This window comes from Demequina rhizosphaerae (assembly GCF_000971255.1).
Lineage (GTDB): Bacteria > Actinomycetota > Actinomycetes > Actinomycetales > Demequinaceae > Demequina > Demequina rhizosphaerae.
In genome coordinates this window covers 55531-168045 of sequence record NZ_BBMC01000007.1, presented here as the reverse complement: position 1 = coordinate 168045, position 112515 = coordinate 55531, and the positions used below count along the sequence as shown (strand labels likewise).

The 112515-nt window shown below is 72.6% G+C and carries 108 protein-coding genes and 3 tRNA genes (2 of these 111 cut by a window edge); 47 read left to right on the top strand and 64 right to left on the bottom strand.

Annotation, left to right across the window (positions count from 1 at the left end; all coding sequences use genetic code 11):
* Positions 1 to 40, top strand: partial view of an aminotransferase class I/II-fold pyridoxal phosphate-dependent enzyme gene (locus AOM07_RS11070; protein WP_062313780.1) — the final stretch only. It extends 1136 nt beyond the left edge of the window; the window shows 40 of its 1176 coding nt (coding positions 1137–1176); its start codon lies off the left edge, out of view; it ends in the stop codon at positions 38 to 40.
* Positions 41 to 124: 84 nt separating this feature from the next.
* Positions 125 to 898, top strand: coding sequence for a YaaA family protein (locus AOM07_RS11065; protein WP_062313777.1), 774 nt, complete (start codon positions 125 to 127; stop codon positions 896 to 898).
* Positions 899 to 1041: 143 nt separating this feature from the next.
* On the opposite strand, the gene AOM07_RS11060 is transcribed toward AOM07_RS11065, so the two are convergent.
* Positions 1042 to 1827 (bottom strand): SDR family NAD(P)-dependent oxidoreductase, encoded by a 786-nt coding sequence (locus AOM07_RS11060; protein ID WP_062313775.1) that lies wholly within the window; start codon positions 1825 to 1827, stop codon positions 1042 to 1044.
* 138 nt (positions 1828 to 1965) lie between these two features.
* On the opposite strand from AOM07_RS11060, the gene AOM07_RS11055 reads away from it, so the two are divergent.
* The gene (locus AOM07_RS11055; protein ID WP_062313773.1) at positions 1966 to 2820 is read left to right on the top strand and encodes a formate/nitrite transporter family protein; all 855 of its coding nucleotides are present in this window, start codon (positions 1966 to 1968) and stop codon (positions 2818 to 2820) included.
* 341 nt (positions 2821 to 3161) lie between these two features.
* Here the strand turns inward: AOM07_RS11055 and AOM07_RS11050 are convergent, their stop codons facing one another.
* Genes AOM07_RS11050 through AOM07_RS11040 form a run of 3 tightly spaced genes read right to left on the bottom strand, consistent with a single transcriptional unit; the run spans position 3162 to position 5587 of the window.
* Positions 3162 to 4007: a histidine phosphatase family protein gene (locus AOM07_RS11050; protein ID WP_084830270.1), complete on the bottom strand. Its 846-nt coding sequence runs from the start codon at positions 4005 to 4007 to the stop codon at positions 3162 to 3164.
* Between the two features lie 11 nt (positions 4008 to 4018).
* A complete protein-coding gene (locus tag AOM07_RS11045) occupies positions 4019 to 4756 on the bottom strand; it encodes a zinc ribbon domain-containing protein (protein WP_062313769.1) in 738 nt (245 codons plus the stop codon).
* Between the two features lie 18 nt (positions 4757 to 4774).
* A complete protein-coding gene (locus AOM07_RS11040; protein WP_062313767.1) occupies positions 4775 to 5587 on the bottom strand; it encodes a Nif3-like dinuclear metal center hexameric protein in 813 nt (270 codons plus the stop codon).
* Between the two features lie 62 nt (positions 5588 to 5649).
* On the opposite strand from AOM07_RS11040, the gene AOM07_RS11035 reads away from it, so the two are divergent.
* Positions 5650 to 6678, top strand: a complete 1029-nt coding sequence (locus AOM07_RS11035) for a lysylphosphatidylglycerol synthase domain-containing protein (protein ID WP_156171912.1) — start codon at positions 5650 to 5652, stop codon at positions 6676 to 6678.
* A gap of 37 nt (positions 6679 to 6715) precedes the next feature.
* Here the strand turns inward: AOM07_RS11035 and AOM07_RS11030 are convergent, their stop codons facing one another.
* A complete protein-coding gene (locus AOM07_RS11030) occupies positions 6716 to 7558 on the bottom strand; it encodes a potassium channel family protein (protein WP_062313763.1) in 843 nt (280 codons plus the stop codon).
* A 186-nt stretch (positions 7559 to 7744) separates the two neighbouring features.
* On the opposite strand from AOM07_RS11030, the gene AOM07_RS11025 reads away from it, so the two are divergent.
* Both AOM07_RS11025 and AOM07_RS15195 read left to right on the top strand, forming a co-directional pair.
* On the top strand, positions 7745 to 8587 hold the full coding sequence (locus AOM07_RS11025) for a hypothetical protein (protein ID WP_062313761.1): 843 nt from the start codon (positions 7745 to 7747) through the stop codon (positions 8585 to 8587).
* Positions 8584 to 9090 carry a MarR family winged helix-turn-helix transcriptional regulator gene (locus AOM07_RS15195; RefSeq protein ID WP_369401220.1) on the top strand — a complete coding sequence of 169 codons (507 nt, stop codon included), beginning with the start codon at positions 8584 to 8586 and terminating at the stop codon, positions 9088 to 9090. The genes AOM07_RS11025 and AOM07_RS15195 overlap by 4 nt, the downstream gene beginning before the upstream one ends.
* Here the strand turns inward: AOM07_RS15195 and AOM07_RS11020 are convergent.
* The 3 genes from AOM07_RS11020 to AOM07_RS11010 form a co-directional block, all read right to left on the bottom strand.
* A tRNA-Val gene (locus AOM07_RS11020) sits at positions 9047 to 9123 on the bottom strand. The genes AOM07_RS15195 and AOM07_RS11020 overlap by 44 nt on opposite strands.
* 54 nt (positions 9124 to 9177) lie before the next feature.
* Positions 9178 to 9642, bottom strand: coding sequence for a redoxin domain-containing protein (locus tag AOM07_RS11015; RefSeq protein WP_082227180.1), 465 nt, complete (start codon positions 9640 to 9642; stop codon positions 9178 to 9180).
* Entirely contained in the window at positions 9639 to 10067 is a 429-nt protein-coding gene (locus AOM07_RS11010) for a DUF3052 domain-containing protein (protein ID WP_062313759.1), read from the bottom strand. The genes AOM07_RS11015 and AOM07_RS11010 overlap by 4 nt, the downstream gene beginning before the upstream one ends.
* A 138-nt stretch (positions 10068 to 10205) precedes the next feature.
* Between AOM07_RS11010 and aceE the strand changes: the two genes are divergently transcribed.
* Entirely contained in the window at positions 10206 to 13001 is a 2796-nt protein-coding gene (gene aceE / locus AOM07_RS11005) for a pyruvate dehydrogenase (acetyl-transferring), homodimeric type (RefSeq protein WP_084830264.1), read from the top strand.
* Positions 13002 to 13013: 12 nt separating this feature from the next.
* On the opposite strand, the gene AOM07_RS11000 is transcribed toward aceE, so the two are convergent.
* Positions 13014 to 14465 carry a hypothetical protein gene (locus tag AOM07_RS11000; protein ID WP_156171911.1) on the bottom strand — a complete coding sequence of 484 codons (1452 nt, stop codon included), beginning with the start codon at positions 14463 to 14465 and terminating at the stop codon, positions 13014 to 13016.
* 306 nt (positions 14466 to 14771) lie between these two features.
* Between AOM07_RS11000 and AOM07_RS10995 the strand changes: the two genes are divergently transcribed.
* The 6 genes from AOM07_RS10995 (at position 14772) to AOM07_RS10970 (ending at position 20861) form a co-directional block, all read left to right on the top strand.
* Positions 14772 to 15941, top strand: coding sequence for a PucR family transcriptional regulator (locus AOM07_RS10995; protein WP_062313753.1), 1170 nt, complete (start codon positions 14772 to 14774; stop codon positions 15939 to 15941).
* Between the two features lie 78 nt (positions 15942 to 16019).
* Entirely contained in the window at positions 16020 to 16934 is a 915-nt protein-coding gene (locus AOM07_RS10990; protein ID WP_062313750.1) for an ACP S-malonyltransferase, read from the top strand.
* Positions 16931 to 17932 (top strand): beta-ketoacyl-ACP synthase III, encoded by a 1002-nt coding sequence (locus AOM07_RS10985; protein ID WP_062313749.1) that lies wholly within the window; start codon positions 16931 to 16933, stop codon positions 17930 to 17932. Before AOM07_RS10990 ends, AOM07_RS10985 begins: the two co-directional genes overlap by 4 nt.
* A 77-nt stretch (positions 17933 to 18009) precedes the next feature.
* The gene (locus tag AOM07_RS10980) at positions 18010 to 18252 is read left to right on the top strand and encodes an acyl carrier protein (protein ID WP_062313747.1); all 243 of its coding nucleotides are present in this window, start codon (positions 18010 to 18012) and stop codon (positions 18250 to 18252) included.
* A 52-nt stretch (positions 18253 to 18304) separates the two neighbouring features.
* Positions 18305 to 19534: a beta-ketoacyl-ACP synthase II gene (gene fabF / locus AOM07_RS10975; protein ID WP_062313745.1), complete on the top strand. Its 1230-nt coding sequence runs from the start codon at positions 18305 to 18307 to the stop codon at positions 19532 to 19534.
* 52 nt (positions 19535 to 19586) lie between these two features.
* Complete coding sequence (locus AOM07_RS10970) at positions 19587 to 20861, top strand: arylsulfotransferase family protein (protein WP_062313742.1); 1275 nt, start codon at positions 19587 to 19589, stop codon at positions 20859 to 20861.
* A 45-nt stretch (positions 20862 to 20906) separates the two neighbouring features.
* Here AOM07_RS10970 and AOM07_RS10965 read toward each other — a convergent pair whose 3' ends face one another.
* Both AOM07_RS10965 and AOM07_RS10960 read right to left on the bottom strand, forming a co-directional pair.
* Positions 20907 to 21488 carry a TetR/AcrR family transcriptional regulator gene (locus AOM07_RS10965; RefSeq protein WP_062313740.1) on the bottom strand — a complete coding sequence of 194 codons (582 nt, stop codon included), beginning with the start codon at positions 21486 to 21488 and terminating at the stop codon, positions 20907 to 20909.
* 36 nt (positions 21489 to 21524) lie between these two features.
* On the bottom strand, positions 21525 to 22022 hold the full coding sequence (locus tag AOM07_RS10960; RefSeq protein ID WP_062313738.1) for a DUF3145 domain-containing protein: 498 nt from the start codon (positions 22020 to 22022) through the stop codon (positions 21525 to 21527).
* Positions 22023 to 22171: 149 nt separating this feature from the next.
* Between AOM07_RS10960 and AOM07_RS10955 the strand changes: the two genes are divergently transcribed.
* Positions 22172 to 22861 (top strand): NAD(P)H-hydrate epimerase, encoded by a 690-nt coding sequence (locus tag AOM07_RS10955; RefSeq protein ID WP_062313736.1) that lies wholly within the window; start codon positions 22172 to 22174, stop codon positions 22859 to 22861.
* Here the strand turns inward: AOM07_RS10955 and def are convergent, their stop codons facing one another.
* A complete protein-coding gene (def, locus tag AOM07_RS10950) occupies positions 22862 to 23362 on the bottom strand; it encodes a peptide deformylase (protein ID WP_062313734.1) in 501 nt (166 codons plus the stop codon).
* A gap of 44 nt (positions 23363 to 23406) precedes the next feature.
* Here def and AOM07_RS10945 point away from each other — a divergent pair, with 44 nt between their 5' ends.
* Positions 23407 to 23964, top strand: coding sequence for a GNAT family N-acetyltransferase (locus tag AOM07_RS10945; protein ID WP_062313732.1), 558 nt, complete (start codon positions 23407 to 23409; stop codon positions 23962 to 23964).
* A 5-nt stretch (positions 23965 to 23969) separates the two neighbouring features.
* On the top strand, positions 23970 to 24815 hold the full coding sequence (locus AOM07_RS10940; RefSeq protein ID WP_156171910.1) for an NAD(P)H-hydrate dehydratase: 846 nt from the start codon (positions 23970 to 23972) through the stop codon (positions 24813 to 24815).
* A 10-nt stretch (positions 24816 to 24825) separates the two neighbouring features.
* Here AOM07_RS10940 and AOM07_RS10935 read toward each other — a convergent pair whose 3' ends face one another.
* From AOM07_RS10935 to AOM07_RS10885, 11 genes are all read right to left on the bottom strand, one after another.
* Complete coding sequence (locus AOM07_RS10935) at positions 24826 to 25398, bottom strand: hypothetical protein (protein WP_062313728.1); 573 nt, start codon at positions 25396 to 25398, stop codon at positions 24826 to 24828.
* 66 nt (positions 25399 to 25464) lie between these two features.
* Positions 25465 to 26052, bottom strand: coding sequence for a hypothetical protein (locus tag AOM07_RS10930; RefSeq protein ID WP_062313725.1), 588 nt, complete (start codon positions 26050 to 26052; stop codon positions 25465 to 25467).
* Between the two features lie 26 nt (positions 26053 to 26078).
* Entirely contained in the window at positions 26079 to 26378 is a 300-nt protein-coding gene (locus tag AOM07_RS10925; RefSeq protein WP_062313723.1) for a DUF1905 domain-containing protein, read from the bottom strand.
* A gap of 117 nt (positions 26379 to 26495) precedes the next feature.
* The gene (locus AOM07_RS10920; RefSeq protein ID WP_062313721.1) at positions 26496 to 28670 is read right to left on the bottom strand and encodes a beta-glucosidase; all 2175 of its coding nucleotides are present in this window, start codon (positions 28668 to 28670) and stop codon (positions 26496 to 26498) included.
* Positions 28671 to 28740: 70 nt separating this feature from the next.
* Positions 28741 to 29253, bottom strand: a complete 513-nt coding sequence (locus AOM07_RS10915) for a gluconokinase (RefSeq protein ID WP_062313719.1) — start codon at positions 29251 to 29253, stop codon at positions 28741 to 28743.
* Positions 29243 to 30481, bottom strand: coding sequence for a D-mannonate dehydratase ManD (manD, locus tag AOM07_RS10910; protein WP_062313716.1), 1239 nt, complete (start codon positions 30479 to 30481; stop codon positions 29243 to 29245). The genes AOM07_RS10915 and manD overlap by 11 nt, the downstream gene beginning before the upstream one ends.
* A 32-nt stretch (positions 30482 to 30513) precedes the next feature.
* On the bottom strand, positions 30514 to 31989 hold the full coding sequence (gene uidB / locus AOM07_RS10905; protein WP_084830262.1) for a glucuronide transporter: 1476 nt from the start codon (positions 31987 to 31989) through the stop codon (positions 30514 to 30516).
* Between the two features lie 127 nt (positions 31990 to 32116).
* Positions 32117 to 33901, bottom strand: a complete 1785-nt coding sequence (gene uidA, locus AOM07_RS10900; RefSeq protein ID WP_062313714.1) for a beta-glucuronidase — start codon at positions 33899 to 33901, stop codon at positions 32117 to 32119.
* Positions 33902 to 33928: 27 nt separating this feature from the next.
* Positions 33929 to 35305, bottom strand: a complete 1377-nt coding sequence (locus tag AOM07_RS10895; protein WP_062313712.1) for a mannitol dehydrogenase family protein — start codon at positions 35303 to 35305, stop codon at positions 33929 to 33931.
* On the bottom strand, positions 35302 to 36693 hold the full coding sequence (gene uxaC, locus AOM07_RS10890) for a glucuronate isomerase (protein ID WP_062313710.1): 1392 nt from the start codon (positions 36691 to 36693) through the stop codon (positions 35302 to 35304). The genes AOM07_RS10895 and uxaC overlap by 4 nt, the downstream gene beginning before the upstream one ends.
* 124 nt (positions 36694 to 36817) lie before the next feature.
* Positions 36818 to 37840, bottom strand: a complete 1023-nt coding sequence (locus AOM07_RS10885) for a LacI family DNA-binding transcriptional regulator (RefSeq protein ID WP_062313708.1) — start codon at positions 37838 to 37840, stop codon at positions 36818 to 36820.
* A 210-nt stretch (positions 37841 to 38050) separates the two neighbouring features.
* On the opposite strand from AOM07_RS10885, the gene AOM07_RS10880 reads away from it, so the two are divergent.
* The 5 genes from AOM07_RS10880 to AOM07_RS10860 all read left to right on the top strand — a co-directional run bounded on the left by AOM07_RS10880 (position 38051) and on the right by AOM07_RS10860 (position 42948).
* On the top strand, positions 38051 to 38236 hold the full coding sequence (locus AOM07_RS10880; protein ID WP_062313706.1) for a hypothetical protein: 186 nt from the start codon (positions 38051 to 38053) through the stop codon (positions 38234 to 38236).
* Positions 38237 to 38491: 255 nt separating this feature from the next.
* Positions 38492 to 39085: a 2-oxoacid:acceptor oxidoreductase family protein gene (locus AOM07_RS10875; protein ID WP_062313830.1), complete on the top strand. Its 594-nt coding sequence runs from the start codon at positions 38492 to 38494 to the stop codon at positions 39083 to 39085.
* A 1-nt stretch (position 39086) separates the two neighbouring features.
* Positions 39087 to 40316 carry a transketolase C-terminal domain-containing protein gene (locus AOM07_RS10870; protein WP_062313704.1) on the top strand — a complete coding sequence of 410 codons (1230 nt, stop codon included), beginning with the start codon at positions 39087 to 39089 and terminating at the stop codon, positions 40314 to 40316.
* Positions 40313 to 41308: a thiamine pyrophosphate-dependent enzyme gene (locus tag AOM07_RS10865; RefSeq protein ID WP_062313702.1), complete on the top strand. Its 996-nt coding sequence runs from the start codon at positions 40313 to 40315 to the stop codon at positions 41306 to 41308. Before AOM07_RS10870 ends, AOM07_RS10865 begins: the two co-directional genes overlap by 4 nt.
* Positions 41305 to 42948, top strand: coding sequence for an NAD(P)-binding protein (locus AOM07_RS10860; protein ID WP_062313699.1), 1644 nt, complete (start codon positions 41305 to 41307; stop codon positions 42946 to 42948). Before AOM07_RS10865 ends, AOM07_RS10860 begins: the two co-directional genes overlap by 4 nt.
* A gap of 69 nt (positions 42949 to 43017) precedes the next feature.
* On the opposite strand, the gene AOM07_RS10855 is transcribed toward AOM07_RS10860, so the two are convergent.
* Both AOM07_RS10855 and AOM07_RS10850 read right to left on the bottom strand, forming a co-directional pair.
* Complete coding sequence (locus AOM07_RS10855; RefSeq protein WP_062289254.1) at positions 43018 to 43221, bottom strand: cold-shock protein; 204 nt, start codon at positions 43219 to 43221, stop codon at positions 43018 to 43020.
* A 288-nt stretch (positions 43222 to 43509) separates the two neighbouring features.
* The gene (locus AOM07_RS10850) at positions 43510 to 44724 is read right to left on the bottom strand and encodes an alpha/beta hydrolase family protein (protein ID WP_062313697.1); all 1215 of its coding nucleotides are present in this window, start codon (positions 44722 to 44724) and stop codon (positions 43510 to 43512) included.
* A 563-nt stretch (positions 44725 to 45287) separates the two neighbouring features.
* Here AOM07_RS10850 and AOM07_RS10845 point away from each other — a divergent pair.
* Positions 45288 to 46913, top strand: coding sequence for an MDR family MFS transporter (locus tag AOM07_RS10845; RefSeq protein ID WP_228374441.1), 1626 nt, complete (start codon positions 45288 to 45290; stop codon positions 46911 to 46913).
* A 162-nt stretch (positions 46914 to 47075) separates the two neighbouring features.
* On the opposite strand, the gene AOM07_RS10840 is transcribed toward AOM07_RS10845, so the two are convergent.
* Entirely contained in the window at positions 47076 to 50045 is a 2970-nt protein-coding gene (locus tag AOM07_RS10840) for a ricin-type beta-trefoil lectin domain protein (protein ID WP_169748154.1), read from the bottom strand.
* Positions 50046 to 50525: 480 nt separating this feature from the next.
* On the opposite strand from AOM07_RS10840, the gene AOM07_RS10835 reads away from it, so the two are divergent.
* Entirely contained in the window at positions 50526 to 51590 is a 1065-nt protein-coding gene (locus AOM07_RS10835) for a LacI family DNA-binding transcriptional regulator (protein WP_062313693.1), read from the top strand.
* 433 nt (positions 51591 to 52023) lie between these two features.
* On the opposite strand, the gene dinB is transcribed toward AOM07_RS10835, so the two are convergent.
* The 3 genes from dinB to AOM07_RS10820 all read right to left on the bottom strand — a co-directional run bounded on the left by dinB (position 52024) and on the right by AOM07_RS10820 (position 54224).
* A complete protein-coding gene (gene dinB, locus AOM07_RS10830; RefSeq protein ID WP_062313691.1) occupies positions 52024 to 53232 on the bottom strand; it encodes a DNA polymerase IV in 1209 nt (402 codons plus the stop codon).
* A 181-nt stretch (positions 53233 to 53413) separates the two neighbouring features.
* Complete coding sequence (locus AOM07_RS10825) at positions 53414 to 54058, bottom strand: SDR family NAD(P)-dependent oxidoreductase (RefSeq protein WP_062313689.1); 645 nt, start codon at positions 54056 to 54058, stop codon at positions 53414 to 53416.
* Positions 54059 to 54150: 92 nt separating this feature from the next.
* Positions 54151 to 54224: transfer RNA gene (locus AOM07_RS10820), tRNA-Ile, on the bottom strand.
* Positions 54225 to 54400: 176 nt separating this feature from the next.
* Between AOM07_RS10820 and AOM07_RS10815 the strand changes: the two genes are divergently transcribed.
* The 3 genes from AOM07_RS10815 (at position 54401) to AOM07_RS10805 (ending at position 55984) form a co-directional block, all read left to right on the top strand.
* Positions 54401 to 54595: a CsbD family protein gene (locus tag AOM07_RS10815; RefSeq protein ID WP_369401218.1), complete on the top strand. Its 195-nt coding sequence runs from the start codon at positions 54401 to 54403 to the stop codon at positions 54593 to 54595.
* A 77-nt stretch (positions 54596 to 54672) separates the two neighbouring features.
* Positions 54673 to 54748, top strand: a tRNA-Asn gene (locus AOM07_RS10810).
* Between the two features lie 102 nt (positions 54749 to 54850).
* Complete coding sequence (locus AOM07_RS10805) at positions 54851 to 55984, top strand: serine hydrolase domain-containing protein (RefSeq protein ID WP_062313685.1); 1134 nt, start codon at positions 54851 to 54853, stop codon at positions 55982 to 55984.
* Here the strand turns inward: AOM07_RS10805 and AOM07_RS14530 are convergent.
* The 7 genes from AOM07_RS14530 to dnaG all read right to left on the bottom strand — a co-directional run bounded on the left by AOM07_RS14530 (position 55903) and on the right by dnaG (position 62498).
* Entirely contained in the window at positions 55903 to 56205 is a 303-nt protein-coding gene (locus tag AOM07_RS14530; protein WP_084830259.1) for a hypothetical protein, read from the bottom strand. The genes AOM07_RS10805 and AOM07_RS14530 overlap by 82 nt on opposite strands.
* 85 nt (positions 56206 to 56290) lie before the next feature.
* A complete protein-coding gene (locus AOM07_RS10800; protein ID WP_062313683.1) occupies positions 56291 to 56716 on the bottom strand; it encodes a VOC family protein in 426 nt (141 codons plus the stop codon).
* Positions 56717 to 56809: 93 nt separating this feature from the next.
* Positions 56810 to 57694, bottom strand: coding sequence for a phosphonate ABC transporter, permease protein PhnE (gene phnE / locus AOM07_RS14770; protein WP_062313681.1), 885 nt, complete (start codon positions 57692 to 57694; stop codon positions 56810 to 56812).
* A complete protein-coding gene (gene phnE, locus AOM07_RS14765) occupies positions 57691 to 58410 on the bottom strand; it encodes a phosphonate ABC transporter, permease protein PhnE (protein ID WP_169748153.1) in 720 nt (239 codons plus the stop codon). Before phnE (AOM07_RS14765) ends, phnE (AOM07_RS14770) begins: the two co-directional genes overlap by 4 nt.
* A gap of 80 nt (positions 58411 to 58490) precedes the next feature.
* Entirely contained in the window at positions 58491 to 59261 is a 771-nt protein-coding gene (phnC, locus tag AOM07_RS10785; RefSeq protein ID WP_062313678.1) for a phosphonate ABC transporter ATP-binding protein, read from the bottom strand.
* Between the two features lie 84 nt (positions 59262 to 59345).
* Positions 59346 to 60374, bottom strand: coding sequence for a phosphate/phosphite/phosphonate ABC transporter substrate-binding protein (phnD, locus tag AOM07_RS10780; RefSeq protein WP_062313677.1), 1029 nt, complete (start codon positions 60372 to 60374; stop codon positions 59346 to 59348).
* A 177-nt stretch (positions 60375 to 60551) separates the two neighbouring features.
* On the bottom strand, positions 60552 to 62498 hold the full coding sequence (dnaG, locus tag AOM07_RS10775) for a DNA primase (protein WP_062313826.1): 1947 nt from the start codon (positions 62496 to 62498) through the stop codon (positions 60552 to 60554).
* A gap of 112 nt (positions 62499 to 62610) precedes the next feature.
* Here dnaG and AOM07_RS10770 point away from each other — a divergent pair, with 112 nt between their 5' ends.
* From AOM07_RS10770 to AOM07_RS10755, 4 genes are read left to right on the top strand one after another with little or no spacing between them, the layout of a single operon-like run.
* Entirely contained in the window at positions 62611 to 63066 is a 456-nt protein-coding gene (locus AOM07_RS10770; RefSeq protein ID WP_156165308.1) for a DUF6941 family protein, read from the top strand.
* Entirely contained in the window at positions 63066 to 63488 is a 423-nt protein-coding gene (locus AOM07_RS10765; protein WP_169748152.1) for a hypothetical protein, read from the top strand. Before AOM07_RS10770 ends, AOM07_RS10765 begins: the two co-directional genes overlap by 1 nt.
* Entirely contained in the window at positions 63485 to 63901 is a 417-nt protein-coding gene (locus AOM07_RS10760; protein WP_062313673.1) for a hypothetical protein, read from the top strand. The genes AOM07_RS10765 and AOM07_RS10760 overlap by 4 nt, the downstream gene beginning before the upstream one ends.
* The gene (locus tag AOM07_RS10755) at positions 63898 to 64902 is read left to right on the top strand and encodes a DUF368 domain-containing protein (RefSeq protein WP_084830258.1); all 1005 of its coding nucleotides are present in this window, start codon (positions 63898 to 63900) and stop codon (positions 64900 to 64902) included. Before AOM07_RS10760 ends, AOM07_RS10755 begins: the two co-directional genes overlap by 4 nt.
* Before the next feature lies 1 nt (position 64903).
* On the opposite strand, the gene AOM07_RS10750 is transcribed toward AOM07_RS10755, so the two are convergent.
* The 5 genes from AOM07_RS10750 to AOM07_RS10730 all read right to left on the bottom strand — a co-directional run bounded on the left by AOM07_RS10750 (position 64904) and on the right by AOM07_RS10730 (position 71318).
* Positions 64904 to 66172: a deoxyguanosinetriphosphate triphosphohydrolase gene (locus AOM07_RS10750; protein WP_062313671.1), complete on the bottom strand. Its 1269-nt coding sequence runs from the start codon at positions 66170 to 66172 to the stop codon at positions 64904 to 64906.
* Between the two features lie 50 nt (positions 66173 to 66222).
* Positions 66223 to 66798: a dihydrofolate reductase family protein gene (locus AOM07_RS10745; protein ID WP_062313669.1), complete on the bottom strand. Its 576-nt coding sequence runs from the start codon at positions 66796 to 66798 to the stop codon at positions 66223 to 66225.
* A 136-nt stretch (positions 66799 to 66934) separates the two neighbouring features.
* Complete coding sequence (gene dusB / locus AOM07_RS10740; protein WP_082101467.1) at positions 66935 to 68098, bottom strand: tRNA dihydrouridine synthase DusB; 1164 nt, start codon at positions 68096 to 68098, stop codon at positions 66935 to 66937.
* A gap of 594 nt (positions 68099 to 68692) precedes the next feature.
* Positions 68693 to 69931: a YibE/F family protein gene (locus AOM07_RS10735; RefSeq protein ID WP_062313665.1), complete on the bottom strand. Its 1239-nt coding sequence runs from the start codon at positions 69929 to 69931 to the stop codon at positions 68693 to 68695.
* Position 69932: 1 nt separating this feature from the next.
* On the bottom strand, positions 69933 to 71318 hold the full coding sequence (locus tag AOM07_RS10730) for a glycine--tRNA ligase (RefSeq protein WP_062313663.1): 1386 nt from the start codon (positions 71316 to 71318) through the stop codon (positions 69933 to 69935).
* A gap of 227 nt (positions 71319 to 71545) precedes the next feature.
* Between AOM07_RS10730 and AOM07_RS10725 the strand changes: the two genes are divergently transcribed.
* Genes AOM07_RS10725 through AOM07_RS10705 form a run of 5 tightly spaced genes read left to right on the top strand, consistent with a single transcriptional unit; the run spans position 71546 to position 75095 of the window.
* A complete protein-coding gene (locus AOM07_RS10725) occupies positions 71546 to 72493 on the top strand; it encodes a metal ABC transporter substrate-binding protein (protein ID WP_084830257.1) in 948 nt (315 codons plus the stop codon).
* The gene (locus tag AOM07_RS10720; RefSeq protein WP_062313659.1) at positions 72486 to 73313 is read left to right on the top strand and encodes a metal ABC transporter ATP-binding protein; all 828 of its coding nucleotides are present in this window, start codon (positions 72486 to 72488) and stop codon (positions 73311 to 73313) included. Before AOM07_RS10725 ends, AOM07_RS10720 begins: the two co-directional genes overlap by 8 nt.
* Positions 73310 to 74146 carry a metal ABC transporter permease gene (locus tag AOM07_RS10715; RefSeq protein WP_062313657.1) on the top strand — a complete coding sequence of 279 codons (837 nt, stop codon included), beginning with the start codon at positions 73310 to 73312 and terminating at the stop codon, positions 74144 to 74146. The genes AOM07_RS10720 and AOM07_RS10715 overlap by 4 nt, the downstream gene beginning before the upstream one ends.
* Complete coding sequence (locus AOM07_RS10710) at positions 74143 to 74559, top strand: Fur family transcriptional regulator (protein WP_062313655.1); 417 nt, start codon at positions 74143 to 74145, stop codon at positions 74557 to 74559. The genes AOM07_RS10715 and AOM07_RS10710 overlap by 4 nt, the downstream gene beginning before the upstream one ends.
* On the top strand, positions 74559 to 75095 hold the full coding sequence (locus AOM07_RS10705; protein ID WP_156165306.1) for a DedA family protein: 537 nt from the start codon (positions 74559 to 74561) through the stop codon (positions 75093 to 75095). The genes AOM07_RS10710 and AOM07_RS10705 overlap by 1 nt, the downstream gene beginning before the upstream one ends.
* A 9-nt stretch (positions 75096 to 75104) precedes the next feature.
* On the opposite strand, the gene AOM07_RS10700 is transcribed toward AOM07_RS10705, so the two are convergent.
* The 4 genes from AOM07_RS10700 to AOM07_RS10685 are packed head-to-tail and all read right to left on the bottom strand — an operon-like array spanning position 75105 to position 77949.
* Entirely contained in the window at positions 75105 to 75863 is a 759-nt protein-coding gene (locus AOM07_RS10700; protein ID WP_062313651.1) for an isoprenyl transferase, read from the bottom strand.
* A 10-nt stretch (positions 75864 to 75873) separates the two neighbouring features.
* The gene (locus AOM07_RS10695) at positions 75874 to 76542 is read right to left on the bottom strand and encodes an HAD family hydrolase (protein WP_062313649.1); all 669 of its coding nucleotides are present in this window, start codon (positions 76540 to 76542) and stop codon (positions 75874 to 75876) included.
* Entirely contained in the window at positions 76539 to 77276 is a 738-nt protein-coding gene (recO, locus tag AOM07_RS10690) for a DNA repair protein RecO (RefSeq protein ID WP_062313647.1), read from the bottom strand. The genes AOM07_RS10695 and recO overlap by 4 nt, the downstream gene beginning before the upstream one ends.
* Before the next feature lie 19 nt (positions 77277 to 77295).
* Positions 77296 to 77949 (bottom strand): TetR/AcrR family transcriptional regulator, encoded by a 654-nt coding sequence (locus tag AOM07_RS10685; RefSeq protein ID WP_228374440.1) that lies wholly within the window; start codon positions 77947 to 77949, stop codon positions 77296 to 77298.
* A gap of 118 nt (positions 77950 to 78067) precedes the next feature.
* On the opposite strand from AOM07_RS10685, the gene AOM07_RS10680 reads away from it, so the two are divergent.
* Positions 78068 to 79159: an NAD(P)-dependent alcohol dehydrogenase gene (locus tag AOM07_RS10680; RefSeq protein ID WP_228374439.1), complete on the top strand. Its 1092-nt coding sequence runs from the start codon at positions 78068 to 78070 to the stop codon at positions 79157 to 79159.
* Positions 79160 to 79198: 39 nt separating this feature from the next.
* Positions 79199 to 79942 carry a DUF4386 domain-containing protein gene (locus AOM07_RS10675; RefSeq protein WP_062313643.1) on the top strand — a complete coding sequence of 248 codons (744 nt, stop codon included), beginning with the start codon at positions 79199 to 79201 and terminating at the stop codon, positions 79940 to 79942.
* 87 nt (positions 79943 to 80029) lie between these two features.
* Here the strand turns inward: AOM07_RS10675 and AOM07_RS10670 are convergent, their stop codons facing one another.
* Both AOM07_RS10670 and leuA read right to left on the bottom strand, forming a co-directional pair.
* The gene (locus tag AOM07_RS10670) at positions 80030 to 80557 is read right to left on the bottom strand and encodes a hypothetical protein (protein WP_062313641.1); all 528 of its coding nucleotides are present in this window, start codon (positions 80555 to 80557) and stop codon (positions 80030 to 80032) included.
* The gene (leuA, locus tag AOM07_RS10665) at positions 80554 to 82299 is read right to left on the bottom strand and encodes a 2-isopropylmalate synthase (protein WP_062313639.1); all 1746 of its coding nucleotides are present in this window, start codon (positions 82297 to 82299) and stop codon (positions 80554 to 80556) included. Before leuA ends, AOM07_RS10670 begins: the two co-directional genes overlap by 4 nt.
* A 353-nt stretch (positions 82300 to 82652) precedes the next feature.
* Between leuA and AOM07_RS14760 the strand changes: the two genes are divergently transcribed.
* A complete protein-coding gene (locus tag AOM07_RS14760; RefSeq protein WP_156165576.1) occupies positions 82653 to 82820 on the top strand; it encodes a hypothetical protein in 168 nt (55 codons plus the stop codon).
* Positions 82821 to 82938: 118 nt separating this feature from the next.
* On the opposite strand, the gene era is transcribed toward AOM07_RS14760, so the two are convergent.
* The 9 genes from era to hrcA form a co-directional block, all read right to left on the bottom strand.
* The gene (gene era / locus AOM07_RS10660; protein ID WP_062313636.1) at positions 82939 to 83841 is read right to left on the bottom strand and encodes a GTPase Era; all 903 of its coding nucleotides are present in this window, start codon (positions 83839 to 83841) and stop codon (positions 82939 to 82941) included.
* On the bottom strand, positions 83834 to 85150 hold the full coding sequence (locus AOM07_RS10655; RefSeq protein WP_062313634.1) for a hemolysin family protein: 1317 nt from the start codon (positions 85148 to 85150) through the stop codon (positions 83834 to 83836). The genes era and AOM07_RS10655 overlap by 8 nt, the downstream gene beginning before the upstream one ends.
* A 71-nt stretch (positions 85151 to 85221) precedes the next feature.
* Entirely contained in the window at positions 85222 to 85884 is a 663-nt protein-coding gene (locus AOM07_RS10650) for an NADase-type glycan-binding domain-containing protein (protein ID WP_062313632.1), read from the bottom strand.
* Positions 85885 to 85917: 33 nt separating this feature from the next.
* A complete protein-coding gene (ybeY, locus tag AOM07_RS10645) occupies positions 85918 to 86367 on the bottom strand; it encodes an rRNA maturation RNase YbeY (RefSeq protein ID WP_062313630.1) in 450 nt (149 codons plus the stop codon).
* Positions 86364 to 87368 carry a PhoH family protein gene (locus tag AOM07_RS10640; RefSeq protein WP_082101491.1) on the bottom strand — a complete coding sequence of 335 codons (1005 nt, stop codon included), beginning with the start codon at positions 87366 to 87368 and terminating at the stop codon, positions 86364 to 86366. Before AOM07_RS10640 ends, ybeY begins: the two co-directional genes overlap by 4 nt.
* Positions 87369 to 87406: 38 nt before the next feature.
* Positions 87407 to 87748: a histidine triad nucleotide-binding protein gene (locus tag AOM07_RS10635; protein ID WP_062313626.1), complete on the bottom strand. Its 342-nt coding sequence runs from the start codon at positions 87746 to 87748 to the stop codon at positions 87407 to 87409.
* Positions 87745 to 88518, bottom strand: coding sequence for a 16S rRNA (uracil(1498)-N(3))-methyltransferase (locus AOM07_RS10630; protein ID WP_062313624.1), 774 nt, complete (start codon positions 88516 to 88518; stop codon positions 87745 to 87747). Before AOM07_RS10630 ends, AOM07_RS10635 begins: the two co-directional genes overlap by 4 nt.
* A gap of 2 nt (positions 88519 to 88520) precedes the next feature.
* Positions 88521 to 89654, bottom strand: coding sequence for a molecular chaperone DnaJ (dnaJ, locus tag AOM07_RS10625; protein ID WP_062313622.1), 1134 nt, complete (start codon positions 89652 to 89654; stop codon positions 88521 to 88523).
* Entirely contained in the window at positions 89655 to 90662 is a 1008-nt protein-coding gene (gene hrcA, locus AOM07_RS10620) for a heat-inducible transcriptional repressor HrcA (RefSeq protein WP_062313620.1), read from the bottom strand. It abuts the gene before it with no gap.
* A gap of 188 nt (positions 90663 to 90850) precedes the next feature.
* On the opposite strand from hrcA, the gene AOM07_RS10615 reads away from it, so the two are divergent.
* Both AOM07_RS10615 and AOM07_RS10610 read left to right on the top strand, forming a co-directional pair.
* The gene (locus AOM07_RS10615) at positions 90851 to 91246 is read left to right on the top strand and encodes a DUF4870 domain-containing protein (RefSeq protein ID WP_062313618.1); all 396 of its coding nucleotides are present in this window, start codon (positions 90851 to 90853) and stop codon (positions 91244 to 91246) included.
* An 83-nt stretch (positions 91247 to 91329) separates the two neighbouring features.
* On the top strand, positions 91330 to 91797 hold the full coding sequence (locus AOM07_RS10610; RefSeq protein WP_062313616.1) for a DUF4870 domain-containing protein: 468 nt from the start codon (positions 91330 to 91332) through the stop codon (positions 91795 to 91797).
* Between the two features lie 73 nt (positions 91798 to 91870).
* Here AOM07_RS10610 and AOM07_RS15120 read toward each other — a convergent pair whose 3' ends face one another.
* The 3 genes from AOM07_RS15120 to lepA form a co-directional block, all read right to left on the bottom strand.
* On the bottom strand, positions 91871 to 93784 hold the full coding sequence (locus AOM07_RS15120; RefSeq protein ID WP_267127783.1) for an acyltransferase family protein: 1914 nt from the start codon (positions 93782 to 93784) through the stop codon (positions 91871 to 91873).
* A gap of 248 nt (positions 93785 to 94032) precedes the next feature.
* Positions 94033 to 95217 carry a radical SAM family heme chaperone HemW gene (gene hemW / locus AOM07_RS10600; RefSeq protein WP_084830254.1) on the bottom strand — a complete coding sequence of 395 codons (1185 nt, stop codon included), beginning with the start codon at positions 95215 to 95217 and terminating at the stop codon, positions 94033 to 94035.
* Between the two features lie 52 nt (positions 95218 to 95269).
* Entirely contained in the window at positions 95270 to 97123 is a 1854-nt protein-coding gene (gene lepA / locus AOM07_RS10595) for a translation elongation factor 4 (RefSeq protein ID WP_228374438.1), read from the bottom strand.
* Between the two features lie 168 nt (positions 97124 to 97291).
* Here lepA and AOM07_RS10590 point away from each other — a divergent pair, with 168 nt between their 5' ends.
* From AOM07_RS10590 to AOM07_RS10575, 4 genes are all read left to right on the top strand, one after another.
* The gene (locus tag AOM07_RS10590; protein ID WP_156171909.1) at positions 97292 to 98983 is read left to right on the top strand and encodes a putative bifunctional diguanylate cyclase/phosphodiesterase; all 1692 of its coding nucleotides are present in this window, start codon (positions 97292 to 97294) and stop codon (positions 98981 to 98983) included.
* Positions 98980 to 99480, top strand: coding sequence for a type II toxin-antitoxin system PemK/MazF family toxin (locus AOM07_RS10585; protein WP_062313606.1), 501 nt, complete (start codon positions 98980 to 98982; stop codon positions 99478 to 99480). Before AOM07_RS10590 ends, AOM07_RS10585 begins: the two co-directional genes overlap by 4 nt.
* 78 nt (positions 99481 to 99558) lie before the next feature.
* Entirely contained in the window at positions 99559 to 99819 is a 261-nt protein-coding gene (rpsT, locus tag AOM07_RS10580; RefSeq protein WP_062313604.1) for a 30S ribosomal protein S20, read from the top strand.
* 86 nt (positions 99820 to 99905) lie between these two features.
* Entirely contained in the window at positions 99906 to 100580 is a 675-nt protein-coding gene (locus tag AOM07_RS10575) for an EAL and HDOD domain-containing protein (RefSeq protein ID WP_062313602.1), read from the top strand.
* Positions 100581 to 100595: 15 nt separating this feature from the next.
* Here the strand turns inward: AOM07_RS10575 and holA are convergent, their stop codons facing one another.
* The 5 genes from holA to leuS all read right to left on the bottom strand — a co-directional run bounded on the left by holA (position 100596) and on the right by leuS (position 108169).
* A complete protein-coding gene (gene holA, locus AOM07_RS10570; protein WP_228374437.1) occupies positions 100596 to 101576 on the bottom strand; it encodes a DNA polymerase III subunit delta in 981 nt (326 codons plus the stop codon).
* Between the two features lie 5 nt (positions 101577 to 101581).
* Positions 101582 to 103867, bottom strand: coding sequence for a ComEC/Rec2 family competence protein (locus tag AOM07_RS10565; RefSeq protein WP_062313599.1), 2286 nt, complete (start codon positions 103865 to 103867; stop codon positions 101582 to 101584).
* Positions 103868 to 103871: 4 nt separating this feature from the next.
* A complete protein-coding gene (locus AOM07_RS10560) occupies positions 103872 to 104552 on the bottom strand; it encodes a ComEA family DNA-binding protein (protein WP_062313597.1) in 681 nt (226 codons plus the stop codon).
* A gap of 180 nt (positions 104553 to 104732) precedes the next feature.
* Entirely contained in the window at positions 104733 to 105587 is an 855-nt protein-coding gene (locus AOM07_RS10555) for a DegV family protein (protein ID WP_062313595.1), read from the bottom strand.
* A gap of 80 nt (positions 105588 to 105667) precedes the next feature.
* Positions 105668 to 108169, bottom strand: coding sequence for a leucine--tRNA ligase (gene leuS / locus AOM07_RS10550; protein WP_062313593.1), 2502 nt, complete (start codon positions 108167 to 108169; stop codon positions 105668 to 105670).
* A gap of 159 nt (positions 108170 to 108328) precedes the next feature.
* Here leuS and AOM07_RS10545 point away from each other — a divergent pair, with 159 nt between their 5' ends.
* The 3 genes from AOM07_RS10545 to AOM07_RS10535 form a co-directional block, all read left to right on the top strand.
* Positions 108329 to 109885: a carboxypeptidase-like regulatory domain-containing protein gene (locus AOM07_RS10545; protein WP_156171908.1), complete on the top strand. Its 1557-nt coding sequence runs from the start codon at positions 108329 to 108331 to the stop codon at positions 109883 to 109885.
* 172 nt (positions 109886 to 110057) lie between these two features.
* Positions 110058 to 111083, top strand: coding sequence for a CAP domain-containing protein (locus tag AOM07_RS10540; RefSeq protein ID WP_062313589.1), 1026 nt, complete (start codon positions 110058 to 110060; stop codon positions 111081 to 111083).
* Positions 111084 to 111238: 155 nt separating this feature from the next.
* A protein-coding gene (locus AOM07_RS10535) for a D-alanyl-D-alanine carboxypeptidase family protein (protein ID WP_062313586.1) crosses the window boundary here: on the top strand, positions 111239 to 112515 show its 5' portion. The gene runs 616 nt beyond the window's last position; only the first 1277 of its 1893 coding nucleotides appear in the window; it begins with the start codon at positions 111239 to 111241; its stop codon lies beyond the right edge, outside the window.

The following is a 112515-nucleotide window of genomic DNA, read 5'->3' as shown; positions in this document are numbered from 1 at the left end:
GCTCGACCGGCTCGAGACGTGGCTGGGTTCGCTGCAGTAGCCGCACGGACCACACTCCACCCGCCGTCAGAGGTGTGACCTCCGCCGGACGGCACGGCCCCGGCGACCGCCTACCCTGGTCCCCGTGCTGATCCTGCTCCCGCCCTCCGAGGGCAAGACCGCCCCCGCCTCGGGAGCCCCGGTCGACCTCGCCGCCCTGTCCCACCCGACGCTCGAGGAGCACCGCCGCCGCGTCGGCGACGCGCTCGCGGCGGTGTCCGGCCGGCGGGACGCGATGGACCTCCTCGGCGTCGGCGCGTCGCTGCGGGCGGAGGTCGAGCGCAACCGCACCGTGTGGGACAACCCTGCCGCCGCATCGTCCACCGTCTACACAGGCGTCCTCTACGACGCCGCCGGCATGGCCGACTGGGACGCCGCGACCCTCGACAAGGCGCGCGAGAGCGTGCGGATCGTGTCCGCGCTGTGGGGGGCCGTCTCCCCCGCCGACCGCATCCCGGCGTACCGCCTCTCCATGGGCACGGGCCTCGCTGATCTCGGCAAGCTCGCCACCTTCTGGAAGCGGCACCTGCCCGGCGAGTTGGACGCGCTCGCCGACGGCGGCCTCGTCGTCGACTGCCGCAGCGCCTCGTACGTCGCCGCCTACCGGCCCACCGACTCCCCCTGGGTCGCCGTATCCGTCCAGCGCGAGCTCAACGGCAAGCGCGCGGTCGTGAGCCACATGGCCAAGCACACGCGCGGCCTTCTCGCGGCTCACCTCGTGAGGGACGATGCGCGGCCCGAGACCGCCGCCGACCTCGCCGATGCGGCCGCCGGCATGATCGGCGACGCCCTCGTGGACGTGAGCCTCACCGCCAAGGAGAAGGGGCCCGACGAGCTCACGCTCGTCATCGCGGGCTGAGCCCGCGCCCCACCCACCGGCCCCGGCCGCCACCCGCGCAACCGGCGTATCGTCCCGACCTCCGCCTCCGCTGGCAGGCAGTTCGCTGCCGAGCCCGGATCCGTACGCCGGTTGCGGCGGGGGGCAGCAGAGGAGCGGGAACCTCAGGTGAGCGAGTAGCCGCCGTCGACCGCCACCGTCTGGCCGGTGACGAAGCTGCTCGTCATGAGGAAGAGGTAGGCGCGGGCGACCTCGCGGATGTCGGCGGTGCGACCGAGCGGGATGCGCCGCTCCATCTCGTGGCGCATCTCCACGATCCTCTCGTCCGAGTGGTGGCGCCACAGCGGGGTCTGCGTCCACGTGGGCGCGACGGCGTTGACGCGCAGGCGCGGGGCGAGCGCGAGCGCCTTCTCGCGCACGAGCGCGACGATCTGCTCGTTGCCCATCACGGCCTCGACGCCGTCGTGCGCCCCGGGGCGCCGCGTGGTGCCGGCCGTCAGCACGAACGAGCCTCCGTCGAGCACGCTGTCCGCGAGCGCGTCAACCAGGTCGCGGTTGTCCTGGACCTTGCGGCGCGCGACGTCGCGGATGGCCTCGTCGTCGTCCTCGCGCACATGGTCGCCGAGCCGCCCCCCGAGCGTCGACACGACGTGGTCGACCCGACCCGCCGCCTCGACCAGCCGCTCCCGGCCCGAGTCGGTGGTGACGTCGAAGGCCAGCGCGCTCGCCTTGCCACGGCCCAGCGCGCCGCACTCCTGCGCGGTCGCGTGGGACTTCGCGGGGTCGAGCCCGACGACGATGACGTCGGCCCCGGCGAGCGACGCGTCGACAGCGACCTGCCGCCCGAAGCCCGACGACCCGCCGACCACCAGGATCCGCCGCCCGCTCAGCGAGTGCGGCGCGACGATCGGGTCCTCGTAGCTGGACGGCGGCTTGGGCACGGCGGACATCGGCGCTCCTCTCGAAGGGTTCCTCTTCGGCAACGTCCGAGGGGGCGTCGCGGCTTCCGGGCCTGCTCGATCACGGTCCCGGGTACGTGCCGCGCCGGGTCCCACACCGCCCCGCGCTCTCTGTGGGAGCCTGGGGCCATGAGCGATACGAGCCGGTTGTTCCCCGGGAAGCAGTTCATCTCGACCGTGCTCGACGCGCTCGAGACCAAGACCGCGATGAGCGGCGGGCTGGCCCGCGTGTACCTCATGCGCGCCGCGATGGCCGGCGTGATCATCGGCGTCATGTACCTCACGACCTTCGCGGTGATCGCGGCCTTCGAGAGCGTCGGCGACGGCGACTGGGTCAACGTCGGCAAGCTCGTCGGCTCGATGGTCTTCGGCTTCGCGCTCGTGTTCATCTACTACAGCAAGTCCGAGCTGCTGACCTCGAACATGATGATCGTCTCGATCGGCGCGTACTACCGCCGGACCACCCCGCTGAAGTCGCTGCGGATCCTGCTCATGTGCTACGGCGGCAACTTCATCGGCGGCCTCGCCGTCGCGATCATGGTGGCCGGCTCGAGCATGGCGGACGGCGCGATGGGCGCCCAGCTCGATGCCGCGGTCGAGCACAAGCTCGAGTACTTCGACCACGGCCTCGCCGGGATGTCCGACCTCTTCATGCGCGCGGTGCTGTGCAACTTCATGATCAACCTGGGCATGCTGCTCGTCTACAACGGAGTGATCAAGGAGGACCTCACCAAGATCGTCGCCATGGTGATGAGCGTGTTCGTCTTCGCCTTCGTCGGCTTCGAGCACTCGGTCGCCAACACCGTCGTGTTCACGGTGTCCGCCCTCACGCACGGCCTCGACTACGGCCTCGCGCTCGCCCAGCTCGGCATCGTCCTGTTGGGCAACTTCGTCGGCGGAGGACTGCTCATCGGCTGGTACTACGCGTACGCCAACGACGACCGGAAGTTCCTGCGCAAGCAGCTCTCGCGCGACGGCGAATAGGCGCGTCCGCAACGCCCGCGACACCCGCGACGCCCGCGACACCCGCAATGCCCGAGGCACCTGCGCGAACCGGCGTACCGATCGCTCGTCGCCCACCGTCGCGCCTGCGACGTCTCGCGAGGTGCCGCCCGGTACGCCGGTTGCGGCTGGGCGCGGTCGATATCCGCGGCGGTGGCGGGCTCGGCCGCCGGGCCGTGTGCGCAACCGACTATTTCAGGATTTCCTAAAACAGCGCGGAGCGACCACCGCGAGCAGCCCGACACGAGCCGACACGAGAGCGCGCAGGCGCACCGAAACCGCGCCGGGACGCCCCAGGCCCACCCCCGGACGCCCGGACCGCGCTACTCGACCGGCACGCCCACCGCGAGCACGTGCTGCTCGGCGATGGAGCCGTCCTTGCGCGCCCGCACCTGGAGGATCGAGGTCGACGCGGGCGACGGCCAGATCGAGCCCCAGTGCGACGCGGGCATGCCGAGCGCGACGCCCACGATCGACTTGATCGCGACCGCGTGCGACACGAGCGCGACGCCGCGCGGCAGGTCGCGCCCCGACATGCAGTGGTGGGCGTGCTCGCGTGCGAGCTCCTCGACCACCGAATAGCCGCGCGCGCCGACCTCGGCGATCGACTCGCCCTCGGGCGCCGAGGTCTCGGCGCGGCGCCACGCGTGGATCGCGTCCCCGTCGCGCTCGATGATCTCGGCGACCGTGAGGCCCTCCCACACGCCGAAGTCGACCTCCTTGATGCGTGCCTCGGTCTCGACATGCGCGCCGACGCGGCGGCCGAGCGCCGCCGCGGTCTCCTGCGTGCGCACCATCGGCGAGGCGAGCACGCGCGTGACGTGCGGCAGGTGCATCCACGTGCGCCTGCCCATCCCGTAGACGAGGTCCGCGGCCTTCGCCGCCTGGACCCGCCCCTGCCCGCTCAGCGCGGGGCCGGGCACGCCCGAGCCGGACATGCGACGCGAGGTCGTCATCTCGGTGACGCCGTGCCGCACGAGCACGAGGGTCAGCGGCGCGACCAGGTCCTCCTCGTCGGGCGAGAACGGCGACTGCACGCGCGGGGCCGGGGACGATGCGGTGGGCACGTCGGAGGGCGCCTCGCCGCCGAGGTCGGTGCCGTCGTCGAAGCGGTGCGCGTGGTGCGGGACCGCGGGCTCGACCTGCGTCTCCTCGGCCGGATCCGGCATCGTCCCGCCGTTCACTTCTTCGCGCCGCGCACGAGGATGCGGCTGCACTCCTCGCAGCGGACGATCGCGTCCGCGGGCTTCGCCTCGATGTCGCGCAGGTCGCCGGGGTTGAGCACGGTGCGGCAGCCGAGGCACTGGCCCTGGGCGAGCGCGGCCGCGCCGATGCCGCCGTGGCTGGCGCGCAGCTTCTCGTACAGGGCGACCAGGCCCGCGTCGAGACCCGCCGCGGCGGCCTCGCGCTCGGTCGCGAGGGTCGCGAGCTCGGCGTCGAGGTCGCGCCAGGCGGCGTCGCGCTCGGCGTTCAGCCCGGTCAGCTGGGACTCGATCGCCTCGACCTGCTCCTTGGCGGAGGCGTGCTCCTTCTCGGCGACGTCGAGCGCCTCCATCGCCTCGAGCTCGACCTCCTCGAGGGCCTCCTGGCGGCGCCCGAGGACCGCGAGCTCGGCCTGCAGCGCCTGGAGGTCCTTGGGGGTGCCCTGGCCCGCCGACAGGCGCGCGTTGTCGCGCGCGGCGCGGTCGCGGACCACCTGGACGTCGTCCTCGGCCTTCTGGACGGCGCGGCGCAGGTCGGACACCTTGGTCGACGTCGCGACGCGGGCCTCGTCGAGGTCGTTCGCGCGGGCGGTGAGCTCCTTGATCTGCTCGAGCACCGGCAGGTGGTCGCGGCGGTGGCGGGCCTGCTGGGCGCGCAGGTCGATGTCCTGCACGTCGAGGAGGCGGATCTGGTCGGCTGCGGGAGCGGTGGGCACGTGTGGTTCTCCTTCGCGCTAGAAGCGCGCGGTCCAGGGGTCGGTGGTGAGGGTCGAGACGAGGGTGTCGATGCCGGTGGCGTCGCCGAGGTACTCGGCGGCGGCCTCCAGCCACGTCCACTCGGACGCGTAGTGGGCGACGTCGACGAGGAACGGCCGACCGTCGCCGAGCAGCGCGGCCTCGCGGGCGTCGGACGCCGGGTGGTGGCGCAGATCGGCGGTGAGGTAGACGTCCGCGCCGGCCTCGCGCGCGGCGCCGAGGAACGAGTCCCCCGAGCCGCCGACGACGGCGATGGTCTGCACCGTGCCGTCCAGGTCGCCCGCGACGCGCACGCCGTGGGAGGTCTCGGGCAGGACGGTCGCGGCGCGCTCGGCGAACTCGCGCAGCGTGATGGGGGCGTCGAGGCGGCCGATGCGACCGGTCCCCTGCTCCGCGTCGTCCTTGAGCGGCACGAGCGGCAGCGCGCCGGAGACGCCGAGCACCTCGGCGAGGGCCTCGGCGACGCCGGTGCCGGCGTGGTCGGCGTTGGTGTGCGCGTTGTAGAGGGCCACGCCGTTCTCGATGAGCGCGTGGATGACGGCGCCCTTCGGGGTGTCGGCATGCACCGTGGTGACGCCGCGCAGCAGCAGCGGGTGGTGGGTGACGATGAGGTCGCAACCGGCCTCGACGGCCTCCTGCACCACGGCCATCGTCGGGTCGACCGCGAACAGCGCGCGGGTGACCTCGGCGTCGGGGCGGCCGACGCACAGCCCGTTGACGTCCCAGTCCTCCGCGAGGTCGAGGGGGAAGCGCTTCTCGAGTGCGTCCATCACATCGGCCACGGAGGTCATGGGGCAAGGCTACTCGGCGCACGTCCCGGCTGCGGCGCCCGGGCCGCGGATAGAGTGACGGCGTGCCCGCGCCCGCCGAACGACCCGCATCCGGTCGCGCGCACGTGTGGCGCCGGGTCGTCACGATCGTCGTGGTGGCGGCGGTGCTCTGGGCGCTGTACTCGCTCGGCGCCCAGGTCGACTGGCCGGCGGTCGGCGAGGCGCTCGGCACGCTCCCGTGGTGGAGCCCGCCGCTCCTCATCGCGCTGCTGCTGCTCCGCCAGCTGTTCAGCTCCGCGCCCCTCGCCCGCGTGGTCGAGGGCCTCGGCTGGAAGCGCGCGCTCCACAACGAGATGGGCGCCAACCTCGTCGCCACCCTCGCGCCGCCGCCCTCGGACCTGGTGCTGCGCGTCGGGATGTTCCGCTCGTGGCGCATCGACCCCGTCGACGGCATGGCGGGCGTCACGCTCACGACCGTCGTCTTCTGGGGGGTGCGCTTCCTGGCGCCCGTGCTCGGGCTCGGCGTGGTTGCGATCCGCGGCGTCGAGCGCCACGAATGGTGGTTCGCGATCGCCTCGCTGGGCGTCGCCGCGGCGATCCTGGCCGCCCTGACGCTGGTCGTGCGCTCGGAGCGCTGGGCCCACACCCTCGGCCACCTCGGCGCGCGCATCGCGACGCGGTTCGGGCGTCCCGCGGACGGCGCGGTCTGGGCCGCCGCTGTCGGCGACTTCCGGGCGCGGGTGTCCGACTCGTACCGCCTGCACCTCATGCCGTCGATCGCCCTCGGCCTTGCGGGCGTGGTCGCCGAGGCCGCGATCGTGCTCGCGAGCCTCCGGCTCGTCGGCGTCGGGGCGAGCCTGTCGGCGGTCGAGATCGTCGGCGTCTTCCTGCTGCTCTACCCGCTGACGATCCTGCCGTTCCTGGGCTTCGGCGTGCTCGACGCGGCGCTCATCGCCGCGTGGCTCACCGACACGCCGGCGGTGCCCGAGGCGACCCTCGTCGCCGGCACGCTCGTGTGGCGCGCGGTGTCGCTGGGCGGCACCCTCGTCATCGGCGCGCTGTCGCTCGCGTGGTGGCGGTGGTCGACGCGCCGCGCCGACCTCCGCTCGTAGCGCGGATCCTCCCGCGGCGCGCGGCGGTCGCGCGCGCCTAGCGCGAGCGCGGGTCCGCGTCGCTCGGCGGCTTGGGCGTGAGGTGCGGCAGCCCCGAGGCCCCGGGTCCGCCGCGTCCGGCGAGCTCGTCGAGCTTCGCCTCGAGGTCGCCGATGCGCGACAGCAGCTGCTGGCGCGTGATCTCCTCGCGCTCGACCTCGCGGGCCTCCTCCTTCTCCTCCTCGACGCCCTGCGTGAGGCTGACGAACCAGGCCGCGACGGAGGCGGTGACGATACCGATGAGGGCGATGCCGATGAGCATGAGGATGGTCGCGACGACGCGCCCCTCGATCGTCACCGGCGCGTAGTCGCCGTAGCCGACCGTGGTGACGGTGACGAGGGCCCACCACACCGCGTCGCCGAAGTTGACGATCTGCGCTCCCTCGTGACCGCGCTCGGCGTCGAGCATCGCCACCGCCGCGATCCACAGGAGCAGCAGCACGGCGATGAGGACGGCCTGCGTGGACTTCACCACGCCCTTGCGGCTCGCCAGCATGGTCCCCGACGCGAACACCGACAGGATCTTGAGCGGGCGCGCGGCCGGGATGATGACCGCGACCACGTCGAGCGGGTGCGTGAGCAGGAAGCGCCAGCGCTGCTCGTGGATCGCGACGCGGATGACCAGGTCGACGATGAACACGAGCCACACGAGGCTCTGGATGGTGAGCAGCGTCGCGCGGACGCTGCCGGGCAGCTCGTCGCGGAAGGCGATGCGCGCCGACCACACGACGAGGAAGACCATCGCGAGAACCGCCATGGCGCCGTCGGCGCGCTTGGCGAACGCCTCGTACTTCGCGCCCTTCTTGAGCCCGCCCTCGTGCTCGCCGAGTTCGAACGACACGACCGCCTCCTCCCAGGTCCGCCTGCGTGGTTCGAGGCTAGCGCGCGCCGCGCATCGTCCCGCCGCACTCCGCCGCGAGGCGCCCAGAACCCTCAACGGGACCCTGGTCCCGGGCGCACGCCACCCGGATAGGTAACGTGTTGCCTATCGGCGCCGCCCGGTGCCGGGCCCGAGGAGGGCATCACCATGGCCGCGATCCCCCGCATCCCGCTCGCGATGTCCGTCCCGCTCGCGGCGCTCGCCGCCGTCGCCGCCGGCGTGGGCGCGCTCGACCCCGACCTGTACGCGCGCGACCGGGAGAGCTTCGCGGTGCAGGCCGCGGCCCAGGACTGGGTCACGCTGCTCGTCGCCGTGCCGGCGCTGCTGCTCCTCGCGCTCGCGGCGCGGCGCGGTTCGCGCGGCGCGTGGCTGCTGTGGCACGGCGCCGTGCTGTACCTCGCCTACACCTATGCGATCGCATCGTTCATGGTGCAGTTCAACGCGCTGTTCCTCGTGTACACGTCGGCCTTCGGTCTCGCGTCCCTCACCCTCGCCACGAGCCTCGCCACCGCGATCCGCGACGTGCCGCTGGACGCGTTCGGTCCGCGCTGGCCGCGCCGCGCCGCCGCGGGCGCGCTGTGGGCGGTCGTGGCGGTCTTCGCGTTCCTGTGGCTGGCGGACATCGTGCCCGCGCTCCTCGACGGCACCGCGCCCGAGACGCTCGCGGAGTCCGGCACGCCCACCAACGGGATCGAGGTCCTCGACCTGTCGATCATGCTGCCCACGCTCGCGCTCACCGGCGCGTGGGTGCTGCAGCGGCGGGTCCGCGGCTACGTGCTCGCGACGGCCGCGCTCGCCTTCACCGCCCTCCTCGCGGTCGCGCTGGTCGCGATGGTCATCGGGCTCGTGTCCGCGGGGCTCGCAGAGAGCGCCGCGCCCGCGGCGGTCTTCGGCCTCCTGGCGGCCGCGTCGGGGACGCTCGCCTTCCTGGCGGCGCGGTCCACGGCGGACGAGGACGCGCGCGTCGCCGCCCCGGCGGTCGCGGCATGAGCGGCCGGGACGATGCGGCGCGCACCGTGTTCGCGACCGTGTTCCTGCTGAGCCAGTCGTGGAAGAACCTGCTGGACGACATGCTCGCGCCCGCGGGCCTGTCCGCGAAGCAGTGGATGCTGCTCGTCGCCATCGAGACGTTCGGCGACGAGGCCCCCACGCTGAGGGCGGCGGCGGACCGCTACGGGACGTCCCGGCAGGCGGCCAAGCAGCTCGCGCTGCGGCTCGAGCAGGCGGGCTTCCTCCACATCGCGCCCGACCCCGACGACGCGCGGACGCTGCGGCTCCACCTCACTCCGCAGCATCGGGAGTTCTGGGACCGGCACGCCGGCGAGCACCTCGAGGGGCTCGCGGCGCTGTTCGCCGGGGTGGACGATGCGCCGCTCGAGACGGCAGCGGACGTCGCCACCGTGCTGCTCGCGACCGCGCGGGCCGCCGAGGGTCGCGGGATGGAGGGGTTGGTGGGCCCTGCCGGACTCGAACCGACGACACCTGCGGTGTAAACGCAGTGCTCTAACCAACTGAGCTAAGGGCCCGCGGACCATTGTGGCAGGACGATGCGACGGCGAGCGCCGCGGCCGAGCGGCGACTCAGCCGAGCAGCGACTCCACCGCGCCGCGGTACTCGGCGACGTCGCGCGCCTCCCCCTCGGGGTTGACGATGGCCCATCGGCACACGCCCTCGGCGTCCACGAGGAACGAGCCGCGCGTCGCGAGGCCCTTGCGCGGGTTGAAGACGCCGTACTGGCGCGACACCTCGCCGTGGGGCCAGAAGTCCGACAGCAGGTCCGCCTTGTAGCTGTGCGTATCGGCCCACGCCTTGAGCGTGTAGACGGAGTCGCAGCTCACCACGATCACGCGCAGGCCGTCCCGCGTGAGCAGGTCGTCCGCCGCGCGCAGCTCGATGAGCTCGTTGGTGCACGTGTCGGAGAACGCGAACGGCACGAACACCAGCAGGTACGCGGTGCCGCGCAGGTCCTCGGACGTGACCGTGCGGCCGTGGGTGTCGGTCATGCTGAACTCGGGGGCCTCGTGGCCCACCAGGGGGTGGGTCACTTGGAGCGGCCCTTCTCCACCAGGTAGGTCGCGGTCCAGCGGGAGCCGATGACGAACGTGGAGGTGGCGTGCAGGCCGGCGACCGAGGCGGCCTCCTGCACGTCGCGCGGCTGGACGTGGCCCGGCAGCCCCGCCTTGGGCGTGCACACGCACACCGCGGCGCCGTCGTCGAGCAGCGTCTGCGCGTCCATGAGGAGGTCGGCGAGGTCGTCGTCGCCGTCCCGGAACCAGACGAGCGAGCCGTCGGTCACGTCGCCGAAGTCCTCGTCGACGAGGTCCTCTCCTGTGAGGGCCTCGACCGCGGAACGGAACTCGGTGTCCGTGTCCTGGTCGTAGCCGAACTCCTGGATGATCTGGCCGGCCTTCAAACCGAGCCTCGCGACCACGGCGTCGACCGCCGCCTGCGCGTCCTCCTGCGTCGCCACGGTGGCGGGACCCCCTTCTTCGGTGACTCACGTGCCGGAGCACGTGCCTGGCGTCCACAGTAGAGGTACGCGCAGGTCGGTGCAATCACCCCGTGCGCGGCAGTCCCCGCGTGACGTTAACCTGTTCTGTGGCAAACAATGTGGGGAACGCGGGCGCATCACGCCGTGCGATCACCCCAGATCATCCGGCGCGCCACCGCGCGCCCGACAGGAAGGTCACCTGTGGCACATCACGGCGAGGTTGACAAGGACCCGAGCGAGACCCAGGAGTGGCTCGAGTCCCTCGATGGGCTCATCGAGTCCGGCGGCGAGAGCCGCGCCGAGTACATCGTGGACCAGCTGGTCGACCACGCGGCGAAGAAGCAGCTGAGCGTGCCGCTCAGCCTCAACACGCCGTACGTCAACACGATCCACGCCGACGACGAGCCCGAGTTCCCCGGCGACGAGGAGATCGAGCGCCGCTACCGCGGCTGGATCCGCTGGAACGCGGCCGTCATGGTGACCCGCGCGCAGGCGGCCGGCAAGGGCGTCGGCGGCCACATCTCGTCGTACGCGTCCGTCGCGACGCTGTACGAGGTGGGCATGAACCACTTCTTCCGCGGCAAGGACCACCCGGGCGGCGGCGACCAGGTCTACTTCCAGGGTCACGCGGCCCCCGGCGTGTACGCGCGCGGCTTCGTCGAGGGCCGCTTCGGCGCCGAGGACCTCGACTCGTTCCGTCAGGAGAAGTCGGGCCCCGGCCGCGGCCTGTCGTCCTACCCGCACCCCCGCCTCATGCCCGACACCTGGGAGTTCCCCACCGTGTCGATGGGCCTCGGCCCCGCCTCGGCCATCTACCAGGCGTGGACCAACCGCTACCTGCACATGCGCGGCATCAAGGACACGTCCGAGCAGCACGTGTGGGCGTTCCTCGGCGACGGCGAGATGGACGAGCCGGAGAGCCGCGGCATGCTGCAGCTCGCCGCGACCCAGAACCTCGACAACCTCACGTTCGTGGTCAACGCGAACCTGCAGCGCCTCGACGGCCCGGTCCGCGGCAACGGCAAGATCATCCAGGAGCTCGAGGCGTACTTCCGCGGCGCCGGCTGGAACGTCATCAAGGTCGTCTGGGGCCGTGGCTGGGACCCGCTGCTCAAGCGCGACCACGACGGCGCCCTCGTCAACCTCATGAACACCGTCCCCGACGGCGACTTCCAGACGTTCCGTGCCGAGTCGGGCGCGTTCATCCGCGACCAGTTCTTCGGCGGCGACCCGCGCGCCAAGGAGCTCGTCAAGGACATGACCGACGACGAGATCTGGGCCCTCAAGCGCGGCGGCCACGACTACCGCAAGCTCTTCGCCGCCTACCAGCGCGCGACCACCATGAAGAACGGCAAGCCGACGGTCATCATCGCGAAGACCATCAAGGGCTACGGCCTGGGCTCGAACTTCGCGGCCCGCAACGCCACGCACCAGATGAAGAAGCTCGCCGCGGCGGACCTCAAGGTCCTGCGCGACACCTTCGACATCCCCTTCACGGACGAGCAGCTCGACGCCGACCCGTACAACCCGCCGTACTACCACCCCGGCTTCGAGGACCCGGCCGTGCAGTACATGCTGGAGCGCCGCCGCGCGCTCGGCGGCTTCGTGCCCGAGCGCCGCGACCCCAAGAAGCAGGTCGCGCTGCCGAACGAGAAGGCCTACGACCTCCTCGCCAAGGGCTCCGGCAAGCAGGAGGTCGCCACCACCATGGCGTTCGTCCGCCTGTTCAAGGACCTGGTCCGCGACAAGGAGTTCGGCCACCGCGTCGTGCCGATCATCCCGGACGAGGCGCGCACGTTCGGCCTCGACTCGATCTTCCCGAGCGCGAAGATCTTCAACACCAACGGCCAGAACTACCTGCCGGTGGACCGCGAGCTCATGCTCTCCTACAAGGAGTCCGAGCAGGGCCAGATCATGCACACGGGCATCAACGAGGCCGGCTCCGCCGCCGCGTTCCAGGCCGTGGGCACCTCGTACGCCACGCACGGCGAGGCGCTCGTGCCGTTCTACATCTTCTACTCGATGTTCGGCTTCCAGCGCACCGGCGACCAGTTCTGGGCGGCGGGCGACCAGCTCACGCGCGGCTTCATCATCGGCGCCACCGCGGGCCGCACCACCCTCACGGGTGAGGGCCTGCAGCACGCCGACGGCCACTCGCCGCTCATCGCGGGCACCAACACGGCGGTCATCCACTACGACCCCGCATACGGCTACGAGATCCGTCACATCGTCAAGGACGGCCTCCAGCGCATGTACGGCGACGACGGGCGCGACCCGAACGTCATGTACTACCTCACGGTGTACAACGAGCCGTACCAGCAGCCGGCCGAGCCCGAGAACGTGGACGTCGAGGGCATCCTCAAGGGCATCCACAAGGTGTCGGACGCCCCCGAGGGCCATGGCCCCGAGGCGCAGATCCTCGCCTCCGGCGTGGGTGTGCCGTGGGCGTTCGAGGCGCAGGAGATGCTGCTCCGCGACTACGGCGTGCGTGCCGCGATCTGGTCGGTGACCTCGTGGAACGAGCTGCGCCGCGAGGCCCTCGAGTGCGAGGAGGCGAACTTCCTCCGTCCCGAGGAGGGCTTCCGCACCCCGTACCTCACGCAGAAGCTCCAGGGCGCCGCGGGTCCGTTCATCGCGACCTCGGACTACGACCACCTCGTGGTCGACCAGATCCGCGCGTGGATCCCCGGCGAGTACGCGACGCTCGGTGCGGACGGCTTCGGCTTCTCCGACACCCGCGCCGCCGCCCGCCGCTACTTCCACATCGACGGCGCCTCGACCGCGGTGCGCGTGCTCCAGCAGCTCGAGCGCCGTGGCGAGGTCGAGCCCGGCACGTTCGCGGAGGCCATCCGCCGCTACGAGCTGCACGACGTCCGCAAGGGCACGTCGGGCAACGCCGGCGGCGAGGCCTGATCGCCTAGCGGCTCACGGCTTGGGGCCGGAGTCCTCGTCCTCGGACGGGGCCTCCGGCCCTTCGTCGTTGTCGGCTCCGTCGTCGTCGGCCGCGGCGTCGTCCGCCCGGGGCTCGTCCTCGACGGGCGCGTCGGCATCCTCGCCGTCGGCGGGGACGATGCGCTCCGCGTCCTCGTCAGGCCCCTCGCCTTCGGCGACCGGTTCCGCCTCCTCGGGCTCGCCTTCCGTCTCCTCGGGCTCGGGCTCCGCCTCCTCGGGCTCGCCTTCCGTCTCCTCGGGCTCGGGCTCCGCCTCGCTCTCGTCCTCGACCTCGGCATCAGCCGGTTCGGCCTCCGCGTCGACCGGCTCCTCGGCGTCCGCGTCCTCGAGCCCCTCGGTCAGCAGGTCGTCGTCGCCACCCTCCATGGCGGGCTCGCCCGCGACCCAGGCCGCGACCGAGTCGTCCGCGCCCTGGCTCCCGCCGCCGGAGCCGTCCCCGGAAGCATCGTCGTTCGGCGCAGCGAACGCCGACCGCCGCTGCACGGCCTCCTCGGCGGGCGGCGCGACGATCTCGTCGGCGCCGCCGGCGGGGGCCTGATCGTCCGGCCTCCACGCCGGCACCGGGTCGATGTAGTCGACGGGCGCGCCGTCGCCGTTCGAGGCGTGCGCCCCCTCCCCCGCGGCGAAACCCGCGGCGGCGGCCTCGAGCGCGCGTGCCTCGTCCTGATCGGCGCGGGTGAAGGACCGCCGGACCGCGAAGGCCGCCCACGCGATGAGGAGGAGCAGCACGCCGAGCGAGATCCACAGGATCGTCAGCGTGTTGGTCGAGAACACGCCCGCGGGCGCCACCTTGACGTAGCCGTCGAGCTCGCACCGGACCGAGCCGCCCGCCATCGTGCCGTACGCGTGATAGACGCCGGTCGGCTCGAGCCACGAGCGGTCCGTGATCCACGTGAGGGCGTCCGCGACGACGACCTCGCCGGACATCTCCTGGGCCTCGGGCGCGCCCGCCGACGTCACCGTCCGGATCGGGATCTCGAAGCCGCCGATCACCACGCCCGCGACGCGCTCGGTCACCGCGACGGGAGTCTCGGAGCCAGCGGTCCACGTCACCACGCCGTCGGCGGGGACGACGAGCGGCGTGAGCGCGGCCGTGTTCTCCGGTGCCACGACGGTGTCGCCCACGGACGCCTCGACCGTGCAGCCGTCCGAGATCGACCCGGGACGCACGAGCTCGCCGATGCCGGTGAGCGCGACGCCGCCGAGCACGCCCGCGATCGCGACGACCGCGGTGTACCGTCCCCGGGCCCGCGACGCGTCGCGCGTGAGGAGGCCGGCGACGAGCATCACCGCGAGGGCGGACACCCCGAACAGCACCGTGCGCCCGGGATCGATCACGCCGAGCTGCCACAGCAGCCCCACGGTCACGAGGCCCAGCAGCAGCCCCAGCACCATCCCCAGCAACGGACGCGGACGTGGCGACATCTCTCCTCCTGGCCTCGAGCCTGGTGCCGACGCTACCGGCGACAAACGCGACACCAGCGACGACTCTCGGCAAAGTCCCCAATCTGGACACTGGGCACGGATCCGGGAGCGGCACGCCGGGCCCAGCGGCGGAGCGGAGCCGACGCCCCGGCGTGTCGCGGCGAGATCCGTGCGCACTGTCGGGGCGCGCGGTTGTGGGGCACCACAGCGACGGGACGATGCGGCGGGCTTCCTGCCGCACGCGACCCCGCCCGCGCCTCGTGCGGCGTTGTGCCGTTCCCACAACCGCCCGCTACGCTGGCCCGCATGGTCACCCCGGACATGCGCGCCGAGACGCTGCGCCGCCTCCGTGCCGGCACGGGCCGCCTCGCCACCATCGCGCTCAAGAAGCTCGACGCCGACTACCCGTGGTTCCGGGAGCTGCCGGCGCAGGAGCGCTCGTGGGTGGGCTCGGTCGCGCAGGCGGGCATCGCGTCCTTCGTCGCGTACTTCGCGGACCCGCACGCCGGCCACCGCGGCACGCTCGAGATGTTCGCCTCCGCACCGCCGGAGCTCACGCGGACCATCTCCCTCCAGCACACGCTGACGATCGTTCGCACCTTCGTGTCGGTGGTCGAGGACCACTCGGACGAGTTCGCCGCCGCCGGCGCAGAGGCGCACCTGCGCGAGGCGATCCTGCGCTACTCGCGCGAGATCGCGTTCTCCGCCGCCGAGGTCTACGCGCGCGCCGCGGAGTCGCGCGGCGCGTGGGACGCCCGCCTCGAGGCGCTCGTCGTCGACGCTCTCGTGCGCGGCGAGGTGGACGACGACCTGCCGTCGCGCGCGGCCGCGCTCGGCTGGAAGCCCGGGCCCACGCTCGTCCTCGTCGGCCGCACCGACGGCCCGCTCGGCGAGGTCCAGTCCGCGGAGCTGCGCCGCACCATCCGCCGCGCGGCCCACGGGGCGCTCGTCGGCATCCACGGCGAGGACCTCGTGGTGATCGCGCGCATCGACGGGGACCTCGAGGAGCTCAACGCGATGCTGCTGCCGTGCTTCGGCCCCGGCCCCGTGGTCGTGGGCCCGCCGGCCGTCACGCTCGTCGAGGTCGCGCGCGCCACCCGCGCGGCGATCTACGGCGCCACCGCGGCCCCCGCGTGGGCGCTCGCCCCGCGCCCGGTCAACGCGGACGACCTCCTGCCCGAGCGCGTGCTCGTGGGCGACTCGGCCGCGGCGGACCGGCTCATCGCGGTCGCGTACGACCCGATCGCGTCCGCGGGCGGCTCGCTCAAGGAGACCGTCGCGACATTCCTCGACTGCGGCCGCTCCCTCGAGCTGGCGAGCCGGACGATGTTCGTCCACGCCAACACGGTCCGCTACCGGCTGCGCAAGGTCGCCGAGCTGACCGGCTGGGACGTGCTCTCGACCCGCGACGCGCACGTCCTGCAGATCGCGTTCGCGCTCGGCCGCCTGCGCGACGCCAGCACCGCCCCTTTGTAGGTTTCCGACAAGAACTCGCGCCCGAATCGGTACCCTGATGCCGCGGAGGGCCCTCGCATGTGAGGCAGGCTATAACCCGTGATCGCCATTCTCTGTCCCGGCCAGGGTGCCCAGACGCCGGGGATGCTCGCCCCATGGCTCGAGCTCCCCGAGGTCGCCGAGTCCCTCGCCGGCCTTTCCGAGGCCGCCGGCGTCGACATCGTCCGCCACGGCACCGAGTCGGACGCGGACACCATCCGTGACACGGCCGTCGCCCAGCCGCTCCTGGTCGCCACCGCGATCGCGACCGGTCGCGCGCTGCTCGGCGGCGCCGCCCCGGCGCTCGCCGCGGGCCACTCCGTGGGCGAGCTCGGCGCCGCCGCCCTCGCGGGCGTCCTCACCGACGCCGACGCCATGCGCCTCGTCGCGGTGCGCGGCGCCGCGATGGCCCGGGCCGCCGCATCGTCCGAGCCCACCTCGATGGCCGCGGTCCTGGGCGGCGACGCCGCCGAGGTGGCCGCCGCGCTCGAGAAGCACGGCCTCACGCCCGCCAACGTCAACGGCGGCGGCCAGGTGGTCGCCGCCGGCGCGAAGGCCGCGATCGACGCGTTCGTCGCGGAGCCGCCGGCCCGCGCCCGCGTCATCGAGCTGCAGGTCGCCGGCGCGTTCCACACGACGTACATGGTCCCCGCGGTCGCCGACCTCGACGCCGCGGCCGCCCAGGTCTCGCCCGGCGAGCCCGCCGGCGTGCTGCTGTCCAACGCCGACGGCGCGAAGGTGGTGGACGGCGCCGACGCCCTCGCGCGCATCGTGCGCCAGGTCGCCAACCCGGTGCGCTGGGACCTGTGCATGGAGACGATGCTCGAGCTGGGCGTCACCGGGATCGTCGAGGTCGCGCCGGGCGGCGTCCTCGCCGGCCTCGCCAAGCGCGCCATGAAGGGCGTCCCGTCCGTCGCGCTCAAGACCCCCGACGACCTCGCCGCCGCCCGCGACCTCCTGGAGACCGCCGCATGACCACCCTCAACGTCCGCCGCGGACCGGAGTTCACCCGCATCCTCGGCCTCGGCGTCGCCCGCGGCGAGCACGCCGTCCCCAACGACGACCTCGTCGAGCCGATCAGCTCGTCGGACGAGTGGATCCGCAAGATGACCGGCATCGTCACGCGCGTGCGGGCCGACAAGGACACCTCGGTCATCGACCTGTCGGAGCGGGCCGCGCGCGACGCCATCGCGCAGGCCGGCATCGACGCGTCCGAGATCGACGCCGTCATCCTGTCGACCATCTCCTACCCGCACATCACGCCCGGCGGCGCCCCGGTCCTCGCGGACCGCCTCGGCGCGACGCCCGCGGCCGCCTTCGACATCTCCGCCGCGTGCGCGGGGTACTGCTACGGCATCGGGCAGGCCGATGCGCTGGTCCGCTCGGGCGCGGCCCGCCACGTCCTCGTCGTGGGCGCGGAGAAGCTCAGCGACTTCGTCGACCCCGCCGACCGCTCGATCTCGTACCTGCTCGGCGACGCCGCCGGCGCGGTCGTCATCGGCGCCTCGGACACGCCGGGCATCGGCCCCACCGTGTGGGGCTCCGAGGGCTCGGGCGCGGAGCTCATCCGCCAGACCGACTCGTGGCTCGACGTGCGCGACAAGCCCGGCACGCCGTTCCCGACCCTGCGCCAGGAGGGCCCCAGCGTCTTCAAGTGGGCGTCCTTCAAGATGGCGCCGGTCGCGCTGCAGGCCATCGAGGCCGCGGGCATCACGCCCGACGACATCGACGTGTTCATCCCCCACCAGGCGAACATCCGCATCATCGACCAGATGGTCAAGCAGATCGGGCTGCCGAAGCACGTGGTGGTGGCGAAGGACATCGTCGACTCGGGCAACACCTCGGCGGCGTCGATCCCGCTCGCGACCGAGCGCGTCCTGCGCGACGGCGACGCGAAGTCGGGCGACCTCGCCCTCCAGATCGGGTTCGGCGCGGGCCTCGTCTACGCCGCCCAGGTGGTCGTCCTCCCCTGACGGAGGGCCCCACGGTAAGTTCACAAGCGTTCATCCCCGAACATGGCGCCCCGGCGCCGCGACACGAAGGAGCAGCAATGGCACTGTCCAAGGATGAGGTCCTCGTCGGCCTGGCCGAGATCGTCTCGGAGGAGACCGACATCGACACCGCCGAGGTGACCCTCGAGAAGTCGTTCACCGACGACCTCGACATCGACTCGCTGTCGATGATGACCATCGTCACCCTCGCGGAGGAGAAGTTCGACGTCCGCATCCCCGACGAGAAGGTCAAGGACCTCGTCACCGTCGGCGACGCCGTCGACTACATCGCCGCGGCCTAAGCACCGCAGCAAGCCCGTCCCACACCCCCTCATCCCCCTCGGAGGACCGCCCATGAACGTCGTCGTCACCGGACTCGGCACCACCTCGCCGCTCGGCGGGGACGTCGCCAGCACCTGGGAGGCCGCGCTCGCCGGCCGCTCCGGCGTCCGCACGCTGGAGAACGACTGGGCGGAGCAGTACGGCGTGCCGGTGACATTCGCCGGTCAGCTCGTGGTGCCGCCGTCCGAGGTGCTCTCGCGTCCCGAGACCAAGCGCATGGACCCGTCCGCCCAGATGGCGATCGTGGCCGCGCGCGAGGCCTGGGCGGACGCGGGCACGCCCGAGGTGGACCCCGAGCGTCTGGGGAGCGTCGTCTCCTCCGGCATCGGCGGCGTGTGGACGATGCTCACGGCGTGGGACACGGTGAAGGAGCGGGGCGCCTCGCGCGTCCTGCCCCTCACCGTGCCCATGCTGATGCCCAACTCCCCCACCGCGTACGTCTCGCTCGAGTTCAAGGCCCGTGCGGGCTCGCACTCGCCCGTCTCCGCGTGCGCGTCCGGCGCCGAGGCGATCGGCATGGGCTTCGAGATGATCCAGTCCGGCCGTGCGGACGTGGTGATCTGCGGCGGCACCGAGGCGGCGATCCACCCGCTGCCCCTCTCCGCGTTCGCCGCCATGCAGGCGCTGTCCAAGCGCAACGACGACCCCGCGGGCGCGTCCCGTCCCTACGACGTGAGCCGCGACGGCTTCGTCATGGGCGAGGGCGCCGGCGTGCTGGTCCTCGAGTCCGAGGAGCACGCCAAGGCGCGCGGCGCGCGCGTCTACGCCTCCGTCCTCGGCCTCGGCATGACCGCCGACGCCCACCACATCGCCGCCCCCGAGCCCAACGGCGCCGGCCAGACGCGCGCCATGGAGCTCGCGCTCGAGCGCGCCGGCCTCACCACCGCCGACGTCGCGCACGTCAACGCGCACGCGACCTCGACCCCGGTGGGCGACATGATCGAGGCGCGCGGCATCCGCTCGCTGCTGGGCTCGCACGCCGACCAGGTGCTGCTGTCGGCGACCAAGTCGATGACCGGCCACCTCCTCGGCGGCGCGGGCGCGCTCGAGTCCGTCTTCACCATCAAGGCGCTCGAGACCCGCACCGTTCCCCCGACCATCAACGTCACCGAGCCCGACCCGGAGCTCGAGGTCGACCTGGTCCGCGACACGCCCCGCGCGCTGCCCGAGGGCCAGATCGCGGCGATCAACAACTCGTTCGGCTTCGGCGGCCACAACGTCGCGCTGGTCTTCGGCGTCTGACCCGGGTTAACGTCGGGGCGTGAGGCGCCCGATACGCGCAGGTCTATCCCTGATGGGAGTCCTTGCCGTCGCGGGCTGCCTCGGCGGCGGGGCCACCTCGTCGCCCAGCAACGCCCCGCCCGTGTCGCAGCAGGCCGGCGACCTCGACGAGGCCCTCGCAACCTACGCGCTGCAGCACGAGGTGGTCGACGCGGACCTCGCGGAGCAGGCGTCCGGGCTCGACGCCTCGATCTACCTCGCTGCGCCCCTCCTCACCTCCGGCACCCAGGCCGTGCTCGAGCTGCGCGGCGACCTCGCTCCGCTCGCGGTCCTCGACGTCTCGGGCTCCGCCCTCGCGGCGCTCACGGCGTCCGACGACGGGCTCGTCGGGCTCAGCCGCGCGTGCCTGTCCGACAGCGGCGGCTACGCGTTCTGCGCCAGGGTCTCGACCCTCGACGCCGCCGGCATCGCGATCGACGAGTCGACCGAGGCGTTCGACCTCGACCACCACGCGGTCCTCATGGACGAGGACGGCGCCGGGTTCTGGGCCGACCGCTACGTGCCGGTCGCGTGCGACGACGACGTCTACCCGTGCGGCCTGGCCGACGAGGACGAGGAGCTCGAGCGCGTCTACGACTGCGAGATCGTCCACGTCCGCGACGACGAGCCCGTGTGGGAGTGGTCCGCGCTCGACCACTTCACGGACGCGATGCTCGACTCCGCCTCCACGACCGCGGTGTACGCGCCGGTCGACCCGTTCCACTGCAACTCCGTCCAGCCGTCCGACGACGGCGCCACGGTGTACGTGTCGATGCGCCACCCCAGCTCCGTCATGGCGATCGACGTCGCCTCGGGCGACCTTCTGTGGACGTTCGGGCAGGACGACAGCGACCTCGCGCTCGCCGTCGACGACCCCGACGGGCTGCTGGGCGACCGCGCCGTGCTGAGCGGCCAGCACGACTTCCGATGGCTCGGCGGCGACCGCTTCTCCGTGTTCGACAACGGCTCGGGCGGCGCTGGCGCGGCCCGCGTCGTCGTCTTCCACGTCGCGGACGGCGTCGCCACCATCGAGAACGTGATCGAGGACCCGTCGGGCCGGGAGTCACGATGCACGGGCTCGGCCCGCCCGCTCGACGCCGCGGAGGAGTTCTGGGCCGTGTCGTGGGGCTGCAGCGAGTCCGGGGTGTCCGTGGTCACCGCCGACGGGCGCGAGGCGGCGCGGATCACCGTCGACTTCGAGGCGGGTGTCGAGCAGGAGATCCTCACGGACGTCGCGGCCGAGCAGCCGGAGCTCGGGCACACCGTGAGCTACCAGGCCGTCGTCGGGCCGCCGGGACTGCTCGGCTGACACATCGTCCCCGCGTCCGCGCGGCGGGCGCGGCGGGCGTGCGGGTCAGGCGATGCCGCGCTCGAGGCTCGCGAGCGCGCGGTCGAGGACCTCGACGATCGGCTCCTCGGAGTGGCTCGCCCACCACACGGCGGACGCGAGGATGCAGCCGGTGATCGCCTGGCCCGCGGCGCGCGCCTCGAGGCTGTCCTCGTCGATGTGCTCGGCCTTCGCGACCTGGCGGGACAGGCCCTCGGTCATGTCGCCCAGGCCGCGGACTCCCGCGGCGAAGACCTCCGACGACGCGCCGATGATCCGCAGGCGCACCCGCGTGATCTCCTCCTCCTCGCCGGGCACCTCGAGCGTCTCGCGCATCGCGGCGCGCAGGCCGGCCATGCCGGGCTCGGTCGCGGGGTCGGCGAGCCGCTCCGCGAGGCGACGGTACGTCGCGAAGAAGTCGCGCCACACGAGGTCGGCCTTGTTCTCGAAGTGCCGGAACAGCGTCCGTCGCGACACCCCCGAGCGCTCAGCGATGTCGTCCATCGAGACGGCGGCGTAGCCGCGCTCCGCGAACAGGGTCGCGGCGATGCGCGCGATCTGGTCGGGATCCGCGATCTGGGGACGGCCGGGGCGGCGGTGCTCGCTCACGTGCTCACCCTAACCCGCCTGGTCCGCGCCCACACGTCAGCCCACGCGGTGCAGCCAGCGGACCGGCGCGCCGTGGCCCGCGTAGCGGAACGGCTCGAGCTCCTGATCCCATGCGGTGCCGAGCGCGAGGTCCATCGCCCGCTGGAAGTCGCCCATGGTCGCGCCGTTGTCCAGCGCGGCACGGATGCGGTCCTCAGGGACCACCGTGTTGCCGTGGACGTCGATGACGGCGTGGAAGATGCCGAGCGACGGGGTGTGGGACCAGCGGCCGCCATCGGCGCCGAACGACGGCTCCTCGGTGACCTCGTAGCGCACGTGCTCCCAGCCGCGCAGCGCGGACGCGAGGCTCGCGCCGGTGCCCTGCTGGCCCTGCCACGCGACCTCCGCGCGCAGCAGGCCGGAGCCCGCGGGCTGATCCGTCCACTCGAACGAGGCGCGCGAACCCAGCACTCCCTGCGCCGCCCATTCGATGTGCGGAGTCATCGCTCGGGTCGCGGAGTGCACGAAAAGGACACCACGGGTGATTGCTGCCATGACCCTTTCCTTCCTCTGAGGTGCGTCTTCCCCTACGACCTCGAAAGAAACAGCCGGTGGCACCGGGTGTGCCACGATTCTGCCTCACCCGCGCCGGATGCGCCAGCGCCACGCCCCGCATGTCGGAGGCTCGTGCGAGGGTGGACCCCATGGCGACCAGCGAGAACATCGTCACCGTGGCCGAGCTCAGGGCCGCGGAGGCGCGCACGATGCGAGACGTGCCCGAGGACGTCCTCATGGACCGCGCCGCCGCCGCGGTGGCGGACGCGGCCCTCGAGCTCGCGGCGGAGCGCGGCCTCCCCTCCGAGGGCCTGCGGGTGTGCGTCGTGGCGGGCCCCGGCAACAACGGCGGCGACGCTCTGCTCGCGGGAGCGCTCCTTGCCAGGCGCGGCGCGAGCGTCGTCGCGGTGGTCGCGGCGGACCGCGCGCACGAGCGGGGCGTGCGCCTGCTCGAGGAGGCCGCCGGCGAGGGCGCGGTCTCGGGCGTCGCGTTCCCGCTGGGTCGCGAGCGCGTCCTCGACTCGCAGCTGGTGATCGACGGGTTCTCAGGCATCGGCGGGCGCGCCGGCCTGCCGGACGAGGCGTGGTCGCTGCTGGGCCGCGCGGTCGCCGTGGGGCTCCCCATCGTGGCGGTCGACGTGCCCTCGGGGCTCGCCGCGGACTCCGCCGCGCTGCCCGCCCCGGACCCGGGCGCGCGCCCGGACGTGCCGCCGCGCTACGTCGTCGCCGACGTCACGGTCACGTTCACCGCTCCCAAGCGCTGCCTGGTCGAGCAGCCCGCGGCGGCCGCCGCGGGCCGGGTGATCGTCGCGGACGTGGGGATCGAGCTCGGGGCCTGATCAGCTCTTCTGCTCGAGCGACTCGCGCAGCTCCCGCATCGCCTTCTTGCGCACGTCGCGGCGCAGGCGGTCGAGGTAGAGCTTGCCGTCGAGGTGGTCGCACTCGTGGCTGATGAGGCGCGCCCAGATCTCCTCGCCCTCGATCTCGACCTTGTCGCCGTTGAGATCGGTGCCGACGGCGCGCGCGTAGGCGGGCCGCTCGCACGGGTACCAGAGGCCGGGCACCGAGAGGCAGCCCTCCTCGCCCAGCTCCTGGAAGTCCTCGCTCACCTCGACGATCTCGGGGTTGAGGATGTAGCCGATGTCGCCGTCGATGTTCCACGAGAACGCCCGCAGCGACACGCCGATCTGGTTCGCGGCGAGACCCGCGCGGCCCTCGTGGTCGACGGTCTCGACCAGGTCCTCCACCAGCTGCCGCACGCGATCGTCGATCTCGGTGATCGGTTCGCAGGGGGTGCGGAGGACGGGGTCGCCGATCACTCGGATGTCACGCATTGCCATGGCGGTATCCTCCCATGCCCCGGGCGTGGGCGTATCGTCGGGATATGACGCTCGAGACCGCGAGACTCCTGCTACGGCCGTTCACCGTCGACGACGCCGCAGATGTCCACGTGTACGCCTCGGATCCCGCGGTGTGCCGCTTCACCGAGTGGGGCCCCAACAGCGAGGACGACACGCGGGCCTGGGTCGAGGAGGCCGCAGAGGTGGGGCTGCCCGCGCAGTGGGCGATCACCCTGAGGGACGATGCGGTGGGCGCCGCGGGGCGCATCCCCGCCGGAACCGTGGTCGGCGGGGTCGGGGTCTACGGCGAGGGACGGGGCCCGCTCGAGTCGACGCCCGAGGTCCGCGAGCTCGGCTGGGTGGTGCGGCGCGACCTGTGGGGCCGCGGCATCGCGACGGAGGCCGTGCGCGCGGTGATCGACGCGCTCCTCGAGGAGGACGGGCTCGAGCAGCTGCACGCGCGCTGCCGGCCCGAGCACAAGGCGTCGGCGAAGGTCATGGCGCACCTGGGGCTGTCGCTCGTGCGCCGGATCGAGAACGACATCGAGCGCGACGGCCAGTGGATGCACTCCGACCTGTACGCGCTGTCCCTGCCCCGGTGACGCCGATGAGGCGCTGGGAGCGCGCGGACGTCGCCGCCGCGTGGCCCGTGCCCGGCGCGGCCGACGACAAGTACTCGCGGGGCGTCGTCGGCGTCGTGGCCGGCTCGGAGGCGTATCCCGGCGCGGCCGCGCTCGTGGTCTCCGGCGCGGTGCGCGCGGGCGCCGGCATGGTGCGCTACGTCGGCCCCGAGCGCGCGCAGGACCTGGTGCTCGCGCATCGTCCCGAGGCCGTCATCCACCACCCGGTCGACGTCGCGGAGAGGGTCCCCCGGGCACAGGCGTGGGTGGTGGGCCCCGGAGTGTCCGACTACCCCGAGCAGGACGCCGCGATCGGCGCGGTGGTGGCCGAGTCCGCACCCATGGTCGTCGACGCGGGGGCGCTCGAGACGGTCGCGCGCGCCCGGGCGGCGGGCGTCCGCGCGGTCGGCGCCGAGCGCGTGCTCCTCACGCCCCACGCGGGCGAGCTGATGCGCACCCTCGAGTCGCTGCGCCACGACGTCACCGCGGCCGACGTCGAGCGCGACCGCGTGGGTCACGCGCGGCTGCTCGCGGAGACCGCACGCGCGACGGTGCTGCTCAAGGGCGCCGTCACCCTCATCGTGTCCCCCGGCGGCGCGACCATCGAGCTGCCCGAGGCCCCGGCGTGGCTCGCGACCGCGGGCGCGGGCGACGTGCTCGCCGGGATCGCGGGCGCGCTGCTCGCCGCCGGGCTCGGCGCGGACGCGGCCGGGGCCTGCGCCACGTGGATCCACGCCCGGGCCGCCGAGCGCGCCTCGGGCGGCGGGCCCGTCGCCGCGCTGGACGTCGCGGGCGCGGTGCCGTCGGTGGTCGCCGAGGTGCTGCGCGGCTGAGCCGCGCGGCTCACACGTCGACGCCGAACAGCACTACGAGCGACCACAGCACGACGGCCAGCACGCCCGCGCCTCCGGCGGCGGCGGCCATGCCCCTGCGGATCGGGGTCGCCGCGAACCACGGCAGGAGCGCGCGGGTGAGGCCCGCCGTCACGCCGCACGGGATACCCACCGCGATCGCCGCGTAGAGGCCCCCGACGCCGTGGAGCGGCTGCGCGTAGGCGAGGAGGACGACGAGCGGCACGGCGAGCAGCGCCCCCATGACGGCGAAGCCTCGCGAGGCCGCCCGATCGGGAGCGCGGGCGGTCCGCGCGAAGACGACGCGCCCGAGCGTGTGCGCCACGAGGGGCACGCCCACGAGCGCCACGCCCACGTTCGCCACCGCGACGGCGAGGAACCTGCCGAGGTCCTCGACCGTGTCGCGATCGGGCGCGAGCGCCCGCGCGAGGGGTGCCGCGGCGGAGGCGAGGGCGAGCGCGACGACGGCGTAGACGGGGATCCCGATCGCGGTGGCGAGCCACGCCCCGAGCGTCGCGCTCAGCCGGCGTTCAGGGGCGGTGACGGTCGCATCGGTGGTGGACATCGGCAGGCCTCCGATCGGGCACCCGCGCTGGTGCCTCGTCCACCAGTGTGCGCCCGCGGGCGCGGATCACCCGCGCGACGTGCCGAGGGGCCAGGTCGCCCATGTGGCCGCCAGCAGGGTGACCGCGGCGAGCGTGCACATCACCGCGAGGACGGCCACGACGACGATCGCGCCCTCCGAGGACGCCACGAGCGGCACGAGCGCGCGGGCGAGCGCGGCGACGCCCGCGCACGGCAGCACCACGCCGAGGAGCACGAACACCGCCGATGCGGGATGGTCGCTGCCGAGGACGATCAGGGTCGCGGGCACGAGCCCGAGGGCCCCGCCGAGCACCGCGAAGCGGGTGACCGCGACGGACGACGGCTCACCCTCGCTGCGCCCGTGGACCCAGCGGCCCGCGGTGTGGGCGGTCACGACGATGCCGACGGCGATGATGAGGACCGTGACGACGAAGACCGCGACCTCGGTCTGGTCGAGCCGCAGCCGCATGCCCGCTCCGTCGCCGGTGAGCGCCTCCCACACCAGCGCTCCGGCGTACGCGCAGGCGCTGCCGATCACCGTGTAGAGCGGCACCGTCACCGCGGCCGCGACCCAGGCCGCCGCCTGCGGGCTCGCCAGGGCCGGGGCGGGGACGGGATCGATCGCGTGCGCCATCGCCCCAGCGTCGCACGGGTTCGCCGTCAGGTCAGCGGTGTGAGCGCGATCGTCGGCGTGTCGCCTGGCGCGAGCGACTCCGCGTTGAGCACCGCGCGCTTGACGGGCAGCACGAAGGTGCGCCGCTCCTTCGACGGGAAGATGCTCGTCCGCCACGTCGTGGCGCCGATCGCGACCTCGACCTTGACGGCCCCGAAGCCGCGGCGCGGGCCGTGCTGGGCGTCCTCGATCTCGTCGGCGACGTCGAACGGCACGTCCGCGAAGATCCACGTGTCCGTGCGCGCGTCCCACGCGTAGAGGGTCGCCTCGAAGCTGTAGCCGGTCACCCCAGCGACGCTAGCGCCGACCTGCCGATCGGCGCCACGTGCGCGGCCGCCCGGCCGCCCGACAGGAGTCGGGCGGCCGGGCGGCCGGAACAGCAGCGGTCCCCGCGGACCCCGGTCTCAGGCCTCCGGGTCGACGGTGATCGCGAAGACGTGCGGCGTGTCCTCGGACGAGGTCCCGACGTGGACCGTGTACGTGCCGGCCGGGGTGGCCCACGCGCCGGTCGCGTAGTCCCACACCGAGAACGGGTGGTGGGCCGCCGCCGGGTCGATCACGATCTCGACGGGCGCCGACGCGCCGGGCTCGAGCGCGACCTTCGCGAAGCCGACCAGGCGCTTGGGCGGCTGGCCGTCCGCCGGGATCCCCAGGTAGACCTGGACGACCTCGGCGCCGGCACGCGGACCGGTGTTCGCCACCGTCGCGGTCACCTTGACGGGCGACCCGTCGAACGCGCCCGACGAGACCGCGACATCGGTCACCTCGAAGGACGTGTAGCCGAGTCCGTGGCCGAACGGGAACAGCGGCGCGATGCCCTCCGCCTGGAACCAGCGGTACCCCACCCGCAGGCCCTCGGTGTAGCGCATCGTCGGGAATCCGTCGCCCTCGTCCGTGCCCGGGTAGCGGACCGGGTCCTCGTGGTGCATGAGGTCCTCGAGGCGCGCGGCGTAGGTGGTGGGCAGCTTGCCCGACGGCGAGGTGACGCCCCAGAGCAGGTCGGCGACCGTGTGGCCGTCCTCGGCGCCCTGGTTCCACACCTCGATGACGGTGGAGGCCTCGTCGATCCAGGGAAGCATGACCGGCGAGCTGTTCTTCAGCACGACGACCGCGCTCGGGTTCGCCCCGAGCAGCGCGGCGACCATGGCGTCCTGGCCGAAGGGCATCTCGGGGGTCGGGGTGTCCGCGCCCTCGGTGGCGATCGAGCCGGCCATGATCAGCACGGTGTCGGCGGCCGCTGCGGCGGCCTTCGCGTCCTCGAGGTTCGACAGGTCGCGCTCGACCACGAGCAGCTCGACGGACGACGTCGACCCGAGCGCGGCGAGCACGTCCTGCGTGCCCGGCAGCGGGTCCACCGTGTACAGCGGGTCCACGCGCGACGAGCCGCCGCCGCCCTGGCACGCCTTCGCGGCGAACTTGTCCATGCCGACGATGAGGACCTTCCCGGCCTCGACCGGCAGCGGCAGCGCCTGCACATCGTTCTTCAGCAGCACCGCCATGTCGGCACCGATGCGGCGGCTCACCGCGCCGTGCTCGTGCGCGGGGATCTCCGTGGGCGCATACGGCTTGCCGAACTGGTCGAAGCGGAACATCTGCGTGAAGCGACGCACGAGCGCGCGGTCCAGCGTCGCCATCTCGAGCGTGAAGTCCGACAGGGCGGCCTTGAGGTTGGTCTCGTTGAACCACTTGCTGTCGGGCATCTCGAGGTCCAGGCCCGCGCTCAGCGACGGCGCGGCCGAGTGCGCCGCCCAGAAGTCCGACTGGACGTAGCCGTCCCAGCCCCAGTCCTCGCGCAGGACGGTGTGGAGGAGGTAGCGGTTCTCGGACGCGTAGGTGCCGCGCACGCGGTTGTACGCGCTCATGATCGAGGCGACCTCGCCGTCCTTGCACGCCATCTCGAACGGCAGCAGGTACAGCTCCCGCAGCACGTGCTCGTCGACCTCGATGTTCGCGCGCATGCGCTCGATCTCCTGGTCGTTCAGCACGTAGTGCTTGGCCATCGCGATCACGTCGTTGGACTGGATCGCCCGGATGACCTCCGTGCCCATCACGCCGGTGAGGTAGGGGTCCTCCGAGAAGTACTCGAAGTTGCGGCCGCCGTTGGGGAGCCGGTGGAGGCACAGGCCCGGCCCCTCCAGCACATGCTGGCCGAGGTGGGCGGACTCCTTGCCGATGATGTCGCCATAGCGCGCGGCGATCGCGGGGTCGAACGAGGCGGCGACGCCGATCGTCATCGGCAGCGCGGTCGCGGGCGGGCTGGGGGTGCCGTCGCCCATCCCGACGCCCACCGGACCGTTGGTGACGCGCAGGCGCGGGATCCCGAGGTCGTCGTCGCCCTTGACGTGCCGGTCGATGCGGAGCTGCGCGGCAAGAGCCTCCATCTCCTCCTCGGTCATCTGCGAGAAGTCGGGCATCTCGCCTGCCATGGCGAACAGGTCGATCGTCGCCATCGCGCCGTGCAGCTGCGCGATCTTCTGCTCGGTGGACATCGCGCCGACGAGCGCGACCGCGCGCTCGCGCGGTGTCAGGTCCTCGTTCATCCAGGGGCGGACCGTGGTCTCGTTCACGGTGTCGGTCATGGGGTTCTCCTCGTCCTGCTGCGTTGAAGGGGGATGGTGCTCACGGGTGTGCGGCGGCGGTTGCTCCGCGTCAGGCGTCCGGACCGAGCGCCGCGACGGCCTCGGCGACGATGCGCGCCACGGGAAGGGTCGCGTCCACCCGGGCCCCGGGCTCGTCGCCGCCGAGCACCTCGAGGGTGGCGAACTGCGACGCGACGAGCGCGGGCGGCATGAAGTGGTCCGCTCGAGCCGAGGAGCGGCGCACCGCCTCCTCCTCGGTGATGGCGAGCTCGACGAACCGTGCCGCGGGCGCGACGGCGCGGATGCGGTCGCGGTAGGCCCGCTTGAGGGCGCTGCACGCGACCACCGCTCCCCCGGCGTCCGCCGCATCGTCCAGCGTCCGTCCGACGCTGTCGAGCCACGGCCATCGGTCGGCGTCCTCGAGCGGCACGCCGGCGGCCATCTTGGCGACGTTGGCGGCCGGGTGCAGGTCGTCGCCGTCGACGAACGGCACGCCGAGCGCCGCGGCGAGGGCCGCCCCGACCGTGGACTTCCCGGTCGCGGACGGTCCCATCACCACGAGCAGCGGTGCGTCACCAGTCATGCATGGTCCCGTCGTGGAGGCGGTTGTAGGGCAGGTACGCCTGAGCGTAGGGATACTTGCCGGCCTCGTCGACGTCGAGCGTCACGCCCAGGCCCGGCTCGTCGCCCGGGTGCAGCATGCCGTCCGCCCAGGTGAAGGACTGCTGGAACACCTCGTTCGTGCGGGAGCCGTGCTGCATGTACTCCTGGATGCCGAAGTTGTGGATCGCGAGCCCCAGGTGCATCGCGGCCGCCATGCCCACGGGCGAGATGTCCGTGGGCCCGTGCATGCCGGACTTGATCTGGTACATCGCCGCGTAGTCGAGCGTCTTCTTGAGCGGCGTGATGCCGCCCATGTGGGTGACCGCGCCGCGGACGTAGTCGATGAGCTGCTCGCGGATGATGTCCTTGAAGTCCCAGACCGTGTTGAATATCTCGCCGATCGCGAGCGGCGTGGTGGTGTGCTGGCGGACCAGGCGCAGCGCCTCCTGGTTCTCCGCGGGCGTGCAGTCCTCGAGCCAGAACAGGTCGTAGGGCTCGAGCTCCTTGCCCAGCTTGGCGGCCTGGATGGGGGTCATCCGGTGGTGGCCGTCGTGCAGCAGCGGCAGCTCGGGGCCGAACTCGTTGCGGACGGCCTCGAAGACGCCCGGCAGGTGGCGGAGGTAGGCGCGGGTGTCCCAGTCCTCCTCCATCGGCAGCGCGCCGCGGCGCGCGGGCTCGTGGTCGTAGCGCACGTCCGCGTCCCCCGCATCGGCCCCCTGCGAGGCGATGCCGTAGATCGCCTTGAGGCCGGGCACGCCGGTCTGGATGCGGATGGCCCGGTAGCCCTGCTCGAGGTGGGAGCGCACCGAGTCGAACAGCTCGTCGGTGGTCTTGCCCGAGGCGTGGCCGTACGCGAGCAGGCCCTTCCGGGAGGCGCCGCCGAGCAGCTGGTAGACGGGCATGCCTGCGGCCTTGCCCTTGATGTCCCACAGGGCCATGTCGACCGCCGCGATCGCGGCCATGGTGACGGGCCCGCGGCGCCAGTAGGCGCCCCGGTAGAGGTACTGCCAGGTGTCCTCGATGGCGGCCGGGTCGCGGCCCAGGAGGAGCGGGACCACATGCTCCTTGAGGTACGCGACCACGGCCAGCTCGCGGCCGTTGAGCGTCGCGTCGCCGAGGCCCACGTGGCCCTCGTCGGTGGTGAGACGCAGCGTCACGAAGTTGCGGTCGGGGCTCGTGACGACGACCTCGGCCTTGTCGATCCTCATGGTGGTGGTGCTCCTCCTGGGCTCGCGCCCGGTTACTTGGTGTCGGTGCCGGAGAACGGCGGCTGGGGGTCCTCGGTCGCGAGCGCGGCCGTGGACGTGTGCGGGTCGTGGGCGGACTCGTCGCCCGCGGCGGCGCGGCGCTCCTTGATCTCGGAGACGATGCGCGCGTGGAGATCGTCCGTGAGCGGGTACGCGAGCATGACGAGCGCGGCGCCCAGGGTGAGCAGCGCCGGGATGAGGCCGGCCGCGGCGCGGATGCCCCACTCGGCGGCTGTCGACTGCACCTCGGCGCCGGCGACGTAGCCGCCGACCGCGAGGGCGTACGCGCCGAGCGCGCCACCCAGGGCCTGGCCGGCCTTGCGGGTGAACGAGAAGATCGCGTACGTGGTGCCCTCGGTGCGCACGCCCGTCTTCCACTCGCCGTACTCGACGGTGTCCGCCTCGAGCGCCCAGATGACGATCGACACGAAGAGGATGCCGAACATGCCGAGGATGTTGCCCGCGAGCGCGATCCAGACGGAGGGCGCCAGGAAGGCGATGGTCGAGCCGGTCGCGCCGATGATGCCGCCCGCGATGTACGCGGTGCGCTTGCCGAAGCGGCGGACGACCTTGGGCACGAAGGGCGCGACCACGAGCATGAGCACGAGCTGCGAGCCGGCGACCACCGGGTACAGGTGCAGCGACTGGAACACGTCGCGCAGGAAGTAGATCGACGCGGTCGAGCTGGTGATCATGCCGGTGAGCAGCAGCAGGGTGCTGACGCACAGCATGAGCAGCGGCTTGTTGCCCTTGAGGTTGGCGAAGGACTGGCGCATCGACACGTGCGGCACGTCGCGCTCGACGCGCTCCTTGGCGGTCATGAAGGTGAAGAAGTAGAGCGCGCACCCGACCACCACGAAGAGCAGCGTGACGTTGGTGAACACCTGCTGGAGGTCGCGGTCCGAGGTCAGCATCGGCGCGACGAAGATGCCGAGGAAGCCGCCGGTCACCGCGGCGCCGATGGTGCGGGCCGAGGCGAGCTTCGCGCGCTCGGCCGGCACCTGCGTCATCGCGGCGGCGAGCGAGCCGTAGGGGATGTTGACGAACGTGTACGCGAGGCCCAGGGCGATGTACGTCACGTACGCGTAGAGCAGCATGCCCGACTCGCCGATCTGCGGCACGTGGAACGTCGCGAACGTGAGCGCGAGCAGCGGGAAGGCGCCGAACAGGATGAACGGCCGGAACTTGCCCCAGCGGCGCGTGTAGGTCTTGTCGACCACGCGGCCGGCCCACACGTCGGTGAAGGCGTCGAAGATGCGGGCGACGAGGAACAGCGTTCCCGCCGCGGCGGCGGAGATGCCGGCCACGTCCGTGTAGTAGACGAGGAGGAACATCGTCGCGGTGGTGAACGCCAGGTTGTTCGCCATGTCGCCGGCCGCGTAGCCGAAGTAGCTGATCCGGGGAAGCTTCCCCGGTCCGGGGGCAGCGCCGGCGGCGGCCGGCTGCTGCGACGTCGTCGTCGTGGTCATCGTGGCTCCTTTGCCATCGAATCGGGTGGGGAGGGTCCCGTCCGCCCCCTCGGCGGACGGGCTGTGCCCCGCGGCCGAGGCCGCCGGGCGGGTCCGGCGCCGGCCCCGAGGAGCCGGCGCCGGAGGCTCAGTCCGCGTCGCGCATGGCGGTCCAGCGCTTGCGCAGGGAGTGCGCGACGGCCTTGGGGCGACGGTCGCGGGTAAAGACGCCCTTCTTGTTGCCGTCGACGCGGAAGATGCCGACCGAGGTCTGGAAGTCGGCGAAGTTCCACACCTGCTCGCCGATCATCGAGTCCACGCGGTCGAAGACGCGGTGGTACATGTCGAGCAGGTCGGCCTGGTACTCCTCGGTCCACGGCTGGTCCCACACGGAGTGCAGGCCGGGGATGGTGTCGGCGCCGTACTCGGTCATGATCATCGGCTTGCCGTACATCTGCTCCCAGCCGCGCAGCTCGGCCTCGAGGTGGACCTCCGCCGTGGCGAGGTCGCCGGTGTCCATGTACCAGCCGTAGTAGCGGTTGAGGCAGAGCACGTCCGCGAACTTCGACACCTTGCACACGTTCGGCGGCGCCATCATCACGTTGACGAACGTCACCGGGCGGGTCGGGTCGAGCTCGCGCGCGTAGTCGAACAGGGGCGCGAAGTAGCCCTCGCTGACCTCGGCCATGGTGTCGGGCTCGTTCGCGATCGACCACATCACGACGGACGGGTGGTTCTTGTCGCGCGCGATGAGCTCGCGGATCTCCCGGCGGTGCGCCTCGGCCATCTTGGGGCCGAAGCCCTCCTCGCCGCTGCCGCCGCCGAGGGCGGCCATCATGTCGGCGATGCCGCCGGAGATCTTCGAGTTGAGGCCCACGGCCGCGGTCTCGTCGATCACGACGATGCCGTGGCGGTCCGCGTAGTCCATGACCTCCTCGGCGTACGGGTAGTGCGAGGTGCGGAACGAGTTGGCGCCGATCCAGTCGATGAGCTGGAAGTCGTGGTGGAGGTACGCGTCGTCGTGGCCCTTGCCCTTGACGGCGATGTCCTCGTGCTTGCCGAAGCCGGTGAAGTAGAACGGCTCGCCGTTGATGAGGAGCTGGTTGCCCTTGACCTCGACGGTGCGCACACCCACGTGGAGCGGGTACTCGTCGACCACGGTGCCGCCGTCGACGAGCTCGACGGCGAGGTCGTAGAGGTACGCGGCGCCCGGCTGCCACAGCTGGACGTCCTCGATGCGGAGGGCGCCCTCGGCGCCGGTGCCGGACGCGACCACGGCCCCGGACTCGTCCCTCAGGGTGAGGCGCACCTCGGCGTCGCCGGTCGCCTCGACCGCGTAGCGGACCAGGCCCGCCGCGCCCTCGACCTCCGTCACCACGGTGACGTCGGTGACGCGGGTCGCGGGCGCGCTGTACAGCCACACGGAGCGGTGCAGGCCCGCGTAGTTGTAGAAGTCGTGCATGTAGCCCTGCTGCTTGCGGCCGTCCGGCAGCTCCTTCACCAGGCCCGGCGGGATGGTGTCGGGGGTGAGGACGTTGTTGACGCCGATGGTGAGGCGGAACTCCTGGCCGGCCGTCACGTGGTCGGTGATGTCGGCCTCGAACGGCAGGTAGCCGCCCTCGTGGCGGACCACCTCGGTCTCGTCGACGTAGACGACGCCCTCGTGGGTCGCCGCGTCGAGGCGGATGTGGATGCGCTCGCCGTCCCAGCCGCGGGGGACGCGCACGGTGCGCTGGTACCAGACCCAGCCGACGTGGTCGCGGATCGCGGAGTCCGTGAACAGGTCGTTGTACGACGCGGGCACGGGGCAGTCGAGGTCGGTGTCGAGCGGCCCCGCCCACGGCGTGGCGAGGTCCTCCCCGGCGACGGCGAAGCTCCACATGCCGTCGAGGTTGAGGAGCTCGCGGGTGGCGGTGTGACGCGGCTTGAGCATCGGAGGCCTTTCTCAGGTGGGGTGTCGCTACGGTGCGACGGTGGTCGGGACGTCGGCGAGGGCGGCCGCACGGATGCGGACCTCCGCCACGAACTGGGGGTGGGCGGCGAGATCGGCGTCGACCGCGGCCACGAGGGCGCGGATCGGGTCGGTGGAGAGCAGCGCGTCGCCGAGCGCGTGCTCGCGTGCGTCCGGCACGGGGGCGCAGCGCCGCACGGCGGCGATCCACGCGCCGAGCGCGGCGGCGGCGGGCAGCGCCTCTCCCCCGGCGGCGAGCTCGAGCCGCGCGACGGGCACGATCCGGGCGGCGAGCTTGACCGACGAGTCCTGCGCGATCTGCTCCAGCAGGTGGACGATGCGCGGGTTGGCGAAGCGCTCCACGAGCGCCACGCGGTACGCGGCGGCGTCGACGTCTGCGGGCAGGTGGCGCGCGGCGGCGTCCCACACGTCCTCGACGAGCTCGCGGCACACCGGGTCGGCGATCGCGTCGGCGACCGTCGCGTGCCCGCGCAGGCGGCCGAGCGAGGCGAGCACCGTGTGGGCGCCGTTGAGCATCCACAGCTTGCGGTTCTCGAACGGCTCGATGTCGTCGACGAGGCGGGCGCCGGCGGTCTCCCACGCGGGGCGGCCGGCCGGGAAGCCGCCGCTGAGGATCCAGTCGGAGAACGGCTCCGTGACGATCGGCGAGCCGTCGATCCAGCCCGCCGCGGCCGCGAGCGACTCGTCGCCCTCCGCGCGGCGCGGGGTGATGCGGTCCACGGACGTCGACACGAACGACACGTCGGACGCGATCCAGGCCGCCAGCGCATCGTCCAGCGCGGACGCGAGGGCGAGGACGCCCTCCCGGACCCACGGGCCGTTGCCGGGCACGTTGTCGCACGGCACGACCGCGATCGGGCCGGCGCAGGCGCGGCGGCGGGCGTCGAGCGCGACCACGAGCCGGCCGAGCGGCGTGGCGGGCTCCCCCATCCGGGCGCGCAGGACCGCGAGGTCCGCGACCATGGCGGTGTCGCCGGGGTCCGGGGTGCCGTCGGGCAGCAGCCGGTAGCCGGCCTCGGTCACGGTGAGAGTGACGACCGCGACCTCGGGCCGCGCGACGAGGCCGCGCAGGGCGTCGACGTCCGCGCCGTGGTGCGCCTCGACGATGCTGCCGACCACCTCGACCTCGTCGCCGTCGGCGCCGCGCGCGGCGACCGTGTAGAGGCACTCCTGCGCGGCGAGCGCGTCGGCCTCGCGGGGCGAGCGGCCGGTGAAGGCGGCGATCCCCCACGCGGCGGCATCGTCCGCGTGCGCGGTGTACCAGGCCTGGTGGGCGCGGTGGAAGGCCCCGAGGCCGAGGTGGACGATGCGCGGGGGCGGCGTGCCCAGGCCCGCGGCGGCGCGGGACAGCGGTCGGGCGCTCACAGCTTGAACGCCTCTCGCGGGATCGCGTCGACCGTGTCCGCCATGATGCGGTGCGCGAGACCCTCGCGGATCCGGCCCTCGGCGACGAGGCGCGCGAGGTAGGCGGCGTCGGCGCGGCGGGCGGCGGCGTGGCGGCTCGGGATCGACAGGTACGCGCGGGTGTCGTCGATGAATCCCGAGGTCCGGTAGAAGCCCGCGGTCTCGGTGACGGCGCCCCGGAAGCGCGCGATCGCGTCGGGCGCGTCGAGGAACCACCACGGGGCGCCCACCCGGACGGCCGGGTAGAAGCCGGCCAGCGGCGCGAGCTCGCGGGAGAAGGTGGTCTCGTCGACGGTGAAGAGGATGAGGTGGAAGCCGGGCGCGGTGCCGAAGCTCTCGAGCAGCGGCCGCAGGTTCTCCACCCACTCCGTGCGCACGGGGATGTCGTGGCCGGTGTCCGGGCCGAACGCACGGTACGTCGCGGTGTGGTGGTTGCGACGCACGCCCGCGTGGACGGTCATGACGAGGCCGTCCTCGACGCTCATGCGCGCCATCTGCCAGAGCATGTGGCCGCGGAACAGGCGGGCGCCGGCGGCGTCGATCTCGCCGCTCAGGGCTGCCCGGAGGAGGCGCTCGGCCTCGGCGGGCTCGAGCTCGCAGGTGAAGGGCTCGTAGACGCCGTGGTCGGCGGAGAAGGCGCCGTGCGCGCGGAAGTGCGCGCGCCGGTCCTCGAGCGCGGCGAGGTAGCCGGCGAAGGTGGCGGGCCGCCCCGTCGCGGCGAGGAGCGCCTCGACGTGCACCGCGAAGCCCTCGGCCTCGGGGTCGAGGTAGCGGTCCGGGCGGAAGGTGGGCACGACGCGTCCGCCGAAGCCGGCGTCGGCGGCGAGGAGCGCATGCTCGGCGAGGTCGGACAGCGGGTCGTCCGTGGTCGCGAGGGTGTCGATCCGGAAGCGGTCGAACAGTGCGCGGGGCCGCAGCTCGGGTCGCGTCAGGTGCGCCGCGATCGCGTCGTACGTGGCGTCCGCGGTGTCCTCCGCGAGGTCCTCGTCGATGCCGAACACGGTCGCGAGGGTGTCGGAGAGCCAGAACGCCGAGGCGGTCCCGGCGAACGCGTGCCAGTGGCGGCACAGCTCGCGCCAGGCCTCGCGCGGGTCCGCCGACGCGCCGAGGCGGTCGAGCGGCACGCCCCGGGCGTGGAGGAGGCGGGTGACGTAGTGGTCGTGGACCACGAGCAGGTCCGCCGGATCGGAGAAGGGCAGGTCGCGGGACAGCCACTCGACGGGCACGTGGCCGTGGGGCGAGAGGATCGGGGCGTCGGCGACCGTGGCCAGCAGGTCCGCGGCAAGGGTGCGCACGGCGGGATCGGCCGGCAGGAGCCGGGTGTCGCGAAGCGGTGACGTCGTCGTCATGGGAGCCATGGAACACGATTCCGCGGCGCTTGTCAACCGGTTGCCAAATCTGTTGCCGCAAGGACGGGCGGGACCGCGCACAGGCGGGGAATCGGGCCTGGCCAGCGGTTGCCGAAGGCCCTGGTCAGCGGGTCGGCGCGGGCCCGGTCGAGTCGCGGACGACGAGCTCGGTGGCGAGCTCGGCGCAGTCGGCGGGCGCGTCGCCCTCGCCCATGAGCGCGAGGAGGTGCGTGACCGCGTGCTCCCCCGCCAGCTCGAGATCCGCGCGCACCGTGGTGAGCGCCGGCGTGATGAGGGCGGCGCCGAAGATGTCGTCGAAGCCCACGATGCTGAGGTCCGCGGGCACGCGGCGCCCGGCAGCCCGCGCGGCCTGGATGAGGCCCATCGCCATGAGGTCGTTGTAGGCCACGACGGCCGTCGCCCCGGACGCCTCGCAGCGCTCGTAGGCGTCGCCGCCGCCCTCGACCGTGGGCGCGTTCGAACCGATCTCGACGATGTGAAGGCCCCGCGCACGGGCGGCGGCGTAGAGCGCGCCCCAGCGCCGGGTGCTCGTCCACGAGTCCGCGGGGCCGGCGAGGAAGGCGAGCGTGCGGTGACCGAGGTCGGCCAGATGCGTGACGAGCGCGGCGATGCCCGGCTCGACGTCCGGCGACACGTTCGCGGAGGCCGAGCCGCCGCGGTTGACGGTGACGACGGGCTTGCGCGCGGCGATCGCGCCGATCTCGTCGTCGGCGAGGCGCGATGTCGCGAGCACGATGCCGTCCACCGCGGGCGCGACCCGCTCGACCGTCGCGGCCTCGACCGCCCCGGACTCCTGCGACTCGGCGATGACGAGCGTGTAGCCGGCCGCGGCGGCGGCGCGCTCGGCGCCGCGGATGAGGCCGAAGACCACGGGGTTGGTGACGTCGGCGAGCACGAGCGCCAGGGTGCGCGTGCGGCCGGTGGGCAGCGCCCGGGCCATGGGGTTCGCGTGGAAGTCGAGCTCGTCGGCGGCCTGGCGGATGCGTGCCTCGGTCGCCGCGCTCACGCGGCCCGGATGGTTGAGGGCGCGCGACACCGTCGACGGGTTCACGCCCGCGCGTTCCGCGATGTCGTAGATCGTGGCGGCTCCCGCGCGGCCGGAGCGACGCTGCCCTGGCTCGGTCATGCGGGCCACGATAACACCGGTTGCCAAGCCCGAGGCGCAGGGTCTGCGCGGGCGGCGCCGCGGGGCGATCAGGGCGCAGCGCCCGTGTTTCCACCGTGTGAATTCTCGACATTTCCCACATATCCCTGCATATCCGGCGCTAGCCTGCCTGGAGGACCGGCGGTCGCGCGTGACGGAGCGCGTCGCCTTCGGAAGTGGGAGGGGCCGGAGATGACGGCACCGGCGTGGCGGGACTCGCGGCGCGACCGCGCGCTGCGCGCGACCCTCCTCACGCTTGTGGCCCTCGGGCTCGCCCTCGGCCTGCTCCTGCTCGCGGCCGCCACGAGCGCCGCGTCCCTGTGGGTGCCGCCGCCCGACGACCCGACCGCCGTGCTCCCCACCCCCGCCCCCGGCTGACCCCGGGCCCTCCACGGCCCCGTCTCCCGGCCGCTCCCGACGCCCTCCCCGCCCGCGCCGAGCCGGTCCGTCGGGCGTCCCGGCGGAGCTCCCCGCGAGGACTTCGGGGGCACCCGAGGCACCCCTCGCGGGACCGGGACCTCGGTCCCGAGACGCACACCCCTCCGGGCATACCGTGGACGGGTGGGCGTCGACGACGACGTCCTGCGCGGGGCGTGCTCCGCACCCGCAGCCGGGCCGTCGGGAGGCGATCTCATGAGGCAGGTCAGGGTCCACGGCCGAGGCGGCCAGGGGGTCGTCACGGCCGCCGAGATGCTCGCCCGCGCGGGCTTCCTCGCGGGGCACGAGGCGCAGGCCATCCCGTCCTTCGGATCGGAACGCACGGGCGCGCCCGTCGTGTCGTACTGCCGCTTCGCGGACGTGCCGCTGCGCACGCGCGAGCCGGTGCTCGCGCCCGACGTGGTGCTCGTCCAGGACCCGACGCTGCTCGCGTCGGACCGCCCCTTCGCCGGCCTCGCGCCCGGGGGGCTCGTCATCGTCAACACGGCGGCCGACGCGACGGCCGTGCGCGCCGACGCGGGCGCCGAGGACGCGGACGCCACCGTCCTCACCGTGCCGGCGATGCAGATCACCATGACGCACCTGGGCAAGCCCAAGCCCGCCGCGGCGATGCTCGCGGCCTACGCGGCGGCGTCCGACGACATCACGCTCGACGCGGTGCAGCAGGTGTTCCGCGAGCGCTTCCCCGGCGCGGTGGGCGAGGCGAACGCCGCCGCGGCCGCCGAGGCGTTCGCGTACGTGCGGGACGAGCTCGCCGCGGTCGGCGCGGCCGCCGGATCGGAGGGATGACATGCGCGAGGTGCTCGAGGGCTCCCAGGCGGTGGCGCGGACGGTCGCGCGATGCCGGCCGGGCGTGGTGTGCGCGTACCCCATCTCGCCGCAAACCCACATCGTCGAGGCGCTGTCCGTGATGGCGCGCACCGGCGAGCTCGCGGACTGCGAGTACGTCAACGTCGAGTCCGAGTTCTCCGCGATGTCGGTGTCGATCGGCGCCTCGGCGGGCGGCTCGCGCGCCTACACCGCGACCGCGTCGCAGGGGCTGCTCTACATGGCCGAGGCGGTGTACAACGCGGCCGGGATGGGCCTGCCGATCGTCATGACGGTCGCGAACCGCGCGGTGGGCGCGCCCATCAACATCTGGAACGACCACTCCGACGCGATGGCGATGCGCGACTCGGGCTGGCTCCAGCTGTTCGCGGCGGACAACCAGGAGGCCGCGGACCTCCACGTCATCGCGTTCGGCGCGGCCGAGGAGCTGGGCATCCCCGCGATGGTGTGCATGGACGGCTTCGTCCTCACCCACGCCTCCGACGTGGTCGAGCTGCCCACCGCCGCGCAGGTGGACGCCTTCCTGCCGCCCTACCGGCCCACGCAGGCGCTCGACATCCTCAACCCGACGACCATCGGCACGATGGCCGGCCCCGAGTCCTTCACCGAGACGAAGTACCTCCAGCACCTGCGCTTCCTCGACGCCGCGGCGGTCATCGAGTCGTGGTCCGACCGCTTCCGGGAGGCCTTCGGCCGCGAGGCCGGCGGGCTCGTCGTCCGGTACGACCCCGACACCCTCGACCGGGACCGGGAGGCGCCACCCGCATCGTCCGACGATCTGGTCGTCGTCGCGATGGGATCGGTGATCGGCACGCTGCAGGCGGCGCTCGAGCCGCTGCGCGCCGCGGGGATCCCGGTGCGGCTGGTCGGCGTCTCGTCGTTCCGGCCGTTCCCCGGGGACGCGCTCCGCGACGCGATCGGGGAGTCGCGGCACGTCATGGTGATCGACCGTGCCCTCGAGCTGGGCTCGGGCGGCGTGCTCACGGGCTGCGTGGGGCGCGCGCTCGCCGGCACCCGGTCGCGGCTGCACTCGGTGGTGGCGGGCCTCGGCGGCCGGCCGATCCTCGAGGCGTCCCTGCAGGAGGCCGTGCGGATGGCGCTCGACGGCGAGCTGGGCAGGCTCGAGTTCCTCGACCTCAAGGAGGGCGGCGTCCCCACGCCGGCCGCGGGCGCGACGGAGGTGGCGCGATGACCACGGTGCACATCCCGTTCCTGCAGACGGGCACGCTCGCGGTGGGCGGGCGGCTGCTGGACGATGCGGAGCGCTCGGTCCAGTCGCACGCGGACCGGCCGGCCTCGCTGACCAAGGGGCACCGCGCGTGCCAGGGCTGCGCGGAGGCGCTCGCCGCGCGGTGGGTGATGGACACCGCGGTCGAGGCGTCCGACGGCAAGCTCGTCGTCGCCAACGCGACCGGCTGCCTCGAGGTGTTCTCGACCCTCTACCCGGAGAGCGCGTGGAAGCCGCCGTGGATCCACTCGCTGTTCGCCAACGCGGCCGCGGTCGCGACCGGCATCGCGGCCTCGCTTCACGCGCAGGGGCGCGACGACGTGCGCGTCCTCGCGCAGGGTGGCGACGGCGGGACCGTGGACATCGGCCTCGCGGCCGTGTCGGGGATGTTCGAGCGCAACGACGACGTGCTCTACGTCTGCTACGACAACCAGGGCTACATGAACACCGGCGTGCAGCGGTCGTCGGCGACCCCCGCATCGGCCCGCACCGCGACCACGCCCGCGGTCGGACGCACGCCCGGCCAGGCCTTCGGGCAGGGCAAGTCGATGGTGAAGATCGCGATGGCGCACGAGATCCCGTACGTGGCCTCGGCGACGGTCGCGGACCTGCGCGACCTCGAGCACAAGGTGCGCACGGCGATGTCGATCCGGGGCGCGCGATACCTCCACGTGCTCGTGCCGTGCCCGGTCGGCTGGGGCTCGTCGTCGTCGCAGTCGATCGCGCTGTCGCGGGCCGCCGTGCAGTCGGGGATCTTCCCCGTGGTCGAGGCGCGCGCGGGCGAGCTCACCGACGTGCAGCGCATCCGCGAGCGCGCGGACGTCGAGGAGTACCTGCGACCGCAGGCGCGGTTCGCACACCTGTTCAAGCCCGGCGGGGAGGACGCGCTCGAGCGGTGGCGCGCCCTGGCCGAGGCCAACATCCGCCGCTACGACCTCCTGGGAGAGCGCTCATGACCAGCCACGACGCACCCCCGACGCTCGGCCTGTCGACCGGCCCGGCCACGTCGCTCGCGTACCACACGGGCACCTGGCGCACCGAGCGGCCCGTCTACGTCGAGCTCGCTCCCCCGTGCTCGCTCGCGTGCCCGTCCGGCGAGGACATCCGCGGCTGGCTCGGCTCCACGCAGGAGGGCGAGGCGGGATTCGAGGCCGCGTGGCGGCGCCTCGTGGCCGCCAACCCGTTCCCCGCGATCATGGGCCGCATCTGCTATCACCCCTGCCAGACGTCCTGCAACCGCACCGACGTCGACGAGGAGGTCGGCATCAACGCGGTCGAGCGCTTCCTGGGCGACACCGCGCTCGAGCGGGGCTGGGCGCTGCCGGCGCCCGCCGCATCGTCCGGCCGCACGGTCCTCGTGGTGGGGTCGGGGCCGGCGGGGCTGTCCGCCGCCTACCACCTGCGCCAGCTGGGGCACGCGGTGGTGGTCCGGGAGGCCGCCGCCGAGCCCGGCGGGATGATGCGCTACGGCATCCCCGCGTACCGGCTGCCGCGCGACGTGCTCGCCGCGGAGATCCGCCGCATCGAGGACACCGGCGTGACGATCGAGTGCTCGACGCCGGTCACCTCGCTGGACGAGGCGCAGGCCGAGTTCGACGCGGTCGTGCTCACCGTCGGCGCCGGCGTCGCGCACCACGTCGACATCCCCGCGGGAGCGGCGTCGAAGATCGTCGACGCGATCGACGTGCTCCGGGACGTCGCGTCGGGGCACGCACCCCTGCTCGGACGTCGCGTGGCCGTGTACGGCGGCGGCAACACCGCGATGGACGCGGCCCGCACCGCGCGGCGGCTGGGCGCGCAGGAGGCCGTGGTGGTCTACCGGCGCACCCGTGAGCAGATGCCGGCGCACCCGACGGAGCTCGAGGACGCGGTCGGCGAGGGCGTGCGCGTGCAGTGGCTGTCGACCATCTCCCAAGTCGAGGGGCCGACCATCACGATCGAGAAGATGGAGCTCGACGAGGACGGACGGCCGCACGGCACCGGGGAGTTCGAGGAGCTCGACGCGGACACCGTGATGCTCGCGGTCGGGCAGGACGCGGACCTCACGCTGCTCGAAGGTGTGGGCGATGTCACGGTGGCCGACGGCGTGGTCCAGGTGGACCCCACCACGCTCATGACCGGTCGCGACGGGGTGTTCGCGGCGGGCGACGTCTCCCCCGGCTCGCGCACGGCGACGTACGCGATCGGGCGCGGGGCGCGCGCGGCGAAGGCCGTGGACGCGTGGCTCGCGTCGCGGGTGCTGCCCGCGGAGCCGGTGCAGCGCGAGGCGACCGCCGAGAGGCTGCAGCCCTGGTACTACTCCGACGCGCCCAAGCAGCACCGGGCCGAGCTCGAGGCGGCGCGGCGCGTGACGGGCTTCGAGGAGGTGCTGTCCGGGCTGGACGCGGAGCACGCGGTGTTCGAGGCGCGGCGCTGCATGTCGTGCGGCTCGTGCTTCGAGTGCGACAACTGCTTCGGGATGTGCCCCGACGACGCGATCAAGAAGCTGGGCCCCGGGATGCGGTACGAGATCGACTACGACTACTGCAAGGGCTGCGGCATCTGCGCCGAGGAGTGCCCGTGCGGCGCGATCGACATGATCCCGGAGGTCAGGTAGGGAAAGGCGAAGGCCCGCCCCGGCAAGCCCAGAGGGCTGCCGAGACGGGCCTTGCGAGTCTGCTGAGAGTTACAGCGGACGGATGTTCGCGGCCTGCATGCCCTTGGGGCCACGCTCGGCGTCGAACTCGACGCGCTGGTTCTCCTCGAGGGTGCGGAAGCCCTGCGTGTTGATCGCGCTGAAGTGCGCGAAGACGTCGGCCGAGCCGTCGTCCGGGGCGATGAAGCCGAAGCCCTTGTCCGGGTTGAACCACTTGACGGTACCGGTAGCCATATTGCTGTCCTTCGTATTGCTGACCGCGGAGCGGTCGGTGTTGCTGCGCCGGCGGCGCCGACGTGCGTGGATGACCGGCGGCGAAAGCCGACGGACGCTTATGGGGTGGGCCACGATGCGGTGCTCACCCTGGTCGGGCGGCGGGGCCGGATGCGCGGTCCTGGCGGAGATATACACGCCTTGGCGCTGACGAAGCTCGGAATCCGGGTCCGCCGGACTCGACGAGCACGCGAGCGGGTGCTCGCTTGTACGAGTGTACGGCATCGGCCGCGCCTGGAGCCAGGTCCTTCAGCCGACGGCGCCGCCGCGCGCGTCCACCACCACCGCCGCATCGCCGGCGGCCGGCTCCGCGAAGGTCTCGGCGACCCAGTCCGCGACGAACGCCGCGGCGTAGGCGAGGTGGTCGATCGAGATGTGCTCGGTGCCGCCCTCGGGCTCGTCGAAGACCTTCAGCTCCCGCTTGGGGCTGTTGACGGCCTGCTCGAAGGACCGGTGCGCCATCGCCACCGGGATCTGACGGTCGTTCGCGCCGTGGGTGATGAGGAACGGCACGGTGATGTGCTCGACGACGCCGTCGAGGTGCATATCCTTGGTGCGCTCGAGGAAGTCGTCCATGCTCGACGCCCCCCACACCCACTGGACGTGCTGCCAGTAGTGCGGGACCGGGTTCTCACCCTCGCGGTCGAGGCGGCGGCGCTGCACGGCGGCCCAGTCGTGGTTCGCACCCCATGCCACCGCGAGGCGCAGGCGCTTCTCGAACGCGGCCGCGCGCGGCGCGTAGTAGCCGCCCAACGACCAGCCCACGATGCCCACACGGGCTGCATCCACATCGTCCCTGGTCTCGAGGAAGTCGACGCACGCGGCGGCCCACACCTCGGTGTCGTGCCGCGCCGTCAGTCCCCGCATGCGCAACGCCTCGCCCGATCCGGGCGTGTCGACCATGAGGGTCGAGATTCCGCGACGCGCGAGCATCTGCGGGAACTGCGAGTAGTACATCATCTCCTTGGTGGAGTCGAGCCCGTTCCACTGGACCATCACGGGCGGGAGCGCACCCTCCGGCACCGCGGCCGGGTCGGCGTGATAGAGGTAGCCCGGCAGGCTCGCGTCGCCGTACGGGATCTCGACGGTCTCGAACGGCGCGCCGGAGAGCTCGACGTGCCGCAGGAGCAGGTCGATCGACTTCTGGTAGGCCGCCTTGCGCCCCTCCCACCCGGGCGACTGGAGCCGCTCCGCCTGCGACGTGTACAGCGAGGCGCGGTAGTACTTGTCGCCGGCGCCGATGAGCCGGCCCCGGGCGACATCCTCCTCGGCCGAGGCGATGAGCCGGTCCGCCACCGCCGCCCATGAGGCGTAGAGCAGCTCGGTGCCCACGTCGTCGCCGTTGCGCGAGGCCTCGAGGACCGGCTTGCACGCGCGGTCCACCTCGTCGATGAGGCCGCCGTTGTTGAGCGCGGCGACCGCGGCCATGCTCCACACGTAGTTGGTCGGGAAGTACATGAACATGGGGGCTCCACACCTCGCTCGCGCCGTCGCGTCGAGCCCACCCTAGGAGGGGCCCACCCAAGAGCACAGTCGAAAATGGCGATGACGGATATGCGCGCCAGTGATGCCACGCACCTCGCATGCGTGTCCCAGTGATGGATGGCATACCCAGATCGGCATTCCCTGATAACCCCCGCGCTGGCGATAGTGGGGCGCGAGCCGGCGTGAGGATCGGCCGCTGGAGCTTGGGGGACGTCGTTCACGACGGCGGCCTTCGGGACGATGCGGCGGTCCCTTTTGCGGGCGGGCGCACGGTGGCCGATGCGCTGGCCTCGGGCCTCGCGAGGCTCGACGAGATCGCGGGCTGGGCCGACGAGGATCGGGCCGTGCCGAGCCCGCGGCGATCCCGCCCGCACGGGTGCGGAGCCGCGCACGCAGCCGCGCCTGACCGCCCGACCGTCGCACGGTCGAACGCGATCGCTACGCCCTCCGGCCTGGCGACGCGCGGCGAGCCATCGTCCGCGCAGCGATCCAGCATCGCCATCGCCGCGCGCTTCCGCGCCGCAACCCGCAGGATGGCAGGTATGACGCCCGCACACGGTGAGGCCCGCGTGGCCGGTCGCAGGGAGATCCTGCTCGTCATGGTCGGCCTGATGACCGCCATGCTCCTCTCGGCGCTCGACCAGACGATCTTCTCCACCGCCCTGCCGACGATCGTCGGCGAGCTCGACGGCGTGGACCACATGCTGTGGGTGACGACCGCGTACATCCTCGCGGCCACGATCATGATGCCGGTCTACGGCAAGCTGGGCGACCTCATCGGCCGCAAGTCGCTGTTCATCGGGGCGATCGCGGTGTTCATCGTCGGATCGGTCGTGGGCGCGCTGGCGACCGCGATGCCCGAGCTCATCCTCGGTCGCGCGATCCAGGGCCTCGGCGGCGGCGGGCTCATGATCCTGTCGCAGGCGGTGATCGCGGACATCGTCCCCGCGCGTGAGCGCGCCAAGTACATGGGGCTCATGGGCGCGGCGTTCGCGGTGTCCTCAGTGATCGGCCCGCTGCTGGGCGGGTGGTTCACCGACGGGCCGGGCTGGCAGTGGTGCCTGTGGATCAACGTGCCTCTCGGGGCGGTCGCGATCGTGTCCGTGATGTTCTTCCTGCACCCCAACCCGCAGGACCGCGGGCGCCCCACCCTGGACGTCGCCGGCATGGTGCTGCTGGCGATCGCCGCATCGTCCCTGGTGCTGTTCACGTCGTGGGGAGGCGGCCACTACGAGTGGACCGATCCCCTGATCATCGGCCTGATCGTCCTCACGGTGGTCGCGGGCGTCGTGTTCGTGCTGGTCGAGCGGCGCGCGAAGGAGCCGGTGATGCCGCTCCTGCTGTTCGGGCGGCGCAACTTCAACCTCACCACCGCCGCGGGCCTCATGATCGGCGTGGCGATGTTCGGCACGCTCGCGTACATGCCCACGTACCTCCAGATGGTCGGCCAGGTGGGCGCCACCGAGGCGGGGCTGCTGATGATCCCGATGATGGGCGCGATGCTGCCCACCTCGATCATCGTGGGCAACACCGTGTCGCGGACCGGGCGCTACAAGATCTACCCGATCGTCGGCGCCGCGATCGTGACCGTGGGGCTGGTCCTGCTGTCGACGATGACGCCCGACCACGGGCTGTGGCTGACCTGCGTGTACCTCGCGGTGTTCGGCATGGGGCTCGGCATGATGATGCAGACGCTCGTGCTGATCGTGCAGAACACGTTCCCCATCACGATGGTCGGCACTGCGACCGCGGCGAACAACTTCTTCCGCCAGATCGGCGCCTCGCTCGGGGCCGCCGTGGTGGGCTCGATCTTCACCAACAACCTCATCGACCTGCTCACCGAGCGCATCCCGCCGGACGTCGCGGCGGGCGGCATCGAGGGCGCCAACAGCATCACGCCCGAGATCGTCGGGACGCTCCCCCAGGCCGCGCAGGACATCATCATCGGCTCGTACAACGACGCCCTCACGCCCGTGTTCCTGTCGATCGTGCCGCTCACGCTCGTCGCGCTGGTGCTCCTGCTCTTCGTCAAGGAGGTACCGCTGCGCACCTCCGTCAGCGAGGACGCGGTCCCCGAGTCGTACGAGGTCGACGGCGGGTCCGCCGCCTACCTGGAGCGGCATGAGGACGATGCGGCGGCCGAGGGCGGGCAGACAGCGCGGGCGTAGCCGCACCCGGTCACCGCGAACGCCGCCGCCATGAGGTACCTGGAGCGCCGGGGCGAGCTCTAGGTGCGGTGGCGAGGACTCGCTTCGCAAGCCGCGACGGGCCGGCCCGGCTCTCCGAAGAGAACCGGCCCGGCCCGCCATGCGCGTCCAGCTCCGAGCGACCTACGGCTGGGGACCCTTCTCCACCGTCGTGCCGAGGCTCAAGGGGGAAAGCGACATCCAGTCGATGTTCGGCGCCCACCCGTCGGCCCGGTCGAAGGTGAGGTCACCGTCGACCGTGGTCAACGTGAGGTCGGAGGTCACCGCCCAGAACGCGTCCCAGCTGTAGTTGTTGCGGTAGGGAGAACGGGTGATGCCGCCTCCCGCCTCGCTGGTGTCCATGAACCGGGTCACCACGTCCGTGTTGTACGGGTGGCCGTAGTTCAGCTCGTTGTTGGCGTAGCCCACGTTGAGCACGTAGTCGCCGGCATCCAGCCCGGCGGGACGCTCCCACACGATGTCTCCGCCGTCCTTGCCGACGTTGCCGACGTACTCGCCCCCGCTCGCCCATCGGCTGCCGCTGACGCCGGCACCGTTGAGGGTGAGGTCCTCGGCCTCGGTGAAGACGGTGGCCGCGTCGGCGTCCCGGTTGCGCACCGTCGCGATCTCCGACACCTTGACCGGCGTCTTGCCGGTGTTGGTGAGCATGACCTCGCTGACGCCGCGGTTCAGGTACACCGTGGTCGACACCGACGACCAGCCGGGGATGCCCGCGCCCGCCTGAGCGCCGAGGTCGCGCCCGGAGAGCTCCACCGCGAGCTGGCCGCCCTTCGCCATCTGGCCCTTGCGCACCAGGTCGTAGTAGCCGTCCTCCGGGACGCTGATGAAGAACTGCGCGGAAGCGCCCTTCTCCAACTTCACGGGGCGCGGCGACACCGAGTGGTCGACCTCGACGTCACCGGCGAGCCTGGCCTGCCACGCCGGGAAGTGCAGCGTGTCCGGCTCCGGCACCGCGACATCGAGCCGGTCGAGCGTCATGTCGTAGTTGACATCGAGCGGACCGTTCGGATCGGTGGCCCGCAACGACACCGTGTGCGCACCGGCCGTCAGCTGCACCGGCACCTCTGCGCGCGCGCGGTAGGTCCAGCCGAGCGTGGCGTCGTAGTCCACCCGCTGCACGAACTCGTCGTCGATGTAGAGCGCGTGCTGCCCGGCGCTCTTGTTGTCGCCGTAGATGATGCGCAGCTCGTGGGCGCCGTTCTCAGGGACCTCGATGTCGAACGTGACGCTGGACGACGGCCGGTTGAACGCTCCGACCTCGGCCAGGTTCGATGCGACGTACTCCCAGTCGCCCACCTTGTCGAACACCTGAGCGTCGACGATCGTCGCGTCCTCGGCCTCGTACGAGGCCTCCCACGTGGCATCCGGGTCGGCCACGTCGGCGTCGGTCGCCGGGACGATGCTCACGCGGCTCGCCGACTGGAAGTCGCCGGCGACGGGCACCTCGATCGAGCCGTCGACGACATCGAGGCGCATGACCGTGTTCACCATCGGCGCGGAGGTCTCGCCCTCCTGGCCGGTGACGTCGCTGGTCTCGATCAAGACGTCGACCTGGTCGCCGAAGACGTCCGCGGGGATGTTGTCGACCGTCAGCTGCGCGCCGAGCTTGTTGCCGCCGAGCAGGACCGTCGCGACCTTCTTCGTCGTGTCGAGCGTCGCGATGCCCTGCATGGAGTCGGGCCTGACGGCCTCCGCCGTGAACTCGACCGTGTGGCCGGACAGGTCGGAGTACCACTTGTTGACCCACCATCCGCCGTTGGCCATCTTGGTCTGAACGGCATGGTCGGACAGGTTGCCGGCATAGGTCCAGAACGCCATGTCGCCGTCGACCTTGGTCTCCTCGAACATCGCCAGCCACTGGATCAGTCGACCCGGGTTGCCCATGTCGTGGCGGTTGCCGTACTCGTCGATGTTGATCGGGAGCGGGTCCATGCCGAGATCTGCCTCGATCTGGCGGTACTCCTCCAGGTGAGCGCGGAAGCCGCTGGAGCCGAGCGATCCCGTGCCGAGCTCGTGCCACGCCATGATGTCCGGCAGCGTGCCCGCGTCCTTGGCATGCGTGAGCAGGTCGGTCACGCGGTCGGCGTGCCATATGGCCTCGTTGGGACCGACGATCAGTGCGTCAGGGTCGATCTCGCGGATCTGGTGATACGCGGCGTCCCAGTCGGCGAGGAAGTTCTCCCGCTCGCCGCCGTTCCAGTCCTGGTACCAGATGCCGTCCGGCTCGTTGAACGGCACCCAGGCGAACTGCTCCATCGGCAGCCCGGCGTCGATGACCGCCTGCATCTGGGCCTCGATCCTCGGGAGATAGTCGGCCTGGATGTCGGCGGGCTCCTGGTAGGGCCACTTGCTGTACACGTCCTGCATGTAGACGACCATCTGCTCGCCGCCGTTGGCGAAGAACGCGTCGGACACGTCGAGCACGTCGCCGTTCGGGTGCTGCTCACCGTTCGGCGGCTTCTGCGCGAGGGTGCGGGGTCGCTGGCCGGCGATCAGGTCGTCGCTGGGGACGCCGTCGTCGCTCGTGCCGTACAGCACGCCCGTCGCGCCGCCGTAGATGGAGCCGGTGTTCGCCGCGAGATCGACGGTGACGACCGGAGGCGGGTCCGTCAGCGTGCGCTTCCACAGCTGCTGCGGGGAGCCCTCGCACCGCCATAGGGCGATCTCGGAGCCTGCGGCCGTGGCGGCGCCCCAGACGTCCACGCACAGGCCGGTCTCGAGGTTCTGGATGGTGAAGTCGTCGCGCAGCTCCCACTTCTGGAAGGCCGAGTCGTCGCAGGTGTTGACTGTGAGGCGCGTGCCCTCCCCCGCACCGTCCGGCAGGTCGGCGCACTCGTCGCCGCGGGTGACGAGCTCCTTGTCGGCGGTCCACTCCCACAGCTGGCTCGGCGCGCTTTCGTCGCAGTCCTGGATCGTGAGCGGGTCGCCGTCCGTCGCCGGCGCCTCGGCGCAGCGGCCGCTGCCGACGCCACGCAGGATCTCCGGGTCGGCGGCGCTGGCGGGGCTGGCGACGGCCAGTCCCAGCACGCCGAAGCCGACGGCCAGCACACTGGTCGCCGCGATCGCTCGGCGGGGCGAACGGCTGTCGGACACGGGGCCGTCGGGCGGCGCGAGAAGTCCGGCATCAAGGACCGGAGCAGGGGGACGAGGGTTCACGGAGACTCCCATCTTCGTTGTTGGGTTCCAGGGTGTGACGCGTCACACTTTGAGGGATGCTAGCCCAAGCGCGCGGCGTCGGCAATGCAGAATGTCGGATTTGGCCGCGGAGTTCTCGGCCCCTCGAGCACACCGCGGTCGGCACCGCTGTCGCACTGGAGACCGTCCGCCTCAGGCGGGACATGGCGCTTCGACCGCACGTCGAGGCTCCGGTAGCGGAGCTCGCCTTCGGCGAGCACGACGTGGACGGGGCGCTGCTAGCGACCCCGACGACGTCACCGGCTCCGCGCGCCATATCGACAGTGGGCACGCTGCCCGTACACTCCACGCGTAGGGGTTCACCGGCGGGCCCGCTCCCATCGCGACTCGCGACGATGCGCGGCCGTCCGGCGACCGAGGTCCGTGGGGGTGGCACAGATGGCGCGCGCGGAATCGACGCCGAGAGCGGCACCGTCGCGCGCCGCGTCTCGCGCGCGGCAGACGCCGAACATCCATGATGTCGCTGCCGAGGCCGGCGTCTCGTATCAGACCGTCTCCCGCGTCATCAACGGAGCCCCGAAGGTCCACGCGGACACACGGCGCCGTGTGCTCGAGGCGATCGCGAGCTTGGACTATCACCCCAGCCGCGCGGCGCGGACGCTGAACTACGGTCGCCGCGGCGCGGTAACGGTCGTGACCCATGACACGCGCTTGTTCGGCCACACCGGCGTCATCGCCGGAATCGAGGAGAGCGCCCGGCGCTCTGGCGACGTGGTGAGCGTGGCGGTGATCGAGTCCGACGGCGGGGACCACGTGCGTCGCGTCGCGGACCAGGTAGCCGATGCGAGCGCCGGGGCCGTGGTGGTGATCGGGTTCGACCGCGCGGCGCGGGCCGTCGTCCCAGCGCTCTCGAAAGACGTGCCCGCGGTCGCGATCGTCGACCCGGGTCACCTCGACCTCGAGGTCCCGTCGCTGTGGCTGGACGAGCGACCCGCAGCGGCCGCCGCGACCCGCCTCCTTCTCGGGCTCGGCCACCGCACGGTGCATCACGTCGGAATCCCGTCCCTGCAGCGCATGAACGGACGTGAGGCCGGCTGGCGCGACGCCCTCGAGGAGGCGGGAGCACCCGTGCCGGAGGTCCTCCGCACTGGTTGGCGAGTCTCGGACGGTTTCGAGGCCGGCACCCGTCTTGCGCGCCACAGCGACGTGACCGCCGTCTTCTGCGGCAACGACGAGCTGGCACTGGGCGTCCGCCGCGCGATGCACGAGGCCGGCCGCGACGTCCCCAACGACGTCAGCATCGTGGGATTCGACGACATGCCGGAGGCGCGCTTCGCCGTACCGTCGCTGACGACCGTGCGCATGGACTTCGAGGCGCTGGGACGCTCCGCGCACTCCATCGCCGCCGCGCTGGCCCGCGGCGAGGAAGCGGCATTGCCGGAGCTCCCCATGCCTGAGCTCGTCGTGCGCGAGTCCGTCGGCCCCGCGCGGGACGTCCGATAGCGCTGTCCGGCGGTCGGTGGCGAAGACTCGGAATTGACTGACCAGGGGGTATGCCCTGTCGCGGGAGCCCCCAGTCCATGGTCGATCTGCGTACGGTCCGTTCTAGGCGGCGACGACCCTTCGAGCAGCACGTCTACCAGGAACGATTCTCGATGTCCGCTCGCGATGCGCTGCGCCATGCGAGAACCGCCACCCGAGACCGCAGCACAGTCCACAGGCCCCGCCAGGCCCCTGCCAGCGCGCCTGCGGCCGGAGCGTGTACAACCCTTCGCCACGGATCCAACTGTTCACGCATGCTGTGGATCGCGGACACCATCGTCGACGGCGACCAGATGGCCGACTGCCCGCTCGGCGGGATCACGCCCCCACGTGACCCTCGCGATCCGAGCTGCGCATTCCAGAGTCGCGCTCGCCACGCGGGTCCTGCACGTGCCTACTCGTGTTCAGGCAGCCGCGGCGCCGACACACCAGGGTCGCGACCGATGAGCGCGGCGCGCGTGACGGCCGCGGAGCCGAATCGATCGCGGACCGCATCGAGGGCGGTGTCAAGCGCGCTGTCGATGCGCGCCCCGTCGTTCCAGTCGATCGGCAGCTCCGGCTGGACCGTGCCGGCGCTGGTCAGCTGCGCGAGCGAGACGCCGATGAGGGTGACGCCCCGGTCGGAGATGTCGGGGCCCGCCGCAGCGAGCAATCGCTGGGCGACGGCGAGCAACACCTCGGTGCTATCGGTAGGCGTGGCGAGCGTGTGCGATCGGGTCGCCTTGACGAAGTCGCCGTAGCGCAGCCTCAGGACCACGGTGGCGCACGACGATCCGCGATCGCGCAGGCGCTTCGCGAGGCCGTCGACGATCTGAGTGAGGATCAGCCCGAGCTCACCACCCGTGTAAGACCGACTGCCAAGCGCGCGCTGCGAGCCGATGGATCCGTGACGCTTGGTCGTGTCGACCGACCGCGGGTCCCGGAGCCGGGCCAGCGCATGCAGATGCGCACCGGCCGCCTTGCCGAGCCATTGCTCGGCGGTCACCGCCTCGAGCTCGGCCAGCTGCCCGACCGTGTAGACGCCGTTGCGGTGCAACTTCTCCGCGGTCACCGCGCCGACGCCCCAGAGCCGTTCGACCGGGAGGGGATGAAGGAACGCCTCTTCGCGGTCCGGCGCCACCACGAGGAGCCCGTCGGGCTTGCTGACGGCGCTCGCCACCTTCGCGAGGAACTTGGTTCTCGCGACGCCCACCGAGATCGGGAGCCCGACTTCGGCACGCACGCGTTCCCGCAGGCGCACGGCGATCTCCTCGGGCGTCCCGGCAAGGCGGCGAAGCCCTCCGACCTCGAGGAATGCCTCGTCGATCGAGACTCCCTCCACGTACGGCGTGGTGTCGTGGAAGATCGCGAACACCGCACGGCTCGCTGCGGAGTAGACCTCCATACGGGGAGGGACGACGATGGCGTCAGGACAGAGCGCACGCGCACGCTGCACCCCCATCGCGGTGCGAACGCCCCGGGCTTTCGCTTCATAGCTCGCGGCCACCACCACGCCGCCGCCCACGATCACAGGCTGTCCGCGAAGGGCGGACTCGTCCCGCTGCTCGACCGAGGCGTAGAACGCGTCGAGGTCGGCGTGGAGCACCGTCGCTTCGCCGCGCATCCCACACCTCCTGTCACCGCACGCTCTTCCAGGAATGGTCTCACCAGCGCCCGACACCGCATGGGTGTGCCCCCGTGGTGGCTGACGTCGATCAACACCGGGGCAGACCCGGCCGGTGTCGAGAAGCGGTGTGGCGGGCCCCACTGCTTCTCGTCTCGCCTAGAGGATCGAGGACGTGCCGCTATCTGACGATGACCTCGTTGACCCGAGCCACTGGCTCGGCCTCATGCAGTTGGAGGTATGCCTTCGCGATGGCCGCGGAGCTGAGCTGCGCCAGACCTCCGTCCACTCTCCCGTCGATCGTGACGATCGCCGCATGCACGGGCGAGTCAGCGAGCTCGACCGACAGCGCCTGCACATACGCACGTAGCGCCGCCTTGCCCACCGAGAGGGACGCAAAGCTCGGCGACGGCCTCGTCGCGAGCGCGCCGCCCGTGAACAGCAGACTCTGCCGCTCACCCTCGAGCAATGGCAACACGGTCTCTGCGGCCACCTTTGCGCCGAGCACGTCGACGGCCATCGCCGTGACCCAGCCGCCGTCATCCCCGTCGGTCGGCGAATCGCGGCGGAGCAAAGCGGCGTTGTACACCAGCGATGCAGGCGCACCAAGATCAGCGATCGCAGCGGTGATCGCGACGCGCAAACTGCCGGGCTCGCTCGCGTCCGCCTGGTAGGCAAGCGCAGGTATGCCATAGGAGACGAGGTCGCCCACGAGCGCCTCAAGTCGTTCCTTGCGCCGCGCGATCAGGGCGACAGGGTGCCCCGCCTTCGCGAACACACGAGCGATCGCCAGGCCCAGTCCGGGACCTGCTCCGACCACGATCACCGCACCTTTGACCACCGCTTCTCCCTTGTCGACGCGCGTCTCGCACTGAGTCTGCCGCCTCGTCCCATACGGTTCCGCCCAGGCTCCGTCGGTGGGCCAGGCGGGGCTCGAACCCGCGACCGATGGATTATGAGTCCACTGCTCTAACCGGCTGAGCTACTGGCCCGTGGCCCCCGAGGAGGCCGCCCGACAGTCTAGCGAGGCGCACGCGCGACGAGCGCGCGGCCCCCTCCCTGCGCCCGACCCCGACCACCCCGGGGAATGCCTCGCCAACAATTCGCCTTGTATCAAGGGTGACCGCGACCGCGGTCAGTGACGATTCGAAGTGGAGGAGTCATGAGCATGAGCGACCGTGCGAGCAACGCCGCCGAGGACCTCAAGGGCAAGGCCAAGGAGGGCGCCGGCAAGGCGACCGGCGACGAGCAGCTCGAGGCCGAGGGCAAGGTGGACCAGTTCAAGGCAGGTGCCAAGGACAAGGTCGAGGACGCGAAGGACGCCGTCGCCTCGAAGTTCAACGACGCCACCGACGACGACTGACGACCACCGCAGCGGGGGTTCGCGCCTCGAAGTGGTCAACGGACCCCTCCGGGATCCGGTACAGTATTCGAGCGCGATCCTCCGTAGCTCAATTGGCAGAGCAGCCGACTGTTAATCGGCAGGTTACTGGTTCGAGTCCAGTCGGGGGAGCCACCGGCCCGGTCCTCATCGAGGACCGGGCCTTCTGCTTTCCCGGACCCCCGCCCCGGGACCTCCGCCCCTGGCGCCGCCTCGACGAGCCGATACGTTCGAAGCATGCGCCGTTCCGGGCCGTGGACGCTGGCCGGCGCGGTGCTCGGCCTCGCGGTGCTGCTCTCCGGATGCGGCGGTGGCCCGTCGACCGAGGACCTCGCCGCGGTCGACTACGCCCCGCAGGACCCCGAGCAGTGGACGACGTCCACCCCGGCGGAGCAGGGCCTCGAACCCGACGCGGTCGCCGAGCTCTTCTGGCATGCCGGGCGGCTCGAGAGCATCTACGGCCTCGTCGTGGTGAAGAACGGATCCCTGGTCGCCGAGGACTACTTCAGCCTCGGCTCGGTCGACCGGACGGCGCTGCTGCAGTCCGCCACCAAGAGCATCACGGGCGCGCTGGTCGGCATCGCGATCGACGAGGGCTGCGTCGCCGGACTCGACGAGCCGATGATGACCTACTTCCCCGAGCTGGCCGGCCAGCTCGACGATCCCCGCAAGAACTACATCACCATCGAGCAGCTGCTCCAGTTCCGCGCCGGTTACCAGTGGGAGGAGTCGTCCGACGAGCTCCTCACGGCCCTCTACCAGGGATTCCGACCCTCGAGCCTGATCGACGTCCCCCTCGTGCGGGATCCCGGCACCGGCTGGGACTACAGCAACCTCTCGAGCCACCTGCTGTCGGTCGCGACGTCGCGCGCGTGCGACACCGACCTCCTCGACTTCGCTGTCGAGCACCTCTTCGGCCCCCTCGGCATCGAGCCGGGCGACTGGACGCAGGACTGGGATGGCTACCGCTACGGCATGGGCGAGCTGAACCTGCGTGCCCGGGACATGGCGAGGTTCGGCCAGCTCTACCTCGACGGCGGGGTCGCCGACGGCGAGCGGCTGATCCCCGAGGACTGGATCGACGCCTCCTGGACGCCCTACACGGAGGACGCTTGGTACTCGAAGGTCGGGGACAACTTCGACCGCACGGCGTACGGCTATCAGTGGTGGATCATCGACGCAGGCCCGCACACCTACGTCCTGGCCTGGGGTCACGGGGGCCAGCAGATCGCGGTCGTCCCCGAGCTCGATCTGGTGATCGCCGTGACCGCCGACCCCCTCAAGGGCGATCACGGCGGGGGCGGATGGGCGCTCGAGAAGGCGAATCTCAACCTGGTCGCGGACTTCATCGCCGGTCTGCCGGCCGCGTAGGCGAGCGTGAGCGGCACCACGAGCACGAGCAGCGGCGAGCGCTCCCACCAGGGCCGCAGCATGCCCGCCTCGCGCATGACCCGCCGGACGACGCGCCGGCCACGCCGCACCAGCAGCTGCACCTCGAAGTCGCGCAGGTCCCTCACCGAGGGCACGTCGACATTGTCGAGCGCGGCGACCCTGCGTCGCGCCCGCTCCTCGACGGCGCGGTCCGCGTCCATCCTTCGGACGGTAGCAGGCACGGCGCGGGACGGCTACGGGAGGCTGCGCGCCGGGACCTGCCGGCGGGACGATGCGGCGGCGGCCTCAGCCGCCGAGCACCACCGACCCGTCCGCGGCGGGTGGCGAGAACGGGTTCATCGCGAGCTCCCACACGTGGCCGTCGGGGTCCGCGACGTAGCCGCTGTAGCCGCCCCAGAACACCTTCTCGGGAGTCTTGAGCGGGGTCGCTCCGGCCTTGACCGCCTCGTCGAAGACCGCGTCCACCTCGTTCTCGGTCGGATAGTTCTGCGCGAGCGTCATCCCGCCCACCCCGAGGTCGGCGTCGGGACGCCCCTGGTCGGCCGCGAGCGCGCCGAGCCCGAAGAGCGCGACCACCACGCCGTTCGCCTGGTAGAACACGATCCCCTCGTCCACCTGCGCGGGCGTCCAGCCCCACGCCTCGTAGAACGCGCGCGCACGCTCCAGATCCGCGACACCCAGCGTCACGTACGACACCCGTGGACCACCCATGACGACCTCCCCCGTCCCGACAGGTTCACGCTACGCGCGGCCGCCGACAGCGTCGCGGCGGGCCGCGCATCGTCCCGCCCCACCCGCCGGCCGCTACAGCGTCGCGGCGTCCTGCTCCACCTTCGTGTCGGAGACGCCCGAGCCCGCGATGATGCGGTGACGCACCGCCCCGGAGACGGCGTCGACCAGCACCGTCACCACGATGATGACGAACAGCAGGATCCCGATGAAGTCCCACTCGCGGTACCGGAACGCCTGCGACAGGACCGAGCCGATGCCGCCCGCGCCGATGATGCCCAGGATCGCGGAGGCGCGGATGTTGATCTCGAAGCGGTACAGCCAGAACGCGAGCACCTCCGGCAGCACCTGCGACCAGTAGGTCCAGCGCAGGATCGCGCTGCCCGGCGCGCCGGCCGCGCGCGCGGCCTCGACGGGCCCGGGGTCGATCCCCTCGAGCGCCTCCGCCGTCAGCTTGCCGAGCGTGCCGACGGCGCCGATGCCGAGCGCGAGCGCGCCCGCGTTGGGCCCGAAGCCGAAGATGGGCAGCAGCAGGATGATCGCGAAGACCAGCTCGGGCAGGGTGCGGATCGCGTTGAGGATCACGCGGGTGACCTGGACCACCACCGGGTGCGAGACGTTGCGCGCCGCGAGGAAGCCCATGGGGATGGACAGCACCGCGCCGATCATGGTGCCGATCCACGCCATCGAGATCGACTCGAGCATGCCGCCGAGCGCGGCGCTCCAGTACTCGCTGTAGGGCTCCGAGAACGGGTTCTGCACGAGGCCCTTGAGCATGAGGGAGAAGTACTTCCCCCCCTCGGTGAAGATGTCCGGCAGCTTGCCCCAGTCGGCGTTCGACAGGAATCCGCCGGCGAGCACGACCACCACGAGGGCGATCGCGCCGATGGTGGCGCGGGCCTTGCCGGGCTCCTCGGGGCGGACGGTGCGCGTCTCGGACGCGGTGGACGCGGCGTTCACACGAGCCTCCTGCGCAGGTGCTGGGAGAGCTGGTCGATGAGCAGCACCACCACGAACATGCTGATGACGATCGCCGACACGTTCTCGAAGTTGAAGCGGGCGAACTGCACCTGGATGAGCTGCCCGATGCCGCCGCCGCCCGCGTACCCGATGACCACCGACGAGCGGATGTTGAGCTCGAAGATGTACAGCGCGTACGACAGGAAGTTGGGCAGGATCTGCGGCTGCACGGCCCACCGGGCACGGGCGAACGTGCCCGCGCCGGACGCGTCCGCGGCCTCGAGCGGGCCCTGGTCGACCGCGTCGATGGTCTCGGCGGTGAGCTTCGCCGCGATGCCGATGTTGAAGATGAACAGCGCGAGGATGCCGGCGAGCGACCCCACGCCCACGAGCGCCACGAAGATCAGCACGTACGCGACGTCGGGCAGCGAGCGCAGCACCGCGAGGAACCACTTGGTGGCCCGGTACAGCGGCGTGGACCGGTTGGTCACCCGAGAGGCCATGTAGGCGAAGACGAGGCCGACGGCGACGCCGAAGAAGCTCGCGACGACCGCGATCGAGATGGTCTCGAGCCACGCGGTCCACGCGTTGCCCAGGTACGACCAGTTGGGGTGCAGGAACTGCTCGACCACCACCCAGCCGTTGGAGAAGTTCTCGAGGAGCGGGCCGAGCGTGAAGCCGATCTCCCAGCCCGCCCACGCGGTGGTCGCCGCCACGGCGACCAGCCCCAGGATCAGGACCCGGCTCGGCCGGGGCTTGCGGGGCCGCGCTGGCGCCGCCGGGGACGCGGCGACCGTCATGCCTGTCCCGGGAGCACGTCGTCCGCGGTGAGGGAACGGCCGTAGATCTCCTCGAACACCGCATCGTCCGCCTCGGCGCCGGTGCCGTCGAAGACCATCCGGCCCTCGCGCATCCCGATGACGCGGTCGCCGAACTGGCGGGCGAGGTCGAGGAAGTGCAGGTTCACGATGGTGGTGATGCCCAGCTCGCGGTTGATCCGCTGGAGGTCCTTCATCACCATCTGCGCGGTCGGCGGGTCGAGGGACGCGACCGGCTCGTCGGCGAGCATGACCTTGGGGTCCTGCGCGAGCGCGCGGGCGATCGCGACGCGCTGCTGCTGGCCGCCCGAGAGCTGCGAGGCACGGGTCCACGCCTTCTCGACGATGCCGACCCGCTCGAGCGACCGGAACGCCCGCTCCTTCTCGTCCGCGGTCCACGCGCCGATGAGGGACCGGTACGCCGGGATGGCGTGCATCTGTCCCATCATCACGTTGTTCATCACGGACGTGCGCTTCACCAGGTTGAACGACTGGAAGATCATGCCGATGCCGGACCGCACGTCGCGCATCGTGCGCTGCGAGGCCCCGGCCATCTCGACGCCGTCGACCGTGAGGCTGCCCTCGGTGACGGGCACGAGGCCGTTGATGGTGCGGATCAGCGTCGACTTGCCGGCCCCGGACAGACCCACGACGACGACGAACTCGCCGTCCGGGATGGTGAGGGAGACGTCGTCGAGGCCGACCACGCCGTTGGGGTAGCGGACCGTGACGCCCGTGAGCTCGATCATGAGAGATGCCTATCAAAGGGAAGGCGCCGGCGGCCAGCCACGTGGCCGGCCGCCGGCGCGATGTTCCGTACGAGACCTACGCGCTCACTCGCCGCCGAAGGTGTCGTAGGTCGGGCCCACGAAGTCCTCGAAGGCGGCGAGGTCGGCGGGCTCGAGACCCTCGATGTCGTAGACCGCGTCGAGGGCGGCGAGACCCTCCTCGGTGCCGGCGAGGTCGAGCAGCGCCTGCGTCAGGGTCTCCTGGATCGAGGCGTCGAGGTCGCCCGAGAGCACCACGCCGTCGTTCGGGATGTTCTTCGTGTACGCGAAGACGACGACCTTCTCGCCGACATCGGAGAACTCCTCCGCCAGGTTCGAGCGCGCGTCGTTGTACGACAGGCCGATGGTGGCCTCGCCGTCGTAGACCGCCTGCACGGTCTGCGAGTGGCCGCCGGCGAAGAAGCCGTCGGGGAACGCCGACGCGGCGTCGTCGATGCCGAGGATCTCCGCGAGCTGGATGGCCGGGAAGTAGTAGCCGGACGCCGAGGTCGCGTCGGTCCAGGCGATCGAGGCGTCCTCGGGCACGAGCGCGAGCGCGTCCTCGCCCTGGGGGCCCTCGTAGCCGGTGGCGCCGTTGCAGTACGAGTAGTTGATGCCCTCGTCGTCCGCCTCGGTGGTGACGTCGTCGAGGCAGTAGGTGTCGGGGTCGTTGGTGAACCACTGGCCCACGTAGTCGCTCGCGCCGTAGCGGACGGCCTGCAGGACGATATCCGCGCCGGCCTCCTCCTGTGCCTGCCACATGGCGATGGGGCCGAGGAAGCCGATGTCCGCCTGGCCAGTCTGGAGCGCCACGACGACCGCGTTGTAGCTGTCCGGAACGAACACCTCGACGTCGATCCCGAGCTCGTCCGACAGCACCGTGGCGAGCGCCTCGCCGTCCGTGGTGATCTGCTCGACGTCGTCCGACGGGACGAGGGCGAGGGTCAGCGACTCGGGCAGCTCGGCGGCGGCCGCCGCGGTGCCGGTCGCGTCGGGCGACGACTCCGAGCCCGCGTCGTCGGAGCTGGAGCAGCCCGCGAGCGCGAACGCGAGGCCGGCCGCGACGGCGGCGGGGGCGAACAGACGGTTCCTCACAGTGACACCTTCCATGGTGATGGGGGCGCCGCGGATCATCGCGGCCCGGCCGCGTGGACGCGGCCTCCCCGACACGCTATCCGTGCCCTCACATCAAACATGCACGTGTCGACAAGAGTTTTCGGCCTGGTAACTCTCAGTTCACACGGCCTTTGCCGAGCCGTGACCGGCGAACGGTCACTCCACCTCGCGCAGCTGGCGCCGGCGGGTCTCGAGCCGGATGATCTCCGCGAACGCCTCCTGGGCGGCGTCCGTGCCCGCGCCCGCGCGCTGCATGCGGCCGCGCAGGTCCGCCGTGCGGCGCGTGATCGCGAGGTCGAGCAGCCGCGCGAGGACCGAGCGCGCGTAGTGGCCCAGCTCGGACGGCTTGTCGTGCGGCAGCGGGGTGACCGCGAGCTGCGACACCAGCGGCGCGAGGTCCGGCCCGGCCTGCTCCTCGACCGCACCGACCCAGTCCGCGACCGCCGCACCCGGGCCGCCGGCGGCGACCACCGCGTCGAAGATCTGCCCGTACTGGGGCGCGGTGAACGAGTCGCGCGCGAGCTCCGCGACGATCCCGAGCGTCATCGGGTCCTGCGCGATGTCCGCCTTGGCCTGCAGCAGCACGCCGAGCGACAGCGCCTCGGCGCGCACCACCGGGTCGCGCGGGTTGGGCCGCGCGGCGGACACCGTCATGATCTGCCCGGTCTCGGGGTCCATGGGCGGCGGGCCGTCGTCGGGACGATGCGCGGGCTGGCCGCCCTGGCCGGCAGGCTGGCCCTGCGGGGCGCTCCCCCGCTCCCCCGCGCGCGACACGGCGCGCAGGACGTCGGCGGGCTCCATGCCCAGCCACCCGGCGAGGCGACGCGCGTACTCGGGGCGCAGCGCCCGGTCGCGGATCTGCGCGACGATGGGGGTGGCCGTGCGCAGCGCGGCGACCCGCCCCTCGGGCGTCTCGAGGTCGTGCGCCGCGAGCGAGGCCTTGATGACGAACTCGAACAGCGGCACGCGGCGCTCCATGAGGCGGCGCACCGCGTCGTCGCCGTCCCGCTGCCGGATGTCGCACGGGTCCATGCCCTCGGGGTCGACCGCGACGAAGGTCTGCGCGAGGAACTGCTGGTCGAGCGCGAACGACTTGAGGGCCGCGTTCTGACCGGCCTCGTCGCCGTCGAAGGTGAAGACCACCTTGGCGCCGGTGGACCCGACCTTGATCTGCGCCTGCCCGGTGTCGCCCATGAGCCGGCGCACCACCTTGACGTGGTCCTCGCCGAAGGCCGTGCCGCACGTCGCCACCGCGTTGGTGATGCCCGCGAGGTGGCAGGCCATGACGTCGGTGTAGCCCTCGACCACCACGGTGGTGCGCTCGCTGCGGATCGCGCCCTTGGCGAGGTCGATGCCGTAGAGCACGTGGCTCTTCTTGTAGATCTGCGTCTCGGGGGTGTTGAGGTACTTGGGGCCCTGGTCGTCCTCGTGGAGGCGGCGCGCGCCGAAGCCGATGACGTCGCCCGTCACCTCGCGGATGGGCCACACGAGGCGCCCGCGGAAGCGGTCGTAGACGCCTCGCTGGCCCTCGGACACGAGCCCGGAGGCCTTGAGCTCGGGCTCGGTGAAGCCCTTGCGGCGCAGGTGGTCGGTGAGGTGGGACCAGCCCTGCGGCGCGTAGCCGCAGCCGAAGTGCGCGGCGGCCTCGCCGTCGAAGCCGCGCTCGCGCAGGAAGTCGCGCGCGATGCGGGCCTCGGGCGAGCCGAGCTGCTCGACGAAGTACTCGGCGGCCACCCGGTGGGCCTCGAGCAGCCGGCGGCGCATGCTCGCCCCGGACTCGGAGCCGCGGCGCCCGCCCGCCTCGTAGCGCAGCGTCACCCCCGCCCGCTCGGCGAGGTACTCGACCGCCTCGGCGAACGGCAGGCCGTCCATGCGCATGACGAACTCGATGACGTCGCCGCCCTCGCCGCAGCCGAAGCAGTGCCAGCGGCCGGCGGCCGGACGCACGTGGAACGAGGGGGAACGCTCGTCGTGGAAGGGGCACAGCCCCTTGAGCGAGCCGACGCCCGCGGACTTGAGGGAGACGTGCTGGCCGATGATCTCCTCGATGGGCGCGCGCTCACGGACCGCCGCGATGTCGTCCCTGTTGATCGTGCCCGCCACGGGCACAGGGTACTCGGGCGCGGCCCGCTTCCGGTGCATCGTCCCCGTTCGCGCCGGAGCACGGCACCGAGTGGCGCTAGGCTTGAGCCGCACCCCAGGAAAGGACGCTGTTGTGAGAGTGGACGCATTCCTCGCCGATTCGGCTGAGGTCGTGCAGAACAAGATCTACGCGCTCGGCGCGGGGTGGAACATCATCTTCGTGCGCGGCTTCCCGGCCGTGCACCGCCGCCTCTCCGTGGGCGCCATCGTGCACGTCCCCTTCACCGAGACGAACCGCACGCACAACTTCGAGCTCAAGCTCCTCACCGAGGACGGCGTGGAGTACCCGATCGGCATCCGTCCGGACGCCGAGGGCAAGCCCACCCCGATCCGCGCCATGGGCGGCGAGTTCACCGTCGGCCGCCCGCCGCACCTCGTGGACGGCGACGAGCAGGTCGCGAGCTTCGCGTTCACCATCGACGGGCTGCGCTTCGACAAGCCGCGCCTGTTCTCGTGGGTGATCAGCGTCGACGGCGAGGAGATGACCCGTCTCCCCATGCGCGTCCAGCAGGCGGCGCAGCAGGCCTAGTGGAGCTGTACACGGGGGTGATCCACCCCCTCGTGCTCGGCGTGTCCGCGCTCCTCGCGCTCACCGGGCTGATCACGCTCGCGTGGGCGCCCGCGCATCGTGCCCTCAGGCTGCTCGTGCCCGTGACGTACGCGGCCGTCGCCGTCCACACCGTGGCGGTGGTGGTCCTGTTGCTCACGGGCGCGGACGCGGACATCATCCTCACGCTGGGCTACACCGTCGCCTCGGTGGCCCTGCTCGCGCTGCTCGGCATCGGGCGGCTCGGCACCCCCGAGGCCGCCTCCGCGGACCCCGACCCGCACCGCCCCGTGCTCACGCGGTCGCAGATCACGCGCGTGGACGCCGCCTCCGCGGTGATCGTCGCCGTGGCGCTCGCCGTCGTGGCGTGGCGCGTGCTGGTGATCCTCGAGGCCGCGGCATGAGCGGCGTCGCCCGCCTGTCGCTCGTCGTCGCCTACGCCGTCCTCGCGCTCGCCGCGCTCGGCCGGTCGACGTACCAGATCGCGACCAAGCTGTCCGAGGCCCCCGTGCCCTACCTGGTGTCGGGCGTGTCCGCGCTGCTCTACCTCGTGATCGCGGTCGCGCTGTGGCGGCGCTGGACGGGCGTCGCGCTCGTCGGGACGGCCCTCGAGCTGCTCGGGGTCCTCGTGGTCGGCACGCTCGGCTACGTCGAGTCCTCGTGGTGGCCCGACGAGACCGTGTGGACCGGCTACGGCTCGGCCTACGGCTGGGTCCCGCTGCTGCTCCCGGCGATCGCCCTCGCGCTGCTCTTGCGCGAGCGGCGTGCGCGCCGGGACGATGCGGGGGTCACCCCCGCGCAGGAAGGAGCGGCATGACCGCGCACCAGGCCACCCCCGTCGAGGCCGGCGCCCCGCAGGCGCGCCGCACGCCCCTCCTGGTCGCGCTCGACCTCGTGCGCGGCGCGATGATCGGCACCGCCGAGACCGTCCCCGGCGTGAGCGGCGGCACCGTCGCGCTCATGACCGGCGTGTACGAGACGCTGCTCACCTCCGCCGGCCACCTCATCGCCGGCCTCCGCCACGCCGTCACGGACGGGCTGCGCGGCCGGGGTCTCGCCGAGGCGCGCGCGCAGCTCGCCCGCGTGTCCTGGGGCGTGGTGCTGCCCATCGGAGTCGGCATGGTGATCGCGCTGCTGTCGATGGCCCACGTGATGGAGGGCCTGCTCGAGGACCACCCGGAGACGATGCGCGGGCTGTTCCTCGGCCTCGTCCTCGCGTCCCTCGCGGTGCCCTTCCGTCACTCCCGCCGCGTCGCGCCGCGCTCCCCCGTCGTCCCGTGGACGTGGCGCGAGTGGCTGCTGGCGGCGGCCTCCGCCGTCGCGGTCGCGATCGTCGTGTCGCTGCCCGCGGGCGACCTCTCGCCCGAGTGGTACGTGCTCATCCCCGCCGGCGCCCTGGCGGTGTCCGCGCTGGTGCTGCCCGGCCTGTCCGGCTCGTTCCTGCTGCTCACCATGGGCCTGTACGAGCCCACCATCGCCGCGCTCAACGACCGCGACCTCGGCTACCTCGCGCTGTTCGCGACCGGCCTGGCGATCGGCCTCGTCACCATCGTCAAGCTGCTCCAGTGGCTGCTCGAGCACCACCGCCGCCTCACGCTCGTGGTGCTCACGGGCATCATGGCTGGCTCGCTCGTCGCGCTGTGGCCGTGGCAGGACGCCGACGGCGCGCGCATCGCCCCCACGGACCCGATCGTCGGTCCCCTGCTCGCGGCCCTCGCCGGCGCCGCGGTCGTCGTCGGGATCCTGGTCGCCGAGCACCGCCTGCTCGCCCGCCGCACGGCGGACGTCGCCGAGACGGCCGAGACCCCCGGCGCCTGACTCAGCCCCGACGCCGCGCCACGTACCGGTGGTGCCAGTCGTACGCCGACTTGTCGGTGAGCGACGCCACCTGATCGATCACCACCCGCTTGCGCGCCGCATCGTCCGCCGCCTCGCGGTGCATCACCGCGAAGTGCGGCTCGAGCGCCTCGTCGCCCAGCTCGACCAGCGCGCCCACGAGCGCCGCGATCCGCTCCCGCTGCTGCCGGTAGGCCGCCTTCTTCTCGCGCGGCGCCATGAGGAAGTGCACCGCGATGCCCTTGAGCATGAGGATCTCGTCGGAGATCTCCGCGGGGATGACCAGCCGCGCGTGGTGGCGCGTGAGCGGCCCGTCGCCGTACTCGGCGCGCGTGGCCTCCGCGACCGTGCCCACGATGCGGCCGATGAGCTGGCTGGTCATGTCCTTGAGCGTCGCGAGCGCCCGGTGCGAGCCGTCGTACTCGTCCATCCACCACGGCTCCGCGCGCAGCCGGTCGAGCGCGGCCATGAGCGCCTCGGGCTCGCCGCGGCCGTACCAGACGCGCGCGTGGTCGGCGATCTCGCGGGCACGCGCCGGGTCGCGCAGCACCCCGAGGGAGACGGTGTGGTGGACCACCGAGTCCTCGACGTCGTGGACGGAGTAGGCGATGTCGTCGGCGAGGTCCATCACCTGGGCCTCGAAGCTCTGGGCGCGCTCGGGGGCGCCCTCGCGCAGCCAGCGGAACACCGGCAGGTCGTCGTCGTAGACGCCGAACTTGCGGGTGGGGGTGCCGTCGGGACGGGTGGGCGTCGCGTCCTCGGTCCACGGGTACTTGACGCTGGCGTCCAGCACGGCGCGCGTGAGGTTGAGGCCCACGCTCTGACCCGTCACGGGGTCGTAGGTCTTGGTCTCGAGCCGCGCGAGGATGCGCAGGGTCTGCGCGTTCCCCTCGAAGCCGCCGATGTCACGAGACACCTCGTCCAGCGCTCGCTCGCCGTTGTGGCCGAACGGCGGGTGGCCGAGGTCGTGCGCGAGGCACGCCGCGTCGACGACGTCCGGATCGCAGCCGAGCACCTTGCCGAGGCTGCGGCCCACCTGCGCCACCTCGAGCGTGTGCGTGAGGCGCGTGCGGACGAAGTCGCCCGTGCCGGCGCCCAGGATCTGGGTCTTCGCGCCCAGGCGGCGCAGGGCGCTCGAGTGCACGATGCGGGCGCGGTCGCGCTCGAACGGGGTGCGCTGGGCCTGCTTGGGCGGCTCCTGGACGTAGCGCTGCACGTCCGCCGCGCCGTAGCCCTCGGGTGGGACGCTCACATTCCGACTCTACCGGGCACGATGCGCGGGTCCAGGCAGGGGCCGCGGCGTCAGCGCGGCTCGGTGGGGCACGCGAGGTGGATCTGGACGAATCCGTCGCCGAAGCGGACCACGTGCTCGGCCGTGAGCTCCGCGGGCCGCGGCAGGCCGCCGAAGAGCGAGACGCCCTTGCCGAGCACCGTCGGCACGACCGTCACGACCAGCTCCTCGAGCGCGCGGGCCGCGAGGGCGTCGCGCACGAGCGTCGCGCCGTCGACGTAGACGTCCTTGCGGCCCGCGATCCCCTTGGCCTTCTCGAGGACCGTGGCGATGTCCCCGCGCGCCGGGCGGACGGTGGCGTGCTCGGTCTCGAGCGGGCGATGCGTGAGCACCAGCATCGGCAGGTCGCGGTAGGGCCAGTCGGGGAAGCGCGTGACGATGTCGAAGGTGCGCCGCCCCATGACGATGCAGCCGACGCGGTCGAGGAAGTCCCCGAAGTGGAGGGCGTCGTCGTCCGAGTCGCGCCACGGCTCGTCGGCGACCGGAGGCGCGCCCTCGGCGCGCGGCTCGAGCCAGTCGAGGTCGTCCCGGGGCCCGGCGACGAAGCCGTCGAGCGACATCGCGAGATACGCGCGCACCCTGCTCATGCCGCCACGTTAGTGCAGGTATGCGGCGTTTGCAGGGTGCAGTTTGTCACACTGTGCGAGGTGTGGGGCGCGCGGGGGCCGCCCGCGCATCGTCCGCCCGCGGGCCGTACCTGACCCGCGCATCGTCCGCCCGGCGTCAGCCGCCGGAGACGCTCAGCTCCGCCTCGCGGAGGCGCTTCTCGAGGTCCGGCGTGATGTCCTGGGTGTCGAGCCAGCCCTCGGGGCACGCGGGCACGCGCGGCGAGCCCTGGCGGCCGCGGGGGCCCTCGGCCTCCTCGCCGGGGTAGCCGGCGTCGAGGTCGAGCGTGTCGAGGATGTCGCGGAGCTCCGCCAGCGTCGAGATGAGGCCGAGCGAGCGGCGGATCTCGCCGCCCACCGGGTAGCCCTTGAGGTACCAGGACATGTGCTTGCGCAGCTCGCGCATGCCCTTGTCCTCGTCGTCGTCGAAGTGCGCGACCATGAGCTCGCCGTGGCGGTAGATCGTGTCCGCGACCATGCGGAGGCCCGGGCGGACGCGCTCGTCGCGGCCCTCGAAGGCCGCCTGGAGGTCCGCGAAGAGCCACGGGCGGCCCATGCAGCCGCGCCCGACCACGACCCCGTCGCAGCCGGTCTGCTCGACCATGCGCAGCGCGTCCTCGGCCTGCCAGATGTCGCCGTTGCCCAGCACGGGCACGCTCGTCACGGCCTCCTTGAGCCGCGCGATGGCCTCCCAGTCCGCGTTGCCCGAGTAGTACTCGGCGGCGGTGCGGGCGTGGAGCGCGACGGCCGCCGCGCCCTCCTTCTCGGCGGTGCGGCCCGCGTCGAGGTAGGTGAGGTGGTCGTCGTCGACGCCCTTGCGCATCTTCACCGTGACGGGGATGTCGAACTTGGACGCCTCGCGGACGGCGGCGCGCACGATGTCCTTGAACAGGTCGCGCTTCCACGGCAGCACCGCTCCCCCGCCGCGGCGCGTCACCTTGGGCACGGGGCAGCCGAAGTTCATGTCGATGTGGTCGGCGCGGTCCTCCTCGGCGATCATCTTGACCGCCGCGGCGATGGTCGCGGGGTCGACGCCGTAGACCTGCACCGAGCGGGGCTTCTCGTCGGGGTCGTGCGCGATGATCCGCAGCGACTCGGGCGTGCGCTCGACGAGGGCCCGCGACGTCACCATCTCGGCCACGTACAGCCCGCCGCCGTGCTCGCGGCACAGCCGGCGGAACGCGGCGTTGGTGACGCCGGCCATGGGGGCGAGCACCACGGGAGTGTCGACCTCGAGGGGGCCGATGCGCAGCGGCGGCAGGAGGCGGGTGGTCGTGGTCATGGGGTCCATTGTCTCAGGCGGGCCGGGTGGGGCTGGCGGGCGGGGCTGGCGGCGCCTCGGCGCGCGGGCGCATCAACTTGGAGATCCGCGGGCGGAGACTCGGCGGTTGTCGCCCGGAATCCTCCACCTTCGCGCATCGGCGCGGCGAGAACGCGAGCGGGGTCCCGTCGTCGGCGGCACGCCCGTGGGCACCCGGCGATGGCGGCGCCTCGGCGCGCGGGCGCATCAACTTGGAGATCCGCGGGCGAAGACTCGGCGGTTGTCACCCGGAATCCTCCACCTTCGCGCATCGGCGAGGTCGAGATGAGGGCGGCCGGACGCGGATCGCGACCGCGAACCAGAGGGCGGGCGCTCTCGCGCCCGGGCCGCTGAGGGAAAGCCCGGGCGCGAGGCGCCGCGGCGCAGCGACCAGGCGCGCAGCCACGACGTGCAAGAGGGACGGGAGCACTCGGCCCTATCCCCCAGGGACGCTCCCTCGCGCCCCGAATGCCCGCCTCTTCAAGCGTGGGGCCCACGCCCCGGCGCGTCAAGCGCAACACGACAAATTGGGGGAAATCGGCACGAATCCGTCACCTCGCACGGCTTTTCCCCGCCTCAGGCCTCCGCACCGGACGCCGTGGGGCCCGGATCGGCACCCGTGGACGCGTCGCCGGCGACCGCGCCCTCGTGAGTCTGGCCGTGCGTCTCGCCGTGCGCCTCGGCTTCCGCCGCCTCTCCGCCGAGGCCGACGATGAGCGCGCCGATCGCGGTGGTGAGCGGCACCGCGAGCACGAGGCCGATCGAGCCCACGAGCGTGCGCACCACCTCGCCGGCGATCTCCGACGACGTGATCGCGGTCGACACCGGGTTGTCGTAGACCGCGATCAACATGATGAGCGGCAGCGACGCCCCCACGTACGCGAACGCGATCGTGTAGACGGTCGACGCGATGTGGTCGCGGCCGATGCGCATGCCGCGCGAGAACAGCTGCCACGGGCCGAGGTCCGGGCGCGCCTTGCCCAGCTCCCACACCGCCGACGCCTGGGTGATGGTGACGTCGTTGAGCACGCCGAGGCCCGCGATCATGAGGCCGCACAGCGCGAGGCCCTGGAGCGACAGGCGGCCGTCGAGGAAGGCGAGGTTGACCTCGGCCTCGGACGGCACGCCGGGGATCTGCGCCGCGGTCACGGCCCACGTGCCGATGATCGCGGTGAAGACGAGGCCGGCGATGGTGCCGAGGTAGGCGGTCGTGGTGCGGGCGTTCGGGCCGTGCGCGACGTAGAGGAGCACGAACAGCGCCCCGGCGGACGTCACGAGGCCCACGATGGGCGGGCTCGCGCCGTCGAACAGCGCGGGCACGGTGTAGAACGCGACGATCCCGAAGGCGAGCGTGAGGCCCACGAGCGCGCCGAGCCCGCGCCACCACGCGACCGCGATGACGAGGACGACGTAGACGATGAGCAGCGCGAGGATCGGCGGGTCGCGCGCGAAGTCGGAGAAGATGAGCGGCTGCTCGGGGTCGACCTCGATGACGCGCACCTCGTCGCCCGGCTCGAACGTGAGCGAGGCGACGCCGGCGGGCGCCATCGTCCGCTCCTCCTCCGCCCCGGGCGTGGTGACCTGCACGGTCGACTCACCGGTGGTCTCGTCGTACGCGAGGACCTCGGCGTCGAGGCGCCGCGCGTCCTCGTAGAGGAAGCTCTCGGACCCCAGCCGGTCCCACGACGACGGCCAGGTGACGGCCGCGCCGACGATCACCGCGGCGACGACGCCGACCACGAGCGCCCACAGCAGGCGCGTCGTGGCCGCGTTGGCCCGCGGCGGGCTCTCGGAGTGCGAGTGCCCGGCTCCCATGTCAGGCGCCGATGAGGCGCTGCGCGAGATAGCCGCTCACCTGCGACAGCGCCACGCGCTCCTGCTGCATGGTGTCGCGGTCGCGGATGGTGACGGCCTGGTCGTCGAGCGTGTCGAAGTCGATGGTGATGCAGTACGGCGTGCCCACCTCGTCCTGGCGGCGGTAGCGCTTGCCGATGGACTGCGTGACGTCGACGTCGATGTTCCACGCGCCGCGCAGCTCCTTGGCGAGGCTCTCCGCCGTGGGGACGAGGTCCGCGGACTTCGACAGCGGCAGCACCGCGGCCTTGACCGGCGCGAGGCGGTGGTCGAGGCGCAGCACCGTGCGGGTTTCGGTGCCGCCCTTCGCGGTGGGCACCTCCTCCTCGGTGTAGGCCTCGACGAGGAACGCCATGAGCGAGCGAGACAGGCCGGCTGCGGGCTCGATCACGTACGGCACGAAGCGCTCGTTGGTGGCCGGGTCGAGGTAGCTGAGGTCCTTCCCCGAGTGCTTGGCGTGCGTCGACAGGTCGAAGTCGGTGCGGTTCGCGATGCCCTCGAGCTCGCCCCACTCGGAGCCCTGGAAGCCGAAGCGGTACTCGATGTCCGTGGTGCCCTTGGAGTAGTGCGAGAGCTTCTCCTGGGGGTGCTCGTAGAGGCGCAGGTTGTCCTCGGAGATGCCCAGGTCCGTGTACCAGTCCTTGCGGGTCTGGATCCAGTGCTCGTGCCACTCCTCGTCGGTGCCGGGCACGACGAAGAACTCCATCTCCATCTGCTCGAACTCGCGGGTGCGGAAGATGAAGTTGCCGGGCGTGATCTCGTTGCGGAACGACTTGCCGACCTGCGCGATGCCGAACGGGGGCTTCTGGCGCGCGGTACGCATGACGTTCTCGAAGTTCACGAAGATGCCCTGCGCGGTCTCGGGGCGCAGGTAGTGCAGGCCGGACTCGTCGGAGGCGGCGCCCAGGTAGGTGCGCAGCAGGCCGTTGAACATCTTGGGCTCGGTCCACTGGCCGCGGGTGCCGCACGCCGAGCACACGATCTCGGCGAGGCCGCCCTCGGGCGCGCGGCCCTTCTTCTCCTCGAACTCCTCGAGCAGGTGGTCCTCGCGGTAGCGCTTGTGGCACGACAGGCACTCGACCAGCGGGTCGACGAACGCGGCGATGTGGCCGGACGCCTCCCACACCTGCGGCGGGAGGATCACGGAGGAGTCGAGGCCGACGATGTCGTCGCGGCTCGTCACCATCGCGCGCCACCACTGGCGCTTGATGTTCTCCTTGAGCTCGACACCCAGCGGTCCGTAGTCCCAGGCGGAGCGCGTCCCTCCGTAGATCTCGCCGCACGGGAACACGAAGCCGCGGCGCTTCGCGAGCGAGATGGCGTTGTCGAGACGGCTGGGTGCGGCCACGTGATGCTCCTTGTGGAAGGGGGTCGGAATCGCTCGCGACAGTCTAGCCGTGGGTGAGCGCGCGGACGATGCGCGTGGCGCGACGGGGGACGATGCGCGGGCGTCGGCTCCGGTGGGCGCGGTGGCACGCCGGAGGGCGCGCGGCGGCGCACGATGCGCTCGAGGACCGTCTGGGCCCGAAGTCCTGATTTCGACAATCATTATCAATAGTGGGTAGGATGCGGAGCATGAAGAAGACCTCCGCCCTCATCGCCGCCGCGGCGGCCTCGACGCTCGCGCTCACCGCGTGCTCGTCGACCGACTCTGACGCCGGCGCCTCCGGCGGCGCGTCCGACGCCTCGCTCACCGTGGCGACCGCGTTCTACCCGCTCCAGTTCGTCGCCGAGCAGGTGGGCGGCGACCTCGTCGAGACGGTCTCGATGACCCCGTCGGGCGTCGAGCCGCACGACGTCGAGCTCTCCCCCGCCACCGTGCGACAGCTCGGCACCGCGGACCTCGCGCTCTACCTGGCGGAGTTCCAGCCCGCGGTCGACGACGCGATCTCCACCACCGGCGTGGAGGCGCTCGACGCCGCCGCCGTGGTCGAGCTTCACGCGGCCGAGGAGCACGCCGACGAGGACGAGCACGCCGACGAGGAGGGCGAGGAGGACCACGACCACGGCTCGTCCGACCCGCACTTCTGGCTCGACCCCGAGCTGCTCGCCGCGTTCGCGGACGCCGTCGGCGACGCCTTCGCCGCCGCCGACCCGGACAACGCGGACGCCTACACCGCGAACGCCGAGGCGCTCCACGCCTCGCTCGACGACCTCGACGCCCAGTACACCGAGGGCCTCGCGCAGTGCGAGCGCGACACGATCGTCACGGGCCACGAGGCCTTCGGCTACCTCGCGGACGCCTACGGGCTCCACCAGGAGGGCATCGCGGGCCTCGACCCGGAGAACGAGCCCTCGCCGGCCCGCATCCTCGAGATCAAGGACATCATCACGGAGACCGGCGCCACCACGATCTTCACCGAGGACGCGGTCAGCGCGTCGGTGGCGCAGGCCCTCGCGGACGACATCGGGGTGGACACCGTGGTGCTCAGCCCCGTGGAGACCATCGACGACGGCGACGACTACATTGCTGTCATGACCAGGAACCTTTCGACGCTGGAGGACGCGCTCGGCTGTGAGTGATCCCGCCCCCGTCCCGGACGTCCCGCACTCGCTGGTCGAGGCGCGGGACGTCCGCGTCTCCCTCCAGGGCACGGAGATCCTCCACGGGGTCTCGCTCACCGCGCGCGGGGGCGAGGTCGTCGCGCTCATGGGCGGCAACGGCTCGGGCAAGTCGACGTTCGTCCGCGCCATCGTCGGCGCCCTGCCCACCACGTCGGGCGCCATCGACCTCTTCGGCACCCCCGCGACGCCCCAGATCCGCGCGCGGCTCGGCTACGTGCCCCAGCGCATCACGGCCGCGGGCGGCGTGTCCGCCACCGCGATCGAGGTGGTGACGTCGGGGCTGCTGGGCAGCCGCGAGAAGGACGGCCGCGTCGGCTCGCGGCTGCGCGGCCTGCTCCCGCCCCGCGACGCCAAGGCGCGCGCCCGCGAGGCGCTCGCCTCCGTGGGCATCGAGGACCTCGCCAAGCGCGACGTGTCCCGGCTGTCGGGCGGCCAGCAGCAGCGCGTCCTCATCGCGCGGGCCCTCGTGCGCCGCCCCCGGCTGCTCATCCTCGACGAGCCCATGGCGGGCGTGGACCTGCAGTCGCAGGTCGCGTTCTCGCACACCATCGGGCACCTCAAGGAGGAGGGCGTCGGCATCGTCATCGTGCTGCACGAGCTCGGCGCGATCGGCCGGCACATCGACCGGGCCGTCGTGCTCGAGCGCGGCTGCGTCACCTACGACGGCGTGCCGCCCAAGGACCTCGGCGTCCACGCCCTCCCGGGCCACGAGCACGAGCACCCCCACACCGACCCGCCCGCGCGCGACCACGCGTCGCTGGGATTGGAGGGGCCGTGAGCCTGCTCTCCGAGCCGCTGATCCAGCGGATGCTCATCGTCGGCCTGCTCGTGGGCATGGCCGCGCCCGTCATGGGCACCTACCTCGTCCAGCGCAGGATGGCGCTGCTCGGCGACGGCATCGGCCACGTCGCGCTCGCCGGTGTGGCCGCCGGCTGGCTTGCGGGCAGCCTCTTCGACCTCGCGCAGCAGGACGCGCTCGCCATCCCCGGCGCCGTCGTGTTCGCGATCATCGGCGCGGTGCTCATCGAGCGCATGCGCTCCCGCGGCACCGGCGCGGACGTCGTCATGGCCATCCTCTTCTACGGAGGCATCTCCGGCGGCGTGCTGCTCATCGGCCTCGCCGGCGGCTCGAACGCGAACCTGCTCGGCTACCTCTTCGGCTCGATCTCGACCGTGACCTGGGGAGACGTCTGGATGAGCGCCGGCCTGGCCGCGCTGATCCTCGCGGTCGGGATCGGCCTGCGCACCGCGCTGTTCGGCGTCACCCACGACCAGGAGTTCGCCCGCTCGACCGGCCTGCCGGTCGAGGCGCTCAACATGGTCGTGGCGGTGCTCGCCGCGGTCACCATCACGGTCGCCATGCGCGTCGTCGGCGTGCTGCTGGTGAGCGCGCTGATGATCGTGCCCGTCGCGGTCGCGCAGCTGCTCACGCGCTCCTTCTCGCGCACCATGTACGTCGCCATGGGCATCGGCGCCGTCCTCACCCTCACCGGCATCTGGATCACCGTGTTCCACGACATCCAGCCGGGCGCGCTCATCGTCACCCTCGGCGTGACCCTCTACGTGATCGTGGCCGCGGCCACGTCGCTCCTGAAGGGAGCTCGGCGATGAGCCCCGACACCGCCCCCCGTCCCCGCATGACGCGGCAGCGCCGCGAGATCCTCGACGCGCTCGACACCCGCGACTTCCGCTCCGCCCAGTCGTGGCACGAGCGCCTCCGCTCGGACGGGTCGACCGTCGGCCTCGCGACCGTCTACCGGGCGCTGCAGGCGCTCGTCGACAGCGGCGACGTCGACTCGGTCGTGTCCGAGTCCGGCGAGACGCTCTACCGCCGCTGCGAGGCGGGCGAGGAGCACCACCACCACCTCCGCTGCCGCGTGTGCGGCAAGGCGGTCGAGATCGACGTGCCGGAGTTCGAGGAGTTCGCGCGCCACATCGGCGACGCGCACGGCTACGGCGACATCCGCCACACGATCGAGCTCACCGGCGTGTGCCCGGAGTGCGCCGCGGCGGGCCGCGGCTGATGGCGGGAGTCCCCTCCTTCGTCTTCGACGGCCCCTGGTGGGGGCTGTTCGTGTTCCTGTGCGGCGTCGTCTTCTTCCGCACCCAGGGCACCTACTGGATCGCCCGGTGGGCGCGCACGGGGGCCGATGCGGTGGCCGACCGGGCGGAGGCGCACCACAGCCGCCGCGCCCGCCTCGCGCGCCGCTTCTCGGGCCCCGGCATGGAGCGCGCCCGCGCGTTCCTCGAACGGTGGGGCTACCTGGGCATCCCCGTGTCGTTCCTCACCGTCGGCTTCCAGACGATGGTGAACGCGACCGCCGGGTACACGCGCATGCGCTGGGACCTCTACACGCTCGCGATGATCCCCGGCTGCCTCGCCTGGGCGACCGTGTACACGGCGATCGGGCTGTCGCTGTGGGAGGCGTGGCTGCGCTCGCCGTGGCTACTCGCGGCCGCCGTGGTCGCGATCGTCGGGGCGGCCTTCGGGCTCAACCGGTGGCGCCGGCGCCGCCGGCCCTCCCAGCCCGCCGACGCATCGTCCCCCTACGCCTCCTGAAGCCGCCGGCTACGCCGCGCCGAAGCGGCGGTTGCGCCGCGCGTACTCCTCGATCGCGGCCCACAGGTGCGTGCGGTCGACGTCGGGCCACAGGGTGTCGCTGAAGACGTACTCCGCATAGGCGGCCTGCCACGGCAGAAAGTTGCTCGACCGCTGCTCGCCGCTCGAGCGCCAGAAGAGGTCGACGTCGGGCATGTCGGGCTCGTCGAGGTGCGCCGCGAGCGTCTTCTCGGTCACCTTGGAGGGGTCCAGCTCCCCCGCCGCGACCCTGAGCGCGATGGCCTTGGCAGCATCGGCGATCTCGGCGCGGCCGCCGTAGTTCACGCACATGGTGAGGGTCAGCACGTCGTTGTCCCGGGTGAGCTCCTCGGCCTTCTCGAGCTCCGTGATGACGGACTTCCACAGCTTGGGACGGCGGCCGGCCCAGCGCACGCGCACGCCCCACGAGTGCATCTCGTCGCGGCGGCGGCGGATCACGTCGCGGTTGAAGCCCATGAGGAAGCGCACCTCGTCGGGACTGCGCTTCCAGTTCTCGGTGCTGAACGCGTACGCGCTGATGTGCTTGACGCCGATCTCGATGCCGCCGGCGACCACGTCGAGCAGCGAGGCCTCGCCGCGCTCGTGGCCCGCGGTGCGCGGCAGCCCGCGCTCCTTCGCCCAGCGGCCGTTGCCGTCCATGACGACGGCGACGTGGTGCGGGACCGCCGCGGCGGGCAGGTCGGGAGGCGTCGCACCGTCGGCGTGCGGGAAGGGGCGCTCGAAGGTCACGCCGGTCAGCCTATCGGCGGGACGATGCGGCGGCCGCCCACGCCTCGATCTCACCGTAGAGCGCCGGGAGCGCCGGCGCGGCCATGGTGACGAGGTGCGCGACGGCGGCAGCCCCCGGTCCGACCGCGGCGGTGTCCGCGCCCAGGCGCGCCGCGGGCTCGAGGTCGTACGCGTAGATGTCGCCGACGGACAGCACCGGGCCGCCGGTCAGCGCGTCGGCGACGATCGCGGGCATCCCGTCAGGCTTGCCCGCGGAGCACAGGACGCGGTCGAGGTGGGGCGCGGCGCCGAGCACGCCGAGCGCCTCGTCGATCCGGATGGGTGGCGAGTTGGTGACCAGGACGAGCTCGGCGTGCTCGGCGAGGCGTGCGAGGAAGTCCCCCAGCCCCGGCGGGGCCGCGATGGGCGCGTCCGGGCCCGCGAGGAGCGCGCGGCTGCGCACGTAGCCCTCCTGCAACGCGTCGGGTGCGACCCCGAGGCTCAGCGCCGTGTGCTGGACCGCGTGGTAGCCGTCCCGGAAGCCGCCCTCCCCCGCCTCGTGGCTCGCGAGGGCGGCCGCGTAGGCGTCGTGCGCGCCCGGGACACCCGCGGCCTCCGCGACGCACGCGGCGTAGGCGTGCAGCGGCCCGTCGCCGAGCGCGAGGGTGCCGTCGAAGTCGAAGATGACCGTGGGCGTCATGCACCGCTCCTGTCGACGTGGCCGAGGCTGCGGACCTTGCGCTCGAGGTGGAACTGCGCGAAGGCCGCGATGAGGCCCGCGGCCTCCTTGCGGTGGCGCCCGTCGGAGACGTCCGCGGTCCCCCAGTCGCCCGAGAGCAGCGCCTCGAGCAGGGAGAAGGTCTCGGGGGCGGGCGCGGCCGCACCCGGCGGCCGGCAGGACTCGCAGACCGCGCCGCCCTCGCCCACCACGAACGCGCGGTGCGGCCCCTCGCGGCCGCAGCTCGCGCAGTCGTGGAAGCTCGCCTCGTAGCCCGCGTGCGCGAGCGAACGGAGCAGGAAGCTGTCGAGCACGAGGCCCGGCTCGTGGTCGCGGCGGCTCAGCGCGCCGAGCGCGCCGTGGAGCAGGCGGTACTGCTCCCACGCGGGCTCGCGCTCGTGGTCGACCAGCTTGTCGGCCGTCTCGACCATCGCGGTGGCGGCCGTGTACATCCCGTAGTCCTCGGCGATGCGTCGCGCGTACGGCTCCTTGGTCTCCACCTGGCTCACGATGTCGAGGTTGCGGCCCTCGTACAGCTGGACGTCGACGAGCATGAACGGCTCCATGCGGGACCCGATCCGGCTCGAGGTGCGGCGCACGCCCTTCGCGACCGCCCGGACCTTGCCGTGGCGCCGCGTGAGCATCGTGACGATGCGGTCGGCCTCGCCCAGCTTGTGGGTGCGGAGGACGATCGCGTCGTCTCGGTAGAGGGGCACCGGACCATTCTCCCGCGCGTCAGGCGGGCTCCTGGCCCGCCGCGCGCGAGAGCCCGTCGAGCAGCAGGTCCAGCCCGTAGTCGAACGAGTCCCCGAAGTTGAAGTCGGGCTGCATCGCGTGCTCCATCGCGAAGCGCGTCATCATCGGATAGGCGCCCGGATCGAAGGCCGCGGCGATCTCCTCCGCCAGCTCCGCATCCTCGTCGCCGCGCTGCACCGCGAGGTTGGCCTCCTGCATCGCGAATCCGTAGACGAAGCTGTCGAGCACCGCGTAGGCGTGCGCCACGAGCGGCAGCGGCATCCCGGCGCGGTCGAGGGTGACCAGCACGGACTCATGGTGCGCGAGCAGCTCGGGGCCCGGGTGGTGCCGGGACTCGAGCAGCGGCACGGACCAGGGATGACGGCCGAGGACCTCGCGGGCCGAGCGGCAGCGCACCCGCAGGGCCTCCTGCCACGGGAGGTCCACGGGCGGCTTGGCGATCTCGGAGAACACGACGTCGACCATGCCGTCGAGCAGCGCCTCCTTGCCGTCGACGTGGTGGTAGATCGTCATCGGCTTGGTGCCGAGCTCGTCCGCGAGCTTGCGGATCGTGAGCGCCTCGATCCCGTCGCGGTCGGCGAGATCCATCGCGGCGTCGAGGATCCGCTCGCGCGACAGTCGCGGCTTGCGCACATCCTGCCTGGTATCCGACATTCTTGCCTCCAGCCCTTGCGGTTCGTACTAAGTACGTCTAGCGTCGAGTGTAGCAAGTCGTACTAAGTACGAATGCTTGACACACGGGGAGGAAACCATGAACGCCAGCACCACCGCCCAGGCCGCAGCCGCCGCCTCGGCCGCCACCATCGCCGCCGCCGCTTCCGCGAGCGACGCCATGTCCATCACCGAGGGGGACACCACCATGCGCGCAGCCGTCCAGCGCCGCTACGCCGGCCCGGAGGAGATCCACCTCGACAGCGTGCCGGTTCCGCAGCCCGGCGACGGCGAGGTCCTCGTCGAGGTCCACGCCGCGGGCGTCGACCGCGGCGTGTGGCACCTCGCCACGGGCCGGCCGCTCGTGATCCGCGCGATCGGCTTCGGCCTGCGCCGTCCCAAGCAGCCCGTCCAGGGCTCGGACCTCGCCGGCGTCGTCTCCGCCGTGGGCGCCGGGGTCACCCGGTTCGCCGTGGGCGACGAGGTGTTCGGCACCGCCGACGGCTCGTTCGCCCAGTTCGCGATCGCCAAGGAGGAGCGGCTCGCGCTCAAGCCCGAGGCTGCGGGGATCGCCGACGCCGCCGCCATGCCCGTGTCCGCGGTCACCGCGCTCCAGGCGGTCCAGGACTGCGCCAAGGTCGAGGCCGGCCAGCGCGTGCTGATCCTGGGCGCGTCGGGTGGCGTCGGCTCGTTCGCGGTGCAGATCGCCGTCGCGGCGGGGGCCCACGTCACCGGCGTCGCGAGCGCCGCGAAGGCCGAGCTCGTGCTCGAGCTGGGCGCGGAGCGCGTCATCGACTACCGGACCACCGAGGTGACCGAGCTCGACGAGTCCTTCGACGTGATCATCGACGCGGGCAGCCTCACCTCGCTGCGCCGCCTGCGCCGCATCCTGTCCCCCACCGGCACGCTCGTCATGGTCGGAGGCGAGGGAGGCGACGCCCTGGTGGGCGGCAGCGGCCGCACCCTGTGGGCGCCGCTCGTCTCGCTGTTCACCTCGCAGCGCCTCATGGGCTTCGTGTCCGCCACGACCACGGAGCGCCTCGAGCGCGTGCGGGACCTCGTCGACGCCGGCAGCGTCCGCGCTGCGGTCAGCCGCACGTACCCGCTCGAGCGTGCCGGCGACGCCGTCACCGACCTGGCCGCGGGCATCGTCTCCGGCAAGGCCGTCGTCCTCGTCCGCGACGCTCGCTGAGCGCGTCTCCACCGCATCGTCCCGACAGGAGAACCCGTCATGAACGTCACCACCGACCTCTCGCCCCGATCCGCCGCGCGCCTCGCCGGCATCGGCTACATCGCCATCGTGCTCCTCGCCATGGGCGCGAACTTCCTGGTCCGCAACCAGCTCGTCGTGCTCGACGACCCGGCGGCGACCATGGCCAACATCGCCGAGAACGAGACCACGTTCCGGTTCGGCATCGCAGGCTTCGCCGCGATCGCGATGATCGACATCGGCATCGCGTGGGCCCTGCACGTCCTGCTGCGCGGCACGGGCGAGCGTCGCTCGCTGCTCGCCGCATGGCTCCGCCTGGCCTACACGGTCGCGTTCATCCCCGCGATCACGTTCATGTACCTCGCCCTGCAGCTCGCGGTCGGCGGCGACATCGTCGCGGGCCTCGACGCCGGTCAGCGCGAGGCCTGGACCGGGCTCGCGATGGAGGCCTTCGACATCACGTGGCTGCTCGCGCTCGTGGCGTTCGGCCTGCACCTGATGGTCCTCGGCCGCATCCTCGTCGCGTCGCGCATCGGGCCCCGCGCGCTGGGCTACGGCCTGGGGATCGCGGGCGTCGCGTACATCGCGGACACCTTCGCCCACCTCCTGCTCGCCAACTACGCCGACTTCGGCGGGGCGTTCCTCGCGATCGTCGCCACCGCGTCGATCGTCACGGAGGTGTGGTTCACCGTCTGGCTCCTCACGCGTGCACCGCGCGCGGTGGCGGCCCTCCCCGGCCGGGAGCCGGACCTGGTCACGGCCTGAGCCGTGCCCGCACCGCCCCGTCGTGCCCTTCCGGGCGCGGCGGGGCTTCGTGCGTCGGGCGCGGGTCGGCCGCCCGGCAGGCGCGGGTCAGGCGCCGCCGGTCTCCGACGAGGCCGGCTCGCTGAAGACGAGCACCTCGACGTCCGCGCCCGCGAGCGCGGACTCGACCTCGTCGTCCGTCGGGTCGTCCGACAGCTCGCCGATGACGGACACGGGGTCCTTGAGCGCGAGCACCGCGGACACCACGGCGCCGTCGGTGGTGTCGCCGACGAGGATCGCGCGGCACGCGCTCGCCTCGGCATCCGTCACCGTGTCGTCCCAGCACAGCGCCGCGCTCACGTCCTCGGCACCGGAGTTGTCGGCGAGCAGCAGCTCGAGGACCGCATCCGCGGTCGCGAGCAGCCCCGCGTCGGGGGCACCCGTCCAGCACTCGATGACGGCCTCGTCGTCGTCCGACTCGATGCCGGCCATCTGCACCGTGTCAGCGCACTCGACCTTCTCGAGACCCAGGCCCGAGAGGTCGGAGAGCTCGGTGTCCGGGATCGAGGACCCGCAGGCGGACAGCGTCGCCGCGACCAGGGCGGCCGCGGCGACTCCGGCCGGGCGACGGATCATCGTCCCTCGCGGTTGACGGCCGAGATGATCGCCTTGAGCGACGCGGTGGTGATCGACGGGTCGATGCCGACGCCCCAGAGGATCTCGTCGCCGATCGCGCACTCGACGTACGCGGCGGCGGTGGCGTCGCCGCCGGTGCTCATCGCGTGCTCATGGTAGTCGAGGACCTCGACCTTGACGCCCCGGGTGCCGAGCGCTGCCACGAAGGCCGCGACCGGGCCGTTGCCCGAGCCCTCGATGGTCATCGGGGTGCCGCCGTCGGTGATGTCCGCCGCGAGCGTGTCCGGGCCGGTCTCGCTCGACGTGCCGCGGGTGCCGACCAGGGCGATGCGGCCCCAGGTGCGCGCGGGGTCCGCGGCCGGGAGGTACTCGTCCTCGAAGATCTGCCACAGCGAGTCCGCGGTCATCTCGGCGCCGGAGGCGTCGGCGGCGCGCTGGACCACGCGGGAGAACTCGATCTGGAGGCGGCGCGGCAGGTCGAGATGACGCTCCGTCTTGAGCAGGTACGCGACGCCGCCCTTGCCGGACTGCGAGTTCACGCGGATGACGGCCTCGTACGAGCGGCCGACGTCCCTGGGGTCGATCGGCAGGTACGGGACGGCCCACAGCAGGTCGTCGACCGCGACGCCCTGCTTCTCGGCCTTCGCGTCCATGGCCTCGAGGCCCTTCTTGATCGCGTCCTGGTGCGAGCCGGAGAACGCGGTGAAGACGAGGTCCCCGCCCCACGGGTGGCGCGGGTGCACGTCGAGCTGGTTGCAGTACTCGACGGTGCGGCGCACCTCGTCGATGTCGGAGAAGTCGATCTCGGGGTCGATGCCCTGGCTGAAGAGGTTCATGCCCAGCGTGACGAGGTCGACGTTGCCGGTGCGCTCGCCGTTGCCGAACAGGCAGCCCTCGATGCGGTCCGCGCCGGCCATGTAGCCCAGCTCCGCCGCCGCGATCGCGGTGCCGCGGTCGTTGTGCGGGTGCAGGGACAGCACGACGCTGTCGCGGTAGTCGAGGTTGCGGTTCATCCACTCGATCGAGTCGGCGTAGACGTTGGGCGTCGCCATCTCCACCGTCGCCGGCAGGTTGATGATGACCTTGCGGTCCGGGGTCGGCTTCCACACGTCGAGCACGGCGTTGCACACGCGGACGGCGTACGCGAGCTCGGTGCCCGTGTACGACTCGGGGCTGTACTCGTAGAAGATCCGGGTGTCCGGGATGGACTCCTCGTACTTCTGGCAGAGCATCGCGCCGTGGGTGGCGATGTCGAGCACCTCGTCCTCGTCCGCGCGGAAGACGACCTCGCGCTGGAGGATGGACGTCGAGTTGTACAGGTGGACGATCGCCTGCTTGGCACCCTTGAGCGACTCGTAGGTGCGCTCGATGAGGTGCTCGCGTGCCTGCGTCAGGACCTGGATCGTGACGTCGTCGGGGATCCGGTCCTCCTCGATGAGCTGCCGGACGAAGTCGAAGTCAGTCTGGCTCGCGCTCGGGAAGCCGACCTCGATCTCCTTGTAGCCCATGCGGACGAGGAGCTCGAACATCCGCATCTTGCGCTCGGCGTTCATGGGCTCGATGAGGGCCTGGTTGCCGTCGCGCAGGTCGACCGCGCACCAGCGCGGCGCCTTGGTGATGCGGTTGCCCGGCCAGGTCCGGTCCGGCAGCTCGACCTCGATCTGCCGATCGAACGGGACGTACTTCTTGATGGGCATCGGTGACGCGGTCTGGGCGCCGCCGGTGTAGTGCTCGCTGATCATGAGGGAATCCTTAGCTGTGTCGCTGTCCTGTGAGCCGGCACACGAACCGCCGCGACGAGGATCCGGCCTGTTCTAGGCCTCGTCGCGGCAGCTAAGGAGCAGCGAGCGTGCACGCATGCGTCCACCATAGCCGATGTACGATGCGCGCCCTCCCCCGGCTCGCAAGCTCTCCCGCCAGCCCGCACGTCGGACCATCCGCTGAGCGGTCCTGCGCACGTGCCGTTTCCAGCACGCTCGTCGGATCGAGGCGCGATCGATCCGCCATCCACACCCACCCTTGCCGTTCGTACTAAGTACGACTACAGTGGACAGCACTAGACGTACTTAGTACGAAACCGATGAGGAGAGTCCCCATGCCCGACCAGACCGCCACCGAGCCGACCGCCACCGCGACCGCCTCCGCCAAGAAGGAGCACCCCTTCTGGGCCGTCCCGACCGTCCTCGCGATCATCCTGCTGAGCAGCGGCGGCTTCGTCCTGCTGCTCGCTCAGGCGCTCAAGATCCTGTCCTCGATCCAGTAGCCGGGAGGCACGCCGTCGACTTCCAATGACACATGTGAGCGTTGCGGCGCGTGGGAGCCGTGCGACCGTCCCAACCTTCGCGCGCGACAACCCTCGTCCCCATTGTCATTGGGAATCGCTAGAACCCCAGGCGGCCCAGCTGCTTGGGGTCGCGCTGCCAGTCCTTCGCGACCTTGACGTGCAGGTCCAGGTAGACCTTCCGGCCCAGCAGGTGTTCGATGCCGGCCCGCGCGGTCGCTCCGACCTCCTTGAGCCGCGACCCGCCCTTGCCGATGATGATGCCCTTCTGCGAGTCGCGCTCCACGAACACGTGGGCGCGGATCTCCAGCACGGGCCGATGCGCGTCCTCGGAGTCGGGCTCGACCATCTCCTCGATCACCACGGCGATCGAGTGCGGCAGCTCGTCGCGCACGCCCTCGAGCGCCGCCTCGCGGATGAGCTCCGCGATGCGCACGTCCTCGGGCTCGTCCGTGAGCTCGCCCTCGGGGTACAGCGCGGGCCCCTCGGGCAGGTACTTCGCGAGCACGTCGACGAGCGTGCCCATCTGGATGTCCTTGACCGAGCTCACCGGGACGATCTCGGCCCACTCCCCCAGCTGCGACACGTCGAGCAGGTGCGCCGCGACGCGCTCGCGCGACACCTTGTCGACCTTGGTGACGATCGCGACGACGGGACGTCGCGCATCGGCGAGCTCGCGCGCGATCCACTTGTCGCCGGGGCCCACCTTCTCGTCGGCGGGCAGGCAGAAGCCGATGACGTCGACCTCGGAGAGGGTCTCGCGCACGAGGTCGTTGAGGCGCTCGCCCAGCAGCGTGCGGGGACGATGCAGGCCGGGCGTGTCCACGATCACCAGCTGAGCCTCTGGCCGGTTCACGATGCCGCGGATCGCGCGGCGCGTCGTCTGGGGACGCGACGACATGATCGCGACCTTGTCCCCCACCAGCGCGTTCATCAGGGTCGACTTGCCGGCGTTGGGCCTGCCCACGAACGCCGCGAAGCCGGATCGGTGGTTCTCAGTCATCGTCCTCGTCCTTCCGGCCGCGCCTGCGCGGCACCGTCTCGTTCTCGCTCGTGCCGGGCGCCGCATCGTCCACCTCGGCGCGCATCGCGATCACCGACACCAGCGTGCGCCTGCGGCCCTCCGCGCGCTCGGCGAACAGCTCGATCCCGTGCGCGGTCGCGCGCGAGCCGGGGATCGGCACCTTGCCCAGCGCCTTGGCGAGCAGCCCGGCGACCGTCTCGACGTCCTCGTCGTCGATCTCGACGTCGAACAGCTCGGCCAGCTCGTCGAGCCCGCAGCGGGCGGGCAACCGGTAGCGGCCGTCGCCCAGGTCCTCCACCTCGGGCATCCAGCGGTCGTGCTCGTCGACCACCTCGCCCACGATCTCCTCGAGCGCGTCCTCGATGGTCACCACGCCGGCGACGCCGCCGAACTCGTCGACCACGACGGCCATGTGGAACACCTCGTCCTGCATGCGCCGCAGCAGGTCGTCGGCGGGCACCGACTCGGGCACGAAGACCGCCTCGCGCAGCAGCCCGTCGATGGGCTCCTCGAGCCGCTCGGGGTGATCCCACGTCGCCCGCACCACGTCCTTGAGGTAGAGCACGCCGACCGTGTCGTCGACCTCGCCGCGGATCACGGGCACGCGCGAGAAGCCGGAGCGCATGAACAGCACCATCGCCTTGCGCGCGGGCGTCCCCGCCTGGATCGTGACCATGTCGGTGCGCGGCACCATGACCTCGCGCGTGAGCGTGTCGCCCAGGCCGACCACGGAGCGGAGCAGCTCGGCGTCCTCCTCCTCGAGCGCCTCGCCGGCCTGCTCGACGAGGTCCTCGGGCTCCGAGAGCTCGCGGATCCGCAGCGCGGGCACGACCGCGCGGATGGGCGTGGTCAGGCGGATCAGCGTCCACGCGAGCGGCGCCAGCGCACGGATGGCGGTCTCGGGTGCGCGGCGGGCCGCGGCGCGCGGCCACGCGCGCACGACCACCAGCGCGAGGAACGTCGCGACCGCCCACGCGAGGATCAGTGTCGGCCCGGTCTCCCAGCCGAGCGCGTCGCCGAGCGCGAGCGCGAGCACGGTCCAGGCCACGGTCGCGACGGCCTCGAGGGACGCGTACGCGACGGACGAGGCGTTGTCGGCGTGGTCCGGCAGCGCCGCGAGCCGCGCGGCGCGCGTCGGGACGCCGTCGGGCCGCAGCTGGCCCGCCATGCGGCGCTCGTCCGCGTAGGGGATCTGCTCGAAGGCAGCGACGACGGCATGGAGGGCCGCGGCACCCGCGAGCCCCGCGACCACGACCGCCACGAGCAGGCTGATGGCGGTCTCTGTCACGCGTGCCGTCCCATGGGAAGCCAGACTAGTCGCAGCCGGTCCACCTCGCGGGCGCGTGCGCCCGCCGCGGGCTACGCGGGCTTGCCGATGATCTCGACGTCGGAGATCGCGATGAAGTCCCGGGTCGCCTCGGGGTCCTCGGTGCCGCAGTAGTAGAGATCCGTGATCCGCACCCAGTCGACGGTGCCGGCGACCGGGATCGACTGCATCGTGCGGTCCTCCGTGTCGAGCTCGATGCTCCACGCGGAGCCGTCGGAGAGCTCGAACGTCGCCCAGCACAGGCGGTGGTTCTGGAGGTAGCGGTCCGTGCCGCTCGAGGCGTCCACCTTGGCGTAGCCGTTGACGAGGCCCACGCGCGACAGCGTCATCGGCGCGTCGAACGCCACGAGGAGGTAGTCGTCGCCCGACCAGTCCTCCGCGGACTTTCGCCACGCCGTGTCCGGGTCGCCGTCCGCGATGTTCATCGGGTCGTACGACACCGCGTTGCCGGCGGCGTCGGTCGACTCGTCCGCGGTCTGCGTCGCCGAGATCGTGTAGCCGACGCCTGACGCGAAGACGTCTCCCGACTCCGCCGCGGCGGGCGCCAGCGTGGGCGACGGCACGGCCTCCGCGGCGGCCGTCGGCTCCGCCGTGACGGTCACCGTCACCACGGGCTGCGGCTCGCCGCTGCATCCCGCCAGCAGCAGCGCGGACATGGCCATGGCCAGCGCGGTGGCCCCCCTCGGCGCGATCATGCCCGGCACCCTACACGGGGTGCCGCAACCGCCCTACCGCGACGCGAGGAACGTGAGGAGGAGGTTCCGCTGGAGCGCGAACATCTCCTTCTCCTCCTCCGGCTCGACGTGGTCGTAGCCGAGCAGGTGGAGGATCCCGTGCGTGGTGAGGAGGAGCATCTCCTCCTCCGCGCTGTGACCGGCGGACGCCGCCTGACGCTTGGCGACCGACGGGCACACGACGATGTCGCCCAGCAGCCCGGCCGGGGTGGGCTCCTCGGGCGTGCCCGGCCGCAGCTCGTCCATGGGGAAGCTGAGCACGTCGGTGGGTCCGGGCTCGTCCATCCACTGGAGGTGGAGCTGCTCCATCGCCTCCTCGTCGACGAACATGATCGCGAGCTCCGCGCCCTCGGCGACGTGCATCTGGCCCAGCACGTAGCGCCCGAGCTCCGCGAACTCGACCTCGTCGATGCTCGCGTCGGTCTCGTTGTTGACCTCGATCACTGGCGCTCCTCCCGGTCGAACCGGCGGCGCTGGCCGGTGGGGCGCGGGCCGCGGCCCTCGTCCTTCTCGTCGTTCTCCGCGTACGCGGTGATGATGTCGCTCACGAGGCGGTGGCGGACCACGTCCTGCGCGCCGAGGTGGCAGAACGCGATGTCCTCGACCCCGGAGAGGATCTCGGACGCGGCGCGCAGGCCGGACCGGGTGCCGCCGGGCAGGTCGACCTGCGTGACGTCGCCCGTCACGACCATCGTGGTGCCGAAGCCCAGTCGCGTGAGGAACATCTTCATCTGCTCACGCGTGGTGTTCTGCGCCTCGTCGAGGATGACGAACGCGTCGTTGAGCGTGCGTCCGCGCATGTACGCGAGCGGCGCCACCTCGATGGTCCCGGCCTCCATGAGGCGCGGGATCGACTCGGGGTCGACCATGTCGTGCAGCGCGTCGTACAGCGGCCGCAGGTACGGATCGATCTTCTCGCTGAGCGAGCCGGGCAGGAAGCCCAGGCGCTCGCCCGCCTCGACGGCCGGGCGGGTGAGGACGATGCGGTTGACCCGCTTGGCCTGCAGCGCCGCCACCGCCTGCGCCATCGCGAGGTACGTCTTGCCGGTGCCCGCGGGGCCGATGCCGAACGTGACGGTGTGGCTCTCGATCGCGTGCACGTACGAGGCCTGGCCCTGCGTCTTGGGACGGATGGTGCGGCCTCGCGTCGACAGGATCGACCGGCTCAGCACGCCCGCGGGACGCTCGGCCACGGCGGTCGTGCCGCCCGTCGAAGGTCCGGTGGAGCGCAGCATCCGCACGGACTCGCGCGCGACCTCGGGGGTCAGCGGCACACCCGCGCCGAGCACGTCGCGCAGCTCCTCGACCGCGGAGGCCGCGGCGTCCACGTCGTCCTCGTCGCCCGTCAAGGTGATGCGGTTGCCGCGCACGAGGATGTCGACCGCGGGGAACGCCCGCTCGACCTCCCGGAGCACGCCGTCGCCCGAGCCGAGCAGGTCGGGCATCCGCGCCGCGTCGTCGACGACCACCACCCGGGTCACGCTCACGCGTCCCACCCCAGGGCGCCGCCGTTCATGATGTGGCCGTGCACGTGAAACACGGTCTGGCCCGCAGCGGGGCCGGTGTTGAAGATGAGGCGGTACTCGCCGCCGCACTCGTCGTCCGCGATCTGCTGAGCCACCTGCGCCATCTCCGCGAGGACCTCGGGGATCTCGCGCGCGGCCGCGGCGATGTTGGGGACGTGCTGCTTCGATGCGACGAGCACGTGCACCGGCGCCTTGGGCGCGATGTCGCGGAACGCGATGACGTTGTCGGTCTCGACGACCTTCGTCGACGGGATCTCCCCCGCGACGATCTTGCAGAAGATGCAGTCCGTGGTGCTCATCCCCCTAGCGTAGTGACCGGCCCGCCCCAATGACCGCGCAGGGCAGCGAGGGCCGCGAGCGCGGCAGGACCGGCCGACGAGGCGCGCAGCACGTGCGGCCCGAGCACGACCGCCTCGGCGCCGGCGGCGACGAGCGCCTCGACCTCCGCGTCGGAGATCCCGCCCTCGGGGCCGACGACAAGCCACACGGGCGTGTCGGCGTCGGCCCAGGTCAGGCCCGCGATCGGCGTCGCCACGGCCTCGTGCAGCACGAGCACCCGCGCGCCGGAGGCGACCGCCTCCCCCACCCGTGCCGCGAGCTGGCGGGTGGTCACCGCATCGTCCACGGCCGGGACGATCGCGCGGCGGCTCTGCTTGGCGGCGGCGAGCGCGAGCGACGCCCACTTCTCCCGCCCCTTGGCGGCCTTGGGGCCGCGCCACTGCACGATGGCGCGGTCCGACGCCCACGGGACGATGCGCGTGGCACCGAGCTCGACCGCCGCCTCGACGGCCTGCTCGTCGCGCCCGCCCTTCGCGAGCGCCTGCACCAGCGTGACGTCCGGGTCGCGGTCGCGGCTCACCGCGTCGATCCGGACCTCCATCCACCGGTCGCCCGTGGCGGCGATGAGGCCGCCCGCCCGCGCGCCGGCGCCGTCCACGACGTCCACGCGCTCGCCGACCTGGCGGCGCTGGACGGTGACGGCGTGGCGCGCCTCGTCCCCCTCGACCCGCACGAGGTCGCCCACGGCCGCCGTGGCCGCCGCGGGGTCGACGAAGACGGGCGCGGTCACCGCTAGCGGCCCTTGAGCGCGTCCTTGAGGCGCGAGAACACGCCGCCGCCGATGGGCGCGAGGCGGGCCTCGGGGGCCTGCTCGCCGCGCAGCTCCGCGAGCTGGCGCAGCAGCTCCGTCTGCTCGTCGGTGAGCTCGGTGGGCGTGACGACGTCGAGGTGCACGTAGAGGTCGCCGCGGCCCGCGCGCTGCAGGCGCCCGACGCCGAGGCCCTTGAGCCTCACGGTCGAGCCCGCGTGGGTGCCCGGACGGACGTCCACCTCCTGCTCGCCGTCGAACGTGTCCACGCCGATGACCGTGCCGAGCGCGGCCGCCGTCATGGGCACCTCGAGGTTGCAGTGCAGGTCGTCGCCGCGGCGCTCGAAGACCGCGTGCTGGCGCTCGCGGATCTCGATGTAGAGGTCGCCCTTCTGGCCGCCCGCGATGCCCGCGTCTCCCTGACCCGTCATGCGGATGCGGGTGCCGGTCTCGACGCCCGCGGGGATGTCGACGCTCACGGTGTGGCGCGAGTGGGTCCGGCCCTGGCCGGAGCAGTCGCCGCACGGCGTCTCGATGGTCGAGCCGTAGCCGCCGCAGGTGGGGCACGGCGCGGTGGTCATCACCTGGCCGAGCAGCGAGCGGGCGACGCGCTGGACCGCGCCGGTGCCGTTGCACTGGCGGCAGGTCTGCGGCTCGGTGCCCGGCGCGCAGCACGAGCCGTGGCACGTGGTGCAGACGTCGGCGAGGTCCACCTGGATCTCGCGGGTGACGCCGAACACGGCCTCCTCGAGCGTGACCTCGGTGTGGACCAGCGTGTCGCCGCCGCGCTGGACGCGCGACGCGGGGCCGCGCTGCTGCGCGCCGAACGGGCCGGCGCCTCCGCCGAAGAACGTCTCGAAGATGTCCTCGAAGCCGAAGCCCTGCGGGCCGCCGGCGCCGCCGGAGGCCGCGCGGGGGTCGACGCCGCGGTCGTACTGGGCGCGCTTGTCGGCGTGGCCGAGCACGTCGTACGCGGCGGCCACCTCCTTGAACCGCTCCTCGCCCTCCGCACCCGCGACGTCGGGGTGCAACTCGCGCGCGAGCTTGCGGTACGCCTTCTTGATCTCCGCCTCGGAGGCGTCTCGAGAGACGCCCAGGACGGCGTAGTAGTCCTTCACCTAGAGCTCCACCACTTTCGACAGATAGCGGGCGACGGCGCGTACGGCGGCCATCGTCCCCGGATAGTCCATGCGTGTCGGTCCGAGAGCGCCCACGAGTGAGGCGGCGTCGCGGCCGTAGGCCGCGGCGACGATCGAGGTGCGCGAGAGCGCCTCGTGGTGCGTCTCCGCGCCGATGCGAACCGTGACATCGTCCCCCTCGGCCGCCATCTCGTGCAACAGGCGCAGCAGCACCACCTGCTCCTCGAGCGCGTCCAGCACGGGCGCGATGGTGTCCGCCTCGAGGCCGGATCCCGCGCGTGCCAGGTTGGACGCACCCGCGAACACGACCCGCTCGACGGTGCCGCCGCGCGCGGCGGTCACCACGAAGTCGGCGACGGCCCCCGCCCACGGCACCTGGTCGGGTGCGGCGGCCCACATGGTGAGCGCCGCCTCCAGCCGGGCGCCGGTGAGCCCCTCCGCCGTGGCGTTGACCTCGCGCACCGTGCGCTCGAACGCCTCGTCCGAGGTGGCCTCGCCCAGCGAGATGGTGCGCTGGTCGACGCGCGCGTCCGCGGACACCACGACGATCAGCGCGTGCTCGGCGCCCATGCGCACCAGCTCGATCCGGCGCACCGCGGACTCCCGCAGCGACGGGTACTGGACCACGGCGACCTGGCGGGTGAGCTGGCTGAGCAGCCGTACGGACCGCTCGACGACGTCGTTGAGGTCGACGGCGTCGGACAGGAACGTGCCGATGGCGCGCTTGTGCGCGTCGGGCAGCGCCGCCGCGGCGAGCTGGTCCACGAACGAGCGGTAGCCCAGGTCCGTGGGGATGCGCCCCGCGGAGGTGTGGGGCTGCGCGATGAGCCCCTCCTCCTCGAGGATCGCCATGTCGTTGCGGATGGTCGCGGAGGAGACACCCAGCGTGCGCGCCTCCGCGAGGGCCTTCGACCCCACGGGCTCGTGGGTGGACACGTAGTCCTCCACGATCGCGCGGAGCACGGCGCGGCGACGTTCCTCGCTCACGTTCCCTCCTGGCACTCGAACTCGACGAGTGCTAATCCTATCGCGGCCTCCGGACGCCTCTCCGGGGTGGTCCCGGCGTGCCGGGACGCGCCCGCGGATGCACGCCCTAGCGGGCCCTTCTCGTGAGAGTGTGAGGTGCGTGGGCGCCTCACGCGCCCCGCCCAGGTCCGCATCCGAGGGAGAGAGCCATGTCCGAGAACCCGCCGCCCCCGCCGCAGTCCCCGCCTCCTCCGCCGCAGCAGCCCTACGCGCCGCAGCCGATGACGCAGAACGACGAGCGCCTGTGGGCGATGCTCGCACACCTCGGCATCATCCTGTTCGGCTTCCTGCCGCCGCTCATCATCTGGCTGATCTTCCGCGAGCGCAGCGCGTTCGTCGACGACCAGGGCAAGGAGGCGCTGAACTTCTCGATCCTCACGACGATCGCCTACATCGTGGGCTCGATCCTCACGGTCGTCTTCATCGGCTACCTCATCATCTTCGCCGTCGGCATCCTCGTGCTGGTGCTGTGCATCATGGCCGGCGTGGCCGCCTACCGGGGCGACCGCTACCGCTACCCGTTCAACTGGCGCATCGTGAAGTAAGGGGGATCCCCCCGACGAAGATCAGGGCCCCGCTCCCCCTCGTGGTGGATGCGGGGCCCTGTCGCATTTGGGAGCCTGGAGGCATGAACGACACCACCCAGCCCCAGACGCCGCAGGACGGGAGCACCGTCCCGCCGCAGCAGCCCCAGGCGGCCCCCACGCCGCCCTACGTCGCCCCGGCCCCCATGCTCGAGTCCGACGCCCGCACCATCGCCATGCTGGTGCACATCCTCGCCGCCGTCGCCATCGTGGTGTCCGCGGGCACGCTCGCCTTCGTGGTGCCGCTCGTCATGTGGCTCATCTACCGCGAGCGCAGCGCGCTGGTGGACTGGCACGGCAAGACCAACCTCAACCTCCAGCTCACGTCGCTCGCCGTGATTGTCGGCGGCGTGGTCCTCGGCATCATCACGCTCGGCTTCGGCTTCATCGTGACCCTGCCCGCGATGATCGGCTACGGCATCTACGCCCTCGTGATCTCGATCGTCGCCGGCGTCAAGGCCAACCGCGGCGAGTACTACCGGATCCCGCTCGTCATCCCGTTCATCCGCTGACGGGTCGCGACGGCCGGGCCTCGGGGTCGTCCCCGGGGCCCGGCCTTCGTACGTCCGGGACCGGGCGGGCGGCTCAGGCGAGCGCGGCCGCGTCCCTCAGCGCGCGCGTGACGAGGCGCGCGAAGACGGCCGCGCCGTCGTCGTCCGGGTGGATCCCGTCGGAGCCCAGCACGTCGGGATCGCGCTCGACGGCGCGCTGCCAGTCCGCGACGACCGTGTTGCGGTGCGACCGCGCGGCGTCCCGCACCGCGCGCTGCGAGCCGGCCATCCACGACCGGTCGCCGTAGGGCGTCACCAGCACCACGGGCCGCCCCTCGACCGCCGCAAGCAGCCGGTCCATCTCCTCCTCGGGCACCGCGCCGTTCGTGCCGAGCGCGACCACCACGTAGTCCCGCAGCCGGCCCTTGCGCGCGAGCTGCTCGACCCGGTCGACGCCCGCGGCGAACTGGCGGCCCACCTCCGCGTCGACCGCGATGCCCGGCAGCGCCTCCGCGAGCGCCGGCGCCGAGCCCAGCGCCACCGAGTCGCCGATCACGGTCACGTCGGCGCCGGACGGCGTCTCCGGGGCGCGCTCCGGCAGCGCCCCGGGCGGCGGCACGCGCGCCGGCAGCGGCGTCTCCCCCGTCCCCAGCACGGACGATGCGGGCGTCCCGGGCGCTGGGATCGCGGCGGGCGTCGCGGCGGGCCGCGGCGGGGCCGCCTCGAGGCGCGCGGCGAGGGTGGCCCCCTCCTCGAGCCGCACCTCCAGCGAGGTCCGCTCGGGCGCGAGCACCAGGCCGGTCGCCGCGAGCGCGAGCACGGCCGCCGCCGACCCGCCCACCGCGGCGGCGCGGCGCGGGCGCACACGCTCTCCCGGCGGGCGCAGCCACCCCGCGAGCACGCGCGCGGACCTGCGCAGGCCCATGCGCCGCACCGGCATCTCGATCCAGCGGTACGAGGCGGCGGCCGCCGCGACCGTCGCGGCGACCGTGAGGATCACCGCGAGGCCCGAGGCGTCACGCACCCGGCCGCCGTCGAGCGCGGTCACCACGATGACGAGGACCGGCCAGTGCCACAGGTAGATGCCGTACGAACGGTCCCCCACCCAGCGCAGCGCGCGGGAGTCGAGGCGCTGCCCCAGGGCCGGCAGCGCGACCACGAGGTGGATGACGGCAGCCGTGGCGAGCGAGGCGAGCACCAGCCCGCCCCGGTAGGTCCAGGGCGAGTCCCACGGCAGGAAGGCGGCGATCGCCGCGAGCGCGACGAGCCCCACGACGCCGAGCGTGACCGCGCGGGCGGGTTGCGCCGCCGGCGCCTGACGCGCATCGTCCCGCGCCCACCAGAACGCCAGGGCCGCTCCGATCATGAGCCCGAACGCGTGGGTGTCGGTGCCGAGGTAGACGCGCGTCGGGTCGCCGTCCGGCAGGAGCAGCGCCATGGCGAGCGCGGACGCGGCGGCGAGCGTGGCCGCCGCCCAGGCGGCGCGGCGCATCGCCAGGCCCGCGGCGGCGAGACCCATCACGGCGAGCGGCCACAGCACGTAGAACTGCTCCTCGACGGCGAGCGACCACAGGTTCTCGAACAGGTGCGGGGACGATGCGGCGGCGTAGCTGCGGCCGAGCAGCACCGCCGCCCAGTTGCTGGTGAACGTCGCGGCGGCCGCGACCTGGCTGCCGACGCCCACGAGGAGGTCGCCCCACAGGGACCCCTCGACTGCGCCGCCGCTCAGGCGCACGATCCCGGCGGCCGCGGCGACGCCGGCCACGCAGACGGCGACCACGGCGACCAGCGCGGGCAGCAGGCGCCGCGCGCGATGCACCCAGAAGCGTCTGAGGGAGATGCGCCCGCGATCCGCGCGCTCGCGCAGCAGGATCGTGGTGATGAGGAAGCCCGACAGCACGAAGAAGACGTCCACGCCGACGTAGCCGCCCGGGAGCCGTGCGGGCGAGAGGTGGTACGCGACGACGAGGACGACCGCGATCGCGCGCAGGCCGTCGAGACCCGCGATCCGTCCGCGCGGGACGGCGCGGGTCGGGCGCGCGCGCGGGAGCTCCCGCGAGAGGGTGTCGGTGCTGATGAGCGTCTCGGACGGCCGGCGGCCGCCGCTCCTTCCTGCTGGTCAGGGCCGGTGTGGCGGCCCACCAGGATAGGGCCCGGAACGGACATCGGGGACATGCCGGGCGAACGCCCAGATGCGCGCGGCGAGTCGCTCCGTGCCGCACGTCCGGGACCGTGGCAGGGACGCCCGGGGTGGCGTCAGAAGGCGAGCGCGCGGACCGCGAGATCCGCGAGCAGACGCCCGCGGCGCGTGAGGCGCAGCGTGCCGCGCACGGCGGCGGCACCGTCGAGGAGCCCGTCCGCGATGAGCTTCGCGACCGCCTCGGCCCGGTCCTCGACCAGCTCCGCGGGGATGCCCTCGGACAGCCGCAGCCGGAGCATCACCTGCTCGAGCCGCAGGTCGTCGCCGGCGAGCTCCTCGCCCTCGGCCTCGGGGCTCTCCCCCGCGGCGAGCCGGGCGGCGTACGCGCGCGGGTGCTTGACGTTCCACCAGCGGCGCGCGGGCGCCTCGCCGCCGTCGGGCAGCGCATGCGGGCCCATGTACGAGTGCGCGCCGGGACCGATGCCCCACCAGTCCTGGCTGCGCCAGTACGCCATGTTGTGGCGGCACCGGTCGCCGGGCTCGCGGGCCCAGTTCGACACCTCGTACCAGGAGTAGCCGGCCTCGCTCAGGAGCGTGTCGGCGAGCTCGTACATGTCGGCCTGCACGTCGGGATCGGTGGGCGCGACCTCGCCGCGGCGCAGCTGCGCGCCCATGCGGGTGCCGGGCTCGATGACGAGCGCGTACGCGCTCACGTGGTCGGGCTCGAGCGCGAGGACCGCCTCGAGGCTCCTGCGCCAGTCGTCGAGGCTCTCGCCGGGGGTGCCGTAGATGAGGTCGAGGCTGACCTTGAGGCCCGCGTCGCGCGCCGCCGACACGGCGCGCTCGACGTTCGCCGGCTTGTGGGTGCGGTCGAGCGTGCGCAGCACGTGCGGTACCGCGGACTGCATGCCGAGGCTCACGCGGGTGAAGCCGGCGCGCGCGAGGGCGCGCAGTGACTCCCGGGTGACGGAGTCGGGGTTCGCCTCGGTGGTCACCTCCGCATCGGCGCTCAGGCCCCACGTGCCGCGCACGCCGTCGAGCAGCGCGATGAGCGCGGACGAGTCCAGCATCGTCGGGGTGCCGCCGCCGAAGAAGACGGTGCGGGCCGCGCGGGCGTCGCCCGGCATCGCGGTGCGCGCGAGCTCCATCTCGCGCAGCGCCGCCTCGACGTAGCCCTCGCGGGTCGCGCCCTCGACCTCGCCGGGAGCGTACGTGTTGAAGTCGCAGTACCCGCAGCGCACCGAGCAGAACGGGACGTGGACGTAGACGCCGAGGTCCCTCACCCCTGCGACGGTATTCATGTGCTCATCATGCCTGGTGAGGGCATGATCCGTCGCGTCGGACGGGGGCACGCTACTTCTTCTTGCCCTTGTCCGAGCCGTCGTCGGATGTGGACAGCGCGGCGATGAAGGCCTCCGGCGGCACCTCGACCGAGCCGATGTTCTTCATGCGCTTCTTGCCGGCCTTCTGCTTCTCCAGCAGCTTGCGCTTGCGGGAGATGTCGCCGCCGTAGCACTTGGCGAGGACGTCCTTGCGGATGGCGCGGATGGTCTCGCGGGCGATGATGCGCGAGCCGATGGCCGCCTGGACGGGCACCTCGAACTGCTGGCGGTCGATGAGGTCCTTGAGCTTGCCCACCATCGACAGGCCGTACGCGTACGCCTTGTCCTTGTGCACCACCGCGCTGAACGCGTCGACCTGCTCGCCCTGGAGCAGGATGTCGACCTTGACGAGGTCCGCGACCTGTTCGCCCGCGGGCTCGTAGTCGAGCGAGCCGTAGCCGCGCGTGCGCGACTTGAGCTGGTCGAAGAAGTCGAAGACGACCTCGGCGAGCGGCAGCGTGTAGTGCATCTCGACGCGCGTCTCGCTCAGGTAGTTCATGGTGCCCATGACGCCGCGGCGCTCCTGGCACAGCTCCATCACGGTGCCGATGAACTCGCTGGGCACCAGGATGGACGCCTTGACGACGGGCTCGCGCACGGCGGCGACCTTGCCGCCCGGGAACTCGCTCGGGTTGGTGACGGTGTGGACCTTGCCGTCCTCCATCTCGACCTCGTAGACCACGTTCGGCGCGGTCGAGATGAGGTCGAGGCCGAACTCGCGCTCGAGGCGGTCGCGGACGATCTCGAGGTGGAGCAGGCCGAGGTAGCCGCAGCGGAAGCCGAAGCCGAGCGCGACCGAGCTCTCGGGCTCGTAGACGAGCGACGCATCGTTGAGCTGGAGCTTGTCGAGCGCGTCACGCAGGATCGGGAAGTCCGAGCCGTCGAGCGGGAATAGGCCCGAGTAGACCATCGGCTTGGGGTCGCGGTAGCCGCCCAGCGACTCCTCGGCACGGCGCGCGGCCGCCGTCACGGTGTCGCCGACCTTGGACTGGCGCACGTCCTTCACGCCGGTGATGAGGTAGCCCACCTCGCCCACGCCGAGCCCCTTGGTGGGCTTCGGCTCGGGGCTGATGACGCCGATCTCGAGCAGGTCGTGCGTGGCGAGCGTCGACATCATCGCGATCTTCTCGCGCGGCTTGAGCGAGCCGTCGACCACGCGGACGTAGGTGACCACGCCGCGGTAGGTGTCGTAGACCGAGTCGAAGATCATCGCGCGGGTCGGGGCGTCCGCGTCGCCGACGGGCGCGGGGATGTCGCGCACCACGCGGTCGAGCAGCTCGGGCACGCCCGCGCCGGTCTTGCCGGAGACGCGCAGCACGTCGTCGACCTCGCAGCCGATGAGCTGCGCGAGCTCGGCGGCGTAGCGGTCGGGGTCCGCGGACGGCAGGTCGATCTTGTTGAGCACCGGGATGATGGTGAGGTCGTTCTCCATCGCGAGGTACAGGTTCGCGAGGGTCTGCGCCTCGATGCCCTGCGCCGCGTCGACCAGGAGGATCGCGCCCTCGCACGCGGCCAGCGACCGCGACACCTCGTACGTGAAGTCCACGTGGCCCGGGGTGTCGATCATGTTGAGCGCGTGAGGCTCGCCGTCGACCTCCCAGGGCATGCGGACGGCCTGCGACTTGATGGTGATGCCGCGCTCGCGCTCGATGTCCATGCGGTCGAGGTACTGCGCCTTCATCTGGCGCGGCTCGACGACGCCGGTGAGCTGGAGCATGCGGTCCGCGAGGGTCGACTTGCCGTGGTCGATGTGCGCGATGATGCAGAAGTTGCGGATGAGCGCCGGCTGGGTCGAGGCGGGCTCGATGCGGGGATCTGCGGACACGGTGATGACGGTTCCTCGGTTCGGACTGTTTTCGGGTGCGGGTTATTCTCCCATGAAGTCGGGACGCAGCGCGGCGACCCGGAACCCTCATGGCCGCCGCCGAGATGCCGATACACGGAATGGACCGCGTGCACGGTGCGCGCGGCGACGACCCGGGAGGAGGCGACGATGGCGGAGACCGATCTGTTCCGTCCCGCGTTCGACGGCTCGCCCATCGGCATGGTGGTGCTCGGGGCCGACGGCGCCCTCATCGACGTCAACGGCGCCTTCGCGCGCATCGTGGGCCGCTCGGTGGCCGCGCTGCGCACCTACCGCCTGCGCGACCTCACGCACCCCGACGACATCCCGCGCGACGAGGAGCTGCGCTGGCAGCTCGACCAGGGCGAGCTGCCGTACTTCCAGGCGCAGACCCGCCTGCTGCACCGCAGCGGCGACGCCGTGTGGACGCGCATGACCGTCTCCCCCGCCGACGGCGAGGGCGAGGCCCGCTACCTCGTGCACGTCGAGGACATCACCGAGATCCGGCGCGCGAAGGACCTGCTCGAGCGCCGCGCCCTCTACGACCACCTCACGGGGCTCGCGAACCGCACGCTGCTGCTCGAGCGCCTCGAGGCCGCCCTCGAGGCGCATCGCACCGACGCCCACACGGTCGCGTGCATCTTCCTCGACGTCGACCACTTCAAGGTGGTCAACGACTCGCTGGGCCACGAGGCCGGCGACACCCTGCTCCAGGAGATCGCGCGCCGCATCAAGGGGGCCGTCCGCCCCGGCGACACCGTCGCGCGGCTCGGCGGCGACGAGTTCGTCGTCATCCTCGAGTCCGTCGCGACGCAGGCCGCCGCCGAGGCGTTCCTCACCGTGATCGCCTCGGACGTGCAGGTCCCGTTCAACGTGAGCGGGCACGAGGTGGTGCCCACCGTGAGCGCGGGCCTCGCGCTCGCGGAGCCCGAGCTCACCGCCGAGAGCCTCCTGCGCAACGCGGACACCGCCATGTACGCCGCCAAGCAGCGCGGCCGCGCGCGCGTCGAGGTGTTCTCCAGCGAGCTGCGCTCGCACGCGCTCAACAAGCTGTCGATCGAGTCCGAGCTGCGCGCCGCGATCCGCGAGGGCGAGCTCGTGGTCCACTACCAGCCGATCGTGCGCCTCGACACGGCCGAGGTGGTCGCGTACGAGGCGCTCGTGCGCTGGCAGCACCCCAACCGTGGGCTGCTCCTGCCCGAGGAGTTCATCGAGGTGTGCGAGGAGGCGAACCTCGTCGTCCCGCTCGGCGCGTTCGTCATCACCGAGGCGTGCGAGTTCATCGCCGCGCACCCCGAGTTCACCGGCCGCGTCTTCGTCAACGTGTCGACGCGGCAGATCGGCTCGGCGGACCTCACCCGCGTGGTGACGCACGCCCTCGAGGCGACGGGGATCGACCCCTCGCGCCTCGGGCTCGAGATCACCGAGTCCGGCATGCTCATCGCCACCCAGGCGGCGAAGTCCGACCTCGACGGCCTCACGGCGCTCGGCGTCGACCTCATCATCGACGACTTCGGCACCGGCTACTCGGCCCTCAGCTCCGTGCTCCTCAACCCCGTGTCCGGCCTCAAGCTCGCGCGCGAGTTCACGCTGCGGCTGGGCGACCGGGGCACCGGCGACCGCATCTCCACGACCGTCGCGACGCTCACCCGCAGCCTGGGCATGTCCGGCGTGATCGAGGGCGTCGAGTCCGAGGCGCAGCGCGCGATCGCGCGCGAGCACGGCTGGGCGCTGGGCCAGGGCTTCCTCTTCGGCCACGCGAAGCCCGAGCACGAGCTCGAGCTCGGCGGCCCGGCGGCCGTGGCGGACCCGCACGAGGGGCCGGTACCGTCGGCGGGGTGAGCTCCCTGTTCGACCTGTTCCGGCGCATCGTCCGCGCCGTCCGTACGACGCCGCGTCCCGGCGCATCGTCCACCGGGACCGCGACCGCCACCGGCTATCCCGGCGACTTCACGGGCGTGCCGCGGGTGAAGTACGCCCCCTCGCGCGACGGCGACCCGGATCCAGGCGAGGTCGTGTGGACGTGGGTGCCGTTCGAGGAGGACCACAGCCAGGGCAAGGACCGTCCGGTGCTGCTCATCGGGCACGACGGACGCTGGCTGCTCGGGCTCATGCTCACGAGCAAGGACCACGACCAGGACGCCGCCCAGGAGGCGCGCTGGGGCCGGTACTGGATGGACATCGGCGCCGGACCGTGGGACTCTCGTGGGCGTCCCAGCGAGGTGAGGCTCGATAGGATCCTGCGCGTCGACCCCTCCCAGGTGCGGCGCGAGGGTGCGATCCTCGACCGTGCGACGTTCGATCGTGTCGCCGGTTCGCTCAAGGACCACCATCGCTGATATGATGTTCGTTCGTGTGTGAGCGCGCCTGCTCGCGCCCCACCCATAAGTTTTCACCTGAACGCAGAAGGAATCGCTGTGGCCAACATCAAGTCGAAGATCAAGCGCATCGGCACCAACGAGAAGTCGCGCCTGCGCAACGTCGCCGTCAAGTCCGAGCTGAAGACCAACGTCCGCAAGGTGCGCGAGGCCATCGCCGCCGGCGACAAGGCTTCCGCCGAGACCGCCCTCAAGACCGCCTCCGTCAAGCTCGACAAGGCCGTCTCGAAGGGTGTCATCCACAAGAACCAGGCCGCGAACCGCAAGTCGGCGCTGGCCAAGCAGGTCGCCGCTCTCTAAGCGACCGCACGCACCTACGCCCCGTATCGCCTCCGGCGATCGGGGCGTTCGTGCTTTCTGGGGGCGTGACCGCTAGTCTGCCTGCTGTGACGTTCGCCACGGGTCCTCGGCTCTGGCACCCGCCGCACCTGAGCCGGCACGGCTCGACCGCGATCGTGGGACGCCAGGGCATCTTCGCGCGCGCCGGCGAGGTGCGGGGGCACGAGCTCCTCTACCGGGCGCCGGGTCACGACTCGCTGCCGATCGACATGTGGCCGCCGCGGCTGCAGGACCGAGCGACCGAGCACGTCATCGCCGCCGCGTTCTGGCGCGACCCCGACATCACCGCGCCGCACCCGGCCTTCATCAACTTCACGCGCACGTACCTGCTCGACCACGACGTCGCGCACCACTGCGATCCGGCGCGCGTGGTGATCGAGGTGGTCGAGTCGGCGTACGCGGACGTGGCGCTCGCCGCGCGGCTGTCCGAGCTCAAGCGCGAGGGCTTCCGCGTCGCGATCGACGACTTCGCGGCCACCGAGTCGCAGCTGAGCCTGCTCCCCCTCGCCGACTACGTGAAGGTCGACTTCCGCGACCTCGTCCGCAAGGGTCCCGCGCTGGTCGACGCCGCGCGCCGCGGAGGCGCGACGCTCATCGCGGAGCGGGTCGAGGACGCGGAGATCCTCAGCGCGTGCGAGGACCTCGGCTTCGACATGTTCCAGGGCTGGTGGTTCGAGCGCGTGATGGTGCACGAACGCGGCGAGGACCCGGTGCTGGTCTAGCGGGAATCTCCCGCTTCAGGCCGCGAGCTCGGCGACCGTGCGCACCGCGCGCTCCAGCGCGAAGCCCGGCGCGCGCGAGGCGCCCTTGATCTCCGCATCCGCGCGCGCGACGGCCTGGACCGCGAGCGCGAGCGTGTCCGCGTCCCACCGGCGGAGGTCGCGGCGCGCGCGATCCTCCTGCCACGGCTGGATGCCGAGCTCCTTGAGGCTCACGCCCCGCCCGCGCGCCGCGCCGACCTTGATGAGGGTGCGCAGCTTCATCGCGAGCGCGGCGACCAGCGGTACCGGGTCGGTTCCCGTGGACATCGCGTGGCGCACGAGCGCGATCGCGTCGGCGGTCCGGCCCGCGATCGCCGCGTCCGCCACGGCGAAGCCGGTCGCGTTGACGCGCGTGCCGTAGTACCGGGCGACGGCGGCCTCGTCGATGCTGCCCTCGACGTCGCTCACCAGCTGCGAGCAGGCGGCTGCGATCTCGGCGACGTCCTCGCCGATCGCGTCGACCAGTGCGCGCACGGCTCGCGCCGGGGCGGGGCGCTGGGCGCGCTCGAACTCGCCGGTGGCGAAGTCGACGAGCTCCGCGTCCTTCTTGATCGCGGGGCACGTGTACTCGGGGGTGCCGCCCTTGCGCAGCGTGTCGAGCAGCTTCTTGCCGCGCACGCCCCCGCCGTGGAGCAGCACGACCACGCATTCGGGGTCGGGGCGTCCGACGTATGCCAGCGCGTCCTGGAGGAAGTCGTCGTTCATCGCCTCGAGGGACTCGACGACCACGAGGCCGGGCTCGGCGAACAGCGACGGGCTCGTCGCTCCCGTCAGGCCGCCGCGCGAGTACGCGCTCGCGTCGAGCCTGCTCACCTCGATCTCGCCGCTCTTGCGCATCACCGCGGTGATGCGCTCGACCGCGCGGCTCGCGAGCAGCTTCTCAGGGCCCGACACCAGCACCACAGGTGCGGGGGCGGCACGGTGCCAGGTCGCCTGCGGTGCCTCTCGTCTCGCCACGGGGACTAGCCTCCCACGGAGTCCCGACATCGCCGGACGAGCACGGGCACCCCGTCGCGCGCACCGAGCACGACGTCTCCGCAGAGGTCGGTCCGCAGCACCGCCGCTCCCCCGGCGCCGTACAGCGCGAGCGCCTCCGCGGACGGATGGCCGTAGTCGTTGCCCTCCCCGACCGACACGAGCACGATCGGCGCCGCGATCGCCCGCACCAGCGCCGCATCCTGGGCTGCCGAGCCGTGGTGGGCCGCCTTGACGACGTCGACGGCGCCGAGCGAGGCGACGACCGGTGCGAGGCGCCGCTGTCCCTCCACCTCCAGGTCGCCGAGCGCGACGACGACGAGCCCGTCCGCCTCGAGGCGCACCGCGGTCGACGAGTCGTTGACGTCGGTGCCGTCGCGCGACCGGGGTGCCGGACCCGTCTGGAGCACCCGCACGTCGACGCCGCCCAGCCGGACCGCCTCCCCGGCCGCCGGCGCCGCGCTGGGCACTCCCGTCAACGCCGCGACGGTCGACTCCGCGGGCTCGGGCGGCAGCCAGGCACGCCTCACGTCGACGGCGTCGCGGAGCTCCGCGACCCCGCCCGTGTGGTCCGCGTGCTCGTGCGTGAGCACCAGCAGGTCGACCCGCGCGACCCCGAGCCTCGCGAGGCAGCCCGCGGCATCCGCGTCCGCCGTGCCCGCGTCGACCATCACGACCGCTCCCCCTCCGCGCACGACCAGCGCGTCGCCCTGCCCGACATCGCACGCCACCACGGTCCAGCCGTCGACCGCGCCGCCGAGCGCCTCGGGCAGCCACCGCGGCGGGGCGTGCAGGAGGAACGCGAGCGCGACGGCGGCCACGGCGCCGGCGCGCGACCAGCGGCGCCGCGCCCGCGCCACCACCGCGACGGCGAGCACGAGCGCGGCCCCGAGCAGCACCCCTCGAGGCCCCACGGCGGAGGCCAGGTCGCCCCCAGGCGCGTCGGCGAAGGCGCGGGCCGCGGCGACCACCGGGTACGCGCATCGTGCCGCGGCGTCCGCCAGGACCTGCGCGACCCCCGGCGCCGGCCCGGCGAGGGCGAGCGCCGCCACGCCGAGGAGCGTCACCGGGATCGCGAACGGTGTCGCGACGGCGTTCGCGGGCACCGCCCACGGCCCGACGGACGCGTCGATCGCGGCGAGCACGGGGATGCACGCGGCCTGTGCGGCGAGGGTCACCGCGGCGGCGTCGGCCAGCGGCGCCGCGATGCGGCGACGGAGGCGGGACGCGAGCCCGGGCGCGAGCATCCCGATCGCCGCCACGGCCGCGACCGACAGCGCCAGGCCGGCGTCGCGCGCGAGCTCGGGGCGCGCGAGCAGCAGCACGAGGACCGTGGCGGCGAGCGCCGGCACGCTCTGGCCCCGCCTGCCCGCGACGAGCGCGCCCGCGGCGATCGCGGCCATCGCGAGCGCGCGCAGCACCGACCCGCCGCCCGACACGACCGCGGCGAAGGCCCCGCACGCCGCCACCGTCGCGACCGCGACCACCACCGGCGAGGCGCGGGCGCGTCGCAACGCCGCACCGAGCGCCACCGCGAGGATCGCGAAGTGCGCGCCGGAGACCGCGGTGAGGTGGGCGAGGCCGCTCGCGCGCATCTGCGCCACGAGCGCGGGATCCATCGCCGAGGTGTCTCCCAGCACCATGCCCGCGACCACCGGCGCGGTCGCGGCGGGCGCGGCCTCTAGCGCGGCGCGGAAGGACGTCCGAGCGTCCTCGGCGACCGCCCGCCACCCGGCGGGCGGCTCGCTCGCGACGATGCGGCCGTCGAGCAGCGCGTCCACCGTGCCGCGCGCCGCCGCACCCGCGGTGCCGAGCGCGGTCGCCTCGGACCCGCGCCCGGGCGCCCCGTCCGCGTCGGTGAGCACGACGATCAGGCCCGCACCGGTGCGCCACCCGTCCGTGCGAGCACCGCGCCACGCCTCGACGTCGATTCGCACGGCGACCCGCGGTGCGCCGTGGGAGTCGACGGGACGCACCTCCGTCACCCGCCCGCGCACCTCCACCGGGGCATCGACGTGGGCCGCGATCCACGCCCGCGCCTCGACCGCCGCGCCCGTGGTCACCGTCGAGGCCGCGGAGGCGACCGCGGCGAGCACGAGCGCCGGGACCAGGCCCGGAACGCGTCGCCCCCACCCGAGCGCGACCAGCGTCGCCGCGCCGCACAGCGCGGCGACGACCGCGCCCACACGCACCCCGGCGGCCCAGCACGCCAGCGAGGCGGCCCACGCCGCCACCGCGGCGGGCACGAGCCGCAGGTCGCCCCAGCCGCCCACCGCGTCACGTCGTCGCGAGGTCGGCGATCGCCTCGATGATGGCCGGGCCGACCCCCGACACGCGCTCGAGGTCCTCGATCGCCGCGAACGGGCCGTGGGCCTCGCGGTCCGCGACGATGCGCGCCGCGAGGACCTCTCCTACCCCGGGCAGGGCCTGGAGGGCCGTCTCGTCGGCGTTGTTGAGGTCGACCGGGCCTGGCTCGCGCGCGGCGACGGGCTCCCCCGAGCGGTTCACGCGCCCCACCACGATGTGCTCGCCGTCCGTCACGGGCCGGGCGAGGTTGACCGAGGACTCGTCGGCCCGGCGGCGTAGCCCGCCGGCGAGCTCGATGGCGTCCGCGACGCGCGATCCGGCGGCGAGCTCGACCAGGCCCGCGGACCGGACCGCGCCGCTCACGTGCACGATCAGCATCGCCGGAGCCGCGGCGGATGCGCTCGCGCTCGGCGAGGGGCTCGCGACGAGCGGCGCGGCGGGCTCGCCGCGCAGGCCCCACCACCCGACGGCCGCGAGGATCGCGATCACCGCTGCGGCGGTGACCGCGGTGCGGGCGTCGAGGCGCCAGCGGGTCGGCTGCGGCGCGGGCGGCTCGGCGCCGTGCCCCGCCGCGTACGCGTGGGCCGCCGCCTCGCGCAGGCCGGCCGACCATCGCGCGCGCACGTCCTCGGACGAGTCGGAGGCATCCATGCGGGCACGCTAGGCCGCCTTCGAAGTCGCGCTGGCCCGAGCGGCGACGCCCGGAGGAGCCGCGACCACGGCACGCGACCGGGGACATCACCTTGGGAGAGGGGGTGCGGCGACGGCGGAACCGTGGCGGGGGCTGGACGGGCGCGTGACCGCGCGGAAAGCGCGCCGCCGGAACCGCGCTCAGGCCTCCGGCGGCAGGTCCGCGACGACGGCCGCGAGCGTCCCCGGCCCCGCGTGCACCGCGAGCACGGCGCTCACCTCGGCGACCGCGACCGGCCCGAGCCACGGATGACGCGCCTCGATCTCGCGCGCCGCCTCCGTCGCCTGCTCCTCGGCTCCCACGCCATGCACCGTGACGACGGGGTGCGCCCGCCCGGCGAGCGCATCGTCCACCGCGGCGTGCAGGGCCGCGCGGGCCCGCGCGGCCGACCGCACCCGCCCCACCAGCGCGACCTCGCCGTCCGCGACCTCGAGCACGGGCCGGATGCCGAGGACGCGCCCGACGGCCGCGACGGCCGGGCCGATCCTTCCCCCGCGCCGGAGGTGGTCGAGCGACTCGACGGTGAAGACGCAGCGGGAGCCGGCGGCGACGTCCCGCGCCACCGCGGCCACGGCCTCGAGCGACCCGCCCGCGCGCGCCTCGTGCGCGGCGGCCAGCGCCGCGTATCCCGCCGCCATGGCGACGGTCCTGGTATCGACGACCTCGACCGGCACGGGCGCGCGTGCGGCGGCGGCCTCCGCGGCCTCGCACGTTCCCGACAGCGCGCGCGACATCGCCACGATGACGATGCCCGCGGCACCGGCCTCGACCGCGGCGGAAATGGCCGCGTCGAAGGCGGCGGGCGTGGGCTGGGAGGTGCTGGTGGCGTGGCCCGCGCGCAGGTGCGCCACGACCTCGTCGGGGCTGATCCCGACGCCCTCCTCGACCGCGTCGCCGTCGACGACGACCTGCAGCGGCACCACCCCGATGCGCCGGCTCTCCGCGAGCCCCGGCGACAGCGAGGCCGCGGAGTCGGCGATGACGGCGACGGTCATGCGGTCACCCTAGCGGCGCGGGGCGCGCACGCGGTGGCGATGCCGCCGCGGCACCGCCCGGAGGCGGTGCCGGCGGCAGATCACGCGGTGACGATGTTGACGAGCTTGGGCGCGCGCACGATGACCGTGCGGATGCCCGCGTCGCCGATCGCGCGCTTAGCGCCGTCGGAGGCGAGCGCGAGCTCGCGCAGCTCGTCCTCGGAGATGCCCGGGGGCACCTCGAGACGGCCGCGCACCTTGCCCTTGACCTGGACGATGCACGTGACGGTCTCCTCGACCAGCAGCGACTCTTCGACGGCCGGGTAGGTCGCGAGCGCGACGTCCTCGTGGCCGAGCATCGCCCACATGTCCTCGGCCGCGTACGGCGCGAACAGGCTCAGCAGGATGGAGACCACCTCGGCCGCCTCACGGACCGCGGGGTCGGACGCGCCGGCGCCGCTGTCGATGACCTTGCGGGTCGCGTTGACCAGCTCCATGGTGCGGGCGACCACCACGTTGAACTTGAAGCCCTCGACCAGCTCCTGGGAGTCGTGCAGCGTCCGGTGCGTGACCGCGCGCAGCGCCTGGTCGCCCGTGGCCGGGTCGACCCCCGGCTCGGACTCGACGTCGCGGGCGAGGCGCCACGCGCGGGCGAGGAACTTGGCGGAGCCCGCGGGCGAGACGTCCGCCCAGTCGATGTCGTCCTCCGGCGGGCCGGCGAAGGCCATGGTGAGGCGCACCGCGTCGACGCCGAACTCGTCGAGCTGCTCGGACAGGCGCACCAGGTTCCCGCGGGACTTCGACATCGCGGAGCCGTCCATCTGCACCATGCCCTGGTTGAGCAGCGCGGAGAACGGCTCGTCGAAGTCGAGCATCCCCATGTCGCGCAGCGCCTTGGTGAAGAAGCGCGAGTACAGCAGGTGGAGGATCGCGTGGGTGACGCCGCCGACGTACTGGTCGACGGGCGCCCAGCGCTTCGCGTCGAGCACATCGAACGGGCCGTCGGCCTTGGCGGGGTCGAGGTAGCGCAGGAAGTACCACGACGAGTCCACGAAGGTGTCCATCGTGTCCGTGTCGCGCAGGGCCGCGCCGCCGCACGACGGGCACGTCGTGTTGACCCAGTCCGTCGCGGCCGCGAGCGGCGACTGGCCCTTGGGCTTGAGGTCCAGCCCCTCGGCGGCGGGCAGCTGCACGGGCAGCTGGTCGTCGGGGACGGGGACCTCGCCGCAGGCCTCGCAGTGGACGATCGGGATGGGCGTGCCCCAGTAGCGCTGACGCGAGATCAGCCAGTCGCGCAGGCGGTAGTTGGTCGCGGCGTCGCCCGTGCCGGCCGCGGACAGCTCCTCGGTGATGGCGGCGATGGCCTCGGCCTTGGCCATGCCGTTGAGCGAGCCCGAGTTGACGAGCGTGCCGTCGCCCGCGGCGGCGATGCCGGTCTCGGCCGGGTCGCCGTAGGCCTGCCCGTTCTCGTCGGTGCAGTCGAGGACCACGCGGACGGGCAGGTCCATGGCGCGCGCGAAGTCGAGGTCGCGCTGGTCGTGCGCCGGCACGGCCATGATCGCGCCGTGGCCGTAGTCGGCCAGGACGTAGTCGGAGGCCCAGATGGGCAGGCGCTCGCCGTTGACGGGGTTGATGCCGTAGCGCTGCAGGAAGACGCCGGTCTTCTCGCGGTCGGTCGCGAGGCGATCGATCTCGTTCTCGCCCTTGACCTTCTCGACGTAGGTCGCGAACTCGGCCTGCGTCGCCTCGTCCGCGCCCTCGGCCAGCTCGGCGGCGAGGTCGGAGTCCGCGGCCACGACCATGAAGGTCGCGCCGTGGAGCGTGTCGGGACGCGTCGTGTAGATCGTGATGGGCTCGTCGCGGCCCTCGATCTCGAACGCGACGTCGGCGCCCGAGGAGCGGCCGATCCAGTTGCGCTGCATCGCGATGACCTTGTCGGGCCACGAGCCGCGCAGGGTCTCGAGGCCGTCGAGCAGCTCGTCCGCGTACTCCGTGACCTTGAAGTACCACTGGTTGAGCTTCTTCTTGGTGACCGGGGTGTCGCAGCGCTCGCACAGGCCGCCCACGACCTGCTCGTTCGCCAGCACGGTCTGGTCCTTCGGGCACCAGTTCACGTTCGAGTGCTTGCGGTAGGCGAGGCCGCGCTCGAACATGCGCGTGAAGATCCACTGGTTCCAGCGGTAGTAGTCGGGACGGTGCGTCATCAGCACGCGGTCCCAGTCGAACGAGCACGCGTAGCGCTTCATCGAGCTGACCTGCTGGGCGATGTTGTCCTCGGTCCAGCCGGCCGGGTCGACGCCGCGCTTGATGGCGGCGTTCTCTGCGGGCAGGCCGAACGAGTCCCAGCCGATCGGGTGGAGGACGTTGAAGCCCTTCTGCACCCAGTGGCGTGCGATGACGTCGCCGAGCGCGTACGCCTCGGCGTGACCCATGTGGAGGTCGCCCGACGGGTACGGGAACATGTCGAGCACGTACTTGGTGGGGCGGTCGTCGTCGGGCCGGCCCGAGCGGAAGGGCTGGCGCTCCTCCCACACGGGGAGCCAGCGCTCCTCGATCGCGTGGAAGTCGTAGCGGGCGGCGTCGTGCGTGGGCGTCTCGGTCACCCGAAGGATTCTACCGAGGGACGATGCGCGCGAGGTCCGCGCGCGCAGGTTGGCCGCGCGACGGGGCCGCCAGACCCTCTTGTCGACGTCACCGCGTGCCGCTACATTGCGCTCACCGGCAGAGCGCAGGGAGCCTCCCCGGCTGAGGGAGTGTGGCCCGTGCCCATCGCATCGTCCCGCCGGACGCGGCTGGTCGCGCTCGCCGCCGCCCTCCTGCTCGCGCTCGGTCTCGCCTCGGCCGCCGAGCCCGCCCGCGCCGAGACCGTCACCCGGTCGATCTCGGGCACCGTGTCCCTGCCCCAGGGCGCGCCGCTCGACTACTACGTGTTCGTATTCGTGCGCGCGACGGGCCTGGACGGCCAGCCGGGCGGCTTCGTCGCGGTGTCGCCGACGGACGGCACGTACACGCTCGACGGGCTCGAGCCGGGGCGTTACCGCATCAGCTTCCCCCTCTACCTCACGACCGAGACCCAGTCGCTGACCATCCCGCCGCTGGTGCGCACGTCGTACTGGCCGGGTGCGGTGACGCAGGGCACCTCGACGCCCGTGGACCTCACGACGGCTGACGCGACGAGCATCGACCAGACCATGGAGTGGACGGGGACGCTGTCCGGGGACGTGACGATCATCAGCGAGTCGGTCGCGAAGCCGAGCCCGGGCCTCGTCACGGTGTGGCTCGCCGGCGCCCGCGGCACGCACTTCACCGCGACACCGGGCGCGTACGGCTACACGTTCACGAACCTGCCGCCCGACACCTACGACGTGTCGTTCGGAATCGCGGAGGACGAGCAGGGCTCGCTCCTGCCCGACGTCGCGCCCGAGTGGTTCGACGACGCGTACTCGTACCTCGACGCGACCCCGGTGACCGTCGCCCCGCGCGCGGCCGTCACCGGCATCGACGCCGTGCTCGAGAAGGGCGTGTGGTCCGCCACGCCGCGTCCCACGATCGCGGCCCCGACCGTCAAGCCCGGCGCGACGCTCACCGCGAGGTCGGGGACCTGGGCCCCGTCCGCGCTCCTCGCCTACCGGTGGAACCGTGACGGCGTCGCGATCGACGGCGCCAACGCCGCGACCTACGTCCTCGCCACGGCGGATCTCGGCGCGGCCGTGACCGTCACCGTCACCGGCGCCCGCGAGGGCTTCGACACCGTGGCGCGCACCTCCGCCGCCGTGGCCGTGCCCGCGGGCTTCGCCTCCGCCCCCACCCCGACGATCTCCGGCCGGGCCAAGGCCGGGGAGACCCTCACCGCCGTGCCCGGCACGTGGTCGCCTCGCGCCGCGCTCACGTTCCGATGGTTCCGCGACGGCATCCGCATCGCGGGCGCGACGACGCGGCACTACACGGTGACCAAGGACGACCGCGGCCACACCCTCACCGCCAAGGTCACCGCCCAGCGCAGCGGCGACCTCAAGACGAGCCGCACGAGCGCCGGCAAGGCCGTGCCGAAGGTCTTCTCCGCCGCGCCGACGCCGACCATCGCGGGCACGCCCGCCGTGGGGTCGACCCTCCGCGCCCGCACCGGCACGTGGACGCCGACGCCCACGTCGCTCGCGTACCGCTGGTACCGCGACGGCGTCGCGATCTCCGGCGCGACGGCACGCACGTACTCCCCGGTCGCCAAGGATCGCGGCGCGCGGATCACCGTCAAGGTCACCGCGCGCAAGCCCGGCTTCCTCGCGACCAGCAGGACGAGCGCGGCGGTCCGCGCGCGCTGACCAGGGACGTCACGAACGGGCCCCGGCCAGTGACATTCGCCACATTCACGCACGGACGCCATGTGGCATAGCCCACAAACCCCTCCCAGGGCTACCGGAATGCCGGAATCATGCCGATATCCCATCCGGAGACGGGCGCATCCAGCCCCGGATCCCCGAACAGGAGGTCAGCATGCGTCCGTCCGCCCTCGCGGTCCCGCACACGCTCGCTCGCCGCACCGCGCTCGCGCTGGTCGGCCTGCTGGTGGCCGCGGTGGCGCTGGCAGGCGGCTCCGCGCACGCCGCCACCGATCCGGCCCAGCTCATCCTCAAGAAGACCAACGCCTACCGCGCCGAGGAGGGCCTCAAGCCGCTCTCCCTGCAGGGCGGCATGACGGACGTGTCGACGACGTGGAGCAAGAAGATGCGCTCCACCGAGAACCTCAGCCACAACCCGAAGTTCGCCGTCCAGATCCCGTCGACGCCCGACCGCGCCGCCGAGAACGTCGGCTACGCGTGCGGCTACGGCTCGGCCGCCGACAACGCGGCCGCCGTCATGACGGCGTGGCTCAAGTCCTCCGGCCACGAGGCGAACATCAGCGGCAGCTACTCCGACATCGGCGTCGGCATCGCGTACGACAAGTCGAGCGACTGCGTGTGGGCGACCCAGAACTTCGCGCACTACAGCAAGTTCGACGCGACGCCGCGGCCCAAGATCGCGGGCACGAAGAAGGTCGGCTCCGTGCTCACCGCGAAGGTGGGCTCGTGGAGCCCCTCCCCGAACGTGAGCTTCCGCTGGTTCCGCGACGGCGTGCGCATCGACGGCGCCAACGGCCGCAAGTACACCGTGACCAAGGCCGACCGCGGCCACAACATCAAGGTCAAGGTCATCGCCAAGCGCTCGGGCTACCTCACCACCGCCAAGACCAGCGCGGCGGTGTCGATCCCCAAGGCCTTCAGCACCGCGCCGCGGCCGACGGTGTCCGGCACCGCGAAGGTCGGCTCGCAGCTCACCGCCAAGGCCGGCGAGTGGTCCCCCACCCCGAGCAGCATCGCCTACCGGTGGTTCCGCGACGGTGACAAGATCTCCGACGCCACGGGCCGCCGCTACACGCTGCGCAAGGCTGACAAGGGCCACACGATCAAGGTCAAGGTCATCGCCAAGCGCTCCGGATTCTTCACCACGACGCGCTGGAGCACCGGCGTCTCCGTCTCCTGACGCCCTCCCCAGGCCCTCGCGCGGCGTGCGTGGCACCATGGAAGGACGCCGTACGCCAGGGCTGACCGTGACGGCATGGTCGCGCGCCCGGGGCCCCTCCCGCACGGAGGGCTCCGCCGGCGCGCGGCGGCCCGAACGGACGGGGAAGGAGGCCGATGGCGGTATTCGGCAGGCGCGGCACGCCCCGCGGCCTGCTCACCGGGATCGCGACGACGACCGTCGCGGGAGCGCTGCTGCTCGTCGGCGCCGCCCCCGCGGGCGCCGCGACGGTGACGCCTACGCCCGAACCGCCCGAGGCCGCCTCCACCCCAGCCCCCTCCTCGACGCAGGACGATGCGGCGGTCGCCCCCGAGGATCCCTCGCCCGCGCCCGTCGAGACGACGCCGAGCGAGACGACGGCGCCGCAGCCGGAGGCCGACCCGACGACCGAGGCGGACCCGGAGCCTGCCCCCGCGGCCACGGCCGACGAGCCCGCGCCGGAGCAGACCAGCGACGCGGGCGGACCCGCCGAGAAGCCGTCCGGCGGCTCCCCCGATTCAGCGTCCGACGGCGCCACGCAGGACCCCGCCCCGGAGCCGACCACCCCGAGCGCGCCCGCCGACGAGCCGTCGACCGGAGGCACCGGCACCGGCACCTCGCAGCCGGCGCCCTCCTCCGCTGCCGAACCGGAGCCGTACGACCCGGACGCCCCCGCATCGTCCGGCGTCCGCGGCCCGGATCCCCTCGACCCGGTCGCCTTCGACGACGTGTCGGACGTGCTGGGCGACCCGACGTACTCGCAGTTCGCCGCGGCGATCGCGTGGATGGGCCGCAAGGGCATCGCGGAGGGCGTGCTGACCGAGGCCGGACGCGCGTACATGCCCGACCTCGAGCTCACGCGCGGAGAGTTCGCGGCCTTCCTGTACCGCCTCGCCGGGTCGCCGGCCAGCATCGTGCCCAAGCGGTCGCCGTTCGCGGACGCCGGACGCGGCGACACCGAGTACTCCGCCGAGATCGCGTGGCTGGCGGCGCAGGGCATCGTCACCGGCCGGCTCGAGGGCGACACGCGGCTGTTCCGCCCCGACGACCCGCTCACCCGCGGCGTCATGACCCGGATGCTCTACCGGTTCGCCGGCTCCCCGAAGGTGAAGGACGCCGACCTCGGGACGTACGCCGACGTGACCGCCGGGTCCGAGATGGACGCCGCCGCGACGTGGCTCGCGAGCACCGTCGGCGAGCTCGGGCAGGACGGGGACGAGGGCCTCGAGCTGCTGCCCGCCGCCACCGTGTCGCGCGGCGCCGTCGCCGCGGTCCTGCGGCTCGCGCACCGCTCGGACGTGACGTTCACGCCGTGGAAGGCGCCGCTGCGGCTGGTCGACCCGACCGTGGTGCAGGTCGACGTCGACAGCGCGCTCAACCTGCGGCGGGGTCCGTCGACGGACGCCGTGGTCGC

What these genes read in the sequence shown, in the direction of transcription:
- AOM07_RS10805 (WP_062313685.1), top strand. Translation starts at nt 54,851, where the DNA reads ATGCGCCGTTCCGGGCCGTGGACGCTGGCCGGCGCGGTGCTCGGCCTC.
- AOM07_RS10845 (WP_228374441.1), top strand. Translation starts at nt 45,288, where the DNA reads ATGACGCCCGCACACGGTGAGGCCCGCGTGGCCGGTCGCAGGGAGATC.
- AOM07_RS10995 (WP_062313753.1), top strand. Translation starts at nt 14,772, where the DNA reads ATGGTCACCCCGGACATGCGCGCCGAGACGCTGCGCCGCCTCCGTGCC.
- AOM07_RS10870 (WP_062313704.1), top strand. Translation starts at nt 39,087, where the DNA reads ATGCGCGAGGTGCTCGAGGGCTCCCAGGCGGTGGCGCGGACGGTCGCG.
- AOM07_RS14530 (WP_084830259.1), bottom strand. Translation starts at nt 56,205, where the DNA reads ATGGACGCGGACCGCGCCGTCGAGGAGCGGGCGCGACGCAGGGTCGCC.
- AOM07_RS10745 (WP_062313669.1), bottom strand. Translation starts at nt 66,798, where the DNA reads ATGAGCAGGGTGCGCGCGTATCTCGCGATGTCGCTCGACGGCTTCGTC.
- AOM07_RS10725 (WP_084830257.1), top strand. Translation starts at nt 71,546, where the DNA reads ATGAAGAAGACCTCCGCCCTCATCGCCGCCGCGGCGGCCTCGACGCTC.
- AOM07_RS10800 (WP_062313683.1), bottom strand. Translation starts at nt 56,716, where the DNA reads ATGGGTGGTCCACGGGTGTCGTACGTGACGCTGGGTGTCGCGGATCTG.
- AOM07_RS10935 (WP_062313728.1), bottom strand. Translation starts at nt 25,398, where the DNA reads ATGTCCACCACCGATGCGACCGTCACCGCCCCTGAACGCCGGCTGAGC.
- AOM07_RS11055 (WP_062313773.1), top strand. Translation starts at nt 1,966, where the DNA reads ATGAGCGATACGAGCCGGTTGTTCCCCGGGAAGCAGTTCATCTCGACC.
- AOM07_RS10635 (WP_062313626.1), bottom strand. Translation starts at nt 87,748, where the DNA reads ATGAGCACCACGGACTGCATCTTCTGCAAGATCGTCGCGGGGGAGATC.
- phnC (WP_062313678.1), bottom strand. Translation starts at nt 59,261, where the DNA reads ATGATCGAGCTCACGGGCGTCACGGTCCGCTACCCCAACGGCGTGGTC.
- AOM07_RS10760 (WP_062313673.1), top strand. Translation starts at nt 63,485, where the DNA reads ATGAGCGGCGTCGCCCGCCTGTCGCTCGTCGTCGCCTACGCCGTCCTC.
- def (WP_062313734.1), bottom strand. Translation starts at nt 23,362, where the DNA reads ATGGCAATGCGTGACATCCGAGTGATCGGCGACCCCGTCCTCCGCACC.
- AOM07_RS10915 (WP_062313719.1), bottom strand. Translation starts at nt 29,253, where the DNA reads ATGACTGGTGACGCACCGCTGCTCGTGGTGATGGGACCGTCCGCGACC.
- AOM07_RS10560 (WP_062313597.1), bottom strand. Translation starts at nt 104,552, where the DNA reads ATGGATGCCTCCGACTCGTCCGAGGACGTGCGCGCGCGATGGTCGGCC.
- AOM07_RS10860 (WP_062313699.1), top strand. Translation starts at nt 41,305, where the DNA reads ATGACCAGCCACGACGCACCCCCGACGCTCGGCCTGTCGACCGGCCCG.
- AOM07_RS10875 (WP_062313830.1), top strand. Translation starts at nt 38,492, where the DNA reads ATGAGGCAGGTCAGGGTCCACGGCCGAGGCGGCCAGGGGGTCGTCACG.
- AOM07_RS10610 (WP_062313616.1), top strand. Translation starts at nt 91,330, where the DNA reads ATGAACGACACCACCCAGCCCCAGACGCCGCAGGACGGGAGCACCGTC.
- AOM07_RS10670 (WP_062313641.1), bottom strand. Translation starts at nt 80,557, where the DNA reads ATGATCCGTCGCCCGGCCGGAGTCGCCGCGGCCGCCCTGGTCGCGGCG.
- AOM07_RS14760 (WP_156165576.1), top strand. Translation starts at nt 82,653, where the DNA reads ATGCCCGACCAGACCGCCACCGAGCCGACCGCCACCGCGACCGCCTCC.
- AOM07_RS10835 (WP_062313693.1), top strand. Translation starts at nt 50,526, where the DNA reads ATGGCGCGCGCGGAATCGACGCCGAGAGCGGCACCGTCGCGCGCCGCG.
- AOM07_RS10650 (WP_062313632.1), bottom strand. Translation starts at nt 85,884, where the DNA reads ATGATCGCGCCGAGGGGGGCCACCGCGCTGGCCATGGCCATGTCCGCG.
- uidA (WP_062313714.1), bottom strand. Translation starts at nt 33,901, where the DNA reads ATGCTCAAGCCGCGTCACACCGCCACCCGCGAGCTCCTCAACCTCGAC.
- AOM07_RS15195 (WP_369401220.1), top strand. Translation starts at nt 8,584, where the DNA reads ATGAGCGGCCGGGACGATGCGGCGCGCACCGTGTTCGCGACCGTGTTC.
- era (WP_062313636.1), bottom strand. Translation starts at nt 83,841, where the DNA reads ATGACTGAGAACCACCGATCCGGCTTCGCGGCGTTCGTGGGCAGGCCC.
- AOM07_RS10710 (WP_062313655.1), top strand. Translation starts at nt 74,143, where the DNA reads ATGAGCCCCGACACCGCCCCCCGTCCCCGCATGACGCGGCAGCGCCGC.
- AOM07_RS10755 (WP_084830258.1), top strand. Translation starts at nt 63,898, where the DNA reads ATGACCGCGCACCAGGCCACCCCCGTCGAGGCCGGCGCCCCGCAGGCG.
- AOM07_RS11000 (WP_156171911.1), bottom strand. Translation starts at nt 14,465, where the DNA reads ATGTCGCCACGTCCGCGTCCGTTGCTGGGGATGGTGCTGGGGCTGCTG.
- AOM07_RS10940 (WP_156171910.1), top strand. Translation starts at nt 23,970, where the DNA reads ATGAGGCGCTGGGAGCGCGCGGACGTCGCCGCCGCGTGGCCCGTGCCC.
- manD (WP_062313716.1), bottom strand. Translation starts at nt 30,481, where the DNA reads ATGAGGATCGACAAGGCCGAGGTCGTCGTCACGAGCCCCGACCGCAAC.
- AOM07_RS10880 (WP_062313706.1), top strand. Translation starts at nt 38,051, where the DNA reads ATGACGGCACCGGCGTGGCGGGACTCGCGGCGCGACCGCGCGCTGCGC.
- dusB (WP_082101467.1), bottom strand. Translation starts at nt 68,098, where the DNA reads ATGACCACGACCACCCGCCTCCTGCCGCCGCTGCGCATCGGCCCCCTC.
- AOM07_RS10955 (WP_062313736.1), top strand. Translation starts at nt 22,172, where the DNA reads ATGGCGACCAGCGAGAACATCGTCACCGTGGCCGAGCTCAGGGCCGCG.
- AOM07_RS10930 (WP_062313725.1), bottom strand. Translation starts at nt 26,052, where the DNA reads ATGGCGCACGCGATCGATCCCGTCCCCGCCCCGGCCCTGGCGAGCCCG.
- AOM07_RS10945 (WP_062313732.1), top strand. Translation starts at nt 23,407, where the DNA reads ATGACGCTCGAGACCGCGAGACTCCTGCTACGGCCGTTCACCGTCGAC.
- AOM07_RS10695 (WP_062313649.1), bottom strand. Translation starts at nt 76,542, where the DNA reads ATGACGCCCACGGTCATCTTCGACTTCGACGGCACCCTCGCGCTCGGC.
- AOM07_RS10590 (WP_156171909.1), top strand. Translation starts at nt 97,292, where the DNA reads ATGGCGGAGACCGATCTGTTCCGTCCCGCGTTCGACGGCTCGCCCATC.
- AOM07_RS10920 (WP_062313721.1), bottom strand. Translation starts at nt 28,670, where the DNA reads ATGACCGACACCGTGAACGAGACCACGGTCCGCCCCTGGATGAACGAG.
- AOM07_RS10640 (WP_082101491.1), bottom strand. Translation starts at nt 87,368, where the DNA reads ATGCCCGACCTGCTCGGCTCGGGCGACGGCGTGCTCCGGGAGGTCGAG.
- AOM07_RS10615 (WP_062313618.1), top strand. Translation starts at nt 90,851, where the DNA reads ATGTCCGAGAACCCGCCGCCCCCGCCGCAGTCCCCGCCTCCTCCGCCG.
- AOM07_RS10980 (WP_062313747.1), top strand. Translation starts at nt 18,010, where the DNA reads ATGGCACTGTCCAAGGATGAGGTCCTCGTCGGCCTGGCCGAGATCGTC.
- aceE (WP_084830264.1), top strand. Translation starts at nt 10,206, where the DNA reads ATGTGGGGAACGCGGGCGCATCACGCCGTGCGATCACCCCAGATCATC.
- uidB (WP_084830262.1), bottom strand. Translation starts at nt 31,989, where the DNA reads ATGACCACGACGACGACGTCGCAGCAGCCGGCCGCCGCCGGCGCTGCC.
- fabF (WP_062313745.1), top strand. Translation starts at nt 18,305, where the DNA reads ATGAACGTCGTCGTCACCGGACTCGGCACCACCTCGCCGCTCGGCGGG.
- AOM07_RS10970 (WP_062313742.1), top strand. Translation starts at nt 19,587, where the DNA reads ATGGGAGTCCTTGCCGTCGCGGGCTGCCTCGGCGGCGGGGCCACCTCG.
- AOM07_RS10855 (WP_062289254.1), bottom strand. Translation starts at nt 43,221, where the DNA reads ATGGCTACCGGTACCGTCAAGTGGTTCAACCCGGACAAGGGCTTCGGC.
- AOM07_RS10555 (WP_062313595.1), bottom strand. Translation starts at nt 105,587, where the DNA reads ATGACCGTCGCCGTCATCGCCGACTCCGCGGCCTCGCTGTCGCCGGGG.
- AOM07_RS11060 (WP_062313775.1), bottom strand. Translation starts at nt 1,827, where the DNA reads ATGTCCGCCGTGCCCAAGCCGCCGTCCAGCTACGAGGACCCGATCGTC.
- dinB (WP_062313691.1), bottom strand. Translation starts at nt 53,232, where the DNA reads ATGCGCGGCGAAGCGACGGTGCTCCACGCCGACCTCGACGCGTTCTAC.
- AOM07_RS10680 (WP_228374439.1), top strand. Translation starts at nt 78,068, where the DNA reads ATGAACGCCAGCACCACCGCCCAGGCCGCAGCCGCCGCCTCGGCCGCC.
- AOM07_RS10985 (WP_062313749.1), top strand. Translation starts at nt 16,931, where the DNA reads ATGACCACCCTCAACGTCCGCCGCGGACCGGAGTTCACCCGCATCCTC.
- leuA (WP_062313639.1), bottom strand. Translation starts at nt 82,299, where the DNA reads ATGATCAGCGAGCACTACACCGGCGGCGCCCAGACCGCGTCACCGATG.
- hemW (WP_084830254.1), bottom strand. Translation starts at nt 95,217, where the DNA reads ATGAATACCGTCGCAGGGGTGAGGGACCTCGGCGTCTACGTCCACGTC.
- AOM07_RS10850 (WP_062313697.1), bottom strand. Translation starts at nt 44,724, where the DNA reads ATGTTCATGTACTTCCCGACCAACTACGTGTGGAGCATGGCCGCGGTC.
- AOM07_RS11025 (WP_062313761.1), top strand. Translation starts at nt 7,745, where the DNA reads ATGGCCGCGATCCCCCGCATCCCGCTCGCGATGTCCGTCCCGCTCGCG.
- AOM07_RS11040 (WP_062313767.1), bottom strand. Translation starts at nt 5,587, where the DNA reads ATGACCTCCGTGGCCGATGTGATGGACGCACTCGAGAAGCGCTTCCCC.
- AOM07_RS11050 (WP_084830270.1), bottom strand. Translation starts at nt 4,007, where the DNA reads ATGCCGGATCCGGCCGAGGAGACGCAGGTCGAGCCCGCGGTCCCGCAC.
- AOM07_RS10540 (WP_062313589.1), top strand. Translation starts at nt 110,058, where the DNA reads ATGCGTCCGTCCGCCCTCGCGGTCCCGCACACGCTCGCTCGCCGCACC.
- uxaC (WP_062313710.1), bottom strand. Translation starts at nt 36,693, where the DNA reads ATGACGACGACGTCACCGCTTCGCGACACCCGGCTCCTGCCGGCCGAT.
- AOM07_RS10735 (WP_062313665.1), bottom strand. Translation starts at nt 69,931, where the DNA reads ATGGGAGCCGGGCACTCGCACTCCGAGAGCCCGCCGCGGGCCAACGCG.
- AOM07_RS10885 (WP_062313708.1), bottom strand. Translation starts at nt 37,840, where the DNA reads ATGACCGAGCCAGGGCAGCGTCGCTCCGGCCGCGCGGGAGCCGCCACG.
- AOM07_RS10960 (WP_062313738.1), bottom strand. Translation starts at nt 22,022, where the DNA reads ATGGCAGCAATCACCCGTGGTGTCCTTTTCGTGCACTCCGCGACCCGA.
- AOM07_RS10705 (WP_156165306.1), top strand. Translation starts at nt 74,559, where the DNA reads ATGGCGGGAGTCCCCTCCTTCGTCTTCGACGGCCCCTGGTGGGGGCTG.
- AOM07_RS10865 (WP_062313702.1), top strand. Translation starts at nt 40,313, where the DNA reads ATGACCACGGTGCACATCCCGTTCCTGCAGACGGGCACGCTCGCGGTG.
- AOM07_RS10675 (WP_062313643.1), top strand. Translation starts at nt 79,199, where the DNA reads ATGAACGTCACCACCGACCTCTCGCCCCGATCCGCCGCGCGCCTCGCC.
- AOM07_RS10815 (WP_369401218.1), top strand. Translation starts at nt 54,401, where the DNA reads ATGAGCGACCGTGCGAGCAACGCCGCCGAGGACCTCAAGGGCAAGGCC.